The 115,343-nt window shown below is 44.4% G+C and carries 98 protein-coding genes, 1 tRNA gene, 1 rRNA gene and 2 pseudogenes (1 of these 102 running past the window's edge); 15 read left to right on the top strand and 87 right to left on the bottom strand.

The annotated features are described in order from the left end of the window. On the bottom strand, positions 1 to 1,144 hold the 5' portion of the coding sequence (locus tag AB5150_RS06620; RefSeq protein ID WP_161172081.1) for a UvrD-helicase domain-containing protein. 983 nt of this gene lie to the left of the window's left edge; 1,144 of the gene's 2,127 nt are visible here — the first part of the coding sequence; its start codon is at positions 1,142 to 1,144; its stop codon lies off the left edge, out of view. 15 nt (positions 1,145 to 1,159) lie between these two features. Next, complete coding sequence (locus AB5150_RS06615) at positions 1,160 to 3,451, bottom strand: S8 family serine peptidase (protein WP_349818788.1); 2,292 nt, start codon at positions 3,449 to 3,451, stop codon at positions 1,160 to 1,162. A gap of 170 nt (positions 3,452 to 3,621) precedes the next feature. Here AB5150_RS06615 and AB5150_RS06610 point away from each other — a divergent pair, with 170 nt between their 5' ends. Next, a complete protein-coding gene (locus tag AB5150_RS06610) occupies positions 3,622 to 4,476 on the top strand; it encodes a hypothetical protein (RefSeq protein ID WP_349818789.1) in 855 nt (284 codons plus the stop codon). Positions 4,477 to 4,687: 211 nt separating this feature from the next. Here AB5150_RS06610 and AB5150_RS06605 read toward each other — a convergent pair whose 3' ends face one another. From AB5150_RS06605 to ftsE, 10 genes and pseudogenes are all read right to left on the bottom strand, one after another. Further along, positions 4,688 to 7,045, bottom strand: coding sequence for an ABC transporter permease (locus AB5150_RS06605; protein ID WP_349818790.1), 2,358 nt, complete (start codon positions 7,043 to 7,045; stop codon positions 4,688 to 4,690). Positions 7,046 to 7,088: 43 nt separating this feature from the next. Further along, entirely contained in the window at positions 7,089 to 7,799 is a 711-nt protein-coding gene (locus AB5150_RS06600) for an ABC transporter ATP-binding protein (protein WP_238051902.1), read from the bottom strand. Between the two features lie 282 nt (positions 7,800 to 8,081). Further along, a complete protein-coding gene (locus tag AB5150_RS06595) occupies positions 8,082 to 8,645 on the bottom strand; it encodes a histidine phosphatase family protein (RefSeq protein WP_334290611.1) in 564 nt (187 codons plus the stop codon). A 201-nt stretch (positions 8,646 to 8,846) separates the two neighbouring features. Continuing rightward, a pseudogene (locus AB5150_RS06590) lies at positions 8,847 to 9,530 on the bottom strand (patatin-like phospholipase family protein); the annotation flags it as partial. Positions 9,531 to 10,181: 651 nt separating this feature from the next. Further along, a complete protein-coding gene (locus tag AB5150_RS06585; protein ID WP_161172086.1) occupies positions 10,182 to 11,060 on the bottom strand; it encodes a DMT family transporter in 879 nt (292 codons plus the stop codon). A gap of 52 nt (positions 11,061 to 11,112) precedes the next feature. Then, the gene (locus AB5150_RS06580; RefSeq protein ID WP_161172087.1) at positions 11,113 to 12,207 is read right to left on the bottom strand and encodes a GDSL-type esterase/lipase family protein; all 1,095 of its coding nucleotides are present in this window, start codon (positions 12,205 to 12,207) and stop codon (positions 11,113 to 11,115) included. A gap of 11 nt (positions 12,208 to 12,218) precedes the next feature. Further along, on the bottom strand, positions 12,219 to 13,643 hold the full coding sequence (locus AB5150_RS06575) for an MBOAT family protein (RefSeq protein ID WP_117550911.1): 1,425 nt from the start codon (positions 13,641 to 13,643) through the stop codon (positions 12,219 to 12,221). A gap of 282 nt (positions 13,644 to 13,925) precedes the next feature. Beyond that, entirely contained in the window at positions 13,926 to 15,215 is a 1,290-nt protein-coding gene (locus AB5150_RS06570; protein ID WP_015533678.1) for a murein hydrolase activator EnvC, read from the bottom strand. A gap of 136 nt (positions 15,216 to 15,351) precedes the next feature. Next, positions 15,352 to 16,260, bottom strand: a complete 909-nt coding sequence (ftsX, locus tag AB5150_RS06565; RefSeq protein WP_015533677.1) for a permease-like cell division protein FtsX — start codon at positions 16,258 to 16,260, stop codon at positions 15,352 to 15,354. After that, positions 16,250 to 16,936, bottom strand: a complete 687-nt coding sequence (gene ftsE / locus AB5150_RS06560) for a cell division ATP-binding protein FtsE (protein ID WP_022216898.1) — start codon at positions 16,934 to 16,936, stop codon at positions 16,250 to 16,252. The genes ftsX and ftsE overlap by 11 nt, the downstream gene beginning before the upstream one ends. A 211-nt stretch (positions 16,937 to 17,147) precedes the next feature. Between ftsE and AB5150_RS06555 the strand changes: the two genes are divergently transcribed. The 4 genes from AB5150_RS06555 (at position 17,148) to AB5150_RS06540 (ending at position 21,423) form a co-directional block, all read left to right on the top strand. Beyond that, complete coding sequence (locus AB5150_RS06555) at positions 17,148 to 18,536, top strand: uracil-xanthine permease family protein (RefSeq protein WP_015533676.1); 1,389 nt, start codon at positions 17,148 to 17,150, stop codon at positions 18,534 to 18,536. Between the two features lie 38 nt (positions 18,537 to 18,574). Then, positions 18,575 to 19,204 (top strand): uracil phosphoribosyltransferase, encoded by a 630-nt coding sequence (gene upp, locus AB5150_RS06550; RefSeq protein ID WP_015533675.1) that lies wholly within the window; start codon positions 18,575 to 18,577, stop codon positions 19,202 to 19,204. Positions 19,205 to 19,385: 181 nt separating this feature from the next. Next, complete coding sequence (gene nth / locus AB5150_RS06545) at positions 19,386 to 20,036, top strand: endonuclease III (protein ID WP_015533674.1); 651 nt, start codon at positions 19,386 to 19,388, stop codon at positions 20,034 to 20,036. Between the two features lie 40 nt (positions 20,037 to 20,076). Then, complete coding sequence (locus tag AB5150_RS06540) at positions 20,077 to 21,423, top strand: citrate/2-methylcitrate synthase (RefSeq protein WP_368291613.1); 1,347 nt, start codon at positions 20,077 to 20,079, stop codon at positions 21,421 to 21,423. Positions 21,424 to 21,601: 178 nt separating this feature from the next. On the opposite strand, the gene trxA is transcribed toward AB5150_RS06540, so the two are convergent. The 3 genes from trxA to AB5150_RS06525 all read right to left on the bottom strand — a co-directional run bounded on the left by trxA (position 21,602) and on the right by AB5150_RS06525 (position 24,696). Next, positions 21,602 to 21,913 (bottom strand): thioredoxin, encoded by a 312-nt coding sequence (gene trxA, locus AB5150_RS06535; protein WP_022217252.1) that lies wholly within the window; start codon positions 21,911 to 21,913, stop codon positions 21,602 to 21,604. Between the two features lie 349 nt (positions 21,914 to 22,262). Further along, positions 22,263 to 24,338, bottom strand: a complete 2,076-nt coding sequence (locus AB5150_RS06530) for a heavy metal translocating P-type ATPase (RefSeq protein ID WP_368291525.1) — start codon at positions 24,336 to 24,338, stop codon at positions 22,263 to 22,265. A 37-nt stretch (positions 24,339 to 24,375) separates the two neighbouring features. Continuing rightward, positions 24,376 to 24,696 carry a DUF6110 family protein gene (locus tag AB5150_RS06525; protein ID WP_022217250.1) on the bottom strand — a complete coding sequence of 107 codons (321 nt, stop codon included), beginning with the start codon at positions 24,694 to 24,696 and terminating at the stop codon, positions 24,376 to 24,378. A 385-nt stretch (positions 24,697 to 25,081) separates the two neighbouring features. Here AB5150_RS06525 and AB5150_RS06520 point away from each other — a divergent pair, with 385 nt between their 5' ends. Continuing rightward, positions 25,082 to 26,056: a putative ABC transporter permease gene (locus AB5150_RS06520; protein ID WP_055280449.1), complete on the top strand. Its 975-nt coding sequence runs from the start codon at positions 25,082 to 25,084 to the stop codon at positions 26,054 to 26,056. Positions 26,057 to 26,143: 87 nt separating this feature from the next. On the opposite strand, the gene AB5150_RS06515 is transcribed toward AB5150_RS06520, so the two are convergent. Both AB5150_RS06515 and AB5150_RS06510 read right to left on the bottom strand, forming a co-directional pair. Beyond that, complete coding sequence (locus tag AB5150_RS06515; RefSeq protein ID WP_055280448.1) at positions 26,144 to 28,234, bottom strand: transglutaminase domain-containing protein; 2,091 nt, start codon at positions 28,232 to 28,234, stop codon at positions 26,144 to 26,146. A gap of 33 nt (positions 28,235 to 28,267) precedes the next feature. Then, positions 28,268 to 30,787, bottom strand: coding sequence for a transglutaminase domain-containing protein (locus AB5150_RS06510; RefSeq protein WP_368291524.1), 2,520 nt, complete (start codon positions 30,785 to 30,787; stop codon positions 28,268 to 28,270). A gap of 415 nt (positions 30,788 to 31,202) precedes the next feature. Between AB5150_RS06510 and AB5150_RS06505 the strand changes: the two genes are divergently transcribed. After that, positions 31,203 to 33,239 (top strand): beta-galactosidase, encoded by a 2,037-nt coding sequence (locus tag AB5150_RS06505; protein ID WP_368291523.1) that lies wholly within the window; start codon positions 31,203 to 31,205, stop codon positions 33,237 to 33,239. 119 nt (positions 33,240 to 33,358) lie between these two features. Here AB5150_RS06505 and pap read toward each other — a convergent pair whose 3' ends face one another. The 4 genes from pap to AB5150_RS06485 form a co-directional block, all read right to left on the bottom strand. Beyond that, positions 33,359 to 34,843: a polyphosphate:AMP phosphotransferase gene (gene pap / locus AB5150_RS06500; protein WP_022215871.1), complete on the bottom strand. Its 1,485-nt coding sequence runs from the start codon at positions 34,841 to 34,843 to the stop codon at positions 33,359 to 33,361. Positions 34,844 to 35,441: 598 nt separating this feature from the next. Next, positions 35,442 to 36,158: a glutamine amidotransferase gene (locus AB5150_RS06495; protein WP_022215872.1), complete on the bottom strand. Its 717-nt coding sequence runs from the start codon at positions 36,156 to 36,158 to the stop codon at positions 35,442 to 35,444. After that, entirely contained in the window at positions 36,158 to 37,528 is a 1,371-nt protein-coding gene (locus tag AB5150_RS06490) for a Mur ligase family protein (protein ID WP_022215873.1), read from the bottom strand. The genes AB5150_RS06495 and AB5150_RS06490 overlap by 1 nt, the downstream gene beginning before the upstream one ends. A gap of 91 nt (positions 37,529 to 37,619) precedes the next feature. Beyond that, positions 37,620 to 38,381: a helix-turn-helix transcriptional regulator gene (locus AB5150_RS06485; protein ID WP_022215874.1), complete on the bottom strand. Its 762-nt coding sequence runs from the start codon at positions 38,379 to 38,381 to the stop codon at positions 37,620 to 37,622. A gap of 173 nt (positions 38,382 to 38,554) precedes the next feature. Between AB5150_RS06485 and AB5150_RS06480 the strand changes: the two genes are divergently transcribed. Next, positions 38,555 to 39,586 carry a cellulase family glycosylhydrolase gene (locus AB5150_RS06480; RefSeq protein WP_349818798.1) on the top strand — a complete coding sequence of 344 codons (1,032 nt, stop codon included), beginning with the start codon at positions 38,555 to 38,557 and terminating at the stop codon, positions 39,584 to 39,586. Between the two features lie 83 nt (positions 39,587 to 39,669). Here AB5150_RS06480 and rlmD read toward each other — a convergent pair whose 3' ends face one another. The 21 genes from rlmD to AB5150_RS06375 all read right to left on the bottom strand — a co-directional run bounded on the left by rlmD (position 39,670) and on the right by AB5150_RS06375 (position 64,424). Then, the gene (gene rlmD, locus AB5150_RS06475) at positions 39,670 to 41,034 is read right to left on the bottom strand and encodes a 23S rRNA (uracil(1939)-C(5))-methyltransferase RlmD (RefSeq protein WP_368291521.1); all 1,365 of its coding nucleotides are present in this window, start codon (positions 41,032 to 41,034) and stop codon (positions 39,670 to 39,672) included. Between the two features lie 11 nt (positions 41,035 to 41,045). After that, positions 41,046 to 41,588, bottom strand: coding sequence for a prolyl-tRNA synthetase associated domain-containing protein (locus tag AB5150_RS06470; protein WP_368291520.1), 543 nt, complete (start codon positions 41,586 to 41,588; stop codon positions 41,046 to 41,048). A 252-nt stretch (positions 41,589 to 41,840) separates the two neighbouring features. Next, positions 41,841 to 42,338 (bottom strand): low molecular weight protein-tyrosine-phosphatase, encoded by a 498-nt coding sequence (locus AB5150_RS06465; protein WP_368291519.1) that lies wholly within the window; start codon positions 42,336 to 42,338, stop codon positions 41,841 to 41,843. A 210-nt stretch (positions 42,339 to 42,548) separates the two neighbouring features. Further along, positions 42,549 to 43,370 (bottom strand): hypothetical protein, encoded by an 822-nt coding sequence (locus tag AB5150_RS06460; RefSeq protein WP_368291518.1) that lies wholly within the window; start codon positions 43,368 to 43,370, stop codon positions 42,549 to 42,551. A gap of 130 nt (positions 43,371 to 43,500) precedes the next feature. Next, entirely contained in the window at positions 43,501 to 43,749 is a 249-nt protein-coding gene (locus AB5150_RS06455) for a tyrosine-type recombinase/integrase (RefSeq protein WP_004850440.1), read from the bottom strand. A gap of 191 nt (positions 43,750 to 43,940) precedes the next feature. Beyond that, the gene (locus tag AB5150_RS06450; RefSeq protein ID WP_368291517.1) at positions 43,941 to 44,705 is read right to left on the bottom strand and encodes an endo alpha-1,4 polygalactosaminidase; all 765 of its coding nucleotides are present in this window, start codon (positions 44,703 to 44,705) and stop codon (positions 43,941 to 43,943) included. Positions 44,706 to 45,115: 410 nt separating this feature from the next. Then, complete coding sequence (locus AB5150_RS06445; RefSeq protein WP_055273201.1) at positions 45,116 to 46,453, bottom strand: aspartate kinase; 1,338 nt, start codon at positions 46,451 to 46,453, stop codon at positions 45,116 to 45,118. Between the two features lie 316 nt (positions 46,454 to 46,769). Continuing rightward, positions 46,770 to 47,111 carry a hypothetical protein gene (locus AB5150_RS06440; protein WP_022216291.1) on the bottom strand — a complete coding sequence of 114 codons (342 nt, stop codon included), beginning with the start codon at positions 47,109 to 47,111 and terminating at the stop codon, positions 46,770 to 46,772. Between the two features lie 117 nt (positions 47,112 to 47,228). Then, positions 47,229 to 48,218, bottom strand: coding sequence for a sensor histidine kinase (locus tag AB5150_RS06435; RefSeq protein ID WP_368291516.1), 990 nt, complete (start codon positions 48,216 to 48,218; stop codon positions 47,229 to 47,231). Positions 48,219 to 48,496: 278 nt separating this feature from the next. Beyond that, positions 48,497 to 49,354, bottom strand: a complete 858-nt coding sequence (locus tag AB5150_RS06430; RefSeq protein WP_242849703.1) for a LytTR family DNA-binding domain-containing protein — start codon at positions 49,352 to 49,354, stop codon at positions 48,497 to 48,499. Continuing rightward, entirely contained in the window at positions 49,339 to 50,982 is a 1,644-nt protein-coding gene (locus AB5150_RS06425; RefSeq protein ID WP_242859148.1) for an InlB B-repeat-containing protein, read from the bottom strand. Before AB5150_RS06425 ends, AB5150_RS06430 begins: the two co-directional genes overlap by 16 nt. 197 nt (positions 50,983 to 51,179) lie before the next feature. Further along, positions 51,180 to 53,888, bottom strand: coding sequence for a hypothetical protein (locus tag AB5150_RS06420; protein WP_368291515.1), 2,709 nt, complete (start codon positions 53,886 to 53,888; stop codon positions 51,180 to 51,182). An 82-nt stretch (positions 53,889 to 53,970) separates the two neighbouring features. Next, positions 53,971 to 55,266 (bottom strand): zinc ribbon domain-containing protein, encoded by a 1,296-nt coding sequence (locus AB5150_RS06415; protein WP_055273207.1) that lies wholly within the window; start codon positions 55,264 to 55,266, stop codon positions 53,971 to 53,973. 15 nt (positions 55,267 to 55,281) lie between these two features. Next, on the bottom strand, positions 55,282 to 55,806 hold the full coding sequence (locus AB5150_RS06410) for a DUF3592 domain-containing protein (RefSeq protein WP_015533623.1): 525 nt from the start codon (positions 55,804 to 55,806) through the stop codon (positions 55,282 to 55,284). Between the two features lie 100 nt (positions 55,807 to 55,906). Then, entirely contained in the window at positions 55,907 to 56,554 is a 648-nt protein-coding gene (locus AB5150_RS06405; RefSeq protein ID WP_055273209.1) for a TM2 domain-containing protein, read from the bottom strand. A gap of 69 nt (positions 56,555 to 56,623) precedes the next feature. Next, positions 56,624 to 57,478: a hypothetical protein gene (locus tag AB5150_RS06400; protein WP_368291513.1), complete on the bottom strand. Its 855-nt coding sequence runs from the start codon at positions 57,476 to 57,478 to the stop codon at positions 56,624 to 56,626. A 171-nt stretch (positions 57,479 to 57,649) separates the two neighbouring features. Then, positions 57,650 to 58,279 carry a response regulator transcription factor gene (locus AB5150_RS06395; RefSeq protein ID WP_015533620.1) on the bottom strand — a complete coding sequence of 210 codons (630 nt, stop codon included), beginning with the start codon at positions 58,277 to 58,279 and terminating at the stop codon, positions 57,650 to 57,652. A 76-nt stretch (positions 58,280 to 58,355) separates the two neighbouring features. Further along, entirely contained in the window at positions 58,356 to 59,609 is a 1,254-nt protein-coding gene (locus AB5150_RS06390) for an ATP-binding protein (protein WP_015533619.1), read from the bottom strand. Further along, entirely contained in the window at positions 59,606 to 61,315 is a 1,710-nt protein-coding gene (locus AB5150_RS06385) for a histidine kinase N-terminal 7TM domain-containing protein (protein WP_368291512.1), read from the bottom strand. Before AB5150_RS06385 ends, AB5150_RS06390 begins: the two co-directional genes overlap by 4 nt. Continuing rightward, the gene (locus tag AB5150_RS06380; protein WP_368291511.1) at positions 61,305 to 61,463 is read right to left on the bottom strand and encodes a hypothetical protein; all 159 of its coding nucleotides are present in this window, start codon (positions 61,461 to 61,463) and stop codon (positions 61,305 to 61,307) included. The genes AB5150_RS06385 and AB5150_RS06380 overlap by 11 nt, the downstream gene beginning before the upstream one ends. 27 nt (positions 61,464 to 61,490) lie before the next feature. After that, positions 61,491 to 64,424, bottom strand: coding sequence for an HD domain-containing phosphohydrolase (locus AB5150_RS06375; protein ID WP_368291510.1), 2,934 nt, complete (start codon positions 64,422 to 64,424; stop codon positions 61,491 to 61,493). Between the two features lie 192 nt (positions 64,425 to 64,616). On the opposite strand from AB5150_RS06375, the gene AB5150_RS06370 reads away from it, so the two are divergent. The 3 genes from AB5150_RS06370 to AB5150_RS06360 are packed head-to-tail and all read left to right on the top strand — an operon-like array spanning position 64,617 to position 67,044. Then, the gene (locus AB5150_RS06370) at positions 64,617 to 65,444 is read left to right on the top strand and encodes a pyridoxamine kinase (protein WP_055147557.1); all 828 of its coding nucleotides are present in this window, start codon (positions 64,617 to 64,619) and stop codon (positions 65,442 to 65,444) included. Positions 65,445 to 65,467: 23 nt separating this feature from the next. Then, positions 65,468 to 66,127 (top strand): TatD family nuclease-associated radical SAM protein, encoded by a 660-nt coding sequence (locus tag AB5150_RS06365; RefSeq protein WP_055147560.1) that lies wholly within the window; start codon positions 65,468 to 65,470, stop codon positions 66,125 to 66,127. 38 nt (positions 66,128 to 66,165) lie between these two features. Continuing rightward, the gene (locus tag AB5150_RS06360; protein ID WP_055147563.1) at positions 66,166 to 67,044 is read left to right on the top strand and encodes a YitT family protein; all 879 of its coding nucleotides are present in this window, start codon (positions 66,166 to 66,168) and stop codon (positions 67,042 to 67,044) included. A 92-nt stretch (positions 67,045 to 67,136) separates the two neighbouring features. Here the strand turns inward: AB5150_RS06360 and AB5150_RS06355 are convergent, their stop codons facing one another. The 4 genes from AB5150_RS06355 to AB5150_RS06340 form a co-directional block, all read right to left on the bottom strand. Further along, complete coding sequence (locus tag AB5150_RS06355) at positions 67,137 to 68,489, bottom strand: MATE family efflux transporter (RefSeq protein ID WP_055273220.1); 1,353 nt, start codon at positions 68,487 to 68,489, stop codon at positions 67,137 to 67,139. 105 nt (positions 68,490 to 68,594) lie between these two features. After that, positions 68,595 to 69,074, bottom strand: coding sequence for a helix-turn-helix domain-containing protein (locus AB5150_RS06350; RefSeq protein WP_015533612.1), 480 nt, complete (start codon positions 69,072 to 69,074; stop codon positions 68,595 to 68,597). Positions 69,075 to 69,284: 210 nt separating this feature from the next. Beyond that, positions 69,285 to 70,439: an SGNH/GDSL hydrolase family protein gene (locus AB5150_RS06345; protein ID WP_055273222.1), complete on the bottom strand. Its 1,155-nt coding sequence runs from the start codon at positions 70,437 to 70,439 to the stop codon at positions 69,285 to 69,287. Between the two features lie 68 nt (positions 70,440 to 70,507). Beyond that, complete coding sequence (locus AB5150_RS06340; RefSeq protein ID WP_055273224.1) at positions 70,508 to 71,554, bottom strand: GDSL-type esterase/lipase family protein; 1,047 nt, start codon at positions 71,552 to 71,554, stop codon at positions 70,508 to 70,510. Between the two features lie 255 nt (positions 71,555 to 71,809). Here AB5150_RS06340 and AB5150_RS06335 point away from each other — a divergent pair, with 255 nt between their 5' ends. Beyond that, a complete protein-coding gene (locus AB5150_RS06335) occupies positions 71,810 to 73,171 on the top strand; it encodes an MATE family efflux transporter (protein WP_055273226.1) in 1,362 nt (453 codons plus the stop codon). Positions 73,172 to 73,256: 85 nt separating this feature from the next. Here AB5150_RS06335 and AB5150_RS06330 read toward each other — a convergent pair whose 3' ends face one another. The 14 genes from AB5150_RS06330 to AB5150_RS06265 all read right to left on the bottom strand — a co-directional run bounded on the left by AB5150_RS06330 (position 73,257) and on the right by AB5150_RS06265 (position 89,306). After that, positions 73,257 to 73,418, bottom strand: a complete 162-nt coding sequence (locus AB5150_RS06330) for a hypothetical protein (RefSeq protein ID WP_015533608.1) — start codon at positions 73,416 to 73,418, stop codon at positions 73,257 to 73,259. 33 nt (positions 73,419 to 73,451) lie between these two features. Next, complete coding sequence (locus AB5150_RS06325) at positions 73,452 to 73,871, bottom strand: hypothetical protein (protein WP_015533607.1); 420 nt, start codon at positions 73,869 to 73,871, stop codon at positions 73,452 to 73,454. A gap of 120 nt (positions 73,872 to 73,991) precedes the next feature. Beyond that, positions 73,992 to 74,270: a TIGR04076 family protein gene (locus tag AB5150_RS06320; protein WP_015533606.1), complete on the bottom strand. Its 279-nt coding sequence runs from the start codon at positions 74,268 to 74,270 to the stop codon at positions 73,992 to 73,994. Next, on the bottom strand, positions 74,267 to 75,085 hold the full coding sequence (locus tag AB5150_RS06315; protein WP_368291508.1) for a pyridoxamine kinase: 819 nt from the start codon (positions 75,083 to 75,085) through the stop codon (positions 74,267 to 74,269). Before AB5150_RS06315 ends, AB5150_RS06320 begins: the two co-directional genes overlap by 4 nt. A 39-nt stretch (positions 75,086 to 75,124) precedes the next feature. Further along, positions 75,125 to 77,257, bottom strand: coding sequence for a TaqI-like C-terminal specificity domain-containing protein (locus AB5150_RS06310; RefSeq protein ID WP_161172102.1), 2,133 nt, complete (start codon positions 77,255 to 77,257; stop codon positions 75,125 to 75,127). A gap of 305 nt (positions 77,258 to 77,562) precedes the next feature. Then, positions 77,563 to 78,066 carry a hypothetical protein gene (locus tag AB5150_RS06305; RefSeq protein ID WP_022216855.1) on the bottom strand — a complete coding sequence of 168 codons (504 nt, stop codon included), beginning with the start codon at positions 78,064 to 78,066 and terminating at the stop codon, positions 77,563 to 77,565. Between the two features lie 242 nt (positions 78,067 to 78,308). Next, the gene (locus tag AB5150_RS06300) at positions 78,309 to 80,225 is read right to left on the bottom strand and encodes an ABC transporter ATP-binding protein (protein WP_208896339.1); all 1,917 of its coding nucleotides are present in this window, start codon (positions 80,223 to 80,225) and stop codon (positions 78,309 to 78,311) included. Between the two features lie 60 nt (positions 80,226 to 80,285). Next, the gene (locus tag AB5150_RS06295; RefSeq protein WP_015533601.1) at positions 80,286 to 82,037 is read right to left on the bottom strand and encodes an ABC transporter ATP-binding protein; all 1,752 of its coding nucleotides are present in this window, start codon (positions 82,035 to 82,037) and stop codon (positions 80,286 to 80,288) included. A gap of 313 nt (positions 82,038 to 82,350) precedes the next feature. Continuing rightward, on the bottom strand, positions 82,351 to 83,871 hold the full coding sequence (locus AB5150_RS06290) for a hypothetical protein (RefSeq protein WP_015533600.1): 1,521 nt from the start codon (positions 83,869 to 83,871) through the stop codon (positions 82,351 to 82,353). A gap of 117 nt (positions 83,872 to 83,988) precedes the next feature. Continuing rightward, positions 83,989 to 84,990 (bottom strand): helix-turn-helix transcriptional regulator, encoded by a 1,002-nt coding sequence (locus AB5150_RS06285; protein WP_015533599.1) that lies wholly within the window; start codon positions 84,988 to 84,990, stop codon positions 83,989 to 83,991. Between the two features lie 33 nt (positions 84,991 to 85,023). After that, positions 85,024 to 85,536 (bottom strand): phosphatase PAP2 family protein, encoded by a 513-nt coding sequence (locus tag AB5150_RS06280; RefSeq protein ID WP_015533598.1) that lies wholly within the window; start codon positions 85,534 to 85,536, stop codon positions 85,024 to 85,026. After that, entirely contained in the window at positions 85,536 to 85,877 is a 342-nt protein-coding gene (locus AB5150_RS06275; RefSeq protein ID WP_368291506.1) for a phenylpyruvate tautomerase MIF-related protein, read from the bottom strand. Before AB5150_RS06275 ends, AB5150_RS06280 begins: the two co-directional genes overlap by 1 nt. Before the next feature lie 251 nt (positions 85,878 to 86,128). Next, on the bottom strand, positions 86,129 to 88,120 hold the full coding sequence (locus AB5150_RS06270) for an NAD(+) synthase (protein WP_015533596.1): 1,992 nt from the start codon (positions 88,118 to 88,120) through the stop codon (positions 86,129 to 86,131). Positions 88,121 to 88,430: 310 nt separating this feature from the next. Beyond that, positions 88,431 to 89,306 carry a phosphoribosylaminoimidazolesuccinocarboxamide synthase gene (locus AB5150_RS06265; RefSeq protein ID WP_004850368.1) on the bottom strand — a complete coding sequence of 292 codons (876 nt, stop codon included), beginning with the start codon at positions 89,304 to 89,306 and terminating at the stop codon, positions 88,431 to 88,433. 422 nt (positions 89,307 to 89,728) lie between these two features. Here AB5150_RS06265 and nrdD point away from each other — a divergent pair, with 422 nt between their 5' ends. After that, entirely contained in the window at positions 89,729 to 91,924 is a 2,196-nt protein-coding gene (gene nrdD / locus AB5150_RS06260; protein WP_022216859.1) for an anaerobic ribonucleoside-triphosphate reductase, read from the top strand. A 121-nt stretch (positions 91,925 to 92,045) separates the two neighbouring features. Here nrdD and AB5150_RS06255 read toward each other — a convergent pair whose 3' ends face one another. From AB5150_RS06255 to AB5150_RS06180, 16 genes are all read right to left on the bottom strand, one after another. Further along, positions 92,046 to 92,261, bottom strand: coding sequence for a hypothetical protein (locus tag AB5150_RS06255; protein ID WP_015533594.1), 216 nt, complete (start codon positions 92,259 to 92,261; stop codon positions 92,046 to 92,048). A 12-nt stretch (positions 92,262 to 92,273) separates the two neighbouring features. After that, the gene (locus tag AB5150_RS06250; protein WP_368291504.1) at positions 92,274 to 92,498 is read right to left on the bottom strand and encodes a hypothetical protein; all 225 of its coding nucleotides are present in this window, start codon (positions 92,496 to 92,498) and stop codon (positions 92,274 to 92,276) included. Positions 92,499 to 92,614: 116 nt separating this feature from the next. Then, entirely contained in the window at positions 92,615 to 94,057 is a 1,443-nt protein-coding gene (locus AB5150_RS06245; RefSeq protein WP_015533592.1) for a DUF6034 family protein, read from the bottom strand. A 70-nt stretch (positions 94,058 to 94,127) separates the two neighbouring features. Then, on the bottom strand, positions 94,128 to 95,606 hold the full coding sequence (locus AB5150_RS06240) for a DUF6034 family protein (RefSeq protein WP_368291503.1): 1,479 nt from the start codon (positions 95,604 to 95,606) through the stop codon (positions 94,128 to 94,130). A 173-nt stretch (positions 95,607 to 95,779) separates the two neighbouring features. Beyond that, positions 95,780 to 96,058, bottom strand: coding sequence for a hypothetical protein (locus AB5150_RS06235; protein WP_015533590.1), 279 nt, complete (start codon positions 96,056 to 96,058; stop codon positions 95,780 to 95,782). 46 nt (positions 96,059 to 96,104) lie between these two features. Then, on the bottom strand, positions 96,105 to 96,560 hold the full coding sequence (locus AB5150_RS06230; RefSeq protein WP_173795917.1) for a threonine/serine exporter family protein: 456 nt from the start codon (positions 96,558 to 96,560) through the stop codon (positions 96,105 to 96,107). Positions 96,561 to 96,578: 18 nt separating this feature from the next. Continuing rightward, complete coding sequence (locus tag AB5150_RS06225; protein ID WP_368291502.1) at positions 96,579 to 97,391, bottom strand: threonine/serine exporter family protein; 813 nt, start codon at positions 97,389 to 97,391, stop codon at positions 96,579 to 96,581. 42 nt (positions 97,392 to 97,433) lie between these two features. After that, complete coding sequence (locus tag AB5150_RS06220) at positions 97,434 to 98,081, bottom strand: DUF6709 family protein (RefSeq protein ID WP_055273242.1); 648 nt, start codon at positions 98,079 to 98,081, stop codon at positions 97,434 to 97,436. Positions 98,082 to 98,110: 29 nt separating this feature from the next. Continuing rightward, a complete protein-coding gene (gene truA / locus AB5150_RS06215) occupies positions 98,111 to 98,854 on the bottom strand; it encodes a tRNA pseudouridine(38-40) synthase TruA (RefSeq protein WP_055222922.1) in 744 nt (247 codons plus the stop codon). Beyond that, positions 98,848 to 99,492 carry a sugar O-acetyltransferase gene (locus AB5150_RS06210; protein WP_173795915.1) on the bottom strand — a complete coding sequence of 215 codons (645 nt, stop codon included), beginning with the start codon at positions 99,490 to 99,492 and terminating at the stop codon, positions 98,848 to 98,850. Before AB5150_RS06210 ends, truA begins: the two co-directional genes overlap by 7 nt. Before the next feature lie 369 nt (positions 99,493 to 99,861). Then, positions 99,862 to 100,608, bottom strand: coding sequence for a hemolysin III family protein (locus AB5150_RS06205; RefSeq protein WP_368291501.1), 747 nt, complete (start codon positions 100,606 to 100,608; stop codon positions 99,862 to 99,864). A 122-nt stretch (positions 100,609 to 100,730) separates the two neighbouring features. Next, positions 100,731 to 102,329 carry a hypothetical protein gene (locus tag AB5150_RS06200; RefSeq protein ID WP_349822868.1) on the bottom strand — a complete coding sequence of 533 codons (1,599 nt, stop codon included), beginning with the start codon at positions 102,327 to 102,329 and terminating at the stop codon, positions 100,731 to 100,733. After that, positions 102,326 to 103,036, bottom strand: coding sequence for an ABC transporter ATP-binding protein (locus tag AB5150_RS06195; protein WP_015533583.1), 711 nt, complete (start codon positions 103,034 to 103,036; stop codon positions 102,326 to 102,328). Before AB5150_RS06195 ends, AB5150_RS06200 begins: the two co-directional genes overlap by 4 nt. Before the next feature lie 60 nt (positions 103,037 to 103,096). Then, positions 103,097 to 104,539, bottom strand: coding sequence for an MATE family efflux transporter (locus tag AB5150_RS06190; RefSeq protein WP_015533582.1), 1,443 nt, complete (start codon positions 104,537 to 104,539; stop codon positions 103,097 to 103,099). Positions 104,540 to 104,746: 207 nt separating this feature from the next. Then, positions 104,747 to 105,295: a hypothetical protein gene (locus tag AB5150_RS06185; RefSeq protein ID WP_015533581.1), complete on the bottom strand. Its 549-nt coding sequence runs from the start codon at positions 105,293 to 105,295 to the stop codon at positions 104,747 to 104,749. 34 nt (positions 105,296 to 105,329) lie between these two features. Further along, complete coding sequence (locus AB5150_RS06180; protein WP_055147605.1) at positions 105,330 to 106,169, bottom strand: ATP-binding protein; 840 nt, start codon at positions 106,167 to 106,169, stop codon at positions 105,330 to 105,332. A gap of 145 nt (positions 106,170 to 106,314) precedes the next feature. On the opposite strand from AB5150_RS06180, the gene AB5150_RS06175 reads away from it, so the two are divergent. Together AB5150_RS06175 and AB5150_RS06170 are read left to right on the top strand one after the other, a co-directional pair. Continuing rightward, on the top strand, positions 106,315 to 107,001 hold the full coding sequence (locus tag AB5150_RS06175; protein WP_349093291.1) for a Crp/Fnr family transcriptional regulator: 687 nt from the start codon (positions 106,315 to 106,317) through the stop codon (positions 106,999 to 107,001). 104 nt (positions 107,002 to 107,105) lie between these two features. Beyond that, positions 107,106 to 107,342 carry a hypothetical protein gene (locus AB5150_RS06170; RefSeq protein WP_015533578.1) on the top strand — a complete coding sequence of 79 codons (237 nt, stop codon included), beginning with the start codon at positions 107,106 to 107,108 and terminating at the stop codon, positions 107,340 to 107,342. Positions 107,343 to 107,431: 89 nt separating this feature from the next. Here AB5150_RS06170 and AB5150_RS06165 read toward each other — a convergent pair. The 11 genes and pseudogenes from AB5150_RS06165 to AB5150_RS06115 all read right to left on the bottom strand — a co-directional run. After that, positions 107,432 to 108,187 (bottom strand): annotated as a pseudogene (locus tag AB5150_RS06165) (ATP-binding cassette domain-containing protein); the annotation flags it as partial. A 44-nt stretch (positions 108,188 to 108,231) separates the two neighbouring features. Next, entirely contained in the window at positions 108,232 to 109,383 is a 1,152-nt protein-coding gene (locus AB5150_RS06160; RefSeq protein WP_368291499.1) for a DNA/RNA non-specific endonuclease, read from the bottom strand. Between the two features lie 258 nt (positions 109,384 to 109,641). After that, entirely contained in the window at positions 109,642 to 110,100 is a 459-nt protein-coding gene (locus AB5150_RS06155; RefSeq protein ID WP_055147620.1) for a ferritin-like domain-containing protein, read from the bottom strand. Positions 110,101 to 110,322: 222 nt separating this feature from the next. Next, positions 110,323 to 111,102 carry a DUF3169 family protein gene (locus tag AB5150_RS06150; RefSeq protein WP_015533575.1) on the bottom strand — a complete coding sequence of 260 codons (780 nt, stop codon included), beginning with the start codon at positions 111,100 to 111,102 and terminating at the stop codon, positions 110,323 to 110,325. Between the two features lie 55 nt (positions 111,103 to 111,157). Then, entirely contained in the window at positions 111,158 to 111,367 is a 210-nt protein-coding gene (locus tag AB5150_RS06145; protein ID WP_055147626.1) for a helix-turn-helix transcriptional regulator, read from the bottom strand. A 50-nt stretch (positions 111,368 to 111,417) separates the two neighbouring features. Then, the gene (locus tag AB5150_RS06140; RefSeq protein WP_368291498.1) at positions 111,418 to 112,230 is read right to left on the bottom strand and encodes a hypothetical protein; all 813 of its coding nucleotides are present in this window, start codon (positions 112,228 to 112,230) and stop codon (positions 111,418 to 111,420) included. 261 nt (positions 112,231 to 112,491) lie between these two features. After that, the gene (locus AB5150_RS06135; RefSeq protein ID WP_368291496.1) at positions 112,492 to 113,646 is read right to left on the bottom strand and encodes a glycoside hydrolase family 32 protein; all 1,155 of its coding nucleotides are present in this window, start codon (positions 113,644 to 113,646) and stop codon (positions 112,492 to 112,494) included. Beyond that, positions 113,627 to 113,773 (bottom strand): hypothetical protein, encoded by a 147-nt coding sequence (locus AB5150_RS06130; protein ID WP_368291495.1) that lies wholly within the window; start codon positions 113,771 to 113,773, stop codon positions 113,627 to 113,629. Before AB5150_RS06130 ends, AB5150_RS06135 begins: the two co-directional genes overlap by 20 nt. Positions 113,774 to 113,819: 46 nt before the next feature. Next, on the bottom strand, positions 113,820 to 114,725 hold the full coding sequence (cysK, locus tag AB5150_RS06125) for a cysteine synthase A (protein ID WP_055147632.1): 906 nt from the start codon (positions 114,723 to 114,725) through the stop codon (positions 113,820 to 113,822). Positions 114,726 to 114,910: 185 nt separating this feature from the next. Then, positions 114,911 to 114,981, bottom strand: a tRNA-Trp gene (locus AB5150_RS06120). A gap of 224 nt (positions 114,982 to 115,205) precedes the next feature. Continuing rightward, a 23S ribosomal RNA gene (locus tag AB5150_RS06115) occupies positions 115,206 to 115,343 on the bottom strand; the annotation flags it as partial.

Here is a 115,343-nt window from a genome sequence, read left to right as displayed (position 1 = left end):
CAAATCTTCCATTGAACATGGCAGCTATATCCTCGCCTGTATACTCCACCTTCTGATAGTGGAAATTTCTGAACTTTATACCTGACACATACCTGTCCAGATACTCATTGAAACTGTCGTAGAAAGAGATGGACGACTTGACCTTGATATTTCTCATCCTCTGGTTGTCCTGATCGCCGCTGTCTATAATGAACTCCGACTGATCCAGCTTGCTCTCATATTCCTCCTCTATGAAAAGAAGCTCCTCAAGCAGACTGTCAAATTCCTTCTCAGGCACACTGTTCTCCTCGAGCTCCGGGAGAACCTCTGATATATAATCGCCAAATATACTGTTTGGAGACAGTATCATGACATTGTCACTCTCAAGTGTCTTGTAATTGTACAACAGCCACGCCAGTCTGTGCATGGCTATGACCGTCTTGCCGCTTCCGGCGCGGCCGTCCACTATAAGGTTATACGCCGTGCGGTTTCTTATGATCGCATCCTGCTCCTTCTGTATGGTAGCCACCACATTTTTCATCTTCACACCACTGTTGCCGCCAAGGGCCTCCAGCAATATGGCGTCGTTGATGTTGGAGTCAGTATCCACCGCGTCTTTAAGTCTGCCATTTGACACCAGAAACTGTTTCTTCTCCACTATGTCTCCAGAAAACTCGTCATCTTCCATGTCATCCACATGGACATTGTAGGATGCCGGTCCCTTTTCATAAGCATAATACATAGAGGATACAGGTGCTCTCCAGTCGTACACAAGCTGCTGCCCATTCATATCTGACTGATAACCGCTCATACCCACATATACCGTGAGATACTCTTCGTCATCTTTATATTTGAATACAAATTTGCCAAAGTACGGCACCTTCTTCTGGTGCTCATACACCTCCAGGCGCTTCGCAGCTCTTCTGAGGAACGCCTCATCATTGTTCACCGACTGCATGTTCTGCAGGAACTCCTCGTCGTCCATGTCTCCATGGCTGTCACGCATGTACTTCTTCTGTTCCTTTATATTGTCCTTTCCAAGCTCCATGGAACCCTCAGTTATACTGATGCTGTAGTCGAGCTCCATCTCCACATTGTCAAAATAATCCTCTTCATCCTCCATCGTGGAGATCTTGTATCCTTCCAAATCCTTATTTTCTGCCATCTTATCTGCCTTTCACTATTTTACCTTTATGCGCTGTACACTGCTCCAACCGCCATGAATGGTCTTGCCGCCAACTCTTCTGTAGGTTCTCATCCTCACATAATAATATTTTCCTGAGAACAGAGAGCTTATCCTGCGTCTGAGTTTTGTGGACTTATTTATCGTTGCCACCTTATATCTGTCAAATTTCGACGATGTACTGTACTGAATCTGATACCCGCTGACATACCTGACCTTGTTCCATGTTACATCCATCGTCTTTCTGGAATTTGATCTGACCGTTTTCGCCTTGCATCCCGGCATCCTGTACAACCTGACCCCCGCAGTATCATACGAGCTTGCAGAAGTACCCTTGAACGCCTTGACCGTGTATGTATAGTTTCTGTAATTAGTCATATTCTTATCGACAAATGTGAGCGTTCCCGCTGACAGCACCTTGTACTGCTTCCATCCGTTCTGCCCCGGTGCCTTGCGGTATATTTTGTATCCACTCGCGCCCTTTACTTTGTTCCAGGATACCTTCACGCCGGAATATGCATTCTTCACGTTGTACTTCGGCTGGGTAAGTCTGACCAGTGCCTTTGTAGCCGCCGGCTGTCCCTCGGCCGTGCCGTTCACGCCCCTCACCGCATATCTGTATCTGATTCCAGCCGCCGCAGTCTTGTCAGTGTATGTTCTGACTCCTGAACCTTTTATCTCAGCTATACATTTGTATGCGCTTGTCGCAGTTTTCCTGTATATCTTATACCCACTTGCATTATCCGCCGAAGTCCACGACAGTCTCAGTCCATCCTTCGCATTTCCAAGACTTTCCACCGCACAGGTTCCGACCTTTGTCTCCGGATGTTTTCCGCCAAATGTATTAGCAAAATAATCCGCCATGTATGGACAACCGTAACCGTAGTATTTATCCTTTCCCGCTGTTCCCAGATCCACGGAATATGAGATAAGTCTATTCTTCAACTGGTCACTGTCAAGCTCTGGCTCCGCCAGCTTCACGTAGGCCGCCGCCGCTGATATATGCGGAGCCGCCATGGATGTTCCTGAAGTGGAAAACCCATGATTTGTTCCGGTCTTCCACGCCGATGTTATTTTCGTTCCGGGAGCGGAAAAATCTACGGCATTTCCATAGTAAGAATAGCTATCGTCAAATTTCACCGCATCCGTCGATATCATGTCTGCTGTCTCCTCCGTTCCAGCCTTCTGCATAAGCCCCGACACTGTTATCACATCACTGCTGTCCGCAGGATATGACACACCTTCCACGTCGCTGATCTCCCAGTTGTTCACAGTGCTATTCGTATTGCCTGCTGCCACACACATGATGACGCCATCTTCTTTTGCACTTTTTAACAATTCGTCAAGCTTCGACCTGGTGTTGTCACTTGCATTTTTACCATAGAAGCAGAAGCTCATATTGATCACGTCCGCACCGCTGTCAAGCGCAGCCATGATTCCCTGCTGTACCGTTGACACTGTTGTTGCTCCCCGGCTTGTGAAACATTTGATGATCGTGAGCCGGACATTGTCCGGTGTCGCATCCGCTATTATACCCGCCACATGACTTCCATGTCCCATGTTGTCTCCGTAGTCGCTCCGGTCTTCGCCCTCGCAGCAGTTCATACTTCCTTCCTCATTTATCCTGCCTTCAAACAGAGTATCCGAGGAATTAACTCCGGTATCTATGACCGCCACATTTACCTTAGCATCCAGCTTGTACTCTGACACCTCCGCCTTGAGCCTGTCCATTCCCATGTACCTTGTGCCCCAGCTTACAGCCTTATATGTCTCCGATGCGGCAAGCATGGCATCAACGTTCCGCTGTGCAGCATACGAATTTGAATCCAAATCTGAATCCGCTAGCACATCTTCTGAATATATGACCTGATCAAGCATACATTTGTCAGGCTCGTACTCTTCCTGAAGCTTTTCGTATGCCTGTTTCGTCGCTTCCTCGGTATCGTAGCCAAGCACATAGTAATCGTATTTGTCATAACAGATGACTGTTGTCGCGCCATAGGTCTCCGGCACTTCATCTGTATACAATATGATCCTGCGAAGACTGTATATGTCGGCTGACTCACTGCTGTACATTGCCGTGGCGTCGACATCCGCTCCCCTATCCATCACATCGGCCGAGTTTACCACATCAGCTTCGTCCATGGAATCTCTAAGCTCTGACACACTGGTTACGTATTCTACATTTTCATAATCCTGCGCGTACACCTTGGTATATGTGCCAGGCGCTGCCAGCCCACCTGCCAGCACCACACAGGCAATCAGGTACGACCACCTTTTCCTTCTCACCTATATTCCTCCTGTATATAAAAACAGCTCTTTAAACCACATAGTTATCTTTTAGTATAACATAAATGTGCCGCAGATGGTGAGTAATATCTGTAACCCAAAGCCTCCACAGCACATATTTTATATCAGAGGTATATAAACCTCTGACAACACAATACGGAGGTAAAGTAATGGCAACATTCACTAATCAGGCAACTCTGTCCTACAACGGAGGATCCACCAATTCCAATATCATAACTGGAGAAATAATTGAAGTCCTCACAGTCTCCAAGACGGCTGTGGTGGACACCTACCGAACACCGGATAAGATCACGTATGTGATAAGTCTCATCAATTCCGGAACTACCACACTCACAGGTCTGTCTCTCACAGATAATCTGGGAGCATATGCAGTGGGAAATACAACAGTATATCCTCTCACATATATTCCGGATTCCATCAGATACTACACCAATGGAACTCTGGTAGCCGCTCCGGCTGTCGGTGCTGCAGCTCCGCTGACACTCACTGGAATCTCCGTTCCAGCGGGTGGAAATGCTACTATTATATATGAGACAACAACAAATGAATTTACACCTAGAGGCAATGAGGATTCCGTGACCAACACTGTTACAGTAACCGGCGCAGGACTTACCAACGCAGTCACTGCAACTGAGTCGGTTTCCCCTGTTGTAGCTCCCGATCTCGCCATCACAAAGTCTGTGAGTCCTAGCATAGTTGCAGAGAATGGTCAGATCACTTACACCTTCCTTATAGAGAACTACGGCAACACCGAGGCATCCGCAAGTGACAACGTCATCATCACAGATACCTTCAATCCGATTCTCACCGGAATCACTGTGGCATACAATGGAAATGCATGGACAGCGCCAGCCAGCTACACCTACAATGAAGCAACAGGCGAGTTCGCAACAGTTGCCGGACAGATCACTGTTCCAGCGGCAACATTCACACAGAATACAGCCACAGGAGTCATCACCACAACACCGGGAACAGCAACCGTGACTGTCACAGGAACCATCTAGCTGGCATGAGCCTGTCCGGGTCGACAACCTGACAGCTTTGGGAACATTTCCCACAAAATAGCAAAAAAAGAAAATTTTGTGCTCAAACTCCCGGATTCCCACTGAAAAGATACACAACTTCTAATCCATGTATCCTTTTCAGGGATTCGGGGGATTTACAGCACAAAATTTTCTCTTTTTTCAATATAATACCTGAACACAGCTTGACACATCACTCCACATTCTTGAGCGCCTCGTCCATAGGAATCTTCTTTATCCTCTTCATCTGCAACAGTGAGATCACCAGATAGCAGGTAAAGCTGAGCGCGAACATGAGTGGGAATATCCATGGTGCCATGTATATCGGCATCCAGCCGCTTAGCATATCTATCAGCATTGCCCTGTATATCACCTTGATCGACAGGTAACTGAGCAGTATATCGAGCAGTGTCACCACCGCAACCATGACAGTTGTGGATGACAGATACAGCTTACTGATCTCCTTTGTGTCATATCCCAGTATCTTAACCATGGATATGGACACCGTGTTCTTCTCCACTATTAGTTTTGTGAGCAGATATACGAGAAGCATGAACATAACAAGTGAAAATACAACCACTATGTAGAACATACCTCCCATGGACTTGGTGAGCTGTCTGGACACCTTTATCATATCATCCTTTGTGATCTCTGACACTACATGATCCTCTATATCGGTCAGCTTGTCATTCGAGAAATAGCCGGTGAAGTAATCCTCGTCCTTGTCAAATATTTCTCTGAAATCACCCTCTGTCACGAACACCGCAAGGGCTGCCGGATACACCACAGAACCCGTCACCTTGAGCTCATATGTGTCATCAGTATAGCTCTCCTTGAGCTCAAGTTTGTCGCCATCAACTATCTCATATTTGTCTGCGTAGCTGTCAGATACCAGCACATCTCCGTCGTCCAGCTTAACCGGGAAATATTTACTGTCCGAGTGTATTCCATACACCATGATCTCATCATCTATATCTCCGGTCGTCCTTAGCGTCTTCATACAGTAGGTTTCCGCATTATTATTTGCCGTCTCCACCTGTGAATCCAGAACATACTGGTGGTCAGCTACCATATTATCCAATATGTCATTCTGATAGTGCTTCAGCATAGGATTCAACATAAGTCCGAACATCAGAAGAACCTGTGCGAAGTAAATTCCAAGAAGCATGACCACATATCCTGGAATGTTCTGAAGTATGACACGGGTCTTGAACCTTGTCATGAACTTCCAGTGAGGCAGCTTCACCGCCTTCTTTCTCTTTGATCTGCTGAGATCATGCCTCAGGAACCTCAGTGGTGAGAGCTTCAGTTTGCTGTTTACCACTAACAGGTTCACAACGATCATGATTATAAGAGGTATGACTGTGGTAAGCACAAATGCATCGGCATTCCAATACGTCACATACTTAGTGAGGGAATAGCTTCCATAGTAAAGCTGCGCACCCATATCCTTAAACACCGAATAGCCCAGCACGTTTCCCACCACTGATGCCACAAATGTAACTATGACAGGAAGTGATATGTAGTGAATAAGCAGCTCGCCCTTCGTATATCCTGAAGCCCTCAATGTTCCAATAACCGACGCTTCCTTTGTCAGAGTGTTGCTGATGGTTACCGCAAATATAAATGCAAGTATAACTATGACGATGTATTCAAACCATTTCATCATATTTGTATCACTGCCAATATCATTCCCTGCAAAGTTGATCGCCTGGTTCTGATACCTTGGAATGTAGTTCTCCACCATAATGCCGTTCATGACCGCCTGTGTATACACAATCTCAAGAAGGTCATCCGCCAGCTTTTTCTCATCGTTCTCCTCATCCGGCATTCCATCATCGTACATCCATGAATACGACCAGGTCTTATTTTTCTCTGGAAGATCATCAAATTCCTCATTTGACACAACCGCAATTCCGAATATCGTGGCATCAAACATGGTATCATTGTTGTTCTGGAACATGGTACTGTAGTCGGAGAGTGCCACAAATCCGCACACGCTGTATACCTTGTCACCCGCTTTTATATCATCACCGATCTCTATATCGTTGTTCACCGCATACATTCTGTCAATGGCGATCTCATCAGTTCCTACAGGAAATTCACCATCCATCAGGCACATTTTATTTACATCGTGTCTTGGTGCGAATATCCTCAGTGTCCTTCCCCCATCATCTGCAGCATCATTTACAGAATTCACCGTATCATCTTTTGTCTCTGCATTGCCTTCCACATTACCACTATTGCCATCAGAGTCTGATCCGATTTTACTCATAGGCAGTTCATAATACGACATATCATAGAGCTTCACGCCCTCATCCTCTATATTGCCCTTCATATTGTCTGACGCCTCATCCGACAGATCAAAATGTCCATCCTCCACGTTGTATTTGTCAAATGTATTGTCGTAGGTTTTCTTCATGCTCTCACCTGCAACCATGAAGCCCGACACCATTCCCGTCGTGATGACCATGAACAGGAATATGACTATATATTTTCCAAGCTCTTCCTTCAGTTCCTTTGGAATTCTTCTCCACAATGGATTTCTCATAACAGATCCCCTTTCCTATTGAACATCTACCCTGTCTGCCCAATTACCAGTCAAGCTCTACAGCGGATATCTTGTTCTCATTTACAATGTTGCGTCTTATCATGCCGTCCCTGAGCTTCACAGTCCGGTCCGCCATATTCTTGATGGCATCATTGTGGGTGACCATGATTATTGTGTTGCCATACTTCTGGTTCACATCCTCTATGAGCTTAAGTATCTCCTTGGAAGTGTTGTAGTCAAGGGCACCTGTCGGCTCATCACAGAGAAGTATATCAGGATTCTTCACGATTGCCCTTCCAATCGAGGTCCTCTGCTGCTGTCCACCCGACAGCTGATTTGGGAGCTTATGTCTGTGCTCATAAAGCCCCAGAGTCTTTAACAGATCATCAACATCAAAAGGATTATCACTAAGGTATGCTCCAACCTCCACATTCTCCTTTACATTGAGATTAGGTATGAGATTATACATCTGGAATACATAACCGAGATGCTTTCTCCTGTATCTGGTCAGTGTCTTCTCATCCATATCCCCTGTCTTCTCTCCATCTATGGAGATATAACCGGAATCCGGGCTGTCGATCCCACCTATGATATTGAGCAGAGTTGACTTGCCAGACCCCGATGGGCCAAGCAGCACACAGAACTCTCCCTTTGCGACCTCAAAATCAATTCCTCTAAGTACCTCAGTTCGGTTATCCCCTGAACCGAAGCTTTTCTTTATCCCACTTATCTTCAAAAAACTGTTGTCTCCCATGATTCTCTCCTTTTCCACATTTTATATTCTCCATAAACGCATCGCATAGCTCTCATGCCGTACGTTAATATTTAAACATATGATTATATGTTCATATATTTATTAACACATATGTAGGCTCTGTGTCAACTATATTAGTGATAAATAATATCAAGTATTCTTTTATACACATTTACAGGAGCATTTGGGGATATCCCAGAAAAAAAGAGAAAACCACATTCACATCATATTGATCTGCCTGCTGTTTTCTCTTTTTTACATCTGATTCCACACATGTGGCGATCAGAATCTATATTCTCTTATCTCACAGTTCTTTATGCCAAATGCTGCGAATTCCTCATTTGTCATATCATTGAAATACGACTGTACTATTCTTGATATTCCATTGTGGGCAACCAGAAGATATGTCTTACCGGAATCTTCCGACTCAGCCTTAAGCTCATCTAACAAATTGTACACCCTCTGACACAGATGAACCATGGTCTCTCCACCCTCATAGTGATCCAGAAAATGCGTCTTCGCCTTGGCGAATATAGCGCCGTTTCTGGCTGTTCCCTCGTATTTGCCAAAACACTGCTCACGGAGTCTCTCCTCGGCTCTCATAGGAATTCCTGTTATCTCGGATATATGTCTTGCCGTCTCCGAAGCCCTGACCAGAGGCGAATACAGGATCTCATCTATGTGATAATCTCCATTCTTTATCATCTCACCAAGCTGCTCCGCCTGCTGATGTCCAAGCTCTGTGAGTTCAATATCCGTGGCTCCACATATCTTGTTTTCCACATTCCACACGGTCTGCCCATGGCGGGTGAAGAACAGTCTTGGGCCAAACTTCTCAACAAGCACCGCCTTTGCATCGTCATATCCCTGTGTTATCCTCTTCTCAACACCTTCAGGCGAAAAGTCAAGCATGCCATCTATGGCACCACCAAGAGGAATAGACGGATATATATGTATCATCTCTGCATCATCGTATCTATTGGTCTTCCTCTCATCGAGATGCACCACGACAAATTTTCTGTAGCCCTCATCATAGAGAGGCTGTATTGGCACATTATCTCCCCCAAGGAAGAAGCCTCCATCATAATACTTTGTCTTGTCTATCGTCTCCATAGGGAATATGACCGGTATGGCTGAAGAAGCAAGAAGTATACGTTCTATCTCCTCCGGTTCCATGCCTGACAGCTGGAATCTCTCAGGAGTAGGCTTGCCCTCCACATTGAGACATGTAGCATAACAGCTCATGTCACTGTTCGACACACCATCAAGTACTGGTGAATTCTCCAGTATGTCCATAAGTCCTTCTCTGGAGAAGAAGCCATCCTTTATCCTCATGCCTTTTGCCACAGCATCCAGTCCTATGCACTCTATTGCACTCTGTATGACTGGATTGTCTATGGTCGTAAGCTTCTCCTTGATGGACTCAAACCATTTGTTCCTGTTGTCCTCGTCTATATCCTTGTTGGACAGTATCCTGTCGTTGGTTATGTCGTACCACATCTGTGTAGCCTTATCCAGATCGCCGCAAGCGTACAATGCCGCATTCAGTGCGCCTACCGAGCTTCCTGACACCGCCTTTATATCGATCACATCTCTGTACTCCTCAAGAGCCTTCCACACTCCGATCTCATAGGAGCCACGGCCACCACCGCCACCGAGCACCAGACCGTATCCTTCCTTAACCGGCACATCCGGCTGCCCGTCCTGACCGCCCAGTTCCGTGTAATGCATCTGCTTCTTCTGCGATATAGTCTCCTCTATCGCCTTATGAAGCTCCCCGGCCTTTTCCTTTATCTCCTCTGTTCTCTCCTGAAGCTCCTGTATAACCTTTTCTTTATCCATATATTAATCCCCCTTACTATTCCATAATAAAGCTGCTCTATCCAATATTGTCATCTGATATATCCACCAATTATGATCATATGTGTGTTTCATTTTAACATGTCAGCAACTATACCCACAACCTTATACTCACTATATTCAGAAGCTTTACCATTTATAGAACATTTATTTACGCTTTATATATTATTTCTTTTATGAACATATTTCTTTAACATCCGATACACAGAATGTACACAGTACCGTCTTATTATATATACAGATTGATGAGGACAGCAGATGTGCGACATGCCCAGGCAGCACCAGCGTATCTGCCGTCACTCAAACTAACAACAATCCAATTTATATAGATGGGAGGCCGGATACCTCACAAGTCCGGTCACAACACCTAAAACCTTCCTTTATAACTTTTATAAAAAAGACGGATATCAGACAATGAAACTTTTACCCATTTTCCATTTCTGACATCCGTCTTTTTGTATATATCAATTATTCTACAAGTATTTGTACAAGGCACTGCCACTCTCAGCCCTGCCGATCATGCTAAGTGCGGTCCTGTCTCATGGTGTACCACCATTTGAAAACTGCACTTCCTATGATTATCACATATCCTATAATGCTCAGCATGTCAGGGATCTGATCCAGGAATACAAATCCCAATATAGCCGCAAATATGACCTGACTGTAGTCAAATACCGATATCTCCCTAGCTGGAGCCTTCTGGTATGCTGCGGTTATACTGAACTGTCCACCAGCCGCCGCAAGTCCGGCACAGAGCAGGCACACAATCTGCTGCCATGTCATAGGTGCGTGGTCCAATATGATAAATGGAAGCGTCACCAGACATGAGAATACAGAGAAACACATGACTATGACCGGTCCGCGCTCCCCCTGTTTTCCAAGCTTTCTCACATAGGTGTAGGCTATTCCTGCCCCAAGGCCGCCTGCCACACCAACCATGGCATACAGAAAATCCATATGAAACGAAGGCTTCACAACGAACAATGCACCAGCGAAAGCCAGCACAACAGATGCCCACTCTACCCGGTTTGCCCGTTCCTTCAACACAAAGTATGATGCGATGATAGCAAAGAACGGAGAAAGCTTGTTGAGGATATTGGCATCAGCAATATTCAACTTGTCAATTGCGTAGAAATTACATATCAGCCCCGTCGTTCCACATATACTTCTCGCCGCGATTCCCGGCCAGCTGCTCTTCTTTATCTTGAATTTCTCCTCAGTCCTCATGAGCATGGCAATGGCCACAGCAGCGGCCACTGCATTTCTAAAGAATGCCTTCTGCATAGTTGGCAGATCTCCAGACAGTCTCACGAAGAAGGTCATCAGTGAGAAAAAGAACCCTGCCATGATTATGAACAGGATTCCCTTATATTTATCTTTTATTACCAGTATTTTTGCCATTTGATCAACTCCCGATAATGATAAAATGCCATCAGGTCCCGCAGCACTTTATCTATTTGAAAGCATCATCCTTGAGCCCATGCTCATACAGATACTGCTCCCACAGACTGTAATACTGCGCCTGCAAATGTATGTCATCCCAGGTATAGTCCTTTACAAGACCACCCTTGCCATCGTCCACAACCGTATTCATATCCAGATAGAAAAGCTTTATTCCATCAGCATATGCAGCTATGGCACCATTCTTGTCATCGATATTGTCATTGTTCACAATATCGTGGCTTGCCGAATAGTCGCTGGATACATGCATGCAGCCCATCATAAAGATCACTGCGTCCGGCTGAAGCGCCTGTATCTGGGCCACCGCATCGATATATGTGGATGCGTATGTCTCCGTATCGTAACCCGCCTCATTTATGCCGAGCATGATGTATATCTTTTTGAATTGTTTGCTCTTAAGCAGCTCTGTGAGTGTCTTTGTTCCATTTGAGGCGATCTTCTCACCCATCAGTCCAAATGAAGTAAGGCCCTCCATATATGCAAATTCTGCATTGTCCAGTCCGGAATACAACGCCAGTCCTTCCACTCTGGAATCACCTATGAACAGAGCATCGTCAAAATAAGACTTGTCAACCTTTATATATGGGTACTGGGTCTCAAGAGCGATCTGTGTGAGATCTCTGTAGCAGCTATTTCTTGCCTTTCTCTTCTTAACCTTCTTGTATTGAGTCTGTCTTGTCACCGGAGCAGCCGAACCGCCTGTATCTATGGTTGCTTTTTCCGTAGTTGCCTTTTCGGTGGTCGCTTTCTCTGTAGATTTCTCTGTTGTCTTCTCCGTGGATGCATTCTCAGAAGTCTGCTTCTCCGTGGATTTCACCTCCGTTGTCTGCTCCTCTGCAGCCGCACTGCCCGTGGACTCCGACGTCAGTTCGCTCTTTCCCGGAGCATCCGTGCTTGTTGCGTCAGTTCCGGTTGCCACCCTCTCATCAAGCAGCACAGTCTGGGCCATAGGATGATGAAAGCTGACATCCCATTTATACACGCCAAGCGCAGCTCCCACATAACCGCCTGCGGTAACTATCACGCCGGATATTATGAGTATCGAGAACAGTGGACAGCCTTTTATCATTTGCCATAATTTCTTCATCTGCCCACCTCCTAAAATCTAAAATAAAGGAATGGATTGGAGCCACCCTTTGCTATCTGATATACACAGAACCAGAACAGTGCGAGCATTATAAGCTTGCATACCCAGTTCTTGTAGAATTTCTCTATGAGCTTTCTAGGCCACGGTGTACAGAAGATCACGCAGATCAGCAGCAGCCACCAGTATGTGTGTCCCAGCATGATCAGCTTGTCCATGGCATGTGTGGTGACTGATCCCTCTATGTTCATGCCAAACATTCTCTTCAGGTACAGTCCCAGAAGCTTCAGATCAGATATGTTAAATATTGTCCATGATATCGGTATCAGGAAGAACATGTACACATGGCCAAGAACCTTCACCTTGTCAAATACCTTGCCAAGGAACAGCTTCTCCATGAGAAGGAACACGAACAGGAACAAGCCCCATATCAGGAAATTCCAGTCCGCACCATGCCACAATCCGGTAAACATCCACACAGTGAACATGGCAAGTATCATTCTGAGCTTTCCCTTTCGGTTGCCGCCCATCGGTATGTACACATACTCTCTGAACCAGCGTCCGAGTGTAACATGCCAGCGTCTCCAGAAATCTGTGAGGGAATGTGCCATATAAGGATCGACAAAGTTCTCCGGTATCCTGAAGCCAAGTATAAGGCCAATTCCTATTGCCATCACGGAATAACCCATGAAATCAAACAGGAGCTGGAATGAATATCCCCATGAACCAAGCCATGCGGTCACAGTGTTTATTCCATAAGGGCCAACCGTCTGCACATCGTTCCACAGACTGGCTATCTTATTTGCTAGAAGCACCTTGTACGCAAGTCCCAATACAAACAGTGTCGCACCGCGCTCTATATCGTCCGCCTTGACCTCTCTGTGATCCAGCTCAGGCTTCACCTCATCGTAGTTGACTATAGGGCCGGCTATGAGCTGAGGGAACATGCTCACATATGTTCCGAACTTGATTATACTCTTGTCCGCCTGATACTTGAGCCTGTACACGTCAAATATATACGATGTTATCTGGAACGTATAGAAGCTTATTCCAAGCGGCAGTGTGATCGCCACGCTATCAAATATCTTTGTTCCCGCTGCAGTGTTTATTATCTCTATAAAGAAGTTGATATATTTGAATATGAACAACATTCCAAAATCAAACACCATAGCCACCGCCAGCCAGCAGTTTCTCTCAAATGAACAGTCGATCTCCGAATATACTTCTATATCATAAAAACGCTTGATTCGTCTTGCCACCGAATAGTTAAATATAATAGAAAACATCATCAAGAACACGTATATGGGTTCGCCATACGCGTAGAACACAAGGCTGCCTAAAAGCAGTACAACATTCCTGTACTTCGGCTTTGTCACAAAATAGATAAGCAAAAATAAAGGCAGGAATCTAAATAAGAACTCCATGCTCGAAAAAACCATAATATACTCCTTAAATAAATACTCAGTCCAGTGTGAGTATAAATACTTTTACCACTTATGTCAACCGACACTAATCCTATTTTTTCTTAAAAAAACTATTGTTTTCGACATATTTTCTCACCACCACAACATATGGTACTTCGCCCATATCCACGCCCCTATTAACATAAAAAATGCGTGATCCATATTTCATGAATCACGCATTTTTTCTCTGTTCTATATATGATCATATTAAGATCTTATGATATGACACATATCCCTATGCCATGTCTCAGCCTCATCTTACAGATAATCAAGTGGGTTGACATATGAGCCATTCAGGAATACTGAGAAGTGGCAATGTGTACCTGTTGAATATCCTGTTGAACCTGCATACGCAATGGTCTGTCCCTGTGAAACCACATCGCCAACGCTTACTGCAAGTGATGAGTTGTGAAGGTACATCGTCACAAATCCATTACCGTGATCTATCATAACGTAGTTACCACCACTCTCGCCCCACTCGGCTACCGTTACAACACCTGCATCAGCCGCTGCGATAGGCACTCCGTATGAACATCCTATATCTATACCCATATGATTGGAGCTTGCTCCTGCTGTCGGTGACTCTCTAGGTCCGAAGTAGTCTGTGATAGGTCCTGATACAGGCCATATGAACTGACCTGAACCGGTTGTTGAACCGCCATTGTTACTTCCACTGTTGTCGCTGTCACTGCCTGAGTTATCGCTTCCACCGTTGTTATCCTGCTGCTGTTGTTCAGCTTCTCTCTGCTTACGCTCCTCCTCCAGTCTCTGCTGTTCCTGACGCGCAAGCTCTGCCAGCTTGTCATCCAGCTCTGACTCCTGCTTTGCGTATTCAGCCGCAAGAGCTTTCTGCATCTCAACATCATCACTGTACTTGTTGATCTCCGCATTCTTCTGGCTTATAACATCATCGAGGTCTGCCTGCTTGGTCTCCAGGTCTGCCTTTACCTTCTCTACATCCGCCAGATCATCCTTGAGTGTCTGCTGATACTCTGCTATGTCATTCTTAGTCTTTACCAGCTTGTTGAGCTGCTTCTGGTCATATGTGCTGAGCTGATCAACATACTCAGACTTGTTAAGACTATCCTCAAATGAAGCCGATGACATAAGTGCATCTATGTAAGCAACATCGCCCTCCTCGTAGAGGTACTGTATCCTCTTCTTCATCGCCTCATACTGATTATCCTCACTGACCTGAGCCTCTGCAAGCTTTGTCTGAGTCTCATCTATCTCATTCTGAAGATCCTCAGCCTGCTGTTTCTTCTCCACGATCTGTGTGCTTATATCTGTGGCCTGCTTATCGAGCTCATTTACAGCCGCTGTAAGCTTGTCTACCTTCTTCTGATACTTCTCTGCGTTTGCATTCGCCTCTTCCTGAGCCTGCTGAGCCTCTTCCTTCTGCTGCTCAACATCCTCCTTGGTCTCCTCAGCATGCACGCTGAACACAGGAGCCGCAAATATGGATGTAAACGACATGAGCAGTGCTCCTGTAGTAACCACTGCCACCTGCATACCTTTCTTCTTTATCTTGTATAAATCTATTCTCATCATTCATGCCTCCTAATCGCATTTCATAATGTTATTATCTTTTTGCCCTACTTATCAACATTATAACACATATTGTTCCTAAAAAAGTAATAACAATTTGTGAATTTTTTGTGCATTGCTCTGACCGCATTTAACACTACACTCTCAGGTGCTTTCTTGTGGTAAGAATACTTCCTACCAGACCAACACCGATACCGAGCACAAGTCCGACCGGTACCATAGTCCTGAACAGATCCTGCTGGCTCACAAATGCGAACAGCGTTGTGACAACCTTGAACCTTCCGGCAACGTATGTCAGTATCTTATCGTACATGTAGTACAGAAGGACCAGAGGTATAGCCGAACCGACCGCGCCTATGATCACACCCTCTATGATGAACGGTGCCCTTACAAATACATTTGTCGCACCGATCAGCTTCATGATCCCTATCTCTTCCTTTCGCACTGTGATACCTATGGTGATCGTGTTACTTATAAGGAATATAGATACCAGCATCAGTATCACAACTATTCCTATGGATGCATATCCCACAAGGGATGACAGTGTCGTGATGCTGTCTGCAGTCACGTCAGAACTCTTTACCTTTCTGACTCCTGAAAGGCCCTGGGCAAATGCCACGAACTCCGGCTGTCTTGATACATCCTTGAGCGTGATCTCATATGACGCAGCATTCTTTAATGGGTTATCTCCGCCAAATGCATTCTTTGCAACCTGTGGATCATCGTAGTTCTGATCTGCAAACTTGTCCCATGCCTCATCGGCTGAGATGAAATCCATCGTCTCAACATAATCGACCGTTCTTATCTGTTCACCTATGAGCTGTATGGTCTCATCTGACGCATCCTCGTCGAAGAATACAGATATGGTGACTGTCTTCTCAAGCTCCTGCATACCTGACTGGAAGTTTACAACCACCGCATATATGATTCCGAAAAGGAACAGACATGATATGATGGTTCCAAGTGATGCAAGTGAGAACAGTATGTTTCTTCTTATATTCGCAAAGCCCTGTCTGAGGACATAGAAAAATGTACTAATCTTCATCTATGTAGCCTCCTTCCTTCTCATCACTGATTATAACGCCCTTCTTCAGGGTGATAACTCTCTTCTTCATCTCATTGACGATATCCTTATTGTGGGTTACCACGACAACTGTGGTTCCTCTCTTGTTGATATCCTCAAGGAGGTTCATGATATCCAGTGAGTTCTTAGGATCAAGGTTTCCTGTAGGCTCGTCCGCCAGTATGATGTCCGGATTGTTGACCAGTGCTCTCGCCATGGCAACTCTCTGCTGCTCACCACCTGAGAGCTCCTTCGGGTATGATTTGTATTTGTCTGCAAGTCCAACCAGCGTCAGCATGGCCGGAACTCGTCTTCTGATATATCTCGCCGGGGTCTGGATGACTCTCTGTGCAAATGCGACATTCTCGTATATAGTCCTGTCCTTGAGAAGTCTAAAGTTCTGGAACACAACCCCTATCCTTCTTCTGACCTTCGGTATATCCTTCCTCTTGATCTTGCCGTAGTCGTATCCGGCAACAGTGATATTGCCCTCCGTAGGATCGAGCTCCTTGAGCAGAAGCCTGAACAGAGTGGTCTTGCCCGAACCACTGCTTCCAACGATAAATACGAACTCGCCTTTCTCTATATTAATATTGACATTCTTGAGTGCCTGATTGCCCCCAGGATATGTCATACTCACGTTCTCTAATTCAATCATAATATCTGTAGTCTCCTTCGACCTGTATCTTTATTTTTCTCCCCTTTACTCAATCCAAGCAGAATTGTAACAATTCTGTAACATTTTGTCAAGTGCTGACATATATTACATATCTTAAGTTTATTTTGGAAATTTCACTATTCAAATTGACCTTAGTGTAAATAAACTTTATAATATTTAACTAAGAAAAAATATGGGAGGATTATTACTTATGGATAATCAAAAAGAAGCCATTCGTGATGCACGTAAGCTTGGAATTCCAAAGATGCTTTTACTTGGATTCCAGCATATGTTTGCCATGTTTGGTGCAACAATTCTTGTTCCGCTTCTCGTAAACGGATACTTCGAGGGTCAGGGACTCTCAATTCAGGTAACTCTTGTATGTGCCGGTCTTGGAACACTGTTCTTCCACTTATGCACTAAGCTTAAGGTACCTGCATTTCTCGGTTCTTCATTTGCATTTCTGGGAGGTTTCTCCACAGTTGCAGACCTTAAAACAGGCATATTCAAGGACATGCCAATGGGCGAAAAGCTTCCATATGCATGTGGCGGTATTGTGGTTGCAGGACTTCTGTATCTGATACTTGCACTGATCGTCAAGCTTGTCGGCGTGAAGCGTGTCATGAGATTCCTTCCACCAGTGGTTACCGGACCTATCATCATATGTATCGGTCTGAGCCTCGCACCATCAGCTATATCAAACGCATCCACTAACTGGCTGCTTGCATTTATCGCACTGGCTGTTGTCATTGTGTTCAACATCTGGGGCAAGGGCATGTTCAAGATCATACCTATCCTCATGGGTGTACTTATCTCATATGGCGTTGCACTCATACTTCACTTCTGTGGTATGACCAACCCTGATGGTTCAGCAATACTCAGCTTTTCTGGAGTTTCAGACGCACATTTTCTCGGTCTGCCACCTTTCCAGATCTGTAAATTTAACTTAACTGCCATACTTGTCATGGCTCCTATCGCCATCGCTTCCATGATGGAGCATATAGGTGATATATGTGCCATATCAGCAACTGTAGATCAGAATTTCCTTGAGGATCCAGGTCTCCACAGAACACTTATCGGTGATGGTCTGGCAACATCTCTCTCCGCACTCTTTGGCGGTCCTGCCAACACAACCTACGGAGAGAACACAGGAGTTCTCGAGCTCAGCCGCGTTCACGATCCAAGAGTTATACGACTGGCTGCCATTTTTGCAGTCATCCTCGGTTTCATACCTAAGGTTGCAGAAGTCATCCGCTCAATGCCTTTCGCCATCATTGGCGGCATAAGCTTCATCCTCTACGGAATGATCTCAGCCATAGGTGTAAGAAATGTGGTTGAGAACCACGTAGACTTCACGAAGTCAAGAAACCTGATCATCGCAGCCGTTATCATGGTATGTGGACTTGGTTTCAAAAATGGCCTTACATTCACGATCGGAGGCACAACTATCACTCTTACAGGACTTGCCCTCGCAGCTATATTCGGCATCCTGCTGAATGCTATACTGCCTGGTAACGACTATACATTTGGTGAGAACACCAAGGGTGATGTAAGCCGCGGACTTGGAATGAATCCACAGAACTCTGACATTGAGGCATAATAATTATCTGTATATTATTTATTAGGAGGTTACACAATATGACAGATTACACAGTTATGACACATCCACTTATTCAGCATAAGATTTCAAAGCTCAGAGATAAGAACACCGGAACTGCCGAATTCCGTGCACTTGTTGAAGAGATCGCCATGCTCATGGGATATGAGGCTCTGAAAGATCTTCCTACCGAGGATGTATGTATAGAGACTCCTATCGAGGAATGCATGACTCCGGTCATCGCAGGAAGAAATCTTGCGATTGTACCTATTCTCCGTGCAGGACTTGGAATGGTCAGTGGACTTCAGGCTCTGGTTCCTACAGCCAAGATCGGACACATCGGTCTGTACAGAGACGAGGAGACTCATGAACCTCACGAGTACTACTGCAAGCTCCCTGATCCTATCGATGAGAGACTTATAGTTGTCACGGATCCTATGCTTGCAACCGGAGGATCAGCTGTTGCTGCCGTTGATTTCATCAAGCAGCATGGCGGTAAGCATATCAAGTTCATGTCGATCATCGCTGCACCGCAGGGAATTGAGAGACTTCTCAAGGCTCATCCTGACATCCAGCTCTACGTTGGTCATGTTGACCGCGAGCTGAACGAGAACGCTTACATCTGCCCAGGACTTGGCGATGCCGGCGACAGAATCTTCGGAACAAAGTAAAATCTTTCAGACATGCTATTTATACCAGCAAAGACATGCCGCAGCCCAGCACATATACTGGGCTGCGGCATGTCTTCTCTTCCCAACATTTTCACACTTCTAACATTTTTATTAAGAATTCTTTTTCGATATCCATTTGCAGGCCTTTCATGTTATCATATAGAGACTGGAGGTCTTTTTTATGGAATCACAGAAGAGATATACGAAAAAACAGAGAACACTGGACATTATCGAGAGGCTGAAGAAGGAATATCCTGACACAGTATGCACCCTCGATACTTCACACGCATGGCAGCTTCTTGTCAGTGTCCGCCTGGCGGCGCAGTGCACTGATGCAAGGGTGAATGTGGTAGTCCAGGATTTATTTGCCAAATATCCGGGAGTAAAAGAACTGGCTGCTGCCGATGTCAGTGACATCGAGGCCATTGTGAGACCTTGCGGACTGGGGAAGAGCAAGGCCAGAGATATTAGTGCATGTATGAATATGCTTGTTGATTCCTATGATTGCCAGGTTCCTGACAGTCTAGATGAGCTGCTTAAGCTCCCCGGCGTAGGCCGCAAGAGCGCAAACCTCATCATGGGTGATATCTACGGCAAACCTGCCATTGTAACAGATACCCACTGTATACGCCTTGTCAACCGAATGGGACTGGTTGACGGGATAAAAGATCCGAAGAAGGTTGAGATGGAACTGTGGAAGCTTGTACCTCCAGATGAGAGCAATGACTTCTGTCACAGGCTGGTGGATCACGGCAGATCCGTGTGCACAGCCAGAACGAAGCCACATTGCGACGCATGTTGTCTAAGCGACATATGCAAAAAGATCATCTGATTTATCATACAAACGGAAAGGAGTTACTTATATGGAGTATATGGAGAATCTGACAGAATACGTGGAGAAGCAGGCTTCTCTCTGTCAGCAGCATGATGTGATAGACAAAGAGCTCTATGCCAGATACGGAGTAAAAAGAGGACTGCGTGATGAGAATGGACAGGGAGTTCTGACCGGTCTTACCAATATATCACAGATCATAGCATTTAAGGATGTGGATGGCCAGAAGGTTCCGTGTGACGGACAGTTATTGTACAGAGGCTATGATGTACAGGATCTCGTAAAAGGCGGCAAAGGAAAACGCCATATATTTGAGGAAGCTGCTTATCTTCTTCTCTTCGGAGAACTGCCTACCGAGGCTCAGCTCTCAGAATTCAGCAGTGTCATCGCCGAGTCCATGAACCTGCCGACCAACTTTACCCGTGATGTCATCATGAAAGCACCTAGTGTGGATATAATGAACTCCATGACAAGAAGTGTGCTGACTCTGGCTTCATACGATAATCAGGCTACCAACCTGGATATAGACAATGTTCTCAGACAGTGTATCGGTCTCATCGGAACATTTCCTATGATGGCTGTGTATGGTTATCACGCATACAACCATTATGAGAACGACGGAAGTATGTACATTCACAGACCTGACAGGGATGCTTCCGTGGCTGAAAACATCCTCAGGATGCTCAGGCCTGACATGAAGTATACCGAGCTTGAGGCAAGAGTTCTTGACATAGCACTTCTGCTTCACATGGAGCACGGCGGTGGTAACAATTCCACATTCACCACAAGAGTTGTAACGTCATCCGGCTCTGACACATACTCTGCCATTGCCGCCGCCCTTTCATCCCTCAAGGGAAGGAAGCATGGTGGTGCCAACCTGCAGGTTATGAACATGATGGACGATATCAAGGAGCACATAAAGGATTACCATGACGAAGAGGCCATAGAGGCATATCTGGATAAGCTGCTGAACAAGCAAGCCTACGACCACAAGGGACTCATCTATGGTATGGGCCATGCCGTTTACTCACTGTCAGACCCAAGAGAAAAAGTATTCAAGTCATTTGTCGAACAGCTTGCCGCTGCCAAGGGCAGGGACGAGGATATGACTCTGTACAACAACATTGAGAAGATCGCGCCAAAGCTCATCGCCAAGGAACGCAAGATATACAAGGGTGTCAGCCCTAACGTAGACTTCTACAGCGGATTCGTGTATGAGATGCTCGGAATTCCTAGGGAGCTCTACACACCGCTCTTTGCAGTGGCACGTATAGTTGGATGGAGCGCTCACAGAATCGAGGAGCTTGTCACCACGGACAAGATCATCAGACCGGCATATAAGAGTCTGGTTAAGTATAGAGAATATGTAGACAGAAACGCCAGATAGTCAATGTGTTTTCAATAACCTTAAAGCCCTGTCAGACTTAACATTCATATGTATCCATAATATGAGACCCATATGAATGTTAAGTCTGACAGGGCTTTATGTTTTTCCTGTTTCTAGTTTGTATCCCCACTTCAATTCAGATTCCAATTAAAATATCCGGGATACATATCACAGACAATTATTTGATCTTCTCAATGAAATCGAGAAGATCATACTTGGATATAGCTCCGACACTCCTCGATGCCTCAACACCATTCTTGTACAGTATCAATGTCGGAACACTGAACACCTTATTGGCAGCCGCAAGTCCGGGATTCTCATCCACGTCCACACTGAAGAAATCCACTTCACCATTCAGTTCATCTGCAACCGTGTGAAATACCGGTGCCATCATCTTGCATGGTCCGCACCATGTTGCTGAGAAATCCGCAACCGCCACACCGCATGCCTTTATATCTTCAAAATTATCGCCTTTTACCGTTTTTACCATACTAATCATCCTCCATTCTATTGTGATGAACACACGCATCATGCTGTGTTCCACACACATCTGTATATTTTCATTTCATAAACATTCCAGATAATATCTGCTAATATTCTGCCCTTATGTTCAGCTATCTACTCATGATTTATACGTACATTTTGTCATATTCTGTCGGCCCGGTCAACAATTCTTACAGATTATTTTTATTATTTAAAATCATCTTTTAACTACAAAACTGCCCTCCTCACTAATGTTCCGGAATCCCGGGTACTCATCACAGTGAAGAGGGCAGCTTTATTTTATATTCTTTATAATTCTACGCTTCGATCATCAATATAATTCTATGCTCCGATCATCAATCCAGCAACTTCTTCATACTGTCAAGACTTATGAGAAGCGTCGATGAATTGTGAAGCAGTGCTGATGTGGTTGGCTGGATAACTCCCATCACGCCCAGGATGATAAGTCCTGTGTTGATGGTCACTATCTTGCGATAGTTCCTGTTGATCCTGCTCATCAGCTTATTACTGAGTTCCTTAAGTGTTACGAGCTCGTACAGATTGTCCGCACTGACAGTTATATCTGCGATCTCTCTGGCAATCTCCGCGCCATCACTTACGGCAATTCCAGCATCGGATGCCGACAGTGCAGGTGAGTCATTGATTCCATCTCCCACCATGATGACCTTTCGACCCGCAGTCTTCTCAGCCTCGACAAACTTTGCCTTGTCCTCAGGAAGGACCTCTGAGTAATACTCATCCACCCCTACCTGCTCTGCAATAGCCTTGGCCGTTCTGTCACTGTCTCCTGTCATCATGACAACCTTCTTGATTCCCAGCTTCTTGAGCCTTGAAACAACCTCGGCCGACTCATGTCTGACCGGATCCTTGATGGATATGACTGCTGCCAGCCTGCCATCGATTCCCATGAACAGATGTGAATGAGTCTTGGACAACGACTCGTACAGCTCTATCTTATCCTCAGGTATCACACAGCCCTCATCCTCAAATACGAAATGATAGCTTCCTATGACAACCTTCTTGCCGTCTATGCTTGATGAGATACCGTGAGCCACAACATACTCAACCTTGGAGTGCATCTCCTCATGCTCCAGCCCCTTGGCTGCAGCTCCTGCCACAACCGCTCTTGCCATGGAATGAGGGAAATGCTCCTCCAGACATGCAGCTATCCTGAGCAGTTCATCAGGATCTCTTCCGTCAAATGATACGACGCGTACAAGCGTAGGTGATGCCTTTGTAAGTGTTCCTGTCTTGTCAAATACTATCGTGTCTGCATCAGCTACAGCCTCCAGGAATTTGCCGCCCTTGACTGTGAGGTGATGCTTGTTTGCCTCCTGTATAGCAGACAATACCGCTATAGGCATGGACATCTTCAGTGCACATGAATAGTCGACCATGAGCACCGCAAGTGTCTTGGTGATATTCCTTGTTAAAAGGTATGTGAGGATAGTTCCACCGAGAGTCCATGGCACAAGACCATCTGCAAGATGCTCTGCCTTGCTCTCAAGTCCTGACTTAAGCTTCTCAGACTCCTCTATCATCGCAACAACTTTATCATATCTGCTGGTCTTACCAGTCTTTACAACTCTGACTACCAGCTCACCTTCCTCAACAACTGTACCTGCATATGCACTGTCTCCGTGTCCCTTGTGGACCGGTACTGACTCTCCGGTGAGGGATGCCTGATTGACCATGCCCTCGCCCTGATCCACAACACCGTCAAATGGAATGACATTGCCCATATGAACCACTACCAGATCATCCTTTGCGATCTTCGCACTGTCCATAAGTACATCACAATCATCCACACGCACCCATACCTTATTGATATTGAGTGACATGCTTCTTGCCAGTCCATCCACCGACTTCTTATGTGTCCACTCCTCAAGGATCTCACCGATCTCCAGAAGGAACATGACTGATCCCGCTGTCGCGAAATCATTTGTCAGAATGGATGCTGTTATGGCTGTTGCATCGAGAACCGGCACCTCAAGCTTCCTGTTCGCAAGACACTTGAGCCCCTTGCCTATATACTTGAGAGCTTTGACGGATGTCAGACAATACCGAAGCGGCATTGGCATGATCCATTTCTTGGTCATGTACCAGGCGGTCTTCCAAAACAGCTTGTCCTCATACTGTCTGTTCATGACTCTGCCTGATGTCTCTGTGAGATCCGCCGGAACCTCCACCCTGTCATATCCAAACTGTCTCAGCGCATCTATCACCGCTGCACGGTCACCATCATATATGATGATCGCGTCACAGGTTCTGTCGTGCACCTTGACCTCTTCCACTGCCTCACAGTTCTCCAGATAATACTGAAGTATGTCGGCCTGTGCCATGGTCATGCGGCTCTGTGCCATGTGTATACGCAGACGATTCTTTGTTTCATTTAAAATAGAAAACTTCAAGATCTTCGCCTCTTTCTTATGTTTTGTCTTATACTGATTACTCTTCTACAGTCTCTGCTGCATCAGCGCTCTCAGCCTCTGTGCACTCAGTATCCTCAAAGTCAGCCTCTGCTGCCTTCTGTGCTCTTGCCTCGTTGATATCCTTTGCTCCTGCGTAGATATCACCACAGTTCTCCTGGATAGTATTTGCTGTCTTCATGACACAGTCCTTTGCTCTAAGAACACCAGCTGTACAATGTGTATATACGTTCTTTGCATCCTTGCTTGAGAGAACCTTGATACCAGCTGTTCCAAATAATACTCCACCTGCAAATATTCCAAGCTTCTTCCAGTTTACCTTCTTTAATGCCTTCATCATGATTTTGTCCTCCTTGATTATATATTTATTCTGATTAATGATATGACCACTTATACGCAAGGTGGATTATATGACAGGCTTCGCCGTGATTCGATTTTTCTAATCACGGTTTGTTCAATCAAACTCTCCTTAACGTAAAAATGCATTCTCGATCTTCGTACTGTAGAAAGAGTCTGCATCTGTTTCGTGGCTTTTTATTTGCTGTAAGTATAGCACTGCCCCGGCGTTAGTCCAATATAACATTCGCAATTTAAATGACTTTTTTTCTCAATAAGTATCAACAAGCTATCTTACACTTGTGACATTTTGTAAGGTTGCTTTTTTTCCTTCTATATACTATCTTATTACTATTGGCAAAGTCATATATACAAAGGAGATTCCATGTATGGATAATTTCAATATCAAAAGTATTCTGGTAATATTATTTTTATTTTTCATAGGATGCGTCATGGGCTGGTGCATTGAAGTCATATTCAGAAAGTTCTTCTCCAAGAGCAACCCAAGCCACAAATGGATCAACCCGGGATTCCTCATCGGACCTTACCTGCCTCTCTACGGTTCAGGCCTGGTGGTGCTGTATCTCCTGTCCCTGATCCATATAGATGCTGTTGACGCCCATCCTGTTTTGCAAAAGGTTCTGGTGGTACTGATCATGGCCATCGCCATGACCGTTGTGGAATACATTGCCGGACGTATATTTATAATAGGAATGAACATCAAGCTGTGGGACTACTCAGATGAGTGGGGCAATATACAGGGCATCATATGTCCGCTGTTCTCATTCTTCTGGGGTGTGATCGCGGCACTGTACTATTTCTTCCTCCATCCACACATACTGAACGCTGTGTACTGGCTGGCGGATCACCTGACATTCTCCTTCTTCATCGGTTTCTTCTACGGGGTATTCGTGATCGACTGTGTTGTATCATTCAACCTGATGAGCAAGGTGAAGAAATTTGCGAAAGAGAATGATCTTATTGTCCGTGTTGAGGAACTCAAGTCCCGACTGGCTCTGGATCGTGAGAAGTTCAAGGAGAAGCCAAGCTTCCTTCTCTCTCTTCACGATACAGCATCGATCAAACGAGCATTTGAGAATAACCCTGAAAGCTTCTCCATAACAAAGAAGATCAAACTGAAGGCTGAGGAGCTTACAGAGAACGTAAAGGAAAAAAGCGCTGTGATAAGTGAAAATCTCAAGGAAAAGAGCGAGGTGATCACCGAGGGTATCAAGGCTGCCGGAACTGAGGCAAAGGCCCGCATAGGCGAGACGCTGAATCGAAATGATTCATCAGATGTGGCCGACACAGATCTGTTCGACAATTCCCACAGGGACATAACAGAACACAAGAATGAAAAATAATATCATTCTAAGCATATAACAAAAGCAAAAATACCATGTACAGGCGAAATGCTGTACATGGTATTTTTTACGCGCTCTATTTACTTTTTATCTGTACTTGACACTAGCCTTCTTGTAGGTTCCTGCCGTCTTTCCTTTGTATGGTTTTACAAAGTATGTGTACTTTGTTCCTGACTTCACACGGCGGTCAAGATATGTTCTGGTCTTTGCTTTCACAACCTTCACACATTTGAATCTGCCGCTGCCTGTCTTTTTGTATATCTTATAGCCGGCGGCTCCCTTTGTCTTCTTCCAGGAGACTCTTACTCCCTGTGAGGTATTCTTTGCTCTTGCGGTCGTGCAACCTATATAATACTGGCTCTTTGCCTTGGAGCCGCCCTTTGTATAGCTGTTGTATGCCGATACTCTGTATGTGTAGGCCTTTCCTCCTACAACAGATCTGTCTACCATTGATCTCACAGAGCTTCCCTTCACTGTCTTTATAAGTCTGTATGCAACCTTGCCTGTGCGTCTGTATACCTTATAACCGGTGGCTCTTGAATCGGTATTCCAGGTGAGGCTTATTCCCTTACCTGTATTCTTCGTTTTGACCGTCACCGTCGCAAGCTTCAATTTGTCGAGTGTGACATTCTTGGTATATCCGCAGTTGCTGCATTTGTACTTCTGCGATCCCTTGGATGTGAATGTCGGCTGTTTTGTAACCTCTCCCGCCTGCCATTTGTGGCTCATACATGCTCCGAGATAGTAAGCGTCTTTTCTTGTACAGGATGGAGTATCGGAAACCCAGATCACAACATCATTTCCGTAATATCCCATTCCATATATGTTTACACCTGATACATACTTCTGTCTTATGTCATATATAGCCCACGCCTTGCGCTCATTTACCTCAAGATCTATCCATGCAACATATCTCGATGTGCAGAAATAGAGCTTTTCCTGTGCAAGGAACAGTGTTCCATACTGTTTGTTAAGTGCCGTACCATCTGTATCCAGCCATTCATCCTGCCCGGTAAATATCGTTGTATTTACACCGTTGGTGAAGCTGTACTTGTTTATCTGATAGTATGATGACTGGCTGCCCTGCTTTATGCTGTACCAGTAGCCCTTTCTATAAAAGATGACCTTCTCAACGCCATTCCAGAACTGGCCTTTTTCATATCGCTTATCCGTGGCATTGCTGTATGTTCCCTTCCATACATTTCCCACCTTTGTGTCATATCTGCCAAGATAATAATCGCTGCTGGCGGCCTTAGTCTTACTGTTCAAGGTGTCAAAGCTTACAAGGAAATAATCATGCATCGACCTTCCCGGTATATCACTTGCGGGATCATCCCAGGTTGCGTCAACGTGATACCACTTTCCACCTATATTTACAACATTCCACGCATGGTTTACATACTGGCTTGTGGCAACTCCACTCGGAACCCCGGCTTTCCTGAGGAAATACCACATGGTCTCCGCATATCCCTGACACACACTGCTCCTCTTAACCAATACACCATACATATCATACATGTGGTCTCTTCCGGTTGTTGGATCAAATTCCTTAGCCCCGCTGGTGTCATATGCAACTGTGGATGTCAGGAACTCATGATATGCAAGCACGATCTCTGCCGGCTTCATGTTCTTTGTATTTATCTGCTTGTTCACTTCCGCTATGGCTGCATCCAACTGCTTCTTTTCGGTTCGGGCATTTGGCTTGTATGAGAACTTCAGATACACAACCTTTCCTGTGGTCTGGTCATACAGATAACTGTATCTTGCCACATACACGACCTCGGGATGCGCATTCATTGCAGTTGTGACTACATTTGCAACATTTCGTGTGGTCAATCCCCAGCTCTTTACATTGAGTCTCGGTGAAAATTTCTCCACAGCGCCGACAATGGCACTCTCATATTTCTTTGAATTTGCCGCTGCCAGTGACGCTTCCGATGAATCCGATGCTTCATCTTCTATTATCTGTCCGCCAAATTGCAGGATACCTGAAGTATCGCCCTCCTGCTCAAGCAACTGACCATAGCTGCTCTGTGATGAGTCATACTGTTCCTGAGTATCTTCCGCAAATGCTGGTATTTTCCCGCCGTACAGCACACACGCAGCGATGACGCCCACCACAAATATCATCCTGATACGCCGCACAGCTTCTGTGAGTCTTACATTTTCATATTTCATTCTTTTTCTCCCTTATAATTACGCAGTAAGCATCTACCTTTTTATTCTCTTCTGCGGTGACGCTGCACTGTATGTCTTATTATTCACTGCCTTCACAATGTAATAATAAGTCTGACCTTTCTTTGCCGTTTTGTCTGTCCAACTGAGAGTTTTCGCTGTTACAGTCTTGACTGCCCTGTATTTGCCTGTTGGTGTCTTTCTATACACAATGTATTTTTTTGCACCGGCAGACTTTTTCCAGGAAAGTTTCACTCCCTGTGCTGACTTCCTGACCGTGACAACCGGAGCCTTGATGTAGAGAATACTTGCCTCTGTATATCCACTGAGTACATTTCCATTATATGCCTTTACACAGTAGTAATACCTGTTTCCTGACTTGACTGTCTTGTCTACATAGCTTGTCGTTCCCGACTTGACTGTCTTGATACATACATATCTTCCCTTGGCGGTTCTCCTGTATATCTTGTAACCAGATGCCCCTGACGCTTTATTCCAGGTAAGCTTTATCGCGCCGGCCTGCTGTGCAGACTTTACGGTTACCTTCGCAAGCTTCAGCCTTGCAATTGTGACCTGCTTTGCTGCGCCACATGTCTTGCACGTATATTTCCTGACTCCTGTAGCTGTATATGTAGCTTTCTTAGTAACCATTCCATTATCCCATGCATGATCTGTACATACAAGCTTAGCTATAGTCTCGGTCTTTGTCTCGCCACAGTTTGTACAGGTGTACTTTCTTGTTCCCTCTGTCTTGTATGTTGGCTGTATTGTCACTACTCCGGCATCCCATGCATGCTTTGTACATACCAGCTTGGCTATCGTTTCGGTCTTGGTTGTTCCGCAATTCTTACACGTATACTTCTTGGTTCCCTCTGTCTTGTATGTCGGCGCTGTCACAACCTTGCCGCTATCCCACACGTGGCTCGTACATACAAGTTTGGCTATCGTTTCGATCTTGGTCTCACCGCAGTTTGTACAGGTGTACTTCTTGGTTCCTGTACTTGTGTAGGTCGGCTCCTTTGTCACCACTCCAGCATTCCACTTGTGGCTTATGCACATCTCGAATGTATACTCGGCATACTCCTTGTTATACTTGCTTGAATTGCTTGAATCCTTAGTTTTCTTTATATTAGGAGAATCTGTAATAAAATACACCAGCTTACCATACTGTTCTCCAAACGCATATAAATTATTTCCTGTTGAACTATTATACTGTGTTCGTATATTTATAAGCTCTGTAGGAATTACATTTGTCGATGTTATATCTATCTTGTTCAAGCTATCCGGAGTAGTAAAATATAAATTATCACCTCGGAGATATATTGAACTATAAACACCAGGATAATACCCACCACTCGGAGTTGTCCATTTTGCAGTGCCCGAATACAAAACCTTGTTTATGTTAGTCGAATACTGGTACTTATTTATGTTAAATGATGTTTTCGAACTGCCCTCACTTATGCTGTACCAATAACCGTCTTTATAAAAAATAGCTTTCTCAATACCATTCCAGAACTTACCACTCTCATAAGTGGTGTCCACCGCTGTCGTATATGTATCTCCCCACTGTGCGCTGACAACCATATCCGTTCTGTCCTTAGTATGGTTGATGAGTGTATTCTTATTCATTGTATCAAAGCTGACAAGGAAATAATCATGATATGATCTTCCAGGCATATCCCACACCGGATCATCCCACGTCGCATCTATGTGATACCAGTTGCCACGGATCTTAACTATGTTCCATGCGTGATTGATATTTTCACTTGATGCGATTGCACATGAAAGACCAGCCTCTCTTAGCAGATAAAACATAGTCTCGGCATATCCCTGACACACACAACTATGTTTAACCAAAGCTCCATACATATCGTACCCGTGATTTGCAGCGATCGTTCCATTGAAATAATCCTCATATGCATATGCAACTGTGGATGTGAGATACTCATGATATGCAAGTACTATCTCTTCAGCGCTCATTCCACTGGTATCTATCTTGCTCTTGACTTCCTGAAGTGCAGCATCAAGCTCCTGCTGCTCCTCCTTTGCATTTGTCAAATATGTAAATTGTATTTTGGTGATTGAAGAGCCAGAAGTCCAATATGTATAGCCTCCCGACAGACTGATAAACTCGGGATGAGAATTGATAATAGATCTTACTGCCCCGTTATCAATATCGTCTCTCGTAAGGCCAAGTTCCGATACATCTATACTCGTCTGCCACGCCTTGATTCCTTCAACAATAAGCTTCTCAAGTGCTGTTGCATCATATGTAGATGCCAGTGAAGCCGCACCATCCTGCTGCTCAACGACAACGCCAAGTCCGCCTTTCTGCAAAGTGTCGTCCAGATCATCATACCCTACCGTAACCTGACTCTCATCTGAACTTACCCGTGTCTGATCAGATGCATATGCTCCCACTTTACCGCCTGGCAATAGCACAACCGCCGCTGAAAATGCCAAGGCACCGATACAGATTTTTCTGCTCAGCCCCCTTAACAACTCAGACCTTATACTGCCTGCCACCACTCTATATGATTTCCTCTTTTTTATCATAAAACTCCTCCTTAAACGATACGTTCCAACCTTATATTTCCGTTCATCCCTCAATACTTTTATTATATAGATTTTTGACACTGTTCGATAGCTTTTTACCTCACTTTTGTACATCTTGTAGGAATTGACAAATTGCGCAACTTTGAGCAATTCATGATATCTTAATCATAAGCAATTATATCTCTTATTTCAAGCCGTTTTTCTTAATTATATACAATATTGTCCTGATGAATGGCAGTGTATATATTTTGTATATTTTGCACAAATTAAAATGTATTGTCAAATTACAATTGAATTATTTGTCTATTTGTGCTACCTTTAAATAGCAAGCTGTGCAACCGTTTGCGCATATATTCTACACTAAAAACAGATCACATAGAGCACATTACCTTTATTTATAGGAGATGACAGATAAATGAACAAAAACAAGCTTTTTCCACAGATAAACGGAATACTACACGGCGGTGATTACAATGCTGAACAGTGGCTCGACCGCCCTGATATTCTGGCAAAGGATATCGAGATGATGAAGGAGGCAGGAATGACTTCCGCTACTCTTGGGGTTTTCTCATGGTCAGCATACGAACCTGTTGAGGGCAAATACCATTTTGACTGGCTGAAGGATGTTATGGACAACCTGTATAATGCAGGCATTTACACCGTTCTTGCCACGCCATCGGGCGGCAAACCGGCATGGATGGCACAGAAGTATCCTGAGATCAGGCGTGTGGATTCATATGACGTCAGGGAACATCAGGGCGTCCGTGAGAACCACTGCATGAGCTCACCTGTATACAGAGAAAAAGTTGCCAATATCATCCGTCAGCTCCACGCCCATGTGGGAAACCATCCGGGACTCATCATGTGGCATGTGTCAAATGAGCTTGGCGGGGAGTGCTACTGTCGTCTCTGTGTGAAAAGATTTCAGAATTACCTCGCAGAGAAGTTCGACCACGACATAAACAAGCTGAACAAAGCATGGTGGACCACCTTCTGGAGTCACTCATACAACAGCTTCTCACAGATTGAGCCGCCATACAAAAATGGTGATTTCAGTATCATGGGGCTGAACCTCGAATGGAAGAGATTTACCACATGGAACATGAACGATTACATGAAATCAGAGATAACGCTCCTCCGTGAACTCACCCCTGAAATACCTATAACAACCAACTTTATGCAGCTCTATGACGGTCTCGACTACAGACCGATGGCAAAGGAGCTGGATGTGATCTCATGGGATTCATACCCTAGATTCCACAATGACTACGAGAGTCTTGCGGATGTCATGGGCCAGAATACATTTGACCACGCGGTCATGAGATCCATGAAGAAGGATAAGCCTTTCATGCTCATGGAGAGTGCTCCGGGGCTTGTAAATTGGCATCCATATAACAAACTCAAAAGACCAGGCATCCACAAGCTGTTCTCATACAACGCTATAGCCTGCGGTTCTGACACTGTTCAGTACTTCCAGTGGCGAAAGGGCAGGGGCTCATTTGAACAGTATCACGGTGCCGTTGTTGACCATCTCGGAACAAATGACACCAGAATATTCAAGGAGATTGCCGCCCTCGGCGCAGAGCTTGATGGGCTCTCCGAGATAACCGGCACACTCATCAGATCAAAGGTTGCACTGCTGTTCGACTGGGACAATATGTGGGCCATAGATGATGTCAAGGCTCTGGGGCAGGAATCAAAAAAATATCCTGAGACCTGTATGTCTGTATACAAAGAGCTGACAAAGCGCGGCGTTGACGTGGACGTCATTGCATCCGATGAACCACTCGACGATTACGATGTGGTTGTTGCACCTATGCTCTACATGCTGAGAGATGGCGCAGCCGAGTCTCTTGCCGCATTTGTAAAGAGGGGCGGACAGCTTCTATCCACTTACTTTACGGGCTATGTAGACAAGGATCAGCTCTGTATACTCGGTGGATTCCCGGGAAATGGGCTTGCAGATGTATTCGGAATCATCAGTGAGGAGATCGATACTCTGTATCCATCCGACAGAAACAGCGTAACTTTCACAGATGGAAGTTCATGTGAACTCCGTGACTATGCGGAGATCCTGAGAGTTGGAACAGCGGAAGTGCTGGGAACCTACGATTCTGATTTCTATGCAGGGAATGCAGCAGTGACTGTGAACGGCTACGGCAAGGGCAAAGCTTACTACGTGGCTGCAAGAATAGATTACAGTAAACTCGGTGAGATCATGGAGCAGATGATGGTGAACGCCGGTATCGCCATAAAAGATCTCCCTGACGGAGTTCAGTATCACTGCAGATATGCAGATGACGGAACTGCATATGGATTTTACCTGAACAACACCAACGAACCTCAGACAATATCTGAAGTTCACGGAACCGACATTCAGACGAAGAATATATTTGATGGCAAAATGGAATTGGCTCCGTTTGGAGTATCCATCATCAAGGAAAATAATTAAATCTGATAATAACTTTTTCCTTCCTTAAACCTTTTTGAAAAAGGCGGTGATACTTCTGTTGTGTATCACCGCCTTATGTGTTCTATTTCCAGCATGGACTCTCAGTCCTATATGCATTTTTAGTTCTTTTCAACCTGCTCCAGCTTATCCTCTATCGCCTTGATAACGATCTTGAGGGCTTTTATTCTGGCATACTTCTTGTCATTTGACTCCAATATGTGCCATGGCGCAAAGCTGGTGTTGGTCTTTTCCAGCATCTCATCCACCGCAGTCTCATAGTCATCCCATTTGTCACGGTTGCGCCAGTCCTCATCTGTGATCTTCCAGCGTTTCTCAGGCGTGTTCTGTCTGAGTGTGAATCTCTCAAGCTGTGTATCCTTGTCGATCTGAACCCAGAATTTGATGACGATCGCACCCCAGTCGTGGAGTTCCTTCTCAAATTCATTTATCTCATTGTACGCCCGCTGCCAATCATTCTCCGAGCAGAAATCCTCAAGTCGCTCAACCATGACTCTGCCATACCATGTTCTGTCAAATATAGCCACATGCCCAGACTTTGGAAGTCTTGTCCAAAATCTCCACAGAAAATGCCTTGCCTTCTCGTGTGGCTCCGGACTTGCTATAGGATTTACCACATAACCTCTCGCATCAAGTGCCTCCGCTATCCTCTTGATATTTCCACCTTTGCCTGCCGCATCCCAACCTTCGTAGCCTATGATAACAGGTATCCTCTTCTGGTAAAGCTCATTGTGCAGTCTGCCGAGTTTCTTCTGCAGCTTGTCAAGTTCCTCCTTGTACTCCTCATCCGTCAGTTTCTTGTCGAGAGACACCTCGGAAAGTTTCGGGATCTTCTTGAGCGCAAATGTATTCTGCAGTATAGGTACAGCATGCCCCTGATTGAGCAGCGCAGTATCTATTCCCTGATTGATGATGTCAAGTATCTGCAGCTCAGCCCATTTTCTCTCCTTTGCATCTATCATGTACCACGGTGCATTTGACAGATTGGTGTCATACATAAAGCTGTCAAATGCCTCAAGATACTCGTCATACTTTTTGTTCTGCTTCAGATCATGCTTAGACACTCTCCAGCTTGTAGTATCATCTTCAAGAAGTGTTTCAAGCCTCTTCTTCTGCTCATGCTTGTCTATCTGGAAGAAAAATTTCATGACCAGATATCCGTTGTCCGCCAGAGTCCTCTCAAATCTCTTGGTGCTGTCAACTCTCTTCCGGTATTCCTTGTCTGACAATTCTCCAGACATCTTGCCACCTACTATGTCCCTCATCCATCCACCATCCAGAAATACAAACTCCCCCTGTTCCGGTATTCTCGTAAAATACTTGTACAGGAATGGTCTGCGTTTTTCCTCATCTGTGGAATACTTCACTGACTCAACGTTGAAAAATCTCGGATCCATATTCTTTATGATCCTTCCAACAAGACTTCCCTTACCTGCGGCTCCCCAGCCCTCAAATATGACAAATACAGGTATCTTACCTTCCTTTACCTTGATCTGATTGCGTGTCAGATTCTCTCTGGCAATCTTTAACCGAGTGTCTATCTCCTCATCCGATGGACGCTCCGGCTTGTTCCAGTCCTTTAACATGTAACCCACTGCTCCTTTCACATTGTCTCTTCATTTGTTTTTATGAATAATATACCCCGATTTACAGAAACTAATGCCGCTTCGCATTTACTAATACAAATGCCGCTTCGCGTCGCGCATTTTTCTTCTTGCGATATCATTATACTACTTTCTTTTGAGTTGATACATCTGAAAAAACATTAAGATATGTGAGGAAAATGAATGTTGCGAAGGTAAAATTCATATGATATAATGTCAGCAACAATGAAACAAGAAATTCTGACATATGCTTTCCCAAAAGCATAACGAAAACCCCAGTAGTTGGCGCTACTGGGGTTTTCTCCGTCTTTTAAAGGCGACGTACTCCTTGGGCTGATTACCACTTACTTATCTCCGTTCTGTCACTGCGCTCCCCCCTTTCCTAGCCTGTCTAGGGGTGGCAACATCTGTATTGTGACATATTATCTTTTTCTTTTCAATGGGTTTACATAACTATACAAAATGTATAGTTTTATACATTACTACATATAAAATCCCCGGCAGCATACTGACATGTGTCCTGGATTTCAGGTACATATCAAAGGCCACCGGGGCTTAATTATCACTATAATTCTCTATATTATGACAGCTCCAGATCAGGCTTGCCATACTCAGCAAGCTTCACATCATATGCCTTGCGCATAGCTGCCTCAAATGGTATCTCTTTCATAGGAGCATCCAGTTTTTCCAACAGATAATGTACAAAATCAGGATTCTGAATGAGCAGTGGTCCATGAATGTATGTCGCAATTACTCTGTTCTTGCAGATTCCCTCATTCATGGTATCAGGATTGCTGCCCTGTCCGATCTCCACCTTGCAGAATGTCATATCATCAGGTATTCCGTAAGTGTGGGCAAATCGGCTTGTGTATCCGATGAGTGTCATATCGTTGAACTTCGCCTTGATGAGCGTGTTGAAACGATTCGGAGTCTGGCGGACTGAGTACATGCCCGGAACAACGCCAAGTCCTGTAACTCTGGTTCCATCCTCTCTCTTGATATAATCACCAAGGAGTTCCATGGAATTGCCAACCAGAAGGAAAAGCGCCTTTCCATCCTTCATGCATGCTGCGATCTCGTCCTTGTACTGCATCAGTCTGTCAAGCACGAGCTCCTGGCTCTTCTCGCTCATGGAACACATATACACCATGTCTATATTCTCTTTGAGGAAGAGTGGCTTCTCATTAAGTCCTGTTGTCACAAATTCCGCATCCGGCAGACATTTCTGCAGGTACATTGTATTTCCTTTGTCACCGTAGAGTGTACATATTTCCGGATATAAAATCTCAATCTTCATTATTTGTCACCCTCCAGTCTCTTGATTATCTTCTTCTTCATCTCACATGACATTCCGTAATTCTCACAGTCGTACAGGATATATATTCTGTCAACACCATCTATAGTCACATCATCTGCCGCAGCGACCTCGCTGAGATTTGTGAGTATCTTCTCCTCAGGGATACCAGCCAGTAAGCATCTCACCTTGTGGTCGTAGCATCTAGGTCCTGTGCAGATGACCTGTACAACATCATCCCTGTTGAACTGCTCATACTCCAGATCGTATATCCAGCCTGAGAACTCTATACTCTTCTGTCTGTCCTCAAGATCGTCCATCGCAAGGAGGATAGCCTTCTTGCCCTCCTCATTTGCCACATACTCAAATGTTCTGGATGAAGAAACCGCACTCTGTCCCTTTGAAAGCGCCTGGATTACTGTAACACCATTCACTGTGGTCTCGTTGTGGCGGGAATCCGGTATATGGATCTGACCCATGAGTTCCTTGATTCTCTCAGCCGAGAGACCGATCTCGCGCAGTGCCGAAATAACTGTAACTTCATTATATATATTGAAGAGAGCTGTATGGATCAGCGGATAAACTGTCTTCTTGTCTCCCTCCTGTATAGTAATTGTCATCTTCTCTCTGTCTATGTCGGTTGCCAGATACTTCTTGTCTGGTGAGTGAAGTCCACACTTCGGGCATACCACATCGCCGATGTGATGATATCTGAGGTAATTGTACTTCAGCTTCTCGCCGCAGTTAGGGCAGATCTGGTAATCCGCGATAAGGTTGTATGGCTCGGTCTTGTCATCAGGCTGCTTGCCGATTCCATAGAACACTCTGTAGCTGTCTTTCTTCAACATGCTTGAGCAAAGCTCGTCCGCATTCAGGATAACCTTTGCAGAATCAGGGCAGTAGGTATCTATGACACTGAAAATATAGTCAGGGTGAGCATTTCTCTTGAGTGAATCTCTGAAAAGTCCTGTTACAACAAGATAATCCGGCTTCACATATGGAAGTATCAGCCTTGAAGCACGCTCATCCACCTCAAATACAGTGGCATCCACTCTGACCTTTCCCGTAAATGTAAGGCTGTTGATGACATTTGTCGTACAGCCAGGGACGATATTGGAACCTGTTCTGTTGCTGACAACTCTTCTTCCATCCTTCTCCAAAACATCAGTTATCAGGTTACTACAGGTGGTCTTACCATTTGTTCCTGTGACACATATCGTAAGCGGTGCCTTGGGCGCCTGTGCCAGGAAATCCGGACATATCTTCAGGGCGATAACTCCAGGTGTATGCGTACCGTTCCTACCCAGGAGCTGGATGAGTCCCTTGCTCAGTTTTGCGGCTGCGAGAGCCACATGAAATCTAAAAGATGACATAGCTATTCATTCTCCTTATATATACAAATAAAACTCATGTAATTCTACAACCTTTGACAGATGTTGTCAATTATACCAGCACATAACAAGACTATGATTTCGCCTCTTTCCAGTGTTTCCTGTAATTTATCCTGCGATATGAATTCGGAGTCGATCCATATTTTGTCTTGAAGCATTTTGCAAAATAGCTTCCGCTGGCAAATGCCAGATATTGCGATATCTCCGTACAGGAAAAATCTGAATACAGAAGCATATTTCTGGCAGTCTGAAGCTTCTTCTCCATGATGTAATCTGAGATTGTCTGACCGACCTCCTTATGAAATAGTTTGCTCAGATAAGAGCGTTCCACTCCCACAAATTCTGCAATATCAGTAATTTCTATTTTTTCATGCAGATGATCATACACATAGTCCATCGCCCTTACACAATGAGGTGATATAGCAGCTTTCTTTTTCACCTTTTTCATCCGCCTGGCATAGTCCATAATCAGTTGGTTATGTACATCTATGATCTGCCGTTCTGTCTGCGCCTTGTCCAGCTTATTAATATAGAAGTCACTGAGATTGTAACTCTCCATCTCCTCCATCCCCTCTTCTATGCAAAATCTGGAAATCATTGCCACTAGCACTATCTCGTGATATCTCCTATTGCGAACCTTGTCATCTGACAATATTCCTCTTGACGCAAGAACAGCCTCATCCTCATCGCCTGTCAGCAACATTCCAGACAAAGCTTTCACATCACCGCTGCTCACAAGCTGATAAAAATCAAGCTCATTGTCGTATGTGGAATGTGCCAGTCCATATTCCCTCTGGACAAACTGCTGTTTTACTATCTCATTCGATATCTTCATTGTCTTTCTGCCTTTCCTCTGTGATATTCATATATCTCTATCACACATTTGTTATATAATTGACACATTTATTATATTCTCTTATCAACGCAAATGCTACTATAAACTCACAGAAAACGAAACAGGCAATGAGTGCAATATATATTTTACTATTTCACAGGAGGTTAAAGATTATGAGAACTTTAGACGGATTCAAAAAAGGCGTAAATTTAGGTGGATGGCTTTCACAGGGACCACTTGACAAGGAGCATCTCGACACATTTATCACAGAAAAAGATATTGCAAGAATAGCATCATGGGGACTTGACCACGTTCGTCTTCCTATTGATTACGACAATTTTGAAAACGAGGATGGAACTGACAAGGAAGGCGGCTATGCTTACATCGACTCTTGTATAGAGTGGTGCAGAAAATACAACCTCAATATGGTTCTTGATCTGCACAAGACATATGGATATATATTTGACGACGAGGCTCATCTTCTTGAATTCTTCCATGAGAAACCTCTTCAGGAAAGATTCTATGGAATATGGAGAAAGCTCATAGACAGATATGCAAAGGATGCAGACATAATGATGTTCGAGCCGCTGAACGAGGTCGTAAGTCCGACCGTTGTAAACGAGTGGAACGAAATATCAAGCAAATGCATCGAGATCATCCGTGCGAAAGCACCTACTGCCAAGATCCTGCTCGGTGGGGTTGGCTACAATGCTGTTACATCTATAAAGCTTCTCCCTCATCACAACGATGAGAACATAGTTTACAATTTCCACTGTTACGAGCCAATGGTATTTACCCACCAGTCTGCTTACTGGGTAACAGGTATGCCTTCAGATTTTCATATCGAATATCCGGGGGATTTCAATGACTACATGGAGAAATCCCGCCAGATCGAAGGGTGTATGCATGGGGCCATCACCGAGAGTAGCCTTGGACTTAATTCCATCGGACCTGATTTGTTCGAAAAAATGTTTCTCGACGGCATCAAGGCTGTTGAAGAAAGAGACGGATTTATGTACTGCGGCGAATATGGTGTTATAGATCAGGCACCACTTGACGGAACTCTGAACTGGTACAAAGATATCCATTCTGTATTTGAAAAGTACGGAATAGGCCGCGCCGCATGGAACTACAAAGAAAAAGACTATGGTCTTGAAGGCGAACACTACGCTCCTATCATCGATGAGCTTGTCAAATATATGTAACGTGATTTAATTTACGATAAAACCTTCCATTTTATATAAACGGAGCCGGTTCTCACTCATAGAGAACCGGCTTTTTGTTAATTTTATCCACGATGTACCGCACCCGCCCTTGTGAGGAGCACCACGGTCTCTACCCCGCGGGTGAGCGGGAACATGTCCACCGGTGTCATCCTGATGACCTGATAGCCGTGCTTTGTCATATATTTCAAGTCGCGGGCAAGGCTCTCCGGGCCGCAGGATATATACACTACTCTCTTAGGTCCAAGAGTGATGACCGATGACATGAATTCCTCGGTACTTCCTGACCTCGGCGGATCCATAAATACCACATCTATGCTGTCGCCTTCCTCAGCCACATCCATCATAAACCTTCCGGCGTCGTTGCTGTAAATGTCAACATTCTGTATCTTGTTCATCCTCACATTTACACGGGCATCATGCACTGCTGCCTCATTCAGCTCCACGCCGATGACCTTCTTTGCCCGGTCGCTTGCAGCTATGCCTATGGTTCCTATACCGCAGTAGGCATCGATCACGGTCTCCTTCTTCTTGAGATCCGCGTACTTGATGGCTTTGTCATATAGAACCTCGGTCTGCTCCGGATTGACCTGATAGAAGCTGCCTGGCGATATACGGAAACGCTTTCCGCACAGAATATCCTCTATATAACCCTTGCCGTAAATGACCTGATTTCTGTCGCCGATGACCATGCTGGTGTCCTTCATGTTGATATTCTGAACAACCGTTGTAATCTCCGGATGAGCCGTCACAAGTGCCTTTGCGAGATTCTTCTTGGACGGGAATACCGGCGATGCGGTGACTATGATCACCATGATCTGCCCGCTCTTTCTTCCAACTCTTATCTGCAAATGCCTGATAAGTCCGGTTCCTGTATCCTCGTTGTATATCTGGAGCTTGAACGACTTTATGAGTCCGGCAAATGTCCTGATGATGGCTGCAGCCTTGTCATCCTCCACATAACAGTTCTCGACCGGAAGGATGTTGTGTGTCCCCTCCTCGTACACCCCGGAAATTATTTCTCCGCTCTTCTTTCTCCTGAATGCCGCAGTGACCTTATTCCTGTAGTGATACGGATTCTCCATGCCTATTATCTTGTCCACCGGGCCAAATGCTCCGAGCAGGCCATCTATATACTTCTGTTTCTCAGCAAGCTGCTGCTCATATGGCATATCCACATACTGACAGCCACCGCACAGGTGGGATATAGGGCATTTGCTGTTTGGGTTGGGCTTATATTGTGATGAGTGTGCCTGCCGCGGTTTTCCCTGTACATTTTTACCTTTGCTTCCTGTTTTTATTTGTTTCTCTCCACCTGTTGCATCGTACTTTCTGCTATGTGTCTGTCTTTTTCTTTCGTTTACGCTGCCACTCGTTTTATTTTTTTCTTCTCTGCGAGGTTTGCCCCCGTTTCTTCGCTCTGCCATCATTTTTATCGCTCCTATTCTCCAGTGAGCGTCACCTTGATCATATCGTGGTGAACCGCCCCAAGAAACTTTCCAAATATATCCTCCGTCCTGACCTTCATACTTGATGTGTTCACACACGGATGGCATCCAAGATACTCGCCCTTCATAACATCCTCGTCAACAAGCAACTGCACATGATTCTCATGGTCATTCATGAGACCCATGACGCTGACCGCCCCCGGCCTGATATCCAGATACTTCTCCATATCCTCCGGCGATGCAAATGAAAGTCTCGCGCTGCCTATCTGCGATGTGATCTCCTTTGTCTTGAACGGCTTGTCGCCCGGCATCATGAGCAGATAGAACTGCGTCTTCTGCCTGTTGCACAAAAACAGATTCTTACAAATGGTTGCCCCAAGCACCGCATCTATCTCGTAGCATACTTCCATTGTGTCTGCTGGTGCATGATCTGTGCGCCAATACTCTATGCCGTGATCATCAAGGAAATCATAAACTCTGATCTCCCTCTCAAGTCGTCCTTCATTTGTATCCGGTCTGCCTTTGTATAATTCCATTTGTGTGCCCTCCGTTGGTGGTTTATATATTTTCTCTCATGCATTTACGCGTAAATCATATCACGTTTTCCGTGGCGTTGCTATATAAAACAAGCAATATAAAATCAATATAAAACCATGCCTTCGAGAGTGTAAACACATACCGGCAATACCTTGTCAGAATAAAAAGGAACAATCTGACAATATCAAATGCACCTGCGTTCAGCTGGTGCACTCAATAATATCCCATTGTTCCCATTTTGATAATATTATCTACAACCTATTGCCTTGCCTAAGATAATCAAGAAAGCCCTCACATCCCTGACACACATCCCTGTATGTCTCATCAAATCGTCCCGTATACCACGGATCCGCTATAGATTGTCCATATCTTCCCGCATAATCGAGCAGCAAATGTATCTTGTCCTGGTAGTCCGGACCGGTTATGCGCATTGTGTTCATCACATTTGCTGTATCTGCGCAGAGCAGGTAATCATAATATTCATAATCCTGCTGTGTGACCTGTCTTGCCCGCTTGCCACTAAAGTCTGTATAAGCCGTCTTACCTATGCCATGCGCCCTCAGCACTTCCTGCGCCGGCGGATATATCGGATTGCCTTTTCCGCCCCAGATCTCCTCAGTGCTGGTGGCCGCAGAGGCTATATCAAATTTATCTGCTATACCGAGCTTTTCTACCATGTCATTGAGGACGAACTCGGAGATGGGGGAACGGCATATATTGCCATGGCAGATGAATAAAACCCTAATCATAAATTTCTCCTGTTCTGAAATGCCCTGTATTGCCGTGTTTTGCGTTGATTTATCGACTTTTCCGGGCATCGTATTTTTATTTTCTAAAACTACACTTTTTGCAAAATAATGCAAAACGGAGCAAACGGATGCCTTGTGTAGTAGTCAAATCGTAGTCAGTTAAGGGGGTCAGACTACGGATAGAGATGTGCATTATTTATAATTTTAATGTTAATCCTCGTTGTCTAATTTCAACTGATTTTCGTAACCATATAATATCTCCCTTATATCTACTCTACTCCAACAAAAATGGCCTCCCTTACTACTATTATTTAAAGGATAATGAATTCCGTCACACTTCCCAAGCAAAGTTAAATCCTTTGGACGATTTCTCCTCGAGCTCTCATAAATATGCATTTGGTATCTATTACCTGTTTTTCCTATATGAAAGCATACTCTTTTCGATGTACGAAGAGCATCTATACTTTCGGGTTTATCTTTAGTTAAGAAAAAGTATACATCTGCTACTTCATCAGCCACTCCATTTACATTCCAATCCCTCAAATATATTTTGTTCACATAAAACAAAGCATACCAACCAAGATATTTTTCATAACTCTCTATTTTCTCTTTAATTTGAAAAAAATATACATCTCCCTCTTCCCATCCCAAGACATATGGTTTATGAACAGGAATTTTTTTATATTCCGGCATCGTCTCTTGTAACTGCACTTTCAACTTGTCCAATACCTTACTTCTCTCATACCTAATTCTTTCTGTTTGCCAACGTTGCGATACTCTATCTTCTTCTATCAACTGAAGTGCTATTGTTTTAATTTTTTCTGTCAATCTTCCCTTTTTCCACAACGTATCTGCCAGACCAAAATAAAAATCATATTTGCAGTCGATATCCTCCATGTCCTCCTGATATTCTGATAATATTTCCTTCAGAGCAACTTCATCACTTTTCCCCGACTTAAGTTTTGCAATATAATCTTCTTTCACATCTGCACTTATGTCATTTTGATAAATGCCTACTCCCCATGTTCCCATCAAATCTCTCCTTAACAAAATGTTTTTTGTTTTCAATTTACATTATATCGGCCAAGGCATATTTTTACCAGTCAAAAAGGCACCCAAGCTATATGCCTGAGTGCCACCAGTTTCCACCAATATTCTATTATCAAATCACCTTGAACATATTCTGTTTCAAAGGCTTATCATCCTTGTCCGAAATCCCCATCTCTTTTCTTGCATTTTCCAACCCCTGCATCTTCTGAAGTTCTTTCTCCGCATCCTCAAGTCCAACATGGGTGTAAACATTAAGTGTCACGGCAATATCCGAATGCCCCATGAGGTACTGCAATGTCTTAGGATTCATGCCAGATTTCGCCATGTGACGGACGGCTCGCAATGCTATCAACTTTTTCATTCAAATAAGCACCTCCAAAGCTTTATGTTTCTTTTTCAAACTTGCTGGCGGCGAACAGCATTTTATGCTGTTTGCGGACGGCAAGTCCACAGGGGATAGCCGCTTTAGCGGCGCAAGGGGGTGTAGCCACCTTGACGGAACGAAGTGACGAAATTTAATTTGCTCATCTTTTTCGTATTTCTCAACACTCATTATCTAAGTTCAAGGGAATTGGAAATATAAAAATGGAAATCTTGTTCCTTGCAGTATTCTTTTATTTTTCGAATCAGTTTTTGATTAGTTGTATATTCCAACAGATACACTTCCACCCCATCCGCCTTGCACGTTTCCAAATATTTGCAGAAATAATCTCTCGTCTCGCTCGTTTGTTCATGAAAAGTTCCGCTATCAAAATCAATACTGCTCCATACTGATTCCTGATTTACACCTGTCATAATCTGATCAATCGCCCCATAGCGTTCCCTATATTCCGCCACATAAGTATCTCCACCGTTGATGACGACCGCTTTTCCAAACGTCATTATGTTTTGTAGAATCGCTGTAATGCCTTCAAAAATACTCTCGTGCGGATCGTAATAATATACATCACAATTATCTATAAAGAATCCGTCAACACCTTTTTCATATAGTTCCTGAGAAAGCTGTCCTATAAACTTCTGCCAGTCTGGGTTTGCTACATCTACCCATTCTTCTTCCTCCCAGTGCTCATACTCACCGATTGCCAGTTCCGCATAGGTTGTATAGTACTCCCTGAAGTTTTCAATCGACCCAATATTTAGATATGTATATACGACTGTTCCATTTTGATGGAGCAATTCAATATCCCTTTTTGTAAAATACTGTGCATCAATTACAATCGTTTCATACATTTTAAATCGTTCCAAAGATGAGGCGTCCGCATTTAAAAACACCCCATAATCGTTTTTCTCAAATTCCTTTGCTTGATTGGCTTTCACAAAAAAACATCCACCAATAAACATTAGAACAAATAATACAGCCAAGGCTACTGGTTGTTTGGTCCTCTTCCCGCACAATGCCTCCCACACCCTTTCGGTAATTCTCGTTTTTTCCTCATGACTATCACATTTTACACATTGATGATTACGTTTTCCCAGATTTTTTGCTCAATTTGCATTCAAATTATACCCTAAAACTTGTGAACAGTTCTACCGTCATTTCTCTCATTGCTGCTTTTTGTGGGCTGTCTTTTCTTATTGCCATAAAAATAACCTCCAAACTGAGTAATCATCAGTTTGGAGGTTTTCCGCCATATTCTGCCCTGTGTTGCCCCATTCTGCAAAGGTATGCATTATCAATACGTGCCCACCCCTACGATGCTTAGCAATCTGTTATTACTTGTCTGTCATTACTTGTTAGTTATAAATGTGTTATATATTGCCTTTATGGCTGTCTCAAAATCACTGTTCTCTACTCCGATTATGATATTCAGCTCTGATGAACCCTGGTCTATCATCTTTATGTTGATGCCTTCCTTTGCAAGTGCGCTGAACAACTTGCCTGCTGTACCACTTGCTGACTTCATTCCACGGCCTACTACAGCTATAAGTGCAAGTCCTGACTCAATCTCAACTGAATCCGGCTCTGCAAGTCTGTGGATGGCAGATATAACTCTCTGCTCCTTGTGTACGAATTCATCAGCATGAACTACGATAGTCATCGTGTCAATACCTGATGGCATATGCTCAAATGAGATATCATTCTCCTCAAATGCCTGAAGCACCTTCCTTCCAAATCCTATCTCTGAATTCATCATAGCCTTTGTAATAAAGATTGTACAGAAATCCTTCTTACCTGCAATACCTGTTACAACATAATCCTGCTTCTGGCAAGTACTCTCAACTATCCAGGTTCCTGCGTCCTCAGGCGCATTTGTGTTGCGGATATTGATCGGGATACCACAGTGGCGTACAGGGAATATCGCATCCTCATGGAGAACTGATGCACCCATGTATGAAAGCTCACGAAGCTCTCTGTAAGTAATATATTTGATCGGCTTTGGATCTGGAACAATACGTGGGTCAGCTACAAGGAAGCCTGAGACATCTGTCCAGTTCTCATATACATCGGCTCTGCTTGCCTGTGCGACTATCGAGCCCGTTACATCTGAACCGCCTCTGGAAAATGTCTTTACCTTGCCATCCTTGCCAAGTCCATAGAATCCTGGAACAACCGCATGCTGTGTCTTGGCAAGTCTCTCACCAAGTACCTTCTCCGTCTTATAGCTATTGAGATTGCCCTCTGCATTGAAAAAGATAACCTCTGCAGCATCTATAAACTCAAAGCCAAGATATGCAGCCATAATCTTACCATTGAGGAACTCTCCTCTTGATGCCACATAGTCCAGTGTGCACATTGGGTCCGGATTGGTAAGATCCTCCAACTGCTTTGTAATCTCCTCAAAATCCTTATCAAGTGAAAAATCCTTAATCTCAAGGCCTGTGATGATCTCATCATATCTGGCCTTAATCGCCTTCACTTCCTCTGTGAAATCATTCCCTGCCTTCGCAGTTTCATACACATGAAGGAGCATATCTGTTACCTTTGTATCATCTGAAAATCTCTTTCCAGGTGCAGAAGGAACAACGTATACACGGCTCTCATCTGATGTGATGATTGCTCCAACCTTTTTAAACTGCTCTGCACTTGCCAATGAACTTCCGCCAAATTTTACTACCTTTTTCATAATTCCACTATTTCCTTTGCCATATTCTTATTTGAATGTCTTTATTCTTAAGATTCGCTGGCGAATCTTGCCGCAAGCTGCCAGTCAGCTCTGCTGACATATATCATATCAGCGGCTCAGCAATCCTCACGGAGTGTATATCTCTGTCGAAGATAGAGTCCAGACTGAGATATAAAACATAAAAATACACATGCATTTTAAACGTCTTTTTGCAATATAGCAAGAGAATTTTAATTTTTGCTATTAAAAAAGGGCAGGCACTCCAATGCGCCCGCCCCTCTGGTATGCAGTCTTCACCACGTGATCTAATAATAAACTATTTTGAAATTTCTTCCTTAACCTGAGCAACCCACTCATCAACCGTACCATACCAGTCGATCATTTCCTGAAGCTTTTCTTCCTCAACATCATCATCGCTCTCTAAGATCTGTTTATGCTCATTGAGCACACCGGCCATGTCGACCATTGTATCAACCAAATCCTGATCATAAGCCTGTGGATTTTCGTTGATAATGTTTGCAACCTCATTAAAAGATGTACTTGTCTTATTGAACGCATCAATCGCAGGCTGCTTATCTGCACCGCCGCATGCCACCAGAGACATTCCCATCATCATGGTCATTATGAGAACCATCAGTTTTTTCATTGTCTTTTTCATAATAATATCCTCCTCTTTATTGCAATCACATAATCTGAGTATATTTTATTATGTATTTGCAATCAGTGAGGTCTAAATGCACGAATCGTACCAAAAATGTATCGAATCGACACTCTTTTACAATGACAGTCTGAGCGTAAACTTGCCATCCTTTTCCGCAAAGCTGAAAACCCCACCGTAACGCTGCACGATCGCACATATGCTCTGAACGCCTATACCATGTCCTTCCATATCAGACACAGGTATTCCATTTTGAAACTTTATGGGAGCTTTACAGTCATTTACCACCTGTAAAAAAAGGTGTTTATTTCTTTCATAAAAATTCACATCAATCTCGCATGATCTTCCCTCTGCAGCCAAAGGCACACATGCATGCAAGGCATTTTCCAAGGCATTAGACAAGAGCACACACAGATCACTTTCCGACACAGTAAAATCTGCGGGAATTGCACATTGTATCTTTATTTCAATTTCTTTCTTCCTGGCTCTACCCGCAAATGAAGATAGGATCAGATTCACTGCCTCATTTTCACAGTATATTTGGACCTTCTGCGCCTCAATCTCCTTACATATTCCCGATATATAAGCCTGCGCCTGTTCAACTTCACCATTTTCTATACATGTAGACACATACTGCAGGTGATGACGCATATCATGGCGATACTGTCTGGTCAATGTCTGCGACTCGCGCAGACTGCTGATTTCCCTCACCGCCTGACTTAACTGCAGATCCAGATTATTCCGGATCAGCTTCATCTCATTCTGCATCTGTTCCTTTTTGGAGTTATATAAGAGAAAGGCCAGATATGCAACACAGCATACAAAAGGCATAAATTCCGCTACAACGTAACTGCCACTCAAAAGAAGGTTCGTATACACTATTGTAAAATAGTCAAATACATAATATAGCGCCGGTATGATTCCAAACTGCCATTGCTCCCTGAGACTTTTATCTGACAATCCTCTGACTGCAGGTGACACAAAATGAAGCAGAAGCAGCAATGCAGGGATTGTAACCACAAGTTCTGTAATATCCTGCATCATCTGCCTTCCCGAAAATGCAGCAACTGTGGCAAGTGCAACCCATCTTCTAAGTTCGCAGCACAAGTATGCCGCCTGTACAGAAAAAACAGACCACAGCAATTTCCCTGTCAACATCCAGAGAACAATGACCAATGGAAGATGCACCGCCAACGGATAAATATGTCTTACAAAATCAGCGCCCTTGCTGAAATATAATATGCTCTGTATCAGAGGGAGTAAAACCATGCATCCTATGAAAATGAGTTTTCTTTTCCTAGTGGACAGCGCATTACAAAAAGACGCTGATAATATTCCCCCAAAAAAGCTCACAGCCATATTGTTAAGAAGCGAAATATATAGGCTCATATCATTACCTGCCTGTTCTGGAACGCATATTCAAGGAATGCATCCTTTACTTCATTGTATTTTCCCCGTGGAACCGGTATTTCTGCAAGACTAGACATGGTAATCCCCCTAAATGTTATGTTTTGCACATATTCCAGATTTACCAGATAAGAACGGTGAGGTCTGTGAAAAAAAGGATACGTGGAAAGCTGCTTTACAAGCTCATCCATGCTGCCGGCGCTTTCCAGTACTTTTCCTGTATTCAGGTGAAATATAAGGGTGCGATGAATGACTTCGCAATATTCCAGGGCTTTTATATCTATACGGGTGATTCCACTCTTACATCGCAGAATGAGGCTGGTCTCCGCCTCCTTTTTACAGGCTGCAAGCACAGAATCAAGCAAACGGAAAAAGCTCTCTGCCCAGATGGGCTTTAATTGATAATAGTATGCGCCTATAACGTAAGACTGCACCGCAAACTCAGAGGACGAAGTGACAAATATGATCTTGACGTTTTTATCGTATTTTCGTATCTCCGTTGCCGCTTCAATTCCATTCTCTCCCGGCATCAAGACATCCATAAACAGGATATCATATCTGTTTCCCTTCTCTATTTCCGCCACCAGGTCAAAAGGATGATTAAAAATATTGTATTCTATTTTGCAGTCTCTCTCCGCACAATACTGTTCCATAAGCCTTTGCATCTCAGCAAGCACAGAAACATCATCATCACAAAACGCAATTTTTGCCATAATCCCCTTTATGCCTCCTTGGCGCCAAATATTTTCTCCAGCACTCATTATCGCATATTTTTCACAATTCGACAACAAAGGGGGATATTGCATCGATTTATACGAATTTATTTTCTCACCCACCTGGCATAGAGTTTCCTGCTACCGGTGCTGCCGGCTGCAATCTTCGTAACCTTTTTCTTGAATTTTGGATCGCTGTACCACCCCTTGAATGTATAACCCTTTCTGACCGGATTCTTCAAGACTATAGTCCTAGATCTGACGGTATAACCGGCTGGATTGGACCGGCTGTTTGTCCCCTTGCCAAGCCTGTACTGGATCTTATACTTTACCAGCTTCCACCTTGCGTATAATGTCTGATTCCTGGTGGTCCTCACAACCGAGCTGCTGCCGATCCTGCTGCCGCCACTCTTTGCTGTGTACCAGCCTGCAAATGTATATCCCCTTCTGGTCGGTGTCGGCAGTGCTCCGTAAGTTTTTCCACAAATGACTGTCTTACTTCCAGAACTCACACGCCCTCCATTTGGAGCAAATACTATTCTCACGCGCTTTACTGTGTCCGTATATTTTGCAGTAAAAGAAAGCTTGGTGGATGTTCCTGCCACACGCAATGCAACCTTTTTACTTCCCGCCTTCCACGTCATCTGATTTAAGGCATATGCGATAATCCCATTTTGAATACCCGAAATGCTCGGCGGATATGACGCATTGTCAGTGCTAACTTCGAATCTGGTTTTACCTGCATTGAGATTTTTCTGAATCCTCTCAGCGTAGGCTCGCGCCCACTTTGCGGCATCTCCGTTTCTGACAAAGTAGTTGTCTGCCAGGCTTGTAGAACGTGTGCCATAACCGCTTGCCGTATAAATCTGATCATGACCGTTGTGTGCCAACGCCATGAGTTCATCCGTCAGTCCAAAATACAAATGCGTTTGATCAAAGTTATAATAATTGTCTTTTGTATCATCCCATGTACAGTCCACCTGATACCATTTGCCATCCAGCTTCATGGCATTCCAGGTATGTCCATCATAGGTATCCCTTGTCTCAGCATTTGTTATGCCGGCTGCAGTAAGCAGTTTTGAATAGGCACTCTCATAGGCTTGACATGTGCCCAGCTTTCGTGTCAGTGCGCTCTCTGCCGAAGACCATTTCAGGGAATGATCGTAATCAAGCTGCTGCAACAGCCAGTCATGCAGCCACAATGCCTTTTCATAGTCCGAACCATCCGTCTCCTTGCTGCACTTTTTTACCGCAGCATTCACGATGTCACCCACGCTCGGATAAGCCCTGTCCGATACCTGTATATTTGTGCTCACACGCATATAATAGACACCTGACGTCTTGTCCATTACATAAAACCTGAAGTTATAGATTCCCGAAGCGGTCATTGTGAATTCAAAGTCGTGAGATTCGCACTCATCTGTATATTGAATCCACGCTCCGCGGCTTGGATCCGCCACGGATTCAAAACTATACTCACCCGGATTGGAATAACTCGGTGCATCCATTCTAAACAAATACCGGCCACTGCCACCATCCGCCGAAACGTGGAATGTTGTATCCTCTCCTAATTTGGGTTCGTTCCATTCAACCTTTAATGCGACACCTTTTTGAGGATCACTTTCAACACTGTACTTATATTCTGTAACTCCCTCTTGGGGATTTGTTGATGAACCAGCAGATTCTTCCTGCGCATAGCTTATCACCTGGATCGTCAGTGCGGCTGTCATCACCAGTATTAATGTCAACATAAATGTTGCTAATTTCCTTTTTATCATAAGCAGTACCTTGAACCTTTCTTAATGTCAAAATAACATCACTACATATCAATCTCTTAATATATCTAGCATAACAGAAACACCGTTTTTTTGCCACAAAAAAACCCCGCTGCAGAGTATTTCTGCTTCGGGGTTTTGCGGTTATCTGTTGACCGGTTCAGATAACACCATTACTTGATTTTTGCGCTTATAAGCTTGCTGTAATCAGAAGCCACAACAGCCTTTCCAGCCTTCTTGTTGGCAACAACCTTGAAGTAGTAGGTCTTGCCGCTTGAAAGCTTTTTGATGTTTGCGCTGTTTTTGATAACAGTGAGCTTTTTGAAGCCGCTGTTTTTCTTTGTGCTGTAATATACCGTATAGCTGTTTGCACTCTTAACCTTTGTCCAACTGACGGTTGCCATTTTATTTCCTGCTTTGACCTTGACCGAAGTCGGCGCAGAAAGCTTTGTTGCGGTCAGAAGCTCCTTTGAAACGAGAGAAAGAACCTTTTTGCCATCAATCTTCTTATAGGCTTTGACAACAATCTTGTACTCCGTACCCTTTGAAAGCTTTTTAAATGTGTGTGAGAGCTTCGTTGTATCAGCTCTATTGACAAGCTTTTTGCCCTTGTAAAGGTATACTCTGTATCCGCTTACACCGGCAACCTTTTTCCATGAAGCCGTGATTGAGTTTGTGGTCTGCTTAACGCTGATCTTGCTCGTCGCGGCGGGAAGAATGTTGAAATTCAGCTTTTTGCTGCCGCTGTAATTGCCCTTGAAGGTAACGGTTACTGTTGCCTTGCCGATATTTTTGTTTTTGCTGTAAGCAACGGTGTAATCTGTTCCATTCTTAAGCGTTTTTTTGTTTGCATCCTTAACGATGACCGAAGGCTTCTGAACCTTTCCGTTATATGTATACGCCGACTTTTTCAGCGAAACTGACTTAATTCTCGCTATCGAAATTGTTGGTTCTATCGTACTGCAAACAGTGCACTTCTTGGTAATCTTGCCATTTGAGGTAAGAGTAGCCTTGACAACAGACTTGGAGTACTTATGTCCGAGAGCCTTGACTTTGGTCTGAGCGACTATAACGGTGTTGCAAACCGAGCAGTGCTTACCTTTGGTGAGACCCGTCTTTGTGCAGGTTGCTTTAATTTCGTTATCTATAACCGCATTATGTTCCTTACAGGAGATGTTAACTATGCAGTCTTGACTTTCTGAATTAGTGATATACGGTGTAACATCGTAGGTTTTGTCTTTTTCAAGTCTGACTTCGGTAACTTTGCCTTTATTGTTACTAGAGACGAATTCACTAAGCCGGTTATTCTCAACAAGGTTTACTTCTGTTCCCTGAATATTTCCGCTGCCGAGATTTGACGAAGTTATGGTGATAAGATAAACCTTCGTTTCCGTCGGAGTAAAGAAGTAAGCGGTTATGTTTTTACAGGAATTGTCACCGTAACCTATTTTGGTCGGGTTAACATATTGCTTGCAGCTTTGGCAGTATGTGCCATTACATACAAGGCTCTGGTGCTGCTTCGGAATGACTTTCTGAATTGCATACTCACAGCCAGTGTGTTTGCAGTGTCTGGATTCCCTTCCATCTTTGTCGCAGGTTGCCGGCCAGTCAACCGTATAGGTGTCGCTCAAATCGTGTCCAAGTGCTGGCAGTTCGGTGTAACCCTCATAATATTTGCAGCCGAAGCACTCATAGCCGACCGTTCTTCCCTTTCTGATGCATGTTGCCTCTTTAGCAGCGAGAGTTCTGCCAAACTGATGCTCCTGGAAGCTTTCAAGAGCATCACACTTTTTACAGTACTTGTAGTGACCAAGAAGTGATGTCCTTTCCTCTAATTCAGGCTCAGAATCGTGACAGGAGGAGATAATTTTTATATCCGCATCCAACTTAACAAAGTCAGGCCAGGTATTGTATGCCCTGGTACCGTTGTGCATAATAACATAGTTCGGCTTTTCCAGAGATTGTGATAGAACTATGTCATAGAAATGAGGAGGCTGGCCACCGTAATAGATTGAATTTACATTTCCCTTTTGTCCAATATAACAGCCGCCAAGCCTTACTTTTCTGCTGGATGGGGTGTTTTGGAAATATATTGTGCTGAACGGCTGTTCATTAAGAAGCTGATTTGAAATTACTTCTATTTCTGAGTTTCCTGTTATTGTAACATTGCCCTGCGGCTCCGGTCCGTATGAATATATACAAGACGGGACGCGTGCATTATTCTGAATAAGAGTACCGGTGATATAGAGATTGTTTATATCATAGAAGGAAATAACGTGGTGCCTGTTCTTATCGTTTATATAAGTGTCACTTCCGGATTGTGCTGTAAGAGTGAGATTATAGTTGATAAACTTCCCTGCTTTTCCAAGAATATTCACATCTGCGTTTGGGTTATTCACAGCGATCATCGAAGTTCCGTTGGCTGTTGAGTTAAAGATTATCTGTCCGCCGGACTGGGTTGTGGTAATTGTGAAGTCGGTGTTTGCCTTGGAACCTGAAAAAACCACAAACAGATCCCTTGTCTCCTCGTCTGAACGAATATCTGTTGTAACTTTCAGGGTTTTTCCGTTCAAGTCAAGGGTGATTTTTCCAGGATAGCTAACTGTGATTTCGGAATACCACTCCTGCTCATCCTGATAGCTCCAATCGCCCGGAACTTGCTCTTCGTAATCTATGTTGTTTTTGAGAACAACAAGCTTATCGGGTGGGTTTGTCTCGTTCGAGGTGGCTTCAAGAGCTTTTTCAAGCTCAGCAAAGTTAGTTACATAGGTTGTGTTTTCGTCAACCGAATGATTGTCCGCTGCCGAAACAGTAAATACTGATGCCCCGAGCATCAGTATGACAAGTGTTACGACAGTCAAAAGTTTTTTCTTTTTGTTCATAAGTTTCCCTCCTTTTAAAATTAATAATATGTAAATGTTTCCCTTCCCTACCTTAATCGGCAATGCAGAATTTTAACAGGTTTCAGATTTTTATTTTCCACTTTTCGCTATCTCCGTGAAGGCTATAACCACAATAAGAACAGCATCCGTTTTCATCTGGCAAGAATGTTGCTCCGCAGCTCGGACATTCCTTTTCAACAAAAAATTCACCGTCAGACTTTCTTTTTTCTGGATATCTAGCCCTTTGCATGGTCAGTTTCTTTTTAAATTTTTTTGTAAACGGTTTCTTATTTTCAGGAAGAAAGGTTTTCGTTCCATAAACTTCAGACTTAACCGTTGTTATTTCATCTGTGTTAGAGACTTTTAAAAGCTTGATCGTGCCAATACTGAAATCAAGCAGATCATTGTCATTTTCGTTTTTGCTAAAGTATTCGTTTAAGCAGGATCTGAGGTAGTTCTCTGAATATCCCACGATCTTTTTCGCTAAATTGTCTTGTTTAACTTTTCCACAAATAATAGGTGTAACAATCGTTCCAAAAGCAAGAATCGCTGCACCGACGCCGGCTGCAAGGGAAATCTCCGTATCCTCGATCAAGTATAAGCATAGAAAGACACTTAAGAAAAGTATGAAACCGGACAAAAGAAGCTGTAAAAATCTTTTCATATTTGTACTGATCGTTTCATAAATCTCAAACGATTCGGTCTGCCAATCGTAAAACTCGTTTTTTATAACGGCGCCGCAATATTCACAGGTAACCTGCTGACTGTTCAGCTTGACTCTTGCACCGCATGATGGGCAGGTTATTCTCAACATATCGTGATAATAGCTTTTCTTATTCTCTTTTTTGTCTGTGCGGCGAACGTGTCTCGACTGAAGTATTCGGAGATATGAATTTTTACGGTATATCTCATGCTGAACCCTGTTGCCTTGCATTGACTCGAAACGCTCCAGGGTGCTGCACTTCAAAACCGATTCCCGCCATTCTCTGCCATCATCGTTCCATGTTTCAAAGTTATTTTTAGGAATGGGAACAACATCCGTGACGTAAATTTTGCGGCATAGCTTATTCTTATTAAGTACGTCGATCTGACTGACGATTTTTTTTCGGAAAGCCAGGTCCATTCTTGCCGTAAGAAGCTTTTGATCCGCTTTTCCAAGCGGAATCAGTACTCTTTCAAATGCTTTTCTTATATCCTTTCGGATTTTCGAATCCTGTAGAGGAGTTTCCCTTTTTGCCAGCAATCTTTCCAGCTTAGCTTTTTTCAAATTCTTGGGAAGATATTCCGAAAAATCCATTACAAGTATACTTTTACCGATATAGAATGTACATAATATAGCAAAAGAAGCTGCAATGCACAGCGATACTGATAAATCCATAAAATCACCTCTGATTTATTCCTTGCTGACCACTTCATTTTCGCTCTGCTTTTTCCGTTTGTCTTTTACAATGTCACATATCATTATAACAACAAGGAACAAGCCAAAAGGGATTGCCGCGCAATAGAGAAGGAAATCAACGGGATTCCCCTCCGGGGAAAGCTTGTAATTTCCTTTTGTAGTTTTATAGACCTCTACTTTTATTGTATCGCCTTTTCTCAATTTATCGTATGTGTATCCTTTTGCGATATCTCTTGGCCAAACGCGTTCTTCGCACTTTCCTTTATAGGTCTTTCCGTCAATTTCATATGAAATTCTGAATTTATATGTTGTATAATCTACATCGCCATTGTCATCCTTACTATCGTAGGTTGAAAAGTCAACAATAACAGCTGAAACTTTCCGTATATCAGTTGAGGCTGCATATTCTTTCTTTTCAATTCTGCTTGTGACAATTCCGAATACACCCAAAACCATCGATGCTATGCCGGCGACCATAATAAATATGGTCATTTTGATGTGCTCTTTTCTTTTACTCATAACAAGTTCTCCTTTCGCAATCAGGACTGTGCCCGAATGAGTTCAGGCACAGTTCCCAATTTTAAGCCATATTTATCTAAAGGCTGTCAAGAAGTACTGTCTATTTTTTTTGAATAGGATTTCCGTCTTTGTCAGTGAATTTGCCGGTAATGATCTTTATCAGATCAACAAGTACACCGATTCCAAAAACGCCGGCGGTAAAAAGATAGAGAATGCCTGATCCTACTTTGCCCACATAAAAACGGTGGCCACCAACTCCGCCGAGGAAAAGGCAGAGAAGAAGGGCTACAAGCCAATCCTTTTCCGTCTGTCCACTGCCGTTTACACCAACGGGTGCTACATAATCTTCAACCTGCTCGCCGTTGAGTATCTTTTTAACATTTTCGGTCACCTCATCAAGATACTCACCTCTTTGAATAGGAAGATTAGCTACTCCGCTTACACCTTTTTGAATTACGCTGTTTTTGTCAACTCGCATACCATTGACGGTTGTTGTGTTCTCCTGGATATTTGCCATGACTTTAATTTTGTTGCCATCCTTAACAAAGACCCAGACCGTAACGTCGAGGTTCGGTTCTTTCTCAAAGGAAATGCGCTTTCCAGGGATGCCCCCTTTGATTTTGAAAGGCATTTTAAAAGCCGAAGCATGTGTGCTAAGCTTTTCGTATACATCTTCAATTGTGGTTGTATAAGAGAGTTCAAACTCTCTCGGGGCTGTTGCAGCTGCCATTGCTTTAATATCTACCATATTTTTCCCTCCTTTTTTTCTTTTTCCCTTTTTTATTTTATTATTCCGTGCTTTAACTCACACGGTAGATTACGACCGTCCCTCAATTTCATCAATCTGGCCCGTATACTGTACACTCATGCCCATGCTTATGTAGTATTGCACCTCCTGAGACTCCAAAAGGATTTCCCTTGCTATTGCTACATTCTTATCCTCGGACTCACCGCTGCCGCCATAATCGGAATATATTGAAAAATCATAGTAATTTCCGTCAACAAGCTGCCCATCCATTCCTGACAGCATCGGGAATACCGAAAAAGAGTCGTTTCCTTTTTTAAAGCTCAGCGATACATTTGAATGTATTTCACTTTCATTGCAGCGCAGTAAAAAATAATCAATTCCATTTCCGTTGTAATTATAGAGTGTATTGTCGGTATTTACAGAATATTCACCATTATCAGTTATTTCCGCCCGATAAACAGACACACTGTATTTTGTATCGGCAATAACTACCGCATAAAGCTCCGCACCACCCACATTGACAAGGGGCGCGCCGCAGAGAAAATCATATTTATCCGCATACTGACTGTCTTTTACGAAATTTAGGATTCCTTCCTCATCAGCCTCGTAACCGACATAACCGATATAGGCAATTCCAACCGATTCTTTATTGTCAAGAATTGTGTTTTGAAGTCTTGATAAATCTGTGTCTTTTTGTACCGATGCTTCTGTGGTTGCTTCTATGGTCGCTTCTGTAGTTGCCTCAATGGTTGCTTCTGTAGCCGCCTCTGTGGTTGCTTCTGTGGTCGCCTCTGTGGTTGTGGCGGTTGTTTTATCTTCGGTCAGATTGGAATCCTCTGACGGTTTTGCCACACATCCAGAAACCAAGGCTGGCATAATTAAAACCATCAACAGGGTCATAATGTATTTGTTATATTTCAACATTCATTGCTCCCCCCTTTCTACTACAACTATAGTCTTACACATTCTATTGTACGGATTTTTTGAGGTCTGTCACTGGCACAAGTGCCAGTGACAGAAAAAACTATTTTCAAACTTTTTTGACTTTGGGACATAAAAACCCCTTGACCGTGTCAGTCAAGGGGTTCATTTACTCTATTCGTCTTTTAAAGTGGTCACCATGAGCTTGTTCTCAATAGCTGTCACAACCAACGCTTCTCGATTCTCAAATCTACCTTTTTCAACCATATCGTCTAAGTTCCAGCGCACACCGTTTTTGGAGATGCCCAGTTTATCGGCAATCTCCTGATATGTAAAGCCCTTTATGTATAAGCGGAGAATATCAAGCTGTCGGGGCGAGAATGTATCGGACATTGTGCCTTCCATTTCAATTGCAGGAGAGGTGTCAGGAAATACTTTTTCGCCTGCAAGGGTACGCCTTATCACACTTATCAGCTCCTCTGTGCCGTGGTCTTTATACCACAGGCTGTCTGCTGCACCTGTCTTTGCTCGTTCCAATACCTGCGGGTCGACAAGTGAGGTTACAATCACTATTTTGATATTCGGAAAAGCCTTTTTTATACGTTTTGCGGCGGCAAGACCGGAGTGCTTGTGCTGTGTTTGTACATCCATAAGAATAAGTTGTATTGAGCTATTGCAGTTTCTCTCTGCCTCAAAAGCGTCACGATATACGCCGACAAGGCGAAAAATTTCGTTTGATTTCAGCCGCTCGGCAAAATGCTTTTGAATATATAAATCATCTTCAACCAGTATTGTATTTATCATATATCGTTCTCCTTTTATTGAACATCAGCTCATTAATAATCGTATTTGGCAAGAGCTGGTGCTGCATGTCAGGTTTTCATATAAAACTTGACGCATCCTTTGGAATGATAAGCAGCAATTCAAATCGTGGTTTATATACAGTGTGCATTTCTCCACCGGCAGATTCTATGCTGTGGCGAATCGACGAGAGTCCGCTGCCCTCCTTAATAGGGCCCGACGGTGCAGCGCCATTGTTCGTTATCGTAATATCAAACACATCCTTTCGCCCATTTACGCTGATATATACCTCATTGCCTCCGGCATGCCTGATACAATTTGTTACACATTCTTTTGCAGCGACAACGGTAAGCTCTTCGGCAAGTGAATCGGCCGGAAGGCATCCATCCATCATCACCGTTACACCGAGGATTTCCGCTGTCTGAACAACCTCTTCCATCGTTCCGCTGGCTGTCACTCGATCACTTGTAAGCACTGCGGTTGCTTCCTGTAAAGCCTCAAGCTTTTTGTCAGTGTTTTCATCGCTTTCCATTATATCACGAATTGTCAGCAAGCTTCTTCCGATTGTGTCATGTATATGTATTTTCAGGTCAAGAATTTCTTTTTCTTTTATATCATCGGCCATTCGTTCATACATTTCTTGTAGCTTTCGATTAACCTCTTTCAGCTCATCGTTAATAGCAGTTTGACGAACGTTGCCATTATAAAGTTCAGTGACATTATGCGCTGTCATTTGAAGCCAGTTTTCATCATTGTCAACGGCTATATTCTGCTTGCGGAATTGCCAAACTGTCTTATCGGGCAGTATGTAACAATCTCCGTTAGCAATAATACTTTTATCGGGGTGCTCCAACGCTTTTTCAAGATCATCGGTAATCTGAAACTCATGCCCGCTCAGTGCAAACGACAGATGACGCATACGGTCATTGCAAAGGACAATACGCCCGTTCGGATCAGCAAAGCACAAACCCATAGGCAGCTTGTCTGTGGCATCTTTAACGGAAAATGGAGATAGCATGTTCTTTCGGCGGCGATACTCTCTCGTCATAGCAAAGGCAAAATGAACAACAACAACGAAAATTACTGTAATGAAAATCAGCCAGGGGGCATCTAATAAAAACGCATCCTTGCCATTGAACGGATCCCCCTGTGTTACCGAGAACAAAAGCGTAAGCAAAAACGCAAAAATCACAAGACTCGGTAAATTATCATGCAATTTTGAACGATGCGAAAGTTGATATATAAAAAGTCCCAATTCAAGCACAGCTTCCACAAACAGCAGAAGTGGTATTAAGGTCTGCAAAAAGACCGGAAGTGAAGAAAAGGCACTCATACGGCGGCACCTCCCTCAATAATAAATACAAGATGCTGGTAGCCTGCGTCATCGTCCATTTCATAAAGAACGTTACCTTTATTTAAAAAGATCGACAGGTCGGCTTCGCAACAGACATTCAGCGACAGCCGCAATCCGTTTATATTTGCGAGGCTTATCTGCACACTTGTTAAATTTTCAAGATCTGCTTCTATTACTTCCTCATAAAAATCTAATATCGCAGCAGCATTTTTGTCCGAAATCATGGAAAGTTCACTGTCCACATACAGAGTATTGCGTACATTTAAAAGCTTTAATGTCTGTAACGATTCGGAAAAAGCTCTCTCAAGCTCGCTGACTGCAACCTTACAATCTCGGTCGGCAAGCAGTGTCAGATGCTTACGGCGTTTGATATAACTACATAAAACGGCAATCTCGGCAAGTAGCATTTTAACTCTGTCTGTATCAGATTTTGAGATTCGGCGGTATTCCTGTGTCAATGCCGCAATGCGGTTGATCTGTTTTTGTGTTGCCGACTGCAATAGATCGAACAGTCGGTTTTGCTCCTCCACCTTGCGGCGTTTCGACTCCCGCCTGTATTCATAGCGAAGGATCTCATTTCTTTCGGCAAGTTCTTCCGCAAGACATTCTGATTCTTCCTTAATGGCAAGCAGCGCCGACACATCCTCTGTCCATACCGCATAACCGCCGCCGATGGGCATAGTATGTACGGTCAGCCCACCGTCTACTGTGACAGGAGCTTTCTCGGCTTTTCTCATTGTTTCTTTTGATATAGGTTCAATATTCAACGCTGCATAGCGAATGTTGAAGTCTCTGTCAGTAATTTCTGCCGATGTGCCGACAGATGAGGCAAAAAGATCTGCGTAACGGCTGTTTGAATGAATATATCCGCAGGCAATGCAAGCCTCGAAACCGAGCATATACATAAGACTTTGAAACGCCGTAACGTCACCGAATAAATGTTTCAGCCATGGCGTACCAACATAGTTCAATGCAAGATAAGCCAGCGATATCGCAAATGGAATTACGGGCAAATAACGATGCTTACCGTTCTTTAACCTGCATTTAAAGAGCATAAAAATAAGCGCTGCTACGGCACAAAACACCTGCCATACGATCACGGCAAAATAGCACACACCGTAGCCATGATCTGTATCAGACCAGACATCCGCATCTTTAGGGAATGTGAAAACTAATTGATGTAAATCATTCGTAAGCACTAGAATAAGCAAAACTCCCGAAACGACAGACAATAGCCAGACAGATTTTGGCAGTTTATATTCATCGGGCTTGCCCAGAGACATTGCGATCAGCAGTGCAAGCATGGGTACAAACAGCATTGGCAGATAGAATAGATACCACTGGTATCTTATTGCAACCGGCTGCCAGAATATAAAGTATTTGGCTGAGCGAAAGGTAAACCACAAAATCAAAAGCACCGAAACGCCTACCAGATATTGTCCGACCTGTTTCTGCACGATACGTTGGCGGATTGAAATTCCCCAGGCGGCATAAAGCCCGATATAAATGAAACTACGCAGATAAGAAAACAGAGTAGGATAGAAACTTCCTCTTCCAATAAGTCGAAAAGAATATGCCAAAATTACGGCAAACAAGATCAGACTCATAGGAAGCAAAGGTTCTTTGTGGAGTTTTTTGTGAAGATCTTTATGAAGTATGTTGAAGATATACGATCTACTCCCCATGCCTCTTCACCTCAATCCTGCCTCTTCCACTCTCCTTAACATCATAGAGGGCGTTATCCGCCTCCTCATACATCTCGTTGAATGTCAGTTCAGTTCTTGCGATCACCGCACCCATGGAGATTCCTGTTCCTCCCTCTGTGGCCTTCACAGTCAGGTTCACCTTGTCAAATATCTGCTAAGCACGTTCCCTTATCACGTCATCAGACACACTCTTGTTGAAGAACAGCATGGCTGCAAATTCATCACCACCCATACGGCATGCATGGTCATCACCGCGGAGTGCCGCCTGCAGTGTCTGTGCCACAAGGACAAGATATTTGTCGCCATTGTGATGTCCGTAGGTGTCGTTGTACTGCTTGAATCTGTCTACATCCATCATGATCATCACCGCTGTGTGCGTACACTCAAGAAGTCTCTGCTCCATGTCACTTCTAAATGCCGCATGGTTCAAAAGTCCTGTGAGGGGATCTGTACGATAGGTATTCTCCCAGTTTCTGAGTCTCACATCCGCCTTATTCTGCTCCGCATCTGTCAGCATCTTCAAAGCATATGTACTTGATACATCCACTATTACTATTTCTCCTCTGTCTTTCTGAAGTGCCGAATCATAAAACATTCTTCCAGTACATAATACATATATATCCCTGCCATCCTTCCTATGTATCTTGTGTTCCTGAAATACAAATGTGCTCTTTGCCAGATTCGCATTTACCTGACAGAGATATTCTGTTTTATCCTCGTCCGGTATAAGGTCGATCTGGGTTATGATATTATTCTCTATGTCCTCCTTGCTGTAACCCGTAAGCTCCTCAAAATTATCGTCTACAGATATGATCCTCCAGTTTTCATCCACCAGATATCTGCTATATTTGACTGTATGTACACGAAACGCATCCTTGCCATATTCAGTAAAATCCACCATCTGTCTGCGCGCCATAATCCGGATCTCTGTCTGTTCGTCGTCTGTGCTGGCGCCATCACCATCAGCGTCCGCCAGACCATCTCCTGGGGCAGTTCGATCACCAACATTCTCTCCATTACCATCTGCACCGACACCACCATCAGCAGCCCCTTGCTTTGAGTCATCTGCCAGCGAATCTGCATACTTCTCTGATACAAGCCTTATAAACTCCGAAACTATATATGGATCAAACTGGCTGCCCGCGCAGCTCTTTAATTCTTCTATCGCTTTTGATATCGGCATACCCTTTCTGTAAGGTCTGTCATTGATCATTGCGTCAAATGCATCGACCACCGCGATCACACGTGACAGAACCGGTATGCTTTCACGGCTCAGTCCATCCGGATATCCATTTCCATCCCATCTCTCATGATGATGCCTTATCTCCTCCGCGATCTGTCTGAGTTCTGTGTTGCTCATGGCAATCTCATAACCCTTCTCAACGTGGGAACGCATGATCTTCCATTCCTCATCCGTGAGTTTTCCCGGCTTGTTGAGTATCTCCATAGGAACTCCTACCTTCCCTATGTCATGGAGCAGACAGAGCAGCGCCAGCTTGCTCTGCTGGATATCTGACAGCTCTATTCGTCTGCCAAGCTCAGCCCCCAGCTCCTGTGTACGACGCACATGCTGTTCCGTATCGCTGTCGCACTCCTCAAGAGCCCTTATAAGCGATGTCAGCATATCTGAGTGCGATGATTCACTGTCCACAAGCTTTTTTGTCTTCATGGCTGTTGCCGCATCAGTGATTGCAGCGACGATGCTCTGTCCCTCATCCGCAGCCACCCCCACTGCATACTGTATACTTCCATCATACTGTTCTTTGACCTTTTCGACACATGCAGCCATCTCTTCCTCACTGCTGTGACTGCAAAGTGCTATCAGGTGCGCATCAATACCCCTGACATAATATGTTCTCTCCGGAAAGTTCTTTCTCATGATGCCCGCAAGTGCATTTATCCTCTGGTCACCCGCCTGATTACCACGAGTGCTGTTGATCACAGACAATCCGTTGATATCGCATATTGCCACTCCAACCGGAAACGTAAAATGGTCCACCTCTTCCATGGCAAGTCTCTGAAAGCTATCCCATTTCTGAAATCCTGTAAGCATATCCGTCTCCAGAGATATATCAGAAAATACAAACATCTGACCAAGTCTGCGGCCTTCCTTGTTGTCAAGCCTTCTGATATCGCACCTTAAAGGTCTGTCTCCATCATCACCTTTTATATAGCACTGCAGAGAAAAACTGTCGTCATCAGCTGCAAGATCAACGGACAGATCATACGTCTCAAGAAACTGCTGCAGATTCTCACATTTGCAGAGGAGTTCCTTTCCAAGGAAATCATCCGCCCTGTCATTGTGCAGGATCAAATGATTGTCATAATCAAACAAAACTATTCCCTGACCTATATTCTCGAATATGTTTGTCTTTAGTTTGTTGAGCATTCCATGGGTTGAATAATTAAAGCAGCTCCAGTACAGAATATATGATGTAAGACTATAGCCACAGATGGAATAATCCAGAAGTTTGTATACCTCAGCTCCCGGAACGTAGAGAAATATTGCATTTATCCCGACAAGCGCAAGAAGTCCCAGAATGACACTGCTGTACTGCAAACGATATTCATGTGGGATCTTGCAAAGTTTCTTTACAAGTAGTATGAGTACCACTCCCACCAGCGCATATGAAAAAACCAGATGCATATCATACAGCGGTTTCATATCATAGCTGTATTTTGCTATCACGGTGTCTCTTCTGACATACCCTATCGCTATATTTTTGAATGGGTTTATGGCAAATATTACAAGCTCATACAAACAGTAAAAAAAGCAGACGCCTATCGCTGCTCTTCCATACTTTGAAAAACGTCCTTTTGTAAAATAAACAATAAATATGAGCAGACATACCAGCATATAATCAATGCTTACGAAATATATACTCGACATGACGGACATGGCCATATACGAATCACTTATAATGCTGATAAGATAACTGATATCGACTATAGCTGCTCCTATGCAGGCAAGTCCCAGAAACCTTCCAGTCGTCTTATTCTTTTTTATGGATTTCATACCCAGTATAATATCTGTAGCGGCTATTATGATCGATAAAAAGACATATATCTTCAAAACGACTTCATTCATACTCATTCCTCCTGAAGCGCAGCAAAATATGGTTATATTTTACTACGTATCAAGATATGGGGCAATGTGGAAATTTTATCTATTCTCTCCCTTTTGAACATAAATTTCACTTGGTCTGACGGAATTCAAATATTGAACACACCTGTATTTGATGATAAAATCTACTATATTTATTGAATTTGGAGAACTAAGATGCAGAAAAAAATCGCTCTAATAAATGATGTTACAGGATTCGGAAGATGTTCCATCGCTGTCATGGCGCCGATAGTGTCCGCCATGAAGATCCAGGCTGTCACTGTGCCAACAGCAATACTATCTACACATACACAGTTTCCTATATTTTACTTTGATGACTACACACCCAAAATGCGGGATTACATCCAGACCTACAAAGATCTGGAGCTGCAGTTCGATGCCATATCAACAGGATTTCTCGGCTCTGAGGAACAGGTTGATATAGTTATCGACTTTATCAAATACTTTAAAAACGAGAAGAATTTTGTTATCGTCGATCCAGTCATGGGTGACTACGGCAAGCTGTACCCAACCTATACCGCATCTATGTGCAGCAAGATGACGGAGCTTGTAAAATATGCCGACATTATCACTCCTAATCTGACGGAGCTTTGCACCCTCCTTGATCTTCCATATCCGGAGCACACTGTGACCGTGAACGAGCTAAGGCAAATGTGCATGGCCCTGGCGGAGCAGGGACCGGAACATATCGTTGTGACAGGAATACATTTCAATAAGACTCAGATAGCCAACTTCATCTACAACAAGGATGAGGATTTCCAGATGGTCATGGTTGACAGGATCGGCGGCGACAGGAGCGGCACCGGAGATGTGATCGCAGCCATCATTGCGGGTATGTATCTGAACGGACACAGCGTCTATGAGTCCGTGAAAAAGGCCGCTTCATATGTATCAAAGTGCATAAGCTACTGCGTTGAGAACAATGTTCCGGAGAACTGGGGATTGTGCTTTGAGATGTACATGAAGGATCTGACTGAGGAATAACTTAAACGATTGGAGATTCAACTATGGTTTTATACACTGTAACCGGAAAAGTCGGTGAGGAAGGTTACCTCGACATTGCAAAGAGCGGGGATCTCACAGGCAAAAATATATATGTAAACATGACAAACAAATGTCCATGCAGCTGTGTGTTCTGCCTGAGGCAGACAAAAAAGCAGCAGGAGAACAATACTCTCTGGCTGAAGGATGGCGAGCCTTCTATAGAGGAGGTTCTGGAGCTTTTCTCAAAGTATGACCTGAATATCATAAATGAACTTGTATTTTGTGGATTTGGCGAGCCTCTTGAGAGACTTGAAGACGTGTGCGCGGTGATCGATTCACTGAAAAACACATATCCCAATCTCAAAGTCCGTCTCAACACCATCGGACTTGCCAATCTTATATATGGGAGAGATGTCACACCAGAGCTTGAGGGCCGATTCGACACTGTATCAATATCCCTGAACGCCCCTGATGAAAATGAATTTCTTGAACTGACCAGATCACGCTATGGGATCCAGTCCTACGCGGCCATCAAGGATTTTGCCGTTCTTGCCAAAAGGTACGTGCCACACGTTGTCATGACAGTTGTTGACAAGGTCATGCCCGAGGATAAGATCAAGCGATGCCGCCAGATATGCAAGGATTTAGGCGTGACTTTGAGGGTTCGCCCATTTGAAAATTAACCGCATTTTACAGTGACACTTACAAAGGAGGTACCGCTATGTTTCAATCTCTAGAGTTAAAACACCCAAGATTTTATCAGATATTCCGCCTGTTCATCGTCGTATTTGCATCTATACTATACGCATGGAATCTCCGATGCTTTGCCAAGACCGCAGGACTGTTTCCAAGCGGGTTCTCCGGAGCATCCCTGCTTCTCCAGAACATTGGAATAAAATTTCTGCACATAAGCGTGCCTTTTGCAGTGTTCAACATTGGACTGAATCTGTTTCCCACATACATATCATACAAATATATCGGCAAAAGATTTACCCTCTATTCGATCATAGTCATTCTTCTGTCGAGTATATTTGTGGATATTCTGCCATCATATGTATTCACTGACGACATAATGCTTGTAAGCCTGTTCGGCGGTCTCATCAACGGACTCGCCATCAGCCTGTGCCTGAACGTTGGAACCAGCACCGGGGGAACTGATTTCATCAGCATATTCCTGTCCCACCAGAAGGGTATAGATGCGTGGAACTACATACTACTCGGAAACATCGTGATGCTGATCGCCGCCGGTGCACTGTTCGGCTGGTCAAAGGCTCTGTACTCCATCATCTACCAGTTCTGCAGCACGCAGGTGATCCAGCTTCTGTATAAGAGATATAAGAAAGAAACGTTGTTCATCATCTCCGACAAGTCAAATGAGATCTACCACGCCATCAGCGACCTGACTCACCATGACGCTACTCTGTTCAAGGGTGTCGGATGTTACGAGGAGAAGGAGAAAACCCTCATCTACTCCGTCATCAACTCGGAAGCGAAGCGTGAGCTCATACCGATGATCCGCGGGATCGATGAGCACGCATTTATCAACGTGGTCAAGACCGAGGAGCTGGACGGAAGGTTCCATGATATTCCTCACGACTGATGATCAATGAACTGCCACTTGTATCCGAACGATCATAATACCTTTACGAAATGAACGCACAATAAACATTCCTATCACCAAATACATATCTCTTATAAGTTGGCCTTATACAGCGTACCGCGCCTCTTCATCCACACAAATGCTCCCACGCATATCACTATGGATATAAATGATCCAGCCGGTGCCGCAAATCCCATCGGGAACAATGTGTCTGGATACATGATAGATGCAATGTAAGATCCCGGAATCCTTGCACATACTATGGCTATCATATTGTGTATAAATCCTATGTAGGATTTGCCATAGGCACAGAAATATCCGGTGAAACTGAAATGTATTCCCGCAAATACGCAGTCCACGATATAGCTGCTTATATACTGGACACCCATGGTCACAACCACCTTGTTCTTGCTGAAAAGTCCCACGAGCTCAGGTGCAAACAGTTCAACAACAGCTATTGCAATGACTCCATAAGCCACTATGATCCCCAGTGCGTATCTCAGGACCTGCTCCGCCCTGTCGTGCTTTCCCGCTCCTATATTCTGGGCGGCAAGCGCGGATACAGTTGCCAGCATGGAGGATGGCACTATGAATATAAAGCTTATCATCTTCTCCACAACTCCAACTGCCGCGGCATCATTAACACCACGGTTGTTGGCTATGACTGTTATCACAATGAAAGCGATCTGTATGCATCCGTCCTGAACAGCCACCGGGAGACCGATCTTCACTATCTCGCCGAGCACGGTTTTTCTCGGAACAAAGTCATTTCTCGTGAGCTTCAGCCCTGTATTCATCCTCTTTATTGCGGCAAATGATATGATGACACTGAACGTCTGAGCTAGCGTTGTTCCAAGGGCCGCTCCGAGCGGGCCAAGACCACAGGCTCCTATAAATATATAATCTAGTGCAATATTGAGGGCACATGCGATGGCGATGAAGTACATCGGACTTTTAGAATCGCCGAGCCCCCTGAATATGGAACTTATTACATTGTATGCCGTGATAAATGGAATTCCTATGAAGCAGACTACAAGATAATCAGTGATTCCTTTGACCGCCTCCGCAGGGGTATCCATAACTGCAACTATAGGGTTTATGAATATCAGAAGTATCACTGTAAGTGACACTGATATTATCATGAATATGGTGACAGTGTTGCCGATGGCCGCCTGTGCATCCTGAAGCATCTTCGCCCCAACCGCTTTTCCTATGACGACTGTGGTTCCCATGGCCAGTCCCACAAGGATCACAGTGATCATGTGCATGATCTGGGAGCCATTTGCCACCGCAGTGGTCGCACCGGCATCATTGCCACAGAACTGTCCTATGATGAACAGATCCGCCATCCCATATAATGTTTGCAGAAAATAAGATAAAAGATAAGGCAGCGCAAAATACGCCATCGTCTTTGGCACACTGCCGGTCGTAAGGTTCTTCTCCATTATGTATGTCCTCGTCTTTCATGTTGATGGGGACGGAGGTACCTGTCCTCTCCGTCCCCACATGATATTAAACCTTACAACAGTTGTAATGTCAACACATCAACTCTACCAAGGATACTGTCCTTTCTTGGCATATGGCAGGAGTTTTCCGTCAAACTTGATGATGACTCTGTGGTTGCCCTCGGCATCCTCAGTCACATCCACGTCAAGGCCAAAATCGATGGCACTCATGATGGCATTTCCGCCCTGCTCGTGGATTATGTCCTTGATGGCAGGGCCATATGTATCAATGACCTCATGAAGTCTGTAGAGAATAGGATCCGTGTTGCCTTTATATGGGTGCTCTGCGAGAAATGCCGTGGCTGACTTATCTATTCCCAGTGCTTCTGCAAGCTTATCGCAATATTCTTCAGGCACATACTGCTGTCCCTCAAATGCTGATGCGAGCCATACTTTATTCACACCTATTTTCTCTGCCAGCGCCTCATATGTGAGTCCGCTTGCCTTTTTTGCTGCCTTCATAGCGTCAAGTTCATCTGCGTGCTGCAATCTGATAAGATAATCTGCATTGTTCATCGGTGTCATAATATCATCCTCCTCAAAAATCTGTACGGATATAAAATTCATCATAAAAAAATAGAGGCACTGCAAGATTCTGCAGTACCTCTTTGTACATCTGAGCTAATAATAGTCCTCTATCCCCAATATTGCAATACACAATATTGTTTATTTTAATTTAATTCTTCAAATATCTATGCCAATCTGAACATTGTCATTCTCTTAATCACATACTTATCATGCAACTATTATGGACATAAGATAGAATGGTGTTGTACCCACACACTCATCATCAAGAACCGTTATCTCAAGTGTGTGTTTCTTCTTCTCATCGTGATGAAGCACAGGCTCTATATACAGACAATCACCCCAGTCCTCATCAAAATTGCCATCCAATAAAACCGGATGCTCAACATCTCCATCAAGCACAGCCTGAGCCCTGACAGCAGGTCTTGATATTGTCTTTCTGTACTGTATTCCTATGCAGTTGCCCTCAAGTTCAAATGTTATGCTATCACCGGCATTTTCTCCGATCCATCCATTCTTGAAATGATCAAGGTGTCCCATCTTCTCATGAGTATCAGCCCTGAACCCTGAAAGCTTAGGACATATCTCGCGTATGGTAAGCCTCTTTGCATACTCATAAGCATTTGCGGTCACAGGTGCCGGAAGTACACATGAGCAGGCTGATTCGTCCTGGATATCATTCTCTGTGTCCGCGCCAGCATCTGCGGTATCCGTATTTGAGTCATCAGCCAAATTCTCATCTTGTATGAGATCATCCATAATTCTCTCAAGAAACTTTGTTATCTCACCGGCTACCAGACCATGTCCCTTGTCATTTGGATGAAGTCCATCCGGGGTTATGTCGATCCTGTTATATTCTCCCGCCTTCATCCGCCTGTATATGGTGTCGTGCACGCTCACATGTGGCACTCCATAGTGATCCGCAAGTCTGTTGTGAATATCCTGGGTGCTTACACCCGTGTCGTAGAAAACGTTATTGAGCACCACCACCGCCGGTCTTGATGACCAGCCAAGCAGTGTTCTCAGCACACCCTCAAAGGTCTCTTCACAATATATGTTATCCACATCATTTACACTGAAATCCACAACCACAAAGTCCGGCTGATACATGAGCACATCAGTCACAGCCCTGGACACACCATAGTATGAGTCTGTGCCACCTATTCCGCCATTCACATAATTGAACTTTGCCTGTGGGAATGTATCACACCACCACTTATACACTCTGTATGCATAAGTATTTTCATGCTCCGTCGCCAAACTTCCCTGCGTTATCGAACCGCCAAGGAAACCTATTGTAAGTTCCTGTCCACTCTGAGCGCGCTGTATAACTGATTTTATTCTTTCAAGATCATAATTTCCCATGGTTCATCCTCCATATTTGAACATCAGCTCATTAATAATCCTATATTACCTCTAAGTTAGAATATAATTTAATTCCACCCCTCAATTTCGAGACCTTCTATATATTCGGCCAGCTCCGTTGCCATCTCACACGCCTCTGGTATCCTCAAATGTCCTGGCGTGCCGAATCCGTTTCTTCCATATACGTAATGAGTTATCATTTTATCATTCATATTGTCAACCACTTCACCTATAGCCTTGTCCCATGAACAGTCGTGGCAGAGAAGTGTGGTACAGCAGATTATGTGTGCATCCGGATATGTCTTCCTGAGTTTTCCCAGAAATTTCATGTAATGGTCACGCCACGTTTCCGCCTGCCTGCCGTTATAGTCATTTTTCATAAAATCATACGGATGGTTGTCATTCTGCCCTATAGCAACTATAACAACCTGAGGTGTGTACTGGGAGAAATCCCACTGTGTCACCGGACCAAATGTAGGGTTGTAGTGAACCTTATCCCACACACTTTCCATGCCAATCTGATTCGGCTCTTGGAACCATCCTATCCTGTCCATGAGAGCTATCCCTCCCTGGGCTATGTCATGAATCTGTGCTTTCAGCTTTCTTGCAGTAATCCACGCATACGAATACCAGCTGTTTGAATAACCGCCATTGTGTACTGGGTCTTCCTTTCCAACGCAGTCGACAGCCTCCGATACCTCGCCCGCTGACACCGAGTCTCCATACACCTCTATACGGCGGCCTGACAGCGGTTTCAAAGGAAGAAGTCTCTCCCCATCTCCAATCTCATACTCAAGTATTGTTACCTCATGGCATGCATCCTGTCTCTTGAAGAACAGCACACAATGTTCATTTGTATCGTTATCCGGAACAACTATATCAAGTTCCGTAATTCCCTCTTTATTTAAAAGATAACTTCTCTGCGACTGATCGATTATACATCCAAGATAATTGTCCCAATAGTTATTCCTGTTGAACACCTTTATCTTAAGAGTATTGCCCGTAAATTTCATCTCCGCAGATGTACAAGGATATACCCACACCGGCTTCTCCGCATCTGTCCAGTCAATACGTCCTGTATACCTGATCATAACATCATTTGGCTTGATCTTCATAATATTGTCTCCTGTCATTCCATTTGTTCTATATACATTATACATTTCTGTTTTCATATTAGTTAAGCTCTACCTAATAGTCAAACTTAATTTAGTTAAATATTAATTATTTTTTAATCACTTTAAACAAAATATGATTGAGAAGGTAGTTTCATATCTATAACACACCCCCATATACGTCTATTGATTATTTTTAACTGCAGTTCTATTATATGAAAGTAAACTATTCAATACATTTTGTAAGGAATGAAATCTATGAAAAGAGTAAACTTTGAAAATGGAAAGATAACTCAAAATATACTCGGTGTGGCCATGCCTATGCTAGTGGCTCAGCTCATAAGTCTTCTGTACAACGTGATCGACCGGATCTACATAGCAAGAATACCTGATGTGGGCACCGCTGCTCTCGGCGGAGTCGGTCTCTGTTTCCCGATCACCATCATAATCACTGCCTTCAGCAATCTGTTTGGCAGTGGCGGTTCCCCTCTGTTCTCAATCAGAAGAGGGATGGGGGATGATAAAACCGCAGATACCATAATGAATACAGCCTTCACTATGTTATGTGGTGCTGCCATTATTCTCATGGCTGTCGGTATGATATTTGCAAGACCGCTGTTGGTCCTGTTCGGAGCATCGGAAAGCGCACTCACATATGCGTACCCATATATGATGATATATCTGCTTGGCACTCTGCCATCCATGGTATCAACAGGCATGAACCCATTCATCAATGCACAGGGATATTCTGTAACAGGTATGCTGACAGTGGCCGTCGGTGCTGCCGCCAACTGTATTCTCGATCCCGTATTTATATTTGTCCTACATCTCGGCGTCAGAGGTGCGGCCATAGCCACCGTGATATCGCAGATCATGTCTGCCGCTTTTGTCCTCTACTTTCTGAAGAACAAAGCCGAATTGCAGGTAAAGTTGCTTTCATTGGGACAATTCAGGGAGTGTGTGACATATGCAAAGGATATTGTCAGTCTGGGAACCGCTGGATTTGTGATGCAGCTCACAAACAGCCTTGTATCAATATGCTGTAACAGTGTCCTGTCACGTACCGGAGGCGATGTCTATGTGTCAGTCATGACCATCGTGTCAAGCGTCAGACAGATCGTCGAAACTCCTATCTGGTCAATAGCCGAAGGTGCTTCCCCAGTCATCAGCTACAATTATGGAGCCAGAAAGCCCGATCATGTCAAAAAATCTATAGCCATCATGTCTCTGCTTGCAGTGATATATATGGTCATAGCATGGGGAATCATCCTGATTGCTCCGGGAGCACTTATATCTGTATTCAGCTCAGACAGTTCACTTATAAGTGACTCCATCCCGGCTCTCAAAATATATTTCGCTGCATTTGCATTTATGCTGCTTCAGTATATCGGCCAGACTACTTTCAAATCGCTGAACAAGAAAAAGCAGGCGATTTTCTTCTCTCTGCTCAGAAAGGCGATCATCGTAGTCCCTCTTACATACCTGCTGCCGTATGCTTTCCATCTCGGAACAAATGGCGTATTCATGGCTGAACCTATATCAAATATACTCGGAGGAAGCGCATGCTTTTTCACAATGCTGTTAACCGTAATACCGGAGCTTAACCGGATGGAAAAATAAAAATGATCCCACAGATATCCATAATAATATCTGTGGGATCAATAATTCTCTCTCTATTTTATTGTCTGGTTAAACTGCTTATCATCTAAGCTGCCTTCTTATCCTGAGTCATGTCTTTTGCATCTGGAGCCGTGATATCCTCTGATTCACGGTGCATCTTCTCACCCCAGTTTTCGTCCACAAAGCATTTGATTGCCGCTGCAAGTGCTATAACCCCAAATGTATAAGCCAATATATCCATTGCCATAATTATCTCTCCTTCACTGGTAATCTTATTTATTTAAATTCCAATGAAGGCGCGCTTTTTCCCGTCTGACCTGTGTATATATTCCAGAAGTATCCATCTGCGGCTGTTTGTCATCTCGGGATATCTGCCTGCAGATGCACATACACAGAATATCAGACTCAACAGCAATGCCGCAAGAACCGCCGACAGCATCCATGTATCGTCTATGGATTCTTCTGAATTTCCAGTCCGTATGTTTCTTGTCTGGATCACAAGCCCCGCAGAACTGTCAACCATGAGCACATCGTTGTTCCCGGCGTCTATTCCCCGACTCTCACCAAGCAATGATACCGAATGCGCAGAATAATTCCTGACATTCGGGTTGTAAAGCCCACAAACTCCAAGATATGAGACGCACATAACCACAGCAATTATCCATGCATATATATTGTAATGCGCTCTGCATCCTGCCATATGTGCCACCTCCCATACTTGATAAATACATCTGTCTTACTTACCATGTATTATATTATATAAGGGAGTTTTTTTCTTCCGATACACCGCTTCTTTAGCTGTCTCTTTGCCGTTTATTTGTCAATTCTTATCCTGCTCAGGCTGGACAACCTCTATCCTGAACACATTGATCGTGTCCACATCAGGACAACAGAACACTACAGTTCCCGGCTCATTTCCCGGGATGGTTCCACCATATCTAAGAATATCCACATATGGAAATGCCACATGCATGGCCATGGGACAGAGCTGCCCTCGCTCAGTATCAAAATCGTAGCTGTCACCTATCTTATGCCCCCTGTGGCAGCCGTGAGGGCCTTTGCGGTCTATGAGTGTTATCTTGATCTGCGGTCTGCTCATTCCGTTATCACCTCTATGTACTGTTCAAGAGGGATTCCCTTGTACTTGTCAACATTGTCCTTGTTCAAGGCTATAAGCTTCTCCACCACTTTCATGGCTGACTGCACACTGTCTTCTATGCTGTGTCCGCCTCTGTACTTTCCGATAAGCACAGCAGAGAATATATCACCGGTTCCCGGAAATCTCACAGGAATCTCTGTATATGGGAACACGTTCATTTTGTCTGTCTCGCCATCCAACAGGAGAGTGCTTGTCTGTCCATCTATATTCACGCTGGTAATAACTACGGTCTTTGCTCCATATCCGTGAAGCGTATGTGCCAGATCTTCGGCCTCCGCCGTGGTCAGTATCCTCTTGTCAGTGTATTTGCTGGCAAGAAATGCTGCTTCTGTGCAGTTTGGCACTATGAGATCCGCCACTTTGCACATCTGTCTCATATAGCCAACCGTATTCTCCGTAACACCGTTGTACAGGATTCCGTCATCGCCCATGATCGGATCGACAAATATAAACGCACCCTGGTCTTTCTTCTTCTCACAGAACTCAGCCACAAGCCTGGTCTGTTCCTCCGATACAAGAAATCCGGTTGCTATGGTGTCAAATGTAAATCCAAGCTCACCCCACACTCTCATGCTGTTCTTCATATATCCGGTCGTCTCCAGAATATCAAACTTTCCGTAATCAAGCGTGTTGGACACCAATGCCGTCGGCAGGTTGTACACCTGGAATTTCATATTGGACATAATAGGGATCATCGCAGAAAGTGCAACCTTTCCATAACCAGCCATATCGTTTATAAGCAGTATATTATTCATAGTCTCTTCCTCTTCCTGATCAATTAAAGTATATTATTTTTATAACATATATTTGTCACCGGATAAAGACTGCTTTATGAACTCGTACTCTTCATCGGTAACTGAGTACAGCTTCCTAACAATGTCATCTATCTCTTCATACAATCTGTATCGCTGCAAATGGTCTTTACCTGTCTTGTACGTCTGCATTTCTGAATTCACAGAACTTTCTGTGATAAGTTCTTCTGCCATAAGCTCTTCTGCCTTTGAGATTATGCGTCTCTGTGTCTCCTCGTCTGCGACTGGAACAGGAATATTCTCTATATGGGATCTCAGAACCTTCACTGCGTTGTATCGCTTCTCATATATGTACTGCGCCACCCTTGAATTGAGTATCGCCATGATATATCTCATATCAAGTCCCGGTATATGTGGAATGACCACATTGCAACTGTTCAACGTAAGCCTCTGCCTGTCGTCATATGCAAATACAAGCTGTCTGTTGATAAACCTGTAGATCAGTTTCTCCGGAGCCCGGTAAAGCTCCAGCGGCGCCGCCTGCTGATACAGGGTAAGTTCCGGATACATATATTTTTCCGTTTTTCCGCATCTGTATCTGTATACATCTGCTCCGGTTATCACTGCCTCCATTCCCTCTCCGCATTCTGTGGACACATATTTCGCATTATCCCCGGTCACTATTCCCAGTGCAAAATCTGCCTGTCCACGCAGAAATTCACAGTTATCTGTATTTTCTATTCTGCAAAGCAGCCTGTACTCATCATCAGTGAGCCTAAGCATAAAATTCTCACTGCCAAGCGGCCTGTCCGTTCCTACAACAAACTCTCTGCCGTCTCTCTCGATCACCGCACCTTTGCTATGTCCAGGATCAGAACTCTTTTCAAGCTGCAGCACCAACGATGGACATTGCACACCATAGAATGCATCGCCAAGGAAACTCACCCGGCTCACATTTGCCGATTCGGCTATGATCTCCCTGATCGTCTTATGATTATGTACATCTAACAATGCCTCCGGCAGCACAAATGCAAGAACTCCTTCATCTGTCAACAGCTTCAGCGCACACTCCACGAACACATCAGACGACTCCACGCCCCTTCCGGCTGCAGTTCTGTATGCTTTCCTGAGTAATGTCCGTGTCTCCCTGTCAAATGTATATCCCCACGGCGGGTTACCGATGATGATGTCATATCCCGGATCAGCCAAGAGCTTCTTATCATCCCCACCACATTCTGAATCATTCCTGTATTCTGAAATGAAGTCTCTGCGCTCTATGTGCTCATATATTGTCCAGATCGCTTCGTCCACATTGACATGTCTTCTTCCGGACAATCTCCCAAGTGCCAGATTGAACCTCGCAAGCTGTACACTGAGTTCATCTATATCGCACGCATATATATTATTTAGTTCTATATCATCCGGAAGCTGTATAAGGAAATTACCGGTTCCGCAACATGGATCGAATAATCGCTTACCGCCCTCAGATATTCTGCTTCCCATATCACCGGTCACATCACTTATCAGCGTTCTTACTACCTTTGTCGGCGTATAATATGAACCAGCCGCCTTCCGGCTGCCTGCATCTCTTATAGACATATAGAGAAGTCCAAGTACGTCCTCCCCCTTTTGATAATAGTAATTGGTGTCCATAAGATTTTTGTTATTATTTGCCCATGATAATGCTGCTTTTTTGTCCTGAATTATATCATCGATCAGCGCACTCCATACACCAATTGTCAAGCTTCCATCTATATATGCAGGGAATATTTCTCTGTCAACAGTAATCTCACCACTGCTTACCAGCAGCTTGAGTGCACAATCCGCCAGCAGAGTTCTCATGACCATCTCAGTCACACATATATTCTGCCTCTCCAGCTTATCCACCAGACTTTTTACTGTGTCTGTACTCTCGCAAATGTCTGACACATATCTGTCATACAATCCTTTGCCGGACACATACCGCTTATTTCGCCGGCTTCTGAGCGACCTTCGTTCGCCAGTTTCCAGTGACTGTTTCAGATTACTTACGTACTCCTCTGTGAAATACATCTGACCGGCCGAATCTATGCCCTGTGATTCAATTTTCCCAAGTCTGAGCCAGTTCCGCCCCGTTGCCCTCGATATTGAAAGCTGCTGACACAATCCATCCAGCGTTATGTATTCCTCACTCATACACAGCCCCTCGTTTCTTCATATGTCTGCCTCATATGCTTTTCCTGATCATATTCAAATATATTCATACGCAAAATCTCCGCCTTATTCTTCTTCAAAAAATCAGCCAGAATATTATTCCTGCTCTTATGAAAAATGTGATATAAAAGCATGAGAAATTCGCAAATTATAGATACGTTGGAATGGTCCGTTTCTTACGTTCGGACTCATAGAAACCTTCGACTTGAAACCTATGCTTTGAACGGATTGTAACACCTCGCCCAGCCTTTGTCTATACTTTAGGCAAAACTCTCCAAAACGGAGAATTATGACTCTGGCTGAGGTTCTTTGGATGGCTCTACACAGCCAGAACCCGCAAGCTGTCTCTTAAATATAGTTCTAAATATCAATCTCACAAGTGGTCCGCAATAGCAGAGCTGCCAGAGCAGTGCAACAGGGAGATTCATTCCCCATGTCTGGATAAATGTACCAACACTTGGTGAATCCTTGAACAAAACAGTTGCTATAAGGCTCATGATTGGACACATCATTATGCAGATGTAGAATGATATCATGAAGGTTATCACCTGTGGTCTGTCAGTCGGTCTCACAATCTTGAACGCAAGCATCGGTGCAAGCTTTCCAACCACTAAAAGCTCAAGCATAATAGCTATCGGCCACATGATCGGCATCTCATGAAGTGCCATGACAAATGTCTGATTGGTGAAACCTCCTGTGCTTAATGCTACATTGTAGCAGATCATTCCATAGACCATGAACATGGCCATGATTGTTGTGAATACAAATTCCTGTAATTTGTTTTGTGGCATAATAATTTCCTCCTTACGAAAATAATATTGAGCATGCGCATTCAAAAGCGCTTCGCGCAGGCGCATGCGTGCTTCTCAAGGATTCCTCCCGCTTACGCGGGCCCCTCCTTATGAAAATAAAAAGCCCAACGAAACTTTCATCTCGTTGAGCTTAACTGCGACTACCATTAATTGCCCCTAAAATAGCACACAAACTTTTATATTGCAAGCATTTTTCAGTTTTTTATATACAATTCAAGTGCTTACGCCTGCCCAGCTACGGCCTTCTTGCCTGTGTACAGCTGATAATATCTGCCCTTCATATCTATGAGCTGGTCGTGGGTGCCTCGCTCTATGATGCGTCCCTGCTCCATGACCATGATGCAGTCCGCGTCCTTGACCGTGGAAAGTCGGTGAGCTATGACAAATGACGTTCTTCCCTCCATGAGGGCATCCATTCCCTTTGAAACCATAGCCTCGGTTCTCGTATCAATGGATGATGTAGCCTCGTCCAGGATCAGTGCTGGTGGATCGGCAACCGCCGCCCTCGCAATCGCAAGAAGCTGTCTCTGTCCCTGACTGAGGTTTGAACCGTCCCCGGTGAGCACCGTGTTGTAGCCGTCAGGAAGTCGCTTTATGAAATCGTGAGCATTTGCAAGCTTTGCAGCCTTGATGCACTCCTCATCCGTGGCATCCAGCTTGCCATATCTTATGTTGTCCATGACTGTTCCTGTGAACAGATGTGTATCCTGAAGCACTATTCCAAGGCTTCGTCTGAGATCCGGCTTTCTGATCTTGCCTATGTTGATATTGTCATACCTTATCTTGCCGTCCTGTATATCATAAAACCTGTTTATCAGATTGGTTATGGTCGTCTTGCCCGCGCCTGTACTTCCGACAAATGCTATCTTCTGACCAGGCTTTGCATACATATTTATGTCGTGCAGAACTATCTTATCCGGATTGTAACCGAAGTCCACATTCTCAAATTCAACCTCGCCTGTGAGCTCCCTGTATGTGACCTCGCCAGTCTCATGCCTATGTCTCCATGCCCAGAGTCCGGTTCTCTCCTCGGTCTCCGTGAGATTGCCATCTGCATCCTTCTTTGCATTTACCAGCTCAACATAGCCCTCGTCCTCCTCTGGCATCTCATCCGTCATGGTAAATACCCTGTCGGCTCCGGCTGCAGCCATGACTATGGCGTTGATCTGCTGGCTTATCTGTGTAACCGGCATCGTAAAACTCTTGTTAAGCGTCAGGAATGCCACAAGCGTTCCTATGGTAAGACCTGACCATCCATTTACTGCAAGTACACCTCCAAGTACAGCGCAGAGAACATAGCTTATGTTTCCAAGGTTCGCATTCACCGGCATGGTAATGTTGGCTATCATATTTGCCTTGTAGGCGCTGTCCTGAAGAGATCTATTCAATTTGCAGAAATCGTCATATGCCTTTTCTTCGTGGCAGAACACCTTGACAACCTTCTGGCCGCTCATCATTTCCTCTATATAGCCATTTACCTTACCAAGATCCTGCTGCTGCTTCATGAAGTATCTTCCCGACTTCGCGCCCAAGCTCGACGTCGCCTTTATCATGATAAGCACCATGACGACCGACAGAACCGTGAGCGGTATATCAAGGACTATCATAGCAATGAGTGTTGAGATAAATGTGATGCTTGAGTTGATAAGCTGCGGCATACTCTGGCTTATGACCTGACGGAGTGTGTCAACATCATTGGTGTACACCGACATGATATCTCCGTGTGCATGTGTGTCAAAGAAAGATATCGGAAGGGATTCCATACGTTCAAAAAGTTCAACTCTGAGTCTCTTCATGGTTCCCTGAGTCACATTTACCATGATCCTGTTGTATGCGTATGCGCAGATGATTCCCAGCACAAGTATAAGTCCAAGCCCCAGCATCCTGTGGGTCAGGGGACCATAATCAGGTGAGCTCTGTTTCATCATCGGTTCAATATATACATCGATAAGTTTCTGCATGAACATCGATATACTCAGTATCGCAAGCGCCGATATAAGTATGCTGACCACAACCGTAATACATGCCAGCTTGTATTCCTTAAGAATATATCTGATCAGCCTTCCAAGTGCCTTCATGGGATTTTTGCCCTGATCCTTTCCAGGTCTCTTCAGCCCTGCATCCACTTTATCATCCATCTTATTTTCACTGTATTTCTCTGTATTTCCTGTCATTACACTGCCTCCTTTCCTTCATAATTAATTCATCTTCTCATCGAAATCACCGCCGCCAGACATCTGTACGTCGTAGATCTCCTTATATATCGTGTTGTTCTTTAACAGATTCTCATGTGTGTCAAAGCCGCTGACCATTCCGTTATCCAGAACTATGATCCTGTCAGCATCCTGCACACTTGATATTCTCTGGGATATGATGATCTTGGTGGTGTTCGGTATCTTGGTTGCAAATGCCTGCCTGATCTTCGCATCCGTAGCGGTGTCAACTGCGCTTGTGGAATCATCGAGAATGAGTACCTTCGGGCTCTTGAGCAGCGCTCTGGCAATACAGAGTCTCTGCTTCTGACCACCAGACACGTTGCTTCCGCCCTGCTCGATCCAGGTGTTATATCCATCCGGCATCCTGTCTATGAACTCATCCGCACAGGCAAGCTCGCACACCTCACGGCACTCATTCTCCGTGGCATCCGCCTTGCCCCATCTCAGATTATCAAGTATCGTACCCGAAAACAGCACATTCTTCTGGAGCACAACCGCCACTTCATTTCGGATGACCTCCATATCGTAATCACGCACGTCATGTCCTCCGACACAGACCGAACCACCGTCCGGTTTCACATCGTAAAGTCTGCTTATCAGATTGACAAATGTCGACTTACCGCAGCCGGTTCCACCTATCACACCAACTGTCTCTCCAGACTTTATGTGAATGTCAATATCCTTCAGCGTGTCCTCTGCACTTCCTGCCTTATATACAAAATCAACATGGTTAAAATCTATTCTTCCATCAGGGACCTCCATGATCGGCTCATCAGGATTGGTCATGGTAGGTGTCTCCTCAAGGACCTCAGATATTCGTCTCATACTTGCCATACTCATGGAGATCATGACAAATACCATGGACAGCATCATCAGCGACATCATCATGCTCATGACATAGCTGAAAAGTGATGTAAGATTTCCAGTTGTCATGCTACCACTGACTATGAAGTGTGCTCCGATCCACGACAGGAGCATCATACATGTAAAGATGACAAACATCATGATAGGATTGTTGAAAGCCAGCAGACTCTCAGCCTTTATGGACAGTTCCGCAAGAACCTCTGCTGCCTTCCCAAACTTCTTATCCTCATATTCTTCCCTGACAAATGCCTTTACAACTCTTATCGCTGATACATTTTCCTGAACACTGGCATTCAGGTTGTCATAGTTCCTGAATACCTCGTCAAATATAGGTGTTACCTTGAATATGATGAAGAACAATCCAAATGCAAGAACCACAAGTGCTGCCACAAATACAAGTGACAGCTCCACGTTGATTGTAAAGCACATTATCATACTGCAAATGAGCATGAGTGGCGCACGGACTGCGATTCGTATGAGCATCTGGTACGCGTTCTGTACATTTGTCACATCAGTTGTCATTCGTGTTATAAGACTTGCGGTGCTGAATTTGTCAATGTTGGTAAATGAAAACTCCTGCACATTCCTGTACATGCCCTCCCTCAGGTTGCAGGCAAATCCTGTCGATGCGCTGGCAGCAAATTTGCCCGCCATCACTCCAAAGAAAAGGCTCAGGAAAGCCAACACAAGCATGAGTCCGCCATACATATACACCTTGCTCATGTCCTGTCCGTTGATTCCTTCGTCAATTATTTTGGCGGTCACAAATGGAATGAGGATCTCCATAAAGACCTCTGCCGCCGTAAATACAGGTGTGAGTATTGAGTCCTTCTTGTACTCGCCCACCTGACCAAGCAATGTTTTGATCATTCTATTTCCTCCTTGTTTCGGTTTGAAATGCTGACAGAATCCTCAGATGCACAAAATCAGGAACTTGATTTATGATATGCGATATCTGATCGTCAGCTATGTGTGATTTAACGCAAGTTGCATAAATATTAATACTTCTATTTTTTAATGTCAATAGTATACAGAGGCGTTTTGTTTGTGAAATTTCTGTGTATTTAAAGTATTTAAAGACATATTAAAATAAGGCATATGAACATCTTTTTAGTCCATATGCCTCATTTTATAGAGATCTAATATGTAATTTCCGCTCTAACAGCCATTTCATTCAAAGCCATCAATGGGTCTTGAACCTTTTCTTAACACAAATTCCTGCAACCCCCACTATTGAAACAAACATAAGAATCACATACAACTGCAAGTCTGTACTGTCACCAGTTTTTGGAGATGATTGTGTTGTTTTATCCGTTGTACTTGTCTCCTGTGTTTTATTGGTTGTACCTTCCGAAGGCTCCTGTGTTGTACTGGTTGTGTCTTCCGAAGGCTCCTGTGTTGTACCGGTTGTGTCTTCCGAAGGCTCCTGTGTCCCCGTTGTCTTCTCGTTTACTGTAAAATGAGCTGTCGCTGTTCCGCTCTCAGAGACAATGCCAAGTGTATGCTCACCCTCCGAAAAACCGGCAACATAATCCTCTTTCAATGTTACGATTATACTTCCAGATTCCACCGTATAATTACTCTCATCTATGGTCTTTCCGTCAACCTCAACACGAATAAAATCCCTGTATGCAGCATCAGATGTGAATGATAGTGCATTCTTCGCACCTGCTGTTACTGTCGCTCCGTCTCCCTTGATAATAACAGGGGCAAGTTTCGCAAGCACTGTGTCTTCCTTTTTAATTTCATTTTCTGCTTCTTCATCACTAAAATACTTATTACATTTATCACAGAACCAATATGTGCTGTTTCCTTCTTTTGCAGCAGTAGCAGCTTGCTTTTCTACTTTTTCCATATCGTGACCGGCGTTTTCTGCTGTCCGTACATTTTCCTTTGTTTGAGATTCAAAAGCAGAATTTTCAAATGTCACACTGTATGTAGTTAATTCTGGCAATACGCAGTTCTTTTCCTGTATTACTGTTGCTGTTGTATCTGCTGTCTCACTTTCTACGCCATCACATGCTGTACATTTTCTTTCTGCTGTACAGTGTTGATTGTCTGTGCTCCATGTGTATGTTACATCTCCATAACTATGACCTACTGCCGGAATCTCCGTATAGGTGGTGTAATCACAGTTACTGCAGGTATCGTAAGTTTCCCAACCGTTTGCGGTACAAGTCGCCGCCTGTGCATCGTGATGTACGAGGTCGTGACCCGTAGCTTGGATCGTCTCTGTTTTTATTCTGCCGCATCCAATGCAAGTATACTTTCTCTCCCCCTCTGTTGTGCAGGTTGGAGAAATAGTTATAGTGCCATTATCCCAAATATGTATTCCAACATCGCCCTTTTCTGCGCAGACATTACACTCATGCCAATGATTGTTTTCATCCGAAATCCAGTTTGAGTTCCAATCATGTCCGAGAGGGGTGGATGTTCCTCCGCAGATCGTGCAAGTCTGTCCGCTTGTGCAGGTTGCCGTTCCGCTCCACACATGCGCAGAACGTGGATTGGTGATATTAGTGCCACATTCTGTGCAATAAACGTGATGCCAATGATATCCAGCGTCTTTGTATTCATAAGTTTCGGTTGTTCTTACCCATTTACCACAGATGTCGCAATAGGCTTTGCCCGCATATGCCGGTATCCGCAGCAGCATCAGCACCATGCACATAGTGAGCAGGGTGGTCAAAATTCTTCTCTTCATATAGTTCCCTCCCTTAAAAATAAATCTGAGTTTGGTTAGTGATTTCTGTATATAAAGATTTTATCATTTTGACTTCTTCCATGTAATCTCCGTTTCGATACGAAAATGTATATTTTCCTATTTCAGCATATAATTTTTCAGCTCATCCCTCTTATTTATATTCATTTTTTCATAAATCCTGCTCAGATAAGTTTTAACCGTATTGGGTGAAAATCCCAGATAATCTGCAATTTCCTGATTATTCCAATCTCGGCTTGCCAGCATTGCAATCGAGAATTCCACTGTGGATAATGCATCCGTCACTGAATTTCCTGACATAGGATTGTGGATTGACATCCATCCCCTGCTAAAGGCAATGACTTTATCAGATAATTTGTTATATAGTTTTGAATCCTCCTTGCGGATACATGACTCCAGAAGTCCCTGCAGCAAACCATGATGTTCAACGAAAGGTTCCAGAAATTCGTCTTCTTTCGCCACGTTCCACGCCAGCATCAATGCATCTTTTGCTTTCTGCTGATTTTTCAGATTCATCTGACACATTGCAATCATACAATACAGATAGATCATACTAATAGGATATATATCATCCCTGAACATCAATGCTGCCTCGCAAATTCCAAGTGCCCTGCCATACTCGCCTTTTAAATATGCCATGTGAGCTATTACATAGGCAGAAAACAGCTTAATTCCAGGCGGCAATGTTACTGCATAAAGCTCCACATCCGGAAGTTCATCCACCGAAAGATGCAAAAGCACAGAGGACATATATCCCGCAAATACACTGACAGCCCTGTCCTCAGCGGATGAAGGATTTTTCGTCTCTTTTTCAAGACATTTCTGAATCTCCCTCAGTCCTTTCCTTGATGCAGCTTCTCTGCCAAGTGTCAGATTAGAGTATACATATAACAGGCAGGATGACATCTTCAATTTTATATTATGGCTCATCAGATAACGTTCTGCTATATGATTGCACTCCTCCGCCTGCCCGGTAAAATAATAGTATTCAGCACGTGCTATCTCCTGAAAATCCCTGTCTTCAAAACTGTCTACCATCTTTTTCGCTTCACCCGGCTGAAATGCTGCATTGATCAACGGCAGTATGGTATATTCACTCATAATCGTATCCCTCCAAACCAACGATCCGCCAAATCATTTATCAATCGCTCTAAGTATAAATCCTGCTGCCACTCCAGCTGCCACGCCTACCACTATTCCGCCAATGATATCTGTTGGGAAATGCACATACAGATACATTCTTGAGAACGCTATGAGGATCGCTATCACACAGGATATTGCGCCCAGCAGTTTCTTCCTGCTCATGAACAACGCCGTGACAGCCGCAAATGACGCCGCCGTGTGTCCCGATGGGAAGGAGTAATCCGTTGGTTTCTTCACTATCAGATCTGTAAAATCCGCCACATCATATGGTCTTGTTCTGGCGACAAGATTCTTTAACAGGCAGTTGGTTATAAGAAGATCAAGGATAAGTGCGATGGCCATGCACAGCCCTGCCTTCCTCGTCTTTGGAATAATCAGCAGCACAGCCGCCAGCACTATCCACAGTATTCCCGCATTTCCAAGGGATGTGATCGCCACCATGAGCTTGTCAAGCCATGGGGTATGTATATTCTGGAGAGCGTCAAGGACTTCTATCTCCCACATCAGAAGTTACCTCCGTTCCAGCCCCAGTCATGTACGCCGTGGTAAGTCACGTACACCGCATTTCCCGGAATTCCAAGCACATCCGCAAATATATCGCAGATCTTTCCTGTCATGGCATCACATGCCTTCGGAGTCACATCACCGAATACGCTGACTTCCACATATGCACCCTTATCAAGTTTCTTTCCACCCATGAACAGGTCGTATCCATCGTTGATGCCGATCATAAGGTAGCTCTCCGTCTTGTTCATCGTTGTTATCGCCTGACCGAGACTGCTCTTAAGAGTCTCCTTCTGGTCATCGCTCATCTTCACTGTAACCTTTGAATCTATAAATGGCATTTCTTTGTCCTCCTAAATTATATTATTCATATAAAATATATACACGACTTTTGTAGACATTTGTCTTTGTATGCTATATTGTGGCAGAATCATAATAGCACTACCAAATCAGGGGAATACGATGCCGCCGGTCCTTAGGTGGCGCAACAGGCGGCACCTTAGTACCGTTGCAGGCTGAGTTAAGCGGGAGCGACCCCTGATTGGTATGCTATTATGATTCTGCCACGTTAATAACTATCCCAGGCAAATGTCTACAAAAAGTCCTCAAATTCAATCTCAGACGGCAGTCTCAGATCTCCTCTCGGGCTGACCGACACGGTTCCAACCTTCACACCGTCCGGCATACAGTTCCTCTTGAACTGCTGGCGGAAGAATCTCGTGTAGAATACCTTCTGCCATTTATCGATCTCGCTGTCTGAGAAATTGTACTCGTCACTCTGTCTTACAGCCTCCTTGCACAGCTCATTTACCTCCTCAGGTGACATTCCATATCGCAGCGTATAATATAAGAAGAAATCGTGCAGGATGTATGATCCCACGGTGTCCTCCGTCTTCTGCGCGATGGTTCCGTCCGGGTTCGGTGGCAACAGCTCCGGGCTGACCGGTGTGTCTATAATATCGTCTATGATCGGCGCGATGCCCGCAAATCCGTCAACCTCCATGAAGTGTCCGACTTCGTTCACAAGTGAGCGCACCAGCGTCTTTGGTATACTTGTATTCACTGCATACATGCTCATATGGTCGCCGTTGTAGGTGCACCAGCCAAGTGCCAGCTCCGAGAGATCTCCGGTTCCAACCACGAATCCGCCCTCCTTGTTAGCGACATCCATGAGTATCTGCGTTCTCTCCCTCGCCTGACAGTTCTCGTAAGTTATGTCATGCACGCTCTCATCCTGTCCGATATCGGCAAAATGCTGTCTCACCGATGCAGCTATGCTTATCTCTCTGCTGTCACAGCCGAGCAGTCTCATGAGTTCCGTGGAGTTATTCTTCGTCCTGTTTGTCGTTCCAAATCCCGGCATGGTGATTCCCACGACAGTTGTGGATGGAAGTCCCGCATTCTTCACCGCCTGTGCTGAAACCAGCAAAGCCAGTGTGGAATCAAGTCCGCCTGACACTCCCACGACCACACATTTGCAGTGGGTCGCCTCTATCCTTCTCTGAAGTCCGGCAACCTGCATCTTAAATATCGCCATGCACCTCTCAAGCTTATTTCCCGATGGGACAAATGGTGTCATCTTCACCTTCATGAGCACATTCCCTTTGTCCATGAGTGGGGTATCGCACACCACCGTCTCATACTTTCTGAATGCGAAATCACGCTTACAGTCGGCAAATGATTTGTTTGCTATCCTGTCATGTCTGATCTTGGTGAGACTTATATCCCTTATCAGTACTCCGTCCTCAAATGGCTTTACCTCGCCGAGGAGCTTGCCGTTCTCGTACATCAGATTGTGTCCTGAAAATACCAGATCTGATGTGGACTCATACATTCCAGCGGACACATACACATATCCGCACAGGCAGTCCGATGACACACTTCCTATCAGCTTGTGCCTGTATGCAGCCTTTCCGATGACCTCATTTGACGCGGAAAGGTTGAGTATGACCTCAGCTCCCGCCATGGCTAGAAGTCTTCCCGGCGAAACTGGAGTCCATGCATCCTCACATATCTCTATGCCAAGCTTGACTCTCTGGTCTCCGCTGCCCATCTCTATCATCACATTGTTGCCAAACAGCACTTCACTGCCAACAGCCCTGTCCCCGGCTTTCTTTGAACCGGCATTGTATTCAAGCTCATCTCCATCATCTTCCGGGTCCATGAGATTGACCATCACCGCATCATACTTTCTGGCTGAGAACCATCTCTTCTCGTAGAACTCACCGTAGTTTGGAAGGTAAGTCTTCGGCACGATGGCCACGACTCTTCCACCCTGCAGGAACGCCGCACAGTTGAACAGCTCTCCGTCCACCTCAAATGGCAGACCGACCACCAGTGCCGACTGACCAGTACATGTAGCCATGGCAAGCTGAAGAAGTCCTCTTCTCGCACCATCTATGAGTTTTCTATTCTCAAACAAATCCGCACAGGTATATCCCGTGATAGACAGTTCCGGCGTCACTATGACATCCGCAGCATCCTTATACTCTTCATATATATCCATTATCTCTCTGACATTACCGCTGACACTTCCGATGTGGACCTTCGGCGTAACGGCTGCCACACGCAGCATATTCTTCATTGTTACCTCCTTGTAAAATCTCATTTGATTTTGCCTTTTCATAACATTTACACTTTACCACCCGGAGACATTTATTTCAACGAAGTTCACAACTTGATGAGTCTCTATTTTCGGTCATTTCCCAGTTCAGGGCTTGTCCGCCGGGTGTCAGATAACTTTGTGTTTTTTATCTTTTGGCGAAAATGCTTTAAAAAAAGGCTCCCGGACATATCATTGCGCCGGGAGTCTTTTTTCTGCCATGCAGACATCCAGTGACATACGTTTTATCCGCCATCACTCAACACTGCATCTATATATTATAATGTACTGATTACTTTCCAAGTGGCTTGCCTGTGAGCTTCTCATATCCCTCAAGGTAGATGTCGATGGTCTTCTGAGCGACATCCTCTGGAAGCTTCCAGCCCTTGTCAGGATTAGCCTTCAGCCAGTCACGTGCGAACTGCTTGTCAAATGATGGCTGGCCATGACCTGGCTCATATACATCTGCTGGCCAGAATCTTGAGCTGTCAGGTGTAAGCATCTCATCGCCGAGAACGATATTGCCATTCTCATCGAGACCAAACTCAAACTTTGTATCTGCAATGATGATTCCTCTTGTAAGTGCGTACTCTGCACACTTCTTGTAAAGTGTGATGGTGTACTCCTTGAGCTTTGAAGCGTACTCCTCGCCCTTGCCAGGGAAGTACTTCTCAAGGTGAGCAATGCTCTGCTCATATGATATATTCTCATCGTGATCGCCAATCTCGGCCTTTGTTGATGGTGTGTAGATAGGCTCAGGAAGCTTATCAGACTCCTTTAATCCCTCTGGGAGCTTGATTCCACATACTGTGCCGTTCTCCTTGTAGCTTGCCCAGCCGCTTCCTGTGATGTATCCACGAACGATACACTCGATTGGAAGCATCTCAAGCTTTCTGCACATCATGCTGTTGCCGTCGAACTTCTCCTGCTGGAAGAACTCAGGCATATCCTTTACATCAACTGAGATCATGTGGTTAGGAAGAATGTCCTGTGTCATGTCAAACCAGAACTTTGACATCTGTGTCAGAACTGTTCCCTTCTTGGAAATTACATTGTCGAGGATGACATCGAAGCAGCTTATACGGTCTGTAGCTACCATGATCAGGCTGTCTCCATTGTCATAAATCTCACGTACCTTACCTTCTTTGATTGGCTTTAATTCCTGCATTTTTTTATCTCCTTGATATTTGTATTAATACCTGTTAGAAATTGTATTCATATAAGTGTGTATCACTTTTTATGGTTGCTTGTCAAGGCTTTGACAGCCCTCAAAAATTTTTTCTCAAAATTTGTCAAGGTTTATGCGCCTCACGGGATTTTTATTGTGTAAAAGCACATTTTTCATCTTTACAATATCATTTGTGATGACTATAATAACAGAGCACAATATCTAGTGGGTGCTTCACATTATTTCCACCAAATATATTGTGTTTACATATTTTTTCTTTATAAATAATTCCATGCGGCACAGGCAGCCGCATCTACTATATTACGTCGAACCAGACCTGATTGGCCTGATTTCAGTTAACTTGAATGATTGGAATATTACGATTAAATTTACCATTGAATTGGAAGAGGGAGGCTATTGCTGTGTCAGAGGAAGCTAAAACACACGTACACGTAATCAAAAGGAATGGAGAAGAGGTGACATTTGACCTGTCAAAGATCGAGAATGCCATCAAAGCTGCCAACAATGAGGTTGACAAACTCCACCAGCTCAACGAATATCAGGTTCACGCCATCGCGGACAACCTGGAGAAACAGATAGAATCAATGTCCCACGCAGTTCACGTGGAGGACATTCAGGATATGGTCGAGACCGGTATCATGGAGATGAGAGGATATGAGGTTGCACAGAAATATGTGCGTTACCGTTACAAGAGAGAGCTCGCACGTAAGTCCAACACCACGGACAACGGAATCCTTGCGCTCATAGACCATATGAACGAGGAAGTCAATCAGGAAAACTCCAACAAGAATCCGGTGATCAACTCGACACAGCGTGACTACATGGCCGGTGAGGTATCCAAAGATCTGACCAAGAGAATGCTTCTGCCTGAGGATATAGTTGAGGCACATGAGGCCGGAATCATACATTTCCATGATTCTGACTACTACGCTCAGAAGGAGCACAACTGTGACCTCATCAACCTTGAGGATATGTTGCAGAACGGAACAGTGATAAGTGAGACCATGATCGAGAAGCCGCACAGCTTCTTCACGGCATGCAACGTCACCACGCAGATCGTGGCACAGGTTGCCAGCAACCAGTACGGCGGACAGACATTTACCCTGTCCCATCTGGCACCATTTGTGGATGTTAGCAGGAAGAAGCTCCGTGCACAGGTCATCGAGGAGCGCAAGGACTGTGGCGAATCCCTTGATGATGCCATTATCGACAAGATAACAGAGAAGAGACTTCTGAACGAGGTCAAAAGTGGAATACAGACTATACAGTACCAGCTCATCACCCTGATGACATGTAACGGACAGGCACCATTTGTCACCATGTTCATGTACCTGGATGAGGTTCCTGAGGGACAGACAAGGGATGACCTGGCACTCATCATAGAGGAGGTCCTGAATCAGAGGATCAAAGGAGTTAAGAACGAGAAGGGAATCTGGATCACTCCGGCATTTCCTAAGCTCATATATGTTCTGGACGAGGACAACATCACCACAGATTCCAAATACTGGTATCTGACCGAGCTTGCCGCCAAATGCACCGCAAAACGTATGGTTCCTGACTACATCTCCGCCAAAGTCATGAGAGAGATGAAGGACGGCGACGTATATCCATGCATGGGCTGCAGATCATTTCCTACAAAGGAGGACGGCATCAGGAATCCTGATGGATCCCGCAAATATTACGGACGTTTTAACCAGGGCGTCGTGACCATTAATCTTGTTGATGTGGCATGTTCATCATACGGCGACATGGACAAATTCTGGAAGATCCTGGACGAGCGTCTTGAGCTTTGTCACAAGGCACTCAGATGCAGACATGAAAGACTGCTCGGGACCATATCAGATGTCGCTCCTATACTGTGGCAGCACGGTGCGCTGGCAAGACTTAAGAAAGGCGAGAAGATTGACAAGCTGCTCTTCGGCGGCTACTCAACTATTTCCCTTGGCTATGCCGGTCTCTGCGAAATGTGTGTCCGTATGATCGGCAAAACACATACATCCGAGGAAGGCAAGAAATTTGCGCTCGCTGTAATGCAGAAGCTCAACGACAAATGTGCTGAGTGGAAGGCTGCTGAGAATATCAGCTATTCCGTATACGGAACACCTATGGAGTCCACTACTTATAAATTTGCCAAGAATCTGCAGAAGCGTTTCGGCATCATCCCGGGCGTAACAGACAAGAATTACATAACCAACAGCTATCACGTACATGTAACCGAGCACATAGACGCCTTCAGCAAGCTGAAGTTTGAGTCAGAATTCCAGAAGCTGTCACCGGGCGGCGCCATCAGCTATGTTGAGGTTCCAAACCTCCAGAATAACATAGACGCAGTCCTTGAAGTCATGAAGTTCATATACGACAACATTCTCTATGCAGAGCTCAACACCAAGAGCGACTACTGTGAGAAATGTGGCTATGACGGCGAGATCAAGATCGTGACAGACGATTATGGCAAGTTGGTGTGGGAGTGCCCTAACTGCGGCAACCGCGACCAGAACACTCTCTTCGTTGCAAGACGTACCTGCGGTTATATCGGAACCCAGTTCTGGAATCAGGGACGTACACAGGAGATCAAGGACAGAGTCCTTCACCTGTAGAATTAGTCAGCTTAAAACTGATACTTTCAAATAAAAATACAGACAGCACAATTGTGAATGAAGTGACCTCAAAAAACAATTGACTGTCTGTATTTTTATTACTTTCTTATAACTACAATATCTAGCATACCCTCATGTAAGCGGCATCATCTGCAAAATCCGGCTGATCCGAAACAAACTTTATAACATCTGCGGATTTTACGCCTGGATTTCTTTTGATATAAGCAGTGAGCATTTCTAATCTTGCCGCATTCTTCTGAGCATAATGCTCCATAGCCGAGACAAACTCAAAATAAGAATCATCTATATTGTTGAGCAGTTTTCTTAATTCTTCCATAACTACGCCCCCTTACATTTCTATTCTCATATATATATATATATTATAGTTATCATATCCATGATTCTCAAAATAATACCAATATGGTTTATTATCTATTCCATACGAAATATGTACTGCGTATGTTTTTCCTTCGTATTTACTATAATTCGTATTTATTTCTCTGCAGATTTTTGCATATTCTGCCCTATCCAAGATAAATGTATTATAAACAAATCTCACAACTTCTCCTATCATTCATAATATCATCTGCACATAAATTACACAAGCTAACACCAAAACATATTATATACCCTAATTTGTGATAATTAATGCAAATGTAATTTTTGATAGATTTAGATGTAATAATCCGTTTAATACGTCTCCCACAACTTCATCTTCTTGGCATTATCCACTATGTCAATGCAGCTTCCGTCAATTGCATTTATACATATAATCTGGGATATCTCCCCTACCGTGTCCTGTCCCCGAAGCTCCTCGCTCTGTGTAAATATCCATGCAGGAATGTAGCAGAGCTTTCCATCGTCATCTGCTGTCGCCATGTATCTGAGTGCCACGTTGTTGAACTGAACCTTGCCATATCTGGTCTGGTATTTCTCATAATATGTTGCAATGCCCTCATTTGCCTTTGCGATCATGTCGTTCCAGCTCATGAGTTCCACATCCTCCGCCTGCAGGGATGAAGGATCTGTGTAAAGCTGGGAAAACATATCTACAACTCCATCATCATCAATATTTAATGTTACACTGTCACCAGGCTCAAACATATAGCCATTCTGTGTCTGGAGATTGTCAACGTTATATAATTCGCCCTCTCTCTCCTTTGCTCCGTATATAGACCTGCTGAGCGTTACCGAGTATCCACTCACCTTGGTCTGCTTTACCTCGCCATTGTCATCCGACCATATTCTGGCAAGCGGCTCTGTCTTTGTACTCTCCATACCGTCTATCCCCATCTTTGAGAGGAAATTCATCGCTTGGGATATGGCATCGTTCTCCGTGAGTTTGCTCTCATTTGTGACATTGGTCAGATCTATGTCTGTGGCATTGCTGATGCCCGTCACATAGGTGTATGTTGCGCCGCTCACACCATCCAAAAGCTTGTTTTCCTCACTCTCGGATTTGTAAAATGATATATACACACCTGCGTCTGTATTGTCATCCTCACCGCCATACTGTGATATACTCACCGTATATTCCTTGTCTCCATATTTGCCTGTATACGATGAATACGGATCATCATAATTCTCCAGCAAAGGAAGTGAATCCGGTGCATCTGCCATCTGCTTCTTGTATGTCTCTATCTGGGTATCATACCAGGCATCCGACGAATCATCCCCCTGCCCCTGAGCCTCCTTCTTAAACTTCTCTGTACTCTCTATCATACTCTTCAGCTCATCCTTGGTCTGCACTCCATCCTTGCGGATATATATGCCCTGGGACTTGTCCAGGAGTCCCTCGACAATGCTCTGTATCTGTGCAGCATCAAGCTTCATAGTGCTGTAATATACCCTCTTCATGGAATCCGTATCAGGAATATCTATCGAACCGGAACAGCTTATCTCTGACAAGCCCGAATTGCCCACATCAAATGTCTCATCACACTTCTCCGGGATTCCCAGACTCTTTGCAAGGCTGCCACCCGCATCGTTACTGCCATCATCACTGTATCCACTTGCCGAACCCGACTCTCCATCCAATGTATAATCAACCTTTTTATTTCCACATCCTGTCATCTGCATCGCCATCACTCCTGCCAGCACACATGCCGCTATTCTTGTCGCTCTCTTTCCCATGATTATCTTCCTCCTTGTCATTTCGCAAATATTCATATATTAGACATTTCATCTGACCATATCAGCACATTTATTTTGATATGGTTTTTGTTCCTGCCCCAGTCTCCGGGTCTGTTCCGTACCATGTCTCAAGACATTTTGCAGTCTCAATTATATCTACACAGCTTCCATCCACTGCGTTTATGTACACAAGCTGCACTATATTATCGTATGCGCCATGCTCCTCTGAGATGTCATTATTTTCAGACTGGGTCAGTACCCATGCCGGTATGTACACAAGCTTTTCTCCATCCTGTATACAGGGAACATACATAAATTCCACATTGTTAAACCGCACCTCTGAATAGGCGGTAGGATATTTTTCATAATATTCCACTATGCTCTCGTCAGCCTTATTCACCATATCTTCCCAGCTTAGGAGATCCACCTTTTCCCTGACAAATGAATCCGTATCCGTACTTAAGGTTGCTCTCACATTAAACACTCCGCTGTCATCCACACATACGAATATCCTGTCACCCTCGTACATGACGTAACCATTTTTATTCTTCAGGTTATCCACTCCTGTCGGGTCTATATAGGCAGTATCCACTCCGCCAATCTGTATTCCAAATTCGAACATGTACCCATTCTTTTCAGCTTTTATAATTTCAAATCCGCTGTCCAGCCACGACCTCACCACAGCCTGACTTCCGCATTTTGCCATTCCGGATATTCCCATCCTATCCAGAAATGCCTGAGCTTCATGCTCTGCTGTATTTTCATCTATCCCACATTTATTTTCCTGGTCTTCAATATCGCCGCCAAAATAGTTTTGCCCGGCGGTCTCCGTCATCACTGCATCTTCCACATCTGCAAGATATTTCTGCTCCTGATCACCCGCCGGCTCATATACTATGCTTACCCTGCCAGATGCATCTGCTGTGTCATCCCCGGATATCCACAGGCTGTACTGTTCACCGTCATGCTGGCCTATGTATATCTTATTTGTCGTATATTCTCTGACCGGCGTATACGAATCGGGGGCTTCCTTCATCCGATTCTTCGTCTCTGCTATGTCACTCTCATATATCTCCGCAACATCCTGCTGCCCTTCTTCCAGCGCCTGCTGCCTGTACACCTCTATGAGGTCTATCTCCTTCTGTATCTCCTCCTTCGTCATATTCTCGTCGCCGTCATCACGGCAATATATTCCCTGGTCTTTGTCAAATACACTCTCCACCATGTCCTGTATCCTCGACGTATCCATCCTCATCCTGTCAAAGCTTACAGTATACGCCCTGTCCACATTTGCAACCTGTATGTCATCATCCACAAGACTTATCTCCGAAAGCTTTGAATGACCGGTATCAAATGTTAGATCACAGCTATCAGGAACGCCAAGCCTTATACCGAGTGGTCCTCCGCCATGATCCTCCTCAATGGAATCACCATATATGTATTCTGTCCTGCCCTCATCACCGCTCGACCTGTTCTCACAGCCACATATGCCACATACGGCAAGTACAGACATGACCAGCGCAGTTTTCCGCCACGAATTTCCTGACATTTTCTGCCTCCCTTCACATTAAACTTCAGAAATGTCTCTGCTCATAATGTATTGTAAAATGGGTGTACATTAAGAAACAATTGCCGGGAACTTTAAGATATTCTTAAGACGAAAAAATCCCTTCCGTATGATGTACCTAATCATACGGAAGGGATCTATAATCCACATTATATTTAGAATTTGAAAAACATCAGCAGGAGTATGATTCCCACAAGCGTGAGTGCCGCTCCCACCAGAAAGGCTATCTTAAACCACTTCTCATCACCTGTCACCCTGTCAAATGTATCATCCTCAACCTCAACAAAGCTGAGTGCCGTCATGGTCATAAGCCCAAGTCCGGTAAAAATCGCAGATGAAGCAGGTATCCTTATGGCCGGTATAACCCACAATATAAAATATACTACATCACATCCAAGCAATATAAACAGCTTTTTTCCATACTTCTCAAGCATAACCCTCGATCTCCTTAATATAACACTTAACCTGTATCATAACACCTTATATGTGTTTACTCAAGCTTTCCGACTTTTTGTTCTTAAGCCTCCTTATTATGTCATCACATCCACAGACTGCGCTTATTCCCACCGCAATCCCCAGCACGAACAGCATTGTGGAATTGCCATATGCGCTTGCGGCCTTCCAGTCTGAATCAAATGCCGCGCTCAGTGTGTAATAGAGCGGAGCCCCCGGCAGAAGCGGAATGAGTCCGACTATAAGATACTGATTTGCCGGTGCTTTCATGACCCTTGCCGCTATCTCAGCATATATGGCAGCCCACAGGCTTGCCGCAAGAGATGGAATAAATACGTCATCTATGATATTTCTGACCAGAATGTATACTATCCATGTGCACATTCCATTGACCGCCGCCGGTATCACATTCCGCCTGCCAAGATTGAACATAAGCGCAAATCCCAGTGATCCCAGAAGCGCAGTGATTATCTGTACCGCCATTTGCCATTCCTCCTGTTGTTATCTGCAGATAAATACCGCCAATGCAAATCCGCAGGCTATGCCTGCCGCCCACAGCACTGACTCAACCAGTCTCAGGCTTCCAGTTATCGTATCACCGACAAACATGTCCTTCACTGCATTTGTCAGCGCAAGTCCCGGGATCAGCAGCATTATATCTCCTATCATGACCTTGTCCTCATGTATTGGAAGCACGTTCCCCGCCAGTCCTATCAATACACCCGTGGCAAATGAACACAGGAAATTAAACAGTATGTTGTTGGTACATATCGGGGCGAAATACATCTGCATCAGCCATATCCCCACAGCAAATGCCGCCGCCATAGCTCCATCAAGTATGGTTCCGCCGAAGAATACCGCAAGCGCCCCCGCCGCCAGCACGCTTCCCACGCACACCCGGAGTCTCGGCGCTGATGCCTGCTCTATCTCTTCAATTCGTTCTTTCAGGCCCTCAGTGGCTAGTGGCTGTCTGCAATACTCTCTGCTCAGGGCATTTATCCGCTCCAGCTTCCAGAAGTCCGTCTTTGTCCCATCCCTGGTTCCTCTGGTCATGGAGCACACCGATCCATCCGGCATGTTCATGGTACATACCAGAGTGGATGTAATAGCAAATACGTCCATACGCTCTGCTCCATAAGCAGCTCCCATTCGTCTGAGTGTATCCTCCACTCTCTTCACCTCCGAGCCATTCCGGATCATCATGGCTCCCACATCCATGAACAGGCCGAGCATTTTCACATCCTCCGGACTTCCCTGAGGCATATCCCGCAGCTTCTCCATTCCGCTGTGCCTGTCAATATCCGCCATACCCATATGCCACCATCCTTTTTGTACAGATATACCTCATGCCATTATCTATCTCATTGGAACCTGCTGGAAGTACTGGTGTCTTCTCTCATCCACCATTTTCTCCAGTTCCTTCTGATTGTGGTTATATATCTTATTTATCTCATCGTTGTATCCTATTATTATGTATGGAACCATGCTTTCTATGTATGCAAGGGTGTCATCACAGTCCTTCTCCTTCCTCATCGGAAGCGCCATTCCGCTGCCATCATTCAGCCTGACCTCGATCTGGTAAGACTTACCCGCCTTAATTCCGTACACTTTGTTCTGGTTTATGAGCTTATATACCCACATAAGCTCCCTGGTCTCGGCAAAATTCACCGTGTCACCCTTGATATACATGAAGAACTCGTTATTTAATCTGAGGCCATTCACTGCAGCACCTGATCTGTAAAACTGCTCTATCCTCTCCATCTCATATTCAGGATTTGGCTTCTTCTTGCAGTAATCCAGTACGTCTCTTATGTTGCTCTGCCTTATTGCCAGGGATACAAACCATGCCGCAAATGCGAGGAACATCGCGGATCCAAGCCCTATCCATATCGATCCTTCATCTACCCCCATTGCTGCAGCAACACCGGAGATTCCGATTGCTGCAAATATCACTGCTCCAATAATACATTTTATCCTGTACTTTGTTCCAAGCTTCTTTATCATCTGTTTTAACCCCATTTTCTTAATTGTATTCAGTCATATTCCACCTTCATCAGGCAAAGTCCATGTGGAGGCGCCGTAGGCCCCGCCAGCTGCCTGTCCATCCCGGCTATGATCTCAGGAATATGCTCCGCACTCATATTCCCATATCCAACATCTACCAGTGTTCCGGTCAGTATCCTCACCATGTTCTGCAAAAAGCCATTTCCATGGAATCTCATGTGGACGTAGTCTCCCTCCTTGACTATATCCACATCGTATATGGTTCTGACCGTGGATTTCTTCATCTTATTGTTGCCACAAAAAGATCTGAAATCATGCTTTCCGACAAGATACGATGCAGCCTTTTTCATCACATCCACATCAAGTGCACTGCCCTGCGGCACACACCACACATAATTTCTGTCAAATACAGGTTTCTCAGCACCTACATACAGCGTGTATTCGTAGACTTTACCGGTTGCATTCAACCTTGCATGAAACCTGTCCCCGGCCACAGCAACATCAAGCGCGCAGATATCCGCAGGCAGATATCTGTTCAGATAATCTTTTATCTCTTCCGGAGTCTTATCTGTTTCTAGCCTTCCGTTCGCCACCATGGCTCTGGCATGCACTCCCGCATCAGTCCTGCCTGCACCATGGATGTCGACCTTTGCGTCGACCATCCTGGTTAGGACCGCCTCTATTCGCCCCTCCACTGTATCCGCATTTGTCTTGCTCTCCCAGCCGTGATAACGTGTGCCATCATAGCTGAAAGTAAATCTGTAATTTACCATATGTCCTCTCCAGGGACCTGCTCGCCTGTGTCTGCCTCAAATTCCTTTACCTGTTCAAGCCAATATTGCTTATCTTTTTCTGTTATCGGTCTTATGACTTTACATGGATTTCCAGCAGCTATCACACCATCCGGAATATCCTTTGTGACAACCGACCCTGAGCCTATGACAACATTTGAACCTATGGTCACACCCGGATTGATGACCGTATTGCCGCCGATCCATACATTATCGCCTATTGTGACCGGCTTGCCAAGCTCCACACCGGCATTTCTGATCATCGCATCTATCGGATGACTTGCGCAGTATATATTGACCCTTGGTCCCAGAAATGCATGATCTCCAATGATGACGTCACACTGATCCAGAACTATCAGCCCTGTATTTGCATAGAAATAGTCTCCCACATGTATATTTGTTCCATAGTCGCAGTAAAATGGCGGCTCTATGTAACACTCCTTTCCCATGTGTGCGAATAATTTTCCAAGATACTCGCCGGTTCTTGTCATTGTCTCAGACCTCGGAGCACCATTGAACTTATCAACCAGATCCTTCGCCTTCCCCTCCGGATCCCAGTCCACACATTTATATAACTTGCCAGCTTTCATTCTGCCAAACATTTTCTCTACTCTATCCATAGAATTTTCTCCTCGTATTATAATATTTACTCATCATGTTTATATCTGACTAAAAGATACCATTCTTTATGGCTGCAATCAACCGCAAATATAATTACTCGTAAATCGAATCCAATATAAGCAATAAACTGCTATCGTTAACAGAAAAACTGCTCTCCAGATATTATAATAAGCCGCGTGCCTGTATTCTGAATCGATAGCGTAATCGACTGAACTTCAGCGCTTATTGCCGGAGCGGCGCGCACAAACGCCCTTATCGTGCGCAGAGCGCAGTGCAAATATAAGCAAGCTGAAGTGACGGAAGATTAGTGTGATTCAGAATACAGGCACACGGCTTATTATGTCTGGAGAGCATTTTTTCGTCCGTCCTCAATACACATAAAGGTACATCCCAAACCAATGCAGCGCAGCCCCCAGCATCACAAAGATATGCCAGATAAAGTGCGCCCCCTTGGTGTCCTTCACAAATGGAATCATGCCAAGCGTATAGACAACACCTCCGCCCACGATCCATCCCAGAAGCGGCTTGTCATTTCTGAACCAGCCCGGAATGAACATGATAGCACTCCATCCGATAACGAAGTACAGCGTATAGTGTATCGGTCTGAACCTGCCCGGTCCGAACACACATATGATGGTGATCCCCGCTATGATGAGCGCCCACTGCACACAGAACAACACTATTCCAAGCACATTTCCCCAGTACACAAGGTACAGTGGAGCAAATGTTCCGCCTATCAGCAGATATATCGAGGAATAGTCAAATCTTCTCCAGAGCCGCTTGACTGCCAGACCGGATTTGTATGAGTGATACAGACAGCTCATGAGAAACATCAATATCAGTGATATTCCATAAAAACACGATGCCATCACTTTGAGTCCTGTGTCTGACTTCAGGAGAAGAAGGACAAAGCCGGCTATGGCAAGCCCTGCTCCTATTCCGTGGGTAACAGCATTTCCCACCTCCTCAAGCACGGTGAGCTTTGGCGGCTCATTTAATTCCTTGTAGTGCTGCCTTTTTGCTCTTTTTGCCTCTTTCTTCTCTTCTTTTCTTTTCTCTTTGTCCAGTTCAGCTTTCTGCTGACTGCTCATGTCTGAATTCTTGATTTGTGCCATATTTTAATTTTGAACTTCTTTCTATCTATAATTTATACTGCTATCTATAATCTACACTGTCTTACAACCGCAGTCTCCAGCTCCCGTGCAGAGTACAGCCCTGGGATCATCATCGCAGACCGCTAAAGTGCCTCAAACACCTGCACCCCGCGTCTCTTCAGCCATATCCTAAACAAAACTGCAGCGGCTGCCGTCAATGCAGTGCTTATTGCTAGATACATTGTCGCTCCGGTAAAACCTCCGAATAACAAATATCCCACCACAAGTACAATAATATACACAAAATTAGATAAAAGAGCAACAAGTACACCCATGCTCTGCTTCACGACTGATGCTTCCGACGTCCAGTCAAGCTTTGGCATCTTGAGATTGACTGCAAGCCCTATGTATGCAGTCAAGCACACATAAAGACATGGTATCAGTAACATCATCACGCCATCTACAAGTGATGGTGTCACAAAAACAAGCATCACTATATCAAGGATCAGCGCCGGAATCAGGGTAAGTATCACATGCATCCTCAGTTTTGCCCTAAGTATCTGCCACGATGTGACTGGAAGCGAACGCACGATCCAAAGATTCTTTCCCTCCAGAGATATCGATGGTGCAGTCAGATCATTCATCGACGCGGCGGCACATACGGCTATACACGCCCCAATTATAAGTACACCATCCGGTAGTCCGGGAGTTTTCGTAATCATATCTACTACATACTGTCCTTTAACAAGACAAACCACTGCCATAGCGATCATTATCAATGTCCCCAGGGAACAGTTGAGCATATATACGGCAGATGCTGCCAGTCTTTTGAACTCTTTCTGAAGAAGTGCTGCATCCTGGCTCTGCGCCTTTGCAGCTTTTATTATATTCTTCCTTTTTGTATGTCCGGCTTTTGTCGTCACGATTCCGATGAATGTTCTCTCAAGTACCAGCCACACTGCAAGAGAGATGATCAATGTGCCTGCTGCCACAAACGCCAGCTGCAGTCCATCTCCTGTAGCCGCACGACCAATTGAATAGAGCGGATATGCAGCACCTTTTATCTTTGCACTGTATTCTCCGCTGTTTGCCAGGATCTTTGAGAGCAGCTTATTTGCATTCATGTATACAGCATAATATGCGGCTATAAATGCCAGTGACAATACAACTGTCACAAAGCTCTTATTTCTGGTCTTATTGCCTATCTTCCCCACTACCCAGCCAAGTATACATGAGAGCACCAGTATGACAAATGTCAGAAGAACCAGTACTATAATAGATGACACGACCGGCCACACACCGGGATGGGCTACTATTCCATATACTATGATACCGGGAACCATGGCGGTCACGGCGAACATCGCACCCATGATGTACACTCCTGACAGTCTTGCAAATAATATAGCCCTGACCGGGATGGGCAGTGACAGCATCAGGTCATTGTCTTTTGCCTGATACAAGCTCGCATATGTATTGAACACACTTCCTAATATACCGATGGTCAACGCCATCATAGACATCATCGCCATGTACATCCAATCAAGCCCCGCAGAACAAAGCGGCTCACACACCGAATATGCCTCCATTCCGAACATGGCTCCCATACAGCCCTGCAGCACTGCCACATAACTGATGATACCCAGAACTACAGCACCTTTGGATCTGGACTTTCCAGTCTTCCGGTCAACGAAAAATCCACTGAACAGCATCTTAAGCTGTTTCTTCATCAATATCCTTATCATGACTCACCCTCCAGATCAAGGAACACGGATTCAAGTGACTCGTCTCCCTTCACCTGCTCCATTATGCCCGCCTTCACCAGTCGTCCGCCTTTTATGATCGCCACTTTATCGCACAGCTTTTCTGCGACTTCCAATACATGTGTGGAGAAGAATATCGCCCCTCCGTCATCGCACATTTTTCTCATCATCTGCTTGAGTATATGGGAAGCCTTTGGATCGAGTCCGACAAACGGTTCATCCATGATGACAAGTTTCGGCTCATGTATCCATGCTGATATGATTGCCAGTTTCTGCTTCATACCATGGGAATACTCGGATATCAGCTGTCCTAGGTTGTCTTTTATCTCAAATGCGTCAGCATATTTGTCTATGAGCTCGTCCCTGACTTCCTCCGGCACGTCAAATATATCTGCTATAAAATTCAAATATCCGATTCCGGTCATAAAATCATACATATCTGGATTGTCAGGAATATATGCCATCTGTTTCTTGCATTCCAGCGGTTTTTCCTTTATGGACACACCATCTATAAGGATATCTCCCTCCTCAAAATTCAGGATCCCTGTACACGCTTTTATAGTGGTTGTCTTACCTGCCCCGTTGTGTCCGATGAAACCATATATCTCCCCCGGCATTATATGTAGGCTTAGATTGTCCACCGCCAACTTATCTCCATATCTCTTTGTGAGATTTTTTATTTGCAGCATATTATTTTCTCCTTTTTCAAAACAGGGGACGGAGGTACCTGACCTCTCCGTCCCCATAGATTATCGCGCTCTATGCTTATTTCGCTTCATCCTGCCCCTGAACTCATCAAGTGCCGCGCGACCAGGTCCCGTCATAGGTTTGATCCACCTTCCTTTTAACAAGTACGGTGTCAGTATGACAAATCTCAGAAGTTCATCCGTGTAAACAAATGAGAACACTGCGAGGAATGGCAACTTGAGCACCATTCCTGCTACCCATGTAGCCGGGACCGAAAACAACATCAGTCCACTGATCTCCATAACTGTTCCAACGATGGCCTCACCGCCTGCACGGAAGCACTCGTTCTGTATATAGCAGCATGTTCTGACTGCTCCGAAGAACAGATATATTATAAGCATATACTTTGTGTACATCATCGCCTCAGCCCCGAGTCCAAACAATCCAAACAGCGGATTGTGCAGCAGCATCGTGATGAGCACAATTGTGAATGTGATGGCAGGACATACCAGTGCAGCTCTCTTGGCATAGGAAAGTCCCCTGTCCAGATTACCCGCGCCAACTTCATTTCCCACGGCAACGCTGGACGCATTTGCCAGACCACCAAAGAATGCATATACAAACCCTTCACATACACGGAATGCAGCCATGGCGGCTATGGCGGAATCACTCTGATGTCCCATGACAACGTTGATTATCATCTGGCCCACGCCATAGAGGATCTCGTTGCATACGATCGGGAATGCCTTGGACGCATAGGACTTCACAAATCCCATATCAATATCAAATGCCTTTCGCGCACTGAACTTTATCTCATGCCTGCTCTTTGCAAGATACAGAATGAGCAGCGCTATGTTCACGATACCAGACACCAGTGTACCTATAGCCGCACCAGCAACTCCCATCTTGGGAGCACCAAATTTACCATAGATCAACACAAAATTTATACAAAAGTTGAGTAAAAGTGAGATGACCGAGCATACCAGTGGCACCTTCACCCTCTCCGTTGACTTAAGGAGTGCTGTAATTATTGCGGCAAATACCTGAAGCGGATAAGACCATCCAACTATTCTCATATATGGCTTCGCAAGTGCTATGATCTCTACTTTATCTGTATATATTCCAAGTATCCACCCCGGTGCAACCACAGTCACCACCGCAAATGCTATTCCAAATATTCCCGCACATATGATCGCCAGACCAAATGCCTTGTTCATTCCCTCTGGATCCTTGGCACCCCAGTATTGAGACATGAACAGAAGGGAGCAGCTGACAAATCCCCAATATGTTGAAAACAAAAGTGATCCTATCTGTGCACACACGCCAACCGCCGCAACGGCGATCTCGCCCTCACTTCCTATCATGATGGTATCAACCATACTAGCGGTGGTCGCCAGCAGATTCTGCATCGCAATAGGCACAGCAAGCACAGCCAGCATTCTGGCAAATTCTTTCCATGTCACCTTTTTATTATTTTTTACAAAGCCCGTAGCAGCACTTCCCATTTTTGTTACCTTTTCCTGTTATTATCTCTTTCATCATTTAATTTGATGCGTCCGATTATTGTACTCCCGAATAATTGTATTTGCAATGGCTTTATACCTGTAGTATGAAGTATTTTCTTATTAATTTTAACAGGCGCACCACTTTCATTCCATCTGTGATGCGCCAAGCCTTGTTATTTTCAAGTATTATATTTTTGTGTGCCATTGTTACATACTGTTGTTGGTTGACAAATCTTCAAGCTCACGCTCTACTCTCTCAAGCTCGCCGTCACTCCAGTTCTCCCCCAGTGCAAATACTGCCCTGCACACACTGAAGTTCACCTCGCCATCTGCGTTGATCTCCCCGGAGATCACTCTGTGGGATATCTTCTGAAGTGTGGAAAGTATGTCTATCCGCACGTCCGATATGACAGAAGGCTCTGCCACATTGCCATCTCTATTGCCTTCCTCGTGCTCTGTCCGTTCTTCTCTGTACACGCTCTCCCAGTCATAATCTGCAGTCCTGCCACATGGTGCACCGCATACACTGCAGTCAGGGACAATTGTATGCTTATCAGCATGCACCCTTGCGATCATCGCCTTCATGTCTGCATCAGAGATGCCAAGAGCAATATCAGACATGTGCAAACCTTCTATTATTATGTTATTTGTATCATCAGTCACATGCATCATCCCATCAGTGGCTCTCACCAGCCCTATCAGAGCACCGACCAGACGACTGCCTGTCTCAGTTGTAATTCTTATTTTATCTTCCATTGTCTTTACCTTTCATGGTGCTGTGAAGAGAATGTCAGTCAAGAATTCTTCCATCTATTGATATTGTTGCAACCTGCCATGGGATAAACTTGCCGCTGTCCTGAAGTGCCTTCTTCGCAGCCATCTCCAGTCCTCCACAACAAGGAACCTCCATACGGACTATTGTAACACTTTGTATGTCATTTCGCCTGATAATCTCTGTAAGTTTCTCTGAATAATCGACACTGTCAAGTTTCGGACAGCCGATCAGAGTCACATGTCCCTTTATGAATTTCTCGTGGAACGATGCATAGGCATAGGCTGTACAGTCCGCCGCTATAAGCAACTTTGCACCATCAAAGTATGGCGCATTTACCGGGGCAAGTTTGATCTGCACCGGCCACTGTGTGAGCTGGCTCGGGCGCTCATAATTATATATGTCACCCGCCTGCTGATTGACTGTTTTATCAGTTGTATTCTGTACGCATTCTACTGCTGCCTGTTCATATGAGCTTGCCTGTACTGCTTCACCTGAAGCTGCTGCCGGTCTCCTGAATATGCTTCTCGCCATGGAACCAGGGCAACCGGAGTGTGCCGGACTTTTTTCATGCATCACTCCTGAGCCAACCATATTTCTGGATTTTTCTGCATCGAGTCTTGCCTGTTTGTTTGCCACGACTGCCGCCTCATCATACGCAGCCGCCTCTCTCTCCACAAATGTTATGGCTCCTGTAGGACACGACGGCAGGCAGTCGCCAAGTCCATCACAATAATCGTCTCTGAGCAGCTTTGCTTTGCCGTTTACCATGCCTATAGCACCCTCATGGCACGCATTTGCACAGGCTCCACATCCATTACACTTGTCCTCGTCTATCTGTATAACTCTTCTTATCATATATATTTCCTCCAATCTTTTTCCTGCTTTTAACGTCATTATATTCAGTCAGAACATTTGTGTATGTTGAATTTTCAACATAAAAATGTTATACTTTTCAGGGACAATCCTTGTGACAAAAGAAGCGTCCCCACTAAGAGGTAATATGAACAAATACATGGACACATTATTGAAATCCAGTCTTTTTTCTGGTATTATCGCCGACGACGTTGACTCCATACTGGACTGTCTGGGTGCAATCATCAAAAAATACCAAAAAAATGAGTGTATTCTCATGGCTGGCAACACAACAGAATATATAGGATTGCTGCTTACAGGCAAAGCAATAGTCATCCAGGAGGATTACTGGGGTGGTCAAAGCGTCATGTCTGCCATCCTGCCCGGACACACTTTTGCGGAATCATATGCCTGTACCCCTGGCTCCGCACTCGACGTCAGCGTATATGCTGAAGCTGCAAGTTCTGTATTGTTTCTGAATGTTCAAAAAATGCTCACCACCTGCCCGGTAACATGTGGCAGACATAATCAGATGATAAGAAATCTCCTGTGCGATCTCGCCGGCAAGAACCTGAGGCTCGGCGAAAAATCAAAGCACATGAGCCAGAAAACAACCAGGGATAAGTTGCTCTCCTACCTGTCATCGGAGATGCACAGACATGGCAGCAACGAATTTGACATACCATTTTCCAGACAGCAGCTCGCTGACTTTCTGTCCGTGGACCGCAGTGGACTGTCTACTGAACTTGGCAGGATGAAGACTGATGGGCTGATCGACTTCCACAAATCTCATTTTGTTCTTAAGTCTCCTGCCCAGGGGTGGACTGATGTGTGATGTTGATGTATCATGTAATTAACTGTTCAGGGAAATTCATTACAGATGGGGGGATTTTCCCTGATTCAGGATTTATCAATATAATATGATAAGGAGGGATTTCAATGAAACCAATGAAAACTATCAAAGACGGATGGAACAAATTCACTGTTGTCGTAAAGGATAAAGACTACTCAACAAGAGAGGCCGTGCTTTTCGCTATCTGCACATTCCTCACAGGGCTTGTGCTCGGAATGCTCTGCTCTCCTAGAAAGAGCCAGACATTTGGCTCATACAACGGCAACTGCAGCGATGGCGGCTGTAACTGTGACTGCGATTATGATGAGGACGATTTTGAGTAGGCTGCGAACTGATAACTAATATCCCAAAGCAAAAGACAGGTGTCGATTATCTGACACCTGTCTTCTGTGTTTCACAGGATACATTTCACTTATATCTTCCAGCTAACCGCCAGCTCTCGTGAGTCTACAAATCTTCTATAGATTCCATCCTGCTTCATGAGCTCCTCGTGGGTTCCCTTCTGGGCTATTCTTCCCCGATCCACCACTACTATCTGATCCGCATGTCTTACGGTCTTGAGTCTATGGGCGATCATGATGATCGTCTTCTCCTTTGTCAGAGCGTCCACTGCAAGAGTAAGCTCCTTCTCGTTCTCAGGGTCAACATTTGCAGCCTCCACAACCTCTTCATGGGTTATCTCACCCAAATCCACATCCCAGAATCTAGCGATCAGATTGCACAGGGTTGTCTTTCCACCGCCAGATGGTCCGACGATCGCCGTCGTTGTCTTCTCCGGTATGGTGAGTGAGATTCCGTCTATTATCTTTCTCTTGTCGTAAGAGAACTCTATATTCTTAACCTCTATATCGTGATTTTCAGGATTGAGTTCCTTTCCATCTATATCCATTGTGTCAAGTCCGAGCACTACATTTGCCCTGACGCAGGCTTCATTTGCCGCATTGAGTCTCTTCGTCTGCTTGCCGGCATTCTGCATCACAGTATTTATCACAAGGAATATGGCAACTCCTGCAAGTGATACCAGCGCGATCCTCCAGTCGCAGAGCAGGATCATGAGTATGATCATGGATGTCTCGAGAAGTCCCTGAGTCGTAAGCATGACTACTCTCGTAGCCACATCTCCCAGATTCTCCATGGTATTTGCCGTGACTGATGCGATCTCGCCTATTCCTAATTTGGTTTGGGTATAACAGAATTCACCGCCAAATTCAACTACGGATTGCAGTTCTTACAAGGTTCATATCCCTCAGATATAAGCTCGTCCCTTGTGGTCGTTCTCTCAGATTTATTCGCTTCCTTCATCTGTTTCACACTCCTGCATGATGGCTTATGAAACTTACCGGTGTTGGTGTTGACTATGTATGTATCCTCATCCGCAGACTCCTTCTGGATCTCCGATGTATCACTGCCAATATCTGACTCCGTATCCTGAGTTTCTCCGATCATTCCAGCTTCTGCTGTCTGGTCATCATCTCCTTTTTCCTCTGATACTTTAGTGCTGGCATTCTCTCCCGGCACCACATAATCCGGATCCGCTTCGCTGTCCCCTGTAGCATAGTCGATTATCACGCCTGGCTGTACATTGTACACATACACATTGAAACTTACTCCTGCGCCTTTATCCTCCACGGACTCCGCCTCCATCTGCACTCCGGACGCAACCAGATTGTCTCCATCGTATACAGGTGTAACCCTGTAAAGCACATGATTTCCAGTACTTTCCACATAATCAGCTACCTCATTTTCAAATGGCAGCATGCCAGTGACATTCAGATATCTGGTTCCAGTTATCAGATTCTTTTCATTTGCATTCTCCCCGGCAAGCTGATATCCGATCAGATGGCAGCGATTATACAGATAATTGCCGTCTATACGATCATTGTATTTAACTGTATGCCACCCTGAAGGCTTTATCATACCGATCTCGCCGCGCTCCTCCGTTGGCATAATCTCCTTACAGATATTGGCATAGGCAACTCCACATCTTCCAAGAAAGTCCAGGTCGCTGTAATTCTCAAATGCCTCCGTCACCATCTCATCCTCACTGAAATAAGGCACATTGCCATTTATCTCATAATATGCCTCTCCCGAATATATGGGAATATCAGCAATCTCCATGCTCGAAGCCTGCTGATCTGCAATATTCTCAGATGCTGCCGCACTGCTTTCAGGTGACATGTTGCCGGTGTTATCTTTTTTCTCCGCAACTGTGGTATTCTCTGATTCTGAGGTATCTTCTACAGTCTCCTTCTCATATCCCTTTACCGCGGACCTGCTGCCATCCGCAATTTCTGACATACTGCACCCGGACATCAGCAATGCAAATATTGCTACATACAGTACACTGTAAAATTTTCTTTTCACGTCACATTCTCCTCTCTGAAAATGTTATCCCTGCCTATATACATCCTATTAAAATTTAGCTATCTTTTTTCCAGAATGTATAATAACATTCTACATTTTGTCATCCGTTTTGTGAATACATCCCCGCATAAAACCTCAATTCAAAACAAAGAGTTTTCACTAGCTGCTTTAACGAATCATTGCAACAAAAAAGAGGATATATACCACATGTGATACATATCCTCCTTACAATTTATGCTCCCTTGTGTAAGCTTTTCCCTACACCATTCCATTTGCGACCTTATACTTGTAGAGCATCTCCGCATGATTCTGCTCCTCGATCTGTATATCCGCCAGAAGCTTTCTCACCGCGCTCTCGCCAAATGCAAATATCTCTCCATTGTACTCGCCTGACACAAGCTTCTCTGTTCCAATACAGTCTGTTGCAAGGAACTCATCATTCTTCTTATCCTCGGAATCGTCCATCATCTTGTATGTCTGCTTTGGCTCATAATCTTTTCCATCGCTGTCATTGCAGTCACACTGTGGAACCTGTCCGTCAAGCACCTGGGTAAGTGAATCATAGTGCTTCTGCTCTTCCTTCTGTATAGTCTGGAACAGATTCTTAAGCTCAGGATCCTTCGCCTGCTCCGCATATCTTCCATATTTCTCCACACAGGACTTCTCCTGTGTCTGAAGATCCTGGATAACTGTTTTCTCTTTTTCCTTTAATATCATAGCAATACTCCTTTCGATTAAAATTCATCCCATCGCATAGATATTATTGTCCAAAATAGTACAGCTCTATTCCTACATCTCTATTTTTTTATATTTTTCTGCCTTCTGGTCATTTATATATATGTATGGCAATGAAAAATCTCAGGACCGTGTCATACAATAAAAGGCGAATGCCCTGCAATTGTCATACAGCCATCCGCCATTATATCACATATATTTATTTTATTTCTGTAGTCTCACAAACTCTCTGCAATAAGCCACATACATTACAATCAACACAAGTCCAACAGCCACTATTGGCATCACGCCTGTGTCAAATGCAAACATACTCATAAACGTAAGTATCCACATGACAAATCCTGCCTTAATTCCAGTCATAAATCCCTTCTTGGAGGATTTGGCTATCATGATAAGCTCAGCCTCGTCCGATGTGTTCTCCCAGTCACGGCGAAAATGCATATCGAATATATTTCCGCTTTTCTCCGGGTTAAGCTTCTTCTCTTCATCGATGACAAGCTTTTCAACCACACAATACAGTGCCATAGATATCAGAAATACGAGCTCAGACAGCACTGTCAGGAATGTGCCACGCCCATCACTGTACGTCCTGTCCACAGCGTATATACACACCGGAAACAACACAAGTCCAACGAACACGATGACACACGGGAGATATGAGGCAGTCGTGATCCGACTCTCTATATCCACTATCACATCCTCGTCCTCTCCGTCCCAGCCTCTGATCATCCTCTTTATCTTCCCATACATGACAAATGACACCACAAACGTCGCCAGCATGAGCACACCATATACTATAGGCAGCGTATCAGCTGTTATCCACCATATATGATCCCAGTTGATTCCATCCAATGTGTCCTTGTTCACCGCGGCAAGCCTTCCCGCCAGGAAACCTCCCAGCAGACTTGCCAGGATCATGACCGCAAATATTATATATATCTTCAGATTACTTTTCTTGTTCACTTTTTTATCAGTATCCTTCATCTCATATCCTCTTTTCATTCTATGAATTAACACGACCTTATCCATATGTCAGGAATCATTCCTTATCATCCTCGTATTGGAATATATCCTCCACGCTGACACCACATACCTTCGCGATCTTCAGTGCCAGTGTCACCGATGGGCTGTAGTCGCCCCTCTCTATCTGGCTTATCGTCTGCCTTGATGTCTGCACCAGTGCACCCATCTCCTGCTGGTTTACTCCCAGCTTCGCCCGATATTCCTTCAGCCTGTTGTACAGCGGCATCTATATCACCTCCAGCTTGTTAATCTGTATTGTCATCATAATCAGGTCCATTATCTGTTTATGCCGTCCTCTCCATCAGAGCCCAATCCTTTTATTACATTGTCCGCATCTTCAGCTTCTGCTCTGTCTGCCAGCCCATGCTCTGCATACTTATGTGTGGATGTCCCCCATATCATGGAAAAGCTTATTCCAAAACAGAATCCAATGGAAATTCCAAGCGCCAAATTGTCAAACAGCATTCCATACACTATACCAAGTGCAACACCTATGATAATTCCAAGTGGTGCGCCAGTGGTTTTATCGCGCTTACACACATATATTTTATCCCTCAAAAAGAATCCATCACTCTTCCCATCTCCAAATACATCTATCACATTCTGATACACATTGCTGTGGGCAACCTCCATCATGTCATCTGCCAGATCCTCCACCTCAGGATGAATGTAATACTTTCTAAGCTTGTATATACTGAGTACATCCTTGCCACTCTCTGGTTCAGGCGTCAACAAATCCCTAGCAATCTCTTCTTTCTCAAAAACAAAGCAGCTCCACATCTGTTTCTTCCTGAAAAATCCATACACCGGAAGCCCCTTCTTCAGACTTTCCCGGATCTCATTCTCAAGCTCATTTATATCACAGACCTCAGCCATAGCATCTCCTAGCTTGTGCTTCTTTAACATTCTTTCTGTGATCGGTGTCACGGAATACCCCTTGACCTGCGTCTTCAATTTGTCCACTGGTTGGGAGACGATCATGCCCTCAAACATAGCTTGTAGTGTTTCACAGGTAGATTTCTTATTACCTTTATCCATGCCATTTTCACTTAGATTGTCCTTTTTATTTACACCTTGCTTTTTCCTCATATCCTCATAACTCCATTTTAATTCTTACCACTAAAATCCCATTCCAAATTCAAGCTATATATATTATATATGCCAAATGACAACTATAGTTGTCATTTCTTTTACAATGGAGTATAACAAATGACAAGGAAAGTTGTCAATAACTTTTGACAACTTTCCTTGTCATCTCAATGTTGGAACGGAGGCACCTGAAACCTGGAGAACCGCCAGACTGATGCCTGGCAGTGCAACAACTAAACAATTGAGCAAGATCATCTTTTGTTAAATGATATCATACTTCTCCACATCCACGACTGCCTGTCCCTCACATAACAGCTCTATTCCATCCGCTTCAATAGGTGTATATATCGCCGTGCTCATTGTCATAGCTCCATCATTTACAAACAGTTCTATCGAATTCCTGTCCAGTATAAATCTGAGCTTTATACTATCTTGAGCCTCCTGCTGTTCATCAACCTTTCCCTTGACATCCCCGTAACATTCTGCTGATTTCACGCAGGCCCTTCTGATACACACCACATCTTTCTCAAATCCGGCAAATGTCCTGTCCATCTCTATTATATTATTTTCTCTGTCATATATAAATCGAGTATAATATCCGCTTCCCTTTGCCAGATTCACGGTAAATCTGCTGTATTTGTTTCCAGTGATTACAAATGTCACATCCAGGCTTCTTCCACTTATACCTTCCAGACTACGCCGTCCACTCACTACTTCATCTGAGTACCTGACCATATTAGCATGATACTTCTCTATCTCTCTCACTGGCTTCTGTATCAAGCGTCCATTTTTCAGAGATATCTCCCTCGGAATCGTCATCATTCCCTGCCACTTCTGTCCACCGGGTATCCACAAATTATGCCACGACTGCATCCACGCTATCATTATCCTTCTGCCATCCGGCAAAAGTGTAGTCTGAGGCGCGTAGAAATCTGTTCCATAATCAAGTGATAATGGCTCTCCACCGTCAAATTTCTTCTCACCTTTATCAAATTCTCCAACAAAATAGATAGAATTATTTCCATTGTGGAATTCATATCGCTCTGCTTTCATTCCCGTAGGCGATACGAGAAGTACATGATGATCGTCTAATTTGAAGAAATCAGGGCATTCCCATATGCCGCCCAGATCACTTTCATTCCGTGCAAGGATACTCTCAAATGTCCAGCTTTCCATATCAGCGCTCGAAAGTAATACCACAAGCCCCTTATTATCCTGATCCACACAGCCTGCAGCCATATAGTATCTGCCATCCTCAAGCCATGCCTTCGGATCTCTGAAATCCGCTCTGCTCAATCCCTCCGGCAGCATATCTCCAGTCACCACCGGGTTATTCTGTATTTTTTTATATGTAACGCCATCACCAACCGCTATGCTCTGGTTCTGCAATACCCCATCACCGTTGGGATTTTTCATAACACTGGTATATATCAGGACATGCTCTCCATCTCTTTTTCTCCTTTATACTTACATGTTTTATATTTTGCGTTCTTTCAAATAACACATTTAAATCAATAAAATAGAGACATTTCCACTGTACCATACATAGCATCTCCTGAAAATGTCCCTAAATAAATTTATTTCCTATTTTATAATAAACCTACACTGAAATATCTTTCAGCTCTGTCCGCCATCACAGTGGCTATAACTTTATCTTTCCCATATTTTTCTGCCATCTTCATAGCCGCCCATACATTTGCACCGGATGACGTACCTACAAGAAGTCCCTGTTCTTTGGCAAGTCGTCTCGCCATCTCAATGGCATCCTTATCCGCCACTTCCACCACATCTGTTACCAGTGATGTATCCAGGACATCCGGTATAAATCCATCGCCTATTCCCTGTATCTGATGGATTCCCGGGCCATCTCCATGTAGCGCTGACACTCCCTTAGGCTCAACGGCAACAATCTTCGTATCTGGATTTTTCTCCAACAGATATTTAGCTATACCTTGGAGAGTGCCTCCACTTCCAACACCAGACACATATATGTCTATCTTCTGACCAAGCTGTTCACACATCTCAACTGCTGTTGTGCGATAATGCGCATCTGGATTTGCCTGATTGACAAACTGCTGCGGCATGAAATACTTCTCTGGATCAGATTCTGCTATCTCATTTGCCTTATCAACAGCACCACCGATGCTTAGAACCGGATCCGTAAGTACCAGCTCAGCACCAAATGCCCTGATAACCTTCTTTCGCTCCTCACTCATATTCTCTGGCATCACAATTATCACTTTATAACCTTTCTGAACACCACAGAGTGCAAGCCCTATTCCGGTATTACCGCTCGTAGGCTCTATAATAGTCATTCCCGGCTTGAGTTTTCCCTCGCTCTCTGCAACCTCCAGCATATTTTTTGCGATCCTGTCTTTAATACTTCCACCAGGATTAAGGAATTCCGCCTTGGCAAATATATTGTATCCTGTCGACTTTTTCAGACACATAAGCGGAGTATTCCCTATCAGATCAAGCACATCATTGTAATACATATTAATCCCTTCTTCTCTTTACTTTATATTATAATATTTTACATATTTTTCCACCAAAGTCACTATAAAATATATAGAACTGCCTTTATATTAATGTGGTTCATTCTCCTTTTTCATAGTTTGCCATTTTCCTTCCCACTAATATAAATAAAGCCTTGAAACACTGAGTTTTCAAGGCTTTTTAGCAGGGGATGAGAGAATCGAACTCCCACCAAAGGTTTTGGAGACCCCTATCATACCATTTGACCAATCCCCTATATACAGAAAAAATTTAACACCTGTTGCAGCGTTAAATTTTCTCGGTACTTTTATTTTGTACCTTCAGAATTTCACACAGAAAGCTAGTAACCTAACCCCATCTAACAACCAACGACTGTTTCAAAGTAAACTTTATTCTTTACTGTGTATGCCTTAGATTCTGCACCTTGCAGATATCATGCACACTTGCGTATCTCCAAAGCTTATCTCTTAGAAACCTCTAAGGATAAGTCCTCGACCTATTAGTACTTCTCAGCTGAGTGCGTTACCGCACTTACACACAAAGCCTATCAACCTTGTAGTCTTCAAGGGGTCTTACTCCGAAGATGGGATATCTTATCTTGAGGGGGGCTTCACGCT

This window comes from Coprococcus sp. RTP21281st1_F1_RTP21281_210402, from assembly GCF_040915325.1.
In the GTDB taxonomy this organism is placed as follows: Bacteria; Bacillota; Clostridia; order Lachnospirales; family Lachnospiraceae; genus Coprococcus; species Coprococcus aceti.
The sequence above is the reverse complement of the archived record's forward strand: the minus strand, read 5'-3'. Positions and strand labels throughout refer to the sequence as shown.

Coding starts and splice junctions, on each gene's coding strand:
- AB5150_RS06525 (WP_022217250.1), bottom strand. CDS start 24,696: ATGATGAAGGCATTAAAGAAGGTAAACTGGAAGAAGCTTGGAATATTT.
- AB5150_RS06375 (WP_368291510.1), bottom strand. CDS start 64,424: ATGAATGAAGTCGTTTTGAAGATATATGTCTTTTTATCGATCATAATA.
- AB5150_RS06220 (WP_055273242.1), bottom strand. CDS start 98,081: ATGATAAAGAAGCTTGGAACAAAGTACAGGATAAAATGTATTATTGGA.
- AB5150_RS06605 (WP_349818790.1), bottom strand. CDS start 7,045: ATGAGAAATCCATTGTGGAGAAGAATTCCAAAGGAACTGAAGGAAGAG.
- AB5150_RS06255 (WP_015533594.1), bottom strand. CDS start 92,261: ATGGAAGAATTAAGAAAACTGCTCAACAATATAGATGATTCTTATTTT.
- AB5150_RS06235 (WP_015533590.1), bottom strand. CDS start 96,058: ATGCTTGAGAAGTATGGAAAAAAGCTGTTTATATTGCTTGGATGTGAT.
- AB5150_RS06460 (WP_368291518.1), bottom strand. CDS start 43,370: ATGGGAACATGGGGAGTAGGCATTTATCAAAATGACATAAGTGCAGAT.
- AB5150_RS06415 (WP_055273207.1), bottom strand. CDS start 55,266: ATGGATTTATCAGTATCGCTGTGCATTGCAGCTTCTTTTGCTATATTA.
- AB5150_RS06180 (WP_055147605.1), bottom strand. CDS start 106,169: ATGATAAGAAGAGTTATACAGATAGACGAGGACAAGTGTAATGGATGT.
- AB5150_RS06370 (WP_055147557.1), top strand. CDS start 64,617: ATGCAGAAAAAAATCGCTCTAATAAATGATGTTACAGGATTCGGAAGA.
- AB5150_RS06300 (WP_208896339.1), bottom strand. CDS start 80,225: ATGGATGATAAAGTGGATGCAGGGCTGAAGAGACCTGGAAAGGATCAG.
- AB5150_RS06145 (WP_055147626.1), bottom strand. CDS start 111,367: ATGCCGCTGTACAACAGGCTGAAGGAATATCGGGCGAAGCTGGGAGTA.
- AB5150_RS06245 (WP_015533592.1), bottom strand. CDS start 94,057: ATGGGAAAGAGAGCGACAAGAATAGCGGCATGTGTGCTGGCAGGAGTG.
- AB5150_RS06280 (WP_015533598.1), bottom strand. CDS start 85,536: ATGTGGGAGATAGAAGTCCTTGACGCTCTCCAGAATATACATACCCCA.
- AB5150_RS06305 (WP_022216855.1), bottom strand. CDS start 78,066: ATGCCACAAAACAAATTACAGGAATTTGTATTCACAACAATCATGGCC.
- trxA (WP_022217252.1), bottom strand. CDS start 21,913: ATGGTAAAAACGGTAAAAGGCGATAATTTTGAAGATATAAAGGCATGC.
- AB5150_RS06490 (WP_022215873.1), bottom strand. CDS start 37,528: ATGTCATCTTTTAGATTTCATGTGGCTCTCGCAGCCGCAAAACTGAGC.
- AB5150_RS06570 (WP_015533678.1), bottom strand. CDS start 15,215: ATGAGAATAGATTTATACAAGATAAAGAAGAAAGGTATGCAGGTGGCA.
- AB5150_RS06585 (WP_161172086.1), bottom strand. CDS start 11,060: ATGGCAAAAATACTGGTAATAAAAGATAAATATAAGGGAATCCTGTTC.
- AB5150_RS06485 (WP_022215874.1), bottom strand. CDS start 38,381: ATGAAGATATCGAATGAGATAGTAAAACAGCAGTTTGTCCAGAGGGAA.
- AB5150_RS06390 (WP_015533619.1), bottom strand. CDS start 59,609: ATGAGTGCCTTTTCTTCACTTCCGGTCTTTTTGCAGACCTTAATACCA.
- ftsE (WP_022216898.1), bottom strand. CDS start 16,936: ATGATTGAATTAGAGAACGTGAGTATGACATATCCTGGGGGCAATCAG.
- AB5150_RS06240 (WP_368291503.1), bottom strand. CDS start 95,606: ATGTCAGGAAATTCGTGGCGGAAAACTGCGCTGGTCATGTCTGTACTT.
- AB5150_RS06360 (WP_055147563.1), top strand. CDS start 66,166: ATGTTTCAATCTCTAGAGTTAAAACACCCAAGATTTTATCAGATATTC.
- AB5150_RS06355 (WP_055273220.1), bottom strand. CDS start 68,489: ATGGAGAAGAACCTTACGACCGGCAGTGTGCCAAAGACGATGGCGTAT.
- AB5150_RS06295 (WP_015533601.1), bottom strand. CDS start 82,037: ATGATCAAAACATTGCTTGGTCAGGTGGGCGAGTACAAGAAGGACTCA.
- ftsX (WP_015533677.1), bottom strand. CDS start 16,260: ATGAAGATTAGTACATTTTTCTATGTCCTCAGACAGGGCTTTGCGAAT.
- AB5150_RS06385 (WP_368291512.1), bottom strand. CDS start 61,315: ATGGGGAGTAGATCGTATATCTTCAACATACTTCATAAAGATCTTCAC.
- AB5150_RS06150 (WP_015533575.1), bottom strand. CDS start 111,102: ATGAAGGATACTGATAAAAAAGTGAACAAGAAAAGTAATCTGAAGATA.
- AB5150_RS06270 (WP_015533596.1), bottom strand. CDS start 88,120: ATGAAGAATATGCTGCGTGTGGCAGCCGTTACGCCGAAGGTCCACATC.
- AB5150_RS06495 (WP_022215872.1), bottom strand. CDS start 36,158: ATGAAGATTGAGATTTTATATCCGGAAATATGTACACTCTACGGTGAC.
- AB5150_RS06135 (WP_368291496.1), bottom strand. CDS start 113,646: ATGAAAAATCCCAACGGTGATGGGGTATTGCAGAACCAGAGCATAGCG.
- AB5150_RS06275 (WP_368291506.1), bottom strand. CDS start 85,877: ATGCCATTTATAGATTCAAAGGTTACAGTGAAGATGAGCGATGACCAG.
- AB5150_RS06190 (WP_015533582.1), bottom strand. CDS start 104,539: ATGGGAAGTGCTGCTACGGGCTTTGTAAAAAATAATAAAAAGGTGACA.
- AB5150_RS06465 (WP_368291519.1), bottom strand. CDS start 42,338: ATGATTAGGGTTTTATTCATCTGCCATGGCAATATATGCCGTTCCCCC.
- AB5150_RS06580 (WP_161172087.1), bottom strand. CDS start 12,207: ATGAAGAAATTATGGCAAATGATAAAAGGCTGTCCACTGTTCTCGATA.
- AB5150_RS06510 (WP_368291524.1), bottom strand. CDS start 30,787: ATGATAAAAAAGAGGAAATCATATAGAGTGGTGGCAGGCAGTATAAGG.
- AB5150_RS06265 (WP_004850368.1), bottom strand. CDS start 89,306: ATGCAGGAATTAAAGCCAATCAAAGAAGGTAAGGTACGTGAGATTTAT.
- AB5150_RS06515 (WP_055280448.1), bottom strand. CDS start 28,234: ATGAAATATGAAAATGTAAGACTCACAGAAGCTGTGCGGCGTATCAGG.
- AB5150_RS06205 (WP_368291501.1), bottom strand. CDS start 100,608: ATGGCACAAATCAAGAATTCAGACATGAGCAGTCAGCAGAAAGCTGAA.
- AB5150_RS06250 (WP_368291504.1), bottom strand. CDS start 92,498: ATGATAGGAGAAGTTGTGAGATTTGTTTATAATACATTTATCTTGGAT.
- AB5150_RS06445 (WP_055273201.1), bottom strand. CDS start 46,453: ATGAAAAAGGTAGTAAAATTTGGCGGAAGTTCATTGGCAAGTGCAGAG.
- AB5150_RS06170 (WP_015533578.1), top strand. CDS start 107,106: ATGAAACCAATGAAAACTATCAAAGACGGATGGAACAAATTCACTGTT.
- AB5150_RS06340 (WP_055273224.1), bottom strand. CDS start 71,554: ATGAAGATCAAGCCAAATGATGTTATGATCAGGTATACAGGACGTATT.
- rlmD (WP_368291521.1), bottom strand. CDS start 41,034: ATGATGGCAGAGCGAAGAAACGGGGGCAAACCTCGCAGAGAAGAAAAA.
- AB5150_RS06155 (WP_055147620.1), bottom strand. CDS start 110,100: ATGATATTAAAGGAAAAAGAGAAAACAGTTATCCAGGATCTTCAGACA.
- truA (WP_055222922.1), bottom strand. CDS start 98,854: ATGGTAAATTACAGATTTACTTTCAGCTATGATGGCACACGTTATCAC.
- AB5150_RS06505 (WP_368291523.1), top strand. CDS start 31,203: ATGAACAAAAACAAGCTTTTTCCACAGATAAACGGAATACTACACGGC.
- AB5150_RS06185 (WP_015533581.1), bottom strand. CDS start 105,295: ATGGAAGATAAAATAAGAATTACAACTGAGACAGGCAGTCGTCTGGTC.
- AB5150_RS06210 (WP_173795915.1), bottom strand. CDS start 99,492: ATGGATAGAGTAGAGAAAATGTTTGGCAGAATGAAAGCTGGCAAGTTA.
- pap (WP_022215871.1), bottom strand. CDS start 34,843: ATGTTAAAGGACTGGAACAAGCCGGAGCGTCCATCGGATGAGGAGATA.
- AB5150_RS06395 (WP_015533620.1), bottom strand. CDS start 58,279: ATGATAAATACAATACTGGTTGAAGATGATTTATATATTCAAAAGCAT.
- AB5150_RS06400 (WP_368291513.1), bottom strand. CDS start 57,478: ATGTTGAAATATAACAAATACATTATGACCCTGTTGATGGTTTTAATT.
- AB5150_RS06200 (WP_349822868.1), bottom strand. CDS start 102,329: ATGATAAGGATATTGATGAAGAAACAGCTTAAGATGCTGTTCAGTGGA.
- AB5150_RS06555 (WP_015533676.1), top strand. CDS start 17,148: ATGGATAATCAAAAAGAAGCCATTCGTGATGCACGTAAGCTTGGAATT.
- AB5150_RS06310 (WP_161172102.1), bottom strand. CDS start 77,257: ATGAGTGAGGAATACATAACGCTGGATGGATTGTGTCAGCAGCTTTCA.
- AB5150_RS06335 (WP_055273226.1), top strand. CDS start 71,810: ATGAAAAGAGTAAACTTTGAAAATGGAAAGATAACTCAAAATATACTC.
- cysK (WP_055147632.1), bottom strand. CDS start 114,725: ATGTATTACAATGATGTGCTTGATCTGATAGGGAATACTCCGCTTATG.
- AB5150_RS06230 (WP_173795917.1), bottom strand. CDS start 96,560: ATGGCGGTACAGATAATCACTGCGCTTCTGGGATCACTGGGATTTGCG.
- AB5150_RS06520 (WP_055280449.1), top strand. CDS start 25,082: ATGGATAATTTCAATATCAAAAGTATTCTGGTAATATTATTTTTATTT.
- AB5150_RS06130 (WP_368291495.1), bottom strand. CDS start 113,773: ATGGTACAGTGGAAATGTCTCTATTTTATTGATTTAAATGTGTTATTT.
- AB5150_RS06140 (WP_368291498.1), bottom strand. CDS start 112,230: ATGAGGAAAAAGCAAGGTGTAAATAAAAAGGACAATCTAAGTGAAAAT.
- AB5150_RS06315 (WP_368291508.1), bottom strand. CDS start 75,085: ATGAATAATATACTGCTTATAAACGATATGGCTGGTTATGGAAAGGTT.
- AB5150_RS06470 (WP_368291520.1), bottom strand. CDS start 41,588: ATGGAATTATACAAAGGCAGACCGGATACAAATGAAGGACGACTTGAG.
- AB5150_RS06610 (WP_349818789.1), top strand. CDS start 3,622: ATGGCAACATTCACTAATCAGGCAACTCTGTCCTACAACGGAGGATCC.
- upp (WP_015533675.1), top strand. CDS start 18,575: ATGACAGATTACACAGTTATGACACATCCACTTATTCAGCATAAGATT.
- AB5150_RS06345 (WP_055273222.1), bottom strand. CDS start 70,439: ATGGGAAATTATGATCTTGAAAGAATAAAATCAGTTATACAGCGCGCT.
- AB5150_RS06290 (WP_015533600.1), bottom strand. CDS start 83,871: ATGAAGAGAAGAATTTTGACCACCCTGCTCACTATGTGCATGGTGCTG.
- AB5150_RS06285 (WP_015533599.1), bottom strand. CDS start 84,990: ATGAGTGAATATACCATACTGCCGTTGATCAATGCAGCATTTCAGCCG.
- AB5150_RS06325 (WP_015533607.1), bottom strand. CDS start 73,871: ATGGCAGGATGCAGAGCGCATTACAATATATATGCATGGATAATTGCT.
- AB5150_RS06420 (WP_368291515.1), bottom strand. CDS start 53,888: ATGAACAAAAAGAAAAAACTTTTGACTGTCGTAACACTTGTCATACTG.
- AB5150_RS06440 (WP_022216291.1), bottom strand. CDS start 47,111: ATGAAAAAGACAATGAAAAAACTGATGGTTCTCATAATGACCATGATG.
- AB5150_RS06365 (WP_055147560.1), top strand. CDS start 65,468: ATGGTTTTATACACTGTAACCGGAAAAGTCGGTGAGGAAGGTTACCTC.
- AB5150_RS06455 (WP_004850440.1), bottom strand. CDS start 43,749: ATGAAAAAGTTGATAGCATTGCGAGCCGTCCGTCACATGGCGAAATCT.
- AB5150_RS06330 (WP_015533608.1), bottom strand. CDS start 73,418: ATGGCAATGGATATATTGGCTTATACATTTGGGGTTATAGCACTTGCA.
- AB5150_RS06405 (WP_055273209.1), bottom strand. CDS start 56,554: ATGGTAGATATTAAAGCAATGGCAGCTGCAACAGCCCCGAGAGAGTTT.
- AB5150_RS06320 (WP_015533606.1), bottom strand. CDS start 74,270: ATGAGCAGACCGCAGATCAAGATAACACTCATAGACCGCAAAGGCCCT.
- AB5150_RS06540 (WP_368291613.1), top strand. CDS start 20,077: ATGGAGAATCTGACAGAATACGTGGAGAAGCAGGCTTCTCTCTGTCAG.
- AB5150_RS06480 (WP_349818798.1), top strand. CDS start 38,555: ATGAGAACTTTAGACGGATTCAAAAAAGGCGTAAATTTAGGTGGATGG.
- AB5150_RS06575 (WP_117550911.1), bottom strand. CDS start 13,643: ATGGTTTTTTCGAGCATGGAGTTCTTATTTAGATTCCTGCCTTTATTT.
- AB5150_RS06175 (WP_349093291.1), top strand. CDS start 106,315: ATGAACAAATACATGGACACATTATTGAAATCCAGTCTTTTTTCTGGT.
- nth (WP_015533674.1), top strand. CDS start 19,386: ATGGAATCACAGAAGAGATATACGAAAAAACAGAGAACACTGGACATT.
- AB5150_RS06425 (WP_242859148.1), bottom strand. CDS start 50,982: ATGTTGACATTAATACTGGTGATGACAGCCGCACTGACGATCCAGGTG.
- AB5150_RS06225 (WP_368291502.1), bottom strand. CDS start 97,391: ATGGGTATGGCGGATATTGACAGGCACAGCGGAATGGAGAAGCTGCGG.
- AB5150_RS06600 (WP_238051902.1), bottom strand. CDS start 7,799: ATGGGAGACAACAGTTTTTTGAAGATAAGTGGGATAAAGAAAAGCTTC.
- AB5150_RS06195 (WP_015533583.1), bottom strand. CDS start 103,036: ATGCTGCAAATAAAAAATCTCACAAAGAGATATGGAGATAAGTTGGCG.
- AB5150_RS06350 (WP_015533612.1), bottom strand. CDS start 69,074: ATGACACCGATGAACAATGCAGATTATCTTATCAGATTGCAGCACGCA.
- AB5150_RS06410 (WP_015533623.1), bottom strand. CDS start 55,806: ATGAGTAAAAGAAAAGAGCACATCAAAATGACCATATTTATTATGGTC.